Origin of the sequence: Streptomyces caeruleatus, from assembly GCF_001514235.1 — a bacterium.
Taxonomy (GTDB): Bacteria; Actinomycetota; Actinomycetes; order Streptomycetales; family Streptomycetaceae; genus Streptomyces; species Streptomyces caeruleatus.
In genome coordinates, this window is sequence record NZ_KQ948944.1 from 57,672 (window position 1) to 143,318 (window position 85,647).

At 71.3% G+C, this 85,647-nt stretch carries 21 protein-coding genes and 2 pseudogenes (1 of these 23 cut by a window edge); 8 read left to right on the top strand and 15 right to left on the bottom strand.

What is annotated here, in order from left to right; genetic code table 11:
* On the bottom strand, window positions 1-58 hold the beginning of the coding sequence (locus AQJ67_RS40380) for a hydroxyacid dehydrogenase (protein WP_208615131.1). The gene continues 956 nt to the left of window position 1, outside the view; the window shows 58 of its 1,014 coding nt (coding positions 1-58); the start codon lies at window positions 56-58; the stop codon falls past the left edge of the window.
* A 381-nt stretch (window positions 59-439) separates the two neighbouring features.
* Between AQJ67_RS40380 and AQJ67_RS40385 the strand changes: the two genes are divergently transcribed.
* From AQJ67_RS40385 to AQJ67_RS50915, 8 genes and pseudogenes are all read left to right on the top strand, one after another.
* Window positions 440-1,768 (top strand): ABC transporter substrate-binding protein, encoded by a 1,329-nt coding sequence (locus tag AQJ67_RS40385; protein WP_062724494.1) that lies wholly within the window; start codon window positions 440-442, stop codon window positions 1,766-1,768.
* A 76-nt stretch (window positions 1,769-1,844) separates the two neighbouring features.
* Window positions 1,845-2,564: a carbohydrate ABC transporter permease gene (locus AQJ67_RS40390; protein WP_244190761.1), complete on the top strand. Its 720-nt coding sequence runs from the start codon at window positions 1,845-1,847 to the stop codon at window positions 2,562-2,564.
* Window positions 2,558-2,797: a hypothetical protein gene (locus tag AQJ67_RS49915; protein ID WP_244190762.1), complete on the top strand. Its 240-nt coding sequence runs from the start codon at window positions 2,558-2,560 to the stop codon at window positions 2,795-2,797. The genes AQJ67_RS40390 and AQJ67_RS49915 overlap by 7 nt, the downstream gene beginning before the upstream one ends.
* A 160-nt stretch (window positions 2,798-2,957) precedes the next feature.
* Window positions 2,958-6,620, top strand: a complete 3,663-nt coding sequence (locus AQJ67_RS50905) for an ABC transporter permease subunit (protein ID WP_244190763.1) — start codon at window positions 2,958-2,960, stop codon at window positions 6,618-6,620.
* A 91-nt stretch (window positions 6,621-6,711) separates the two neighbouring features.
* Window positions 6,712-7,380, top strand: coding sequence for a hypothetical protein (locus AQJ67_RS40405; RefSeq protein ID WP_244190764.1), 669 nt, complete (start codon window positions 6,712-6,714; stop codon window positions 7,378-7,380).
* Window positions 7,364-7,702: a hypothetical protein gene (locus AQJ67_RS49920; protein WP_244190765.1), complete on the top strand. Its 339-nt coding sequence runs from the start codon at window positions 7,364-7,366 to the stop codon at window positions 7,700-7,702. Before AQJ67_RS40405 ends, AQJ67_RS49920 begins: the two co-directional genes overlap by 17 nt.
* 11 nt (window positions 7,703-7,713) lie before the next feature.
* Window positions 7,714-8,580: pseudogene (locus AQJ67_RS50910) on the top strand (glycoside hydrolase family 43 protein); the annotation flags it as partial.
* Window positions 8,581-8,637: 57 nt separating this feature from the next.
* Window positions 8,638-9,417: a beta-xylosidase family glycoside hydrolase gene (locus AQJ67_RS50915; RefSeq protein ID WP_425264224.1), complete on the top strand. Its 780-nt coding sequence runs from the start codon at window positions 8,638-8,640 to the stop codon at window positions 9,415-9,417.
* Between the two features lie 22 nt (window positions 9,418-9,439).
* On the opposite strand, the gene AQJ67_RS40415 is transcribed toward AQJ67_RS50915, so the two are convergent.
* The 14 genes and pseudogenes from AQJ67_RS40415 to AQJ67_RS40475 form a co-directional block, all read right to left on the bottom strand.
* Window positions 9,440-11,173 (bottom strand): ATP-binding SpoIIE family protein phosphatase, encoded by a 1,734-nt coding sequence (locus AQJ67_RS40415; protein ID WP_244190766.1) that lies wholly within the window; start codon window positions 11,171-11,173, stop codon window positions 9,440-9,442.
* Window positions 11,062-11,622 (bottom strand): PAS domain-containing protein, encoded by a 561-nt coding sequence (locus AQJ67_RS49925; RefSeq protein ID WP_244190768.1) that lies wholly within the window; start codon window positions 11,620-11,622, stop codon window positions 11,062-11,064. Before AQJ67_RS49925 ends, AQJ67_RS40415 begins: the two co-directional genes overlap by 112 nt.
* Window positions 11,623-11,637: 15 nt before the next feature.
* Window positions 11,638-11,847: pseudogene (locus AQJ67_RS50520) on the bottom strand (hypothetical protein); the annotation flags it as partial.
* Window positions 11,848-12,590: 743 nt separating this feature from the next.
* Window positions 12,591-14,216: an ATP-binding cassette domain-containing protein gene (locus AQJ67_RS40425; RefSeq protein ID WP_159058919.1), complete on the bottom strand. Its 1,626-nt coding sequence runs from the start codon at window positions 14,214-14,216 to the stop codon at window positions 12,591-12,593.
* A 537-nt stretch (window positions 14,217-14,753) separates the two neighbouring features.
* On the bottom strand, window positions 14,754-15,707 hold the full coding sequence (locus AQJ67_RS40430) for a hypothetical protein (protein WP_062724497.1): 954 nt from the start codon (window positions 15,705-15,707) through the stop codon (window positions 14,754-14,756).
* A gap of 73 nt (window positions 15,708-15,780) precedes the next feature.
* A complete protein-coding gene (locus AQJ67_RS40435) occupies window positions 15,781-17,268 on the bottom strand; it encodes an APC family permease (protein WP_062724498.1) in 1,488 nt (495 codons plus the stop codon).
* Between the two features lie 106 nt (window positions 17,269-17,374).
* On the bottom strand, window positions 17,375-19,030 hold the full coding sequence (locus tag AQJ67_RS40440; protein WP_062724499.1) for an amidohydrolase: 1,656 nt from the start codon (window positions 19,028-19,030) through the stop codon (window positions 17,375-17,377).
* Between the two features lie 787 nt (window positions 19,031-19,817).
* Entirely contained in the window at window positions 19,818-20,441 is a 624-nt protein-coding gene (locus AQJ67_RS40445) for a superoxide dismutase family protein (RefSeq protein ID WP_062724500.1), read from the bottom strand.
* Between the two features lie 651 nt (window positions 20,442-21,092).
* Window positions 21,093-21,659 (bottom strand): DoxX family protein, encoded by a 567-nt coding sequence (locus AQJ67_RS40450; protein WP_062724501.1) that lies wholly within the window; start codon window positions 21,657-21,659, stop codon window positions 21,093-21,095.
* Window positions 21,660-22,027: 368 nt separating this feature from the next.
* The gene (locus AQJ67_RS40455; RefSeq protein WP_062724502.1) at window positions 22,028-23,248 is read right to left on the bottom strand and encodes a hypothetical protein; all 1,221 of its coding nucleotides are present in this window, start codon (window positions 23,246-23,248) and stop codon (window positions 22,028-22,030) included.
* A gap of 2 nt (window positions 23,249-23,250) precedes the next feature.
* Window positions 23,251-82,281, bottom strand: a complete 59,031-nt coding sequence (locus tag AQJ67_RS40460; protein ID WP_062724503.1) for a WXG100-like domain-containing protein — start codon at window positions 82,279-82,281, stop codon at window positions 23,251-23,253.
* Window positions 82,282-82,314: 33 nt separating this feature from the next.
* The gene (locus tag AQJ67_RS40465; RefSeq protein ID WP_062724504.1) at window positions 82,315-82,713 is read right to left on the bottom strand and encodes a WXG100 family type VII secretion target; all 399 of its coding nucleotides are present in this window, start codon (window positions 82,711-82,713) and stop codon (window positions 82,315-82,317) included.
* Between the two features lie 64 nt (window positions 82,714-82,777).
* Window positions 82,778-83,242 (bottom strand): YbaB/EbfC family nucleoid-associated protein, encoded by a 465-nt coding sequence (locus AQJ67_RS40470; RefSeq protein ID WP_062724505.1) that lies wholly within the window; start codon window positions 83,240-83,242, stop codon window positions 82,778-82,780.
* Window positions 83,243-83,483: 241 nt separating this feature from the next.
* A complete protein-coding gene (locus AQJ67_RS40475; protein ID WP_159058920.1) occupies window positions 83,484-84,752 on the bottom strand; it encodes a hypothetical protein in 1,269 nt (422 codons plus the stop codon).
* Window positions 84,753-85,647: the final 895 nt, after the last annotated feature.

The window sequence follows — 85,647 nt, forward strand, 5'->3', positions numbered from 1 at the left end:
CGGGCAAGTGCACTGGATTCATGGCGAAGAGGACGAACGGCTGCACTGACGTATGCATGGTGCTCCTGGGGAGAGGGCGCGCAGGGCCGATGGGCGACAAGCCCGAGCGTCGGCCGCCACAGTAAACGTATTCTACGGTAGAAGCCTGAAAGAGCTGGGTGACCAGCACTGCGACATGGGTGCGTCACAGAGAGTCCGCACCCGCCCCGAGATGACGCGAACCACACTGGTCAACACCTCGGCTGGCAACGTTCTTGCAAGTCAGACGAAACAATCCGGCACCGCCCCTTGTGGATCCGGCTCCCTCAGTCGCACGGTCCACAGCAGCAAACGATTACCGCTCTCGCCGCGCAGTACCGGTTTCTCTCCCCTCGCGTCGCCCCGACCGCGCCGTCTCCCCCACGCGCAGGCGCCGTCCCGTTCCTTTCGTGGAGGACCGATGTCCAAGTCCCGTATCCGCCCCAGAGTTCTTGTCCCGTTGGCCGCCGCCGCTTCTCTCTCCCTGCTGCTGACCGCCTGCTCGGACGACTCCGGCTCCGAAGCCTCGTCGACCACCAAGGGCGACGTCACGCTGGAGTTCTGGAGCTGGACGGACGGCATCGAGGCGCAGACCAAGGTGTGGAACAAGGAGCACCCCGAGACGCAGATCAAGTTCGTCAACGCCGCCGGCGACACCGCCTACCAGAAGCTGCGGGCCGCGGTGAACGCGGGCACCGCGCCCTGTCTGTCCAAGATGGATGGGATGAACCTGGCGAACTTCGCCGCCGACGGACTGCTGACCGACGTCAGCGACTTCGCGGCCAAGTACAAGGACGCGTACACGGTCGCCGCATGGAACGCCGTCAGCCCCGGCGGCACCACTTTCGGCATTCCGATGGGGTCGTCGCCGCTGTTCACGGCCTACCGCGCGGACCTGTTCCAGAAGTACGGGATCCAGGCCCCGAAGACCTGGAACGACCTGATCGCCGCCGGCAAGAAGGTCCAGCAGAAGAACAAGAACGTCAAGATCTACAACATGGCGGGCGAAGACCCGAGCACCCTCGTCGACCTGTCCTGGGAGGCCGGCGCCCAGTGGTACAGGGTGGACGGCGACCACTGGGTCGTGGACTTCACCTCCCCCGAGGCGCTCAAGGCCGGTGACATCGTCCAGCAACTCGTCGACAACGACCTCGCCTCCAGCGCGTCGTACGCCGACCCGGGTGTCTTCAAGACCTGGGACCTCGGCAAGACCATCGCGATGACCACCTCGACCTGGCGGCTGCCGATCTACGACACCAACTTCCCGAAGTCCAAGGGCAAGTGGCAGCTCGCCGACTCGCCGGTCTTCGACATCGCGAAGCCGCAGACCTCCAGCAACTTCGACACCACCGGCGTCCTCAAGGGCTGCAAGCACCCCGACCGCGCCGCCGAGTTCGCCGCCTGGCTGAGCAGCACCAAGGAGTCCCTGACGGCACTCACCGACTCGGTTTCCAAGTCGGGCCTCTTCCCCGCGGTCAAGGACGTCTCGCCGTACGTCGACAAGATCATCCCGACGGAGATGTTCAACGGGAGGTCGGACAGCGCGCAGGTGATCACCACGGCCGCCTCGCGGGTCGGCGAGCAGTGGCAGTACGGCCCGAACTACGCGGCGATGTACTCCGAAATGCAGAAGCAGTGGGGCCAGGTCACGAAGAAGCAGCTGACGGTCAAGGACATGCTGACCTCGCTGCAGAAGTGGACCGTGGACGACCTCAACCGCAAGGGCATCAAGGCCGTCGCGGGCAGCTGACATCCCCCCGCAGGCCACACCTCTGTAGGCCCCATCTCTGTAGGCCGTCCTGTAGGCCCCACCTCTGGAGACACCCGTGTCCACCCTGACGCGACCGCCGAAGGTCGCCACCGACTCCCCGGTCCGGCGGTCCTCCCCCCGCCGGGCCGGGAGCCGGGGAGCCCGCAAGGGGCTGCTGTTCGCGCTGCCCTTCCTGCTCGGCTTCCTGGCCACGTACGTCGTGCCGATCGGCTACGCCTTCAGCCAGAGCCTGCGGGAGAAGAAGAGCAGCGGTCTCGGCTTCGGCCCGACCCGGGTCGTCTTCACCGGCTTCTCCAACTTCGCCTCCATCCTCGGTGACGGTGACTTCTGGTCGAGCACGCTGCGCACCCTGCTGTTCAGCGCGGCGCAGATCACGGTGATGCTGGGCCTCGCGCTGTTGCTCGCCCTGCTCCTGGACGGAGTGGCCGCCCGCACGGTGCGGTTCTTCCGCGCGGCGCTGCTCATCCCGTACGTGGTGCCCGCCGTGGTGTCCACGGTGATGTGGCTGTTCCTGTACAGCCCGACGGGCAGTCCACTGCTCGACCTCGCGCACCGGGCGGGCACGGACGTCACGTTCTTCGGCGGCCTCAACACCTATCTCTCGCTGGGCAACCTGCTGACCTGGCAGGGAATCGGCTTCAACATGATCCTGATCTCCGCCTCGCTGCAGGCGCTGCCCCGCGAGCTGTACGAGGCGGCCCGGCTGGACGGGGCCAGAGAGTGGCGGATCGCCTGGTCGGTCAAGATCCCAACATCACCGGGATCCTGGTGCTGACCGGCATGTTCTCCCTGATCGGCCGGCTCCAGCTGTTCGCCGAACCGCTGCTGCTGTGGCAGATCGCACCGGAGTCGATCACCACCGACTTCACTCCGATGATGGAGATCTACGACAAGGCGTTCAAGACCGGTGACTACCAGTACGCCGCCGCCGAGTCACTGGTCCTGGCCGTGGTCACCGGCATCCTCGCCTTCGTTTTCTACCGGGTCACGAACAGGAACATGTCATGAGCGCTGTCGCATCCGGGGGCGGCGTGCGCCCCACCCGCCGCGCGGTGGCCCTCACCACCGGCCTGCTGATCCTCTTCCTGATCTACTCGCTCGCCCCGACGTGGTTCCTGATCGTCTCCGCCACCAAGAACCAGACGGACCTGTACTCCACCTTCGGCCTGTGGTTCTCTCCAACCACCTGGCGGACAACGTCCAGGAGATCTGGACCTACCACGACGGGGTGTTCACCCGCTGGATCGGCAACTCGATCCTCTACTCCACGCTCGGCGCGGCCGGGTCCACCCTGGTCTCGCTCGCCGCCGGTTACGGGATGTCGAAGTTCGACTTCCGCGGCCGGGGCGCGCTGCTCGCGGTCATCGTCGGTGCCTCGCTGCTGCCGAGCACCCTGCTGGCCTTCCCGCTCTATCTCGTCTTCGCCCAGATCGGCCTGACCAACACCATCTGGTCGGTGCTCATCCCGTACTTCATCAATCCGTTCGGGGTCTATCTGGGCAAGGTCTACGCCGACAGCTCCATCCCCACCGAACTGATGGAGGCCGCGCGTCTCGACGGCGCCGGTGAGCTGCGGATCTTCTGGTCGGTCGCGCTGCGCCTGATGCGGACCGGCGGCATCACCATCTTCATGCTCGTCTTCATCGACATCTGGAACAACTTCTTCCTCCCCTTGTTCATGCTCACCGGCGAGCGGACCTTCCCCGTGAGTCTGGGTCTGTACTCCCGGCTCCAGCAGGCGCAGACCGCCCGCGACATGAACACCCTCGTGCTCACCGGGTCCCTGCTGTCGATCGTTCCCCTCGCGGTCTTCATGTTCGCGCTCCAGAAGTACTGGCGCAGCGGAATCTCATGGGCAGCCTCAAGTAAAGGATCAGCCGTGCCCAACGCACCCAGAAGACGTGACGTCCTGAAGTACGCCGGCACCACCGGCGTCGCCGCGGCCGGCCTCGGCCTGCTGAACTCCCAGTCCGCCGCCGCGGCTCCGGCCGCGGACGCCGCCTTCCAGCCGGCCGTCTGCAAGCCCCTGGACATCGTTGTCTTCGGCGACGATGGCTCCGAGTCGGCGCACGGTCTCACCGCCACGCTCTCCGACCCGGTCACCGGCGGCCTCGGCCAGAAGGCCCGTGTCCTCAACCCCACCGAACCGGCCGGGTATTGGGGCGGCACTCTGAAGTTCGACGTCGCTGTCAGCCCGACCGCGACCACCTATGTCACCGTGCGGCTGTGGGGCGACGACTACGACTCCACTTCGCAGCAGGCGGCGTCCGGCAAGAACATGTGGCGGCTACAGCTGTTCTGCGACGGCCTCCAGGTCGGCTACCAGGACGAGGGGGCCGTCGACAGTCTGGACATCCTCGACACCTCGCCGCGCACGCCCGGCCGGTTCTTCTTCCACACCCTGCCGCTGCCGGAGAAGCTGACGGCGGGCAAGAAGAAGGTGACGCTGGAGATCCGCTCGATGGGCCGCATCTGGTCCTACGGCCAGAACGCCGACCAGCTCTACCACAAGATGACCACGCCGTCACGGGGCATCTACCGCCTCTACACCCACACCGAGCCGTACTTCGTCCCGCCCAAGGGCGAGGTGCAAGGTCCCGCGCCGGTGCCGACGGCCCGTACCGTCGAGGGCCCCGAGGCGCTGGAGGCGGTGCGCCAACGCGTCGCCAAGGACCAGAAGTTCTACCTGCCCAGCGCCAACCCCGCCGGCATGGACGCCTTCGCCTTCCAGTCGCTCGCCGAGGGCTACCTCTGGTCCGGCAGCCCCGCGTACCAGAACCCGGCGGCGCTGGACCGGGTCCTGCGCGCCCTCGACGGCCGGTACATGGCGTGGAAGAACGACTCAACCGTGATGACCGGCTCCGACCAGCAGTGGCAGGGCTTCGGCCGGGTCGGTCTTGTGCTGGCGCTGCTCTGGGAGCACCTGGGCAACCGCCTGGACGAGAAGGTGACCGGCTCGCCGTACGAGATCTCCAACCCCGGTTTCGAGGAGGGCGGCGACACTCCCATGGGCTGGGAGGTGCCGGGCTGGGGGAAGACCGCCGACGCCTCCTGGGCGCGGGACACCAGCGTCTCCCGTTCGGGCTCCGCCTCGCTCAAGGTCACGGCGAGCGCGGCGAACGGCTTCATCACCGTCTACTCCTCCCCCAAGACCCGGGTCGGCAAGGGCACTTACACATACGGCGCGTGGATCAGGACGGACGGCGTCACCGGCACCGGCGCCCACATCGACCCGCTGTTCTTCGACGCGAGCGGCAAGCTCGTCGGCAGCGACCACCGGAAGTACGCCACCACCGGCACCCATGGCTGGGAGCAGGTCTCCCTGGACCTGGAGACGCCCGACGGCGCCACCCAGGTGGAGTTCCACTTGCGGCTGAGCGGCCCGGGCACGGCCTGGTTCGACGACCTGACCGTCACCCTGCCCGCAGACACCGCAACCCCCGAGCAACCGGTGAGCCGAGCCGCGTACGTCGACATGCTGAAGTCGAGCCGGGACTACTGGCGTCAGCACTTCCCGCACTACACCAACAAGTCGCAGATCTGCGCCATCGGCATCTACCAGGCCAACCGCGGCCTCGGCCTGCTGGCCCCGGAGCTCGCCCTGCCGGAGGAGAAAGCCCGCGACTACATGTACCAGTCCCTCGGCATGAAGCCCTACTTCGGCAAGGAGGACGCCTACGGCAACCCCACCAAGCCGCTCGGCGAGAGCTACCACCAGGTCAGCCGGGCCGGTCTGACCCGCGAACTGGGGTACGTGGGCAGCTACGGCGAGGTCCACGACTGGCTGGTCATGATGTACGAGTCGGTCACGCGCGGATACCGGGGCCAGGAGGCGCCGGAGCTGCGCGAGCAGATGGTGAAGATCATCAAGGCCCGGGGGCGGTTCCGGGTCGTCGACGTCGACGAGACGGGCGCCCGCGTCTCCCGTATCGAGACGGTCGTCGGCTGGCGCAACGAGGTCTACCCCGGTGAGGTCGCCTACGCCTCCTGTACGGCGTGGGACTCGCACCCGGTGATGTCGGCGGCGGTGTTCAAGGACCCGGACATCGTCGGCTGGACCCAGAAGATGGTCGACGACGGGCAGTTCTACAAGCAGCTGGACCTGCTCATCCACCACACCTGGACCCGCGTCGGCCTCGCCGGACTGCGGCTGGTCTCCCGCGACTGGGACGCATTCCAGGCCCTCCCGGCCCGCCCGGGTCGCATCCCCACCGCCTGGGGACGGCCCGACTTCGTCTTCACCGACGAGGAGAACGGCGTCCTGGCCGTGAAGAACGGCGAGGAACTCCTCTTCGCCTCCCTGTACTGGCGCGCCCGCCAGGGCATCAACGACTACGCCCGCATCCACCACCTCACCCCCACCGACCAGCGCTCCGCGACGATCCGCCAGCGCTCGGCCGGCGCCACCGACGACACGTACACGGTCCACGACTGGATCCTGTGGGACTACGCGATCAACGACCCCGGGGCCGGGCACATCCCGCCCGGCGGCTTCCCGCCGCCCGGCGACACCCTGCACCAGACGCTGGCCGGTGACGTCTACCACCTGGCCCCGGTCCCGGCGGACGTACAGGACCCGGCCCTCGGCGTCCATTTCGAGGGCGTGGAGACCATGCTCGTCGGACGCGCGCCGTTCTACCTCTGCGAGTACGGCGACTACCTGATCGCCATGAACACCAGCACCGACCGGACGTACACCCTGCCCGCCCGCCAGGACTTCGGCCCGGCGCGCGACCTCGCCACCGGCCGCGTCGTCGGCGCCGGAGAGCGACCCAAGGTCGGCCCGCGCAGCACGCTCGTGCTGTACCGGGGCCGGCGCGCGGCCGGCTGACCGCCCCGGGGGGAGCCGGGCCGACGCCCGGCTCCTCCCCCTCCCCCCTCTACCCCCCTGGCACTCAACGTCGAGTGAAAGAGGAACCCGCATGTCCGAGTCACAGCCCACCACGCCCGCGTCCCCGAGCCGCCGCCGTTTCCTGCGGATCACCGCCGTCGGCACCACGGCGGCCGCCACCGGGCTCGCCGCGATCCCGACCGCGGACGCCCTGACCTCCTTCATCCACCCCGGCGTGCTGCACAAGCTCTCCGACATCCAGCGGATGAAGACCCGGATCGCGGCCGGCACCGAGCCCTGGCTCAGCGGCTGGAACGTGTTCCGGACAAACGCATACTCGCAGTCGACCTACGCCATGCTGGGCCCGCTCACGACCATCGACCGCGGCACCACCGAGGTCGGCAACTGGGAGTTCTGGAACGACTGCAACGCGGCCTACCAGAACGCGCTGATGTGGAACCTGACGGGTACCACCGCCCACGCCGCCAAGGCTCTGCAGATCATCAAGGCATGGTCGGCCACACTCACCTCGATCACCGGCAAGGACGCCCAACTCGCGGCCTCCATCTACGGTTTCAAACTCGCGGCGGCAGCCGAGCTGATGCGGTACACCGCCCCTTCGGGCAGCTGGTCCGCCGCAGAGATGGCACGACTGCTGCAAGATCAGCCGGGTGATCAGGGACTCCGGCCAGTGCGTGGACAGCGGCCGCGACCAGGCCCACACCCAGCTCATCCTGGGCAGCATGGCCGAGGCCTGTGAGATCGCCTGGGTCCAGGGCCAGGACCTCTACTCCGCCTCCGCCAACCGGCTGCTGGCCGGGTTCGAGTACACCGCGAAGTACAACACCGGCAACGACGTCCCGTACGCCGTCTGGGGCTCCTGCAAGCTCACGTTCAACTCCATCTCCACCGTCGAGCGCGGCAATCTGCGCCCGATCTACGAGATGGCCTTCAACCACTACGTCAAGCGCCGCAGCCTGCCCGCCCCCTCGACGTACACGGCCATCGGGAAGATCCGCCCGGCGGGGGCGGCTTTCCAGTGCGACCACGTGGGCTTCGGCACCCTGCTGTTCACCCTCTGAGCGGAGCATCCGTGATCAACAACCCCGTCTTGCGCGGCTTCGAACCCGACCCCGTGATCCTCCGGGTCGGCGACGACTTCTACATCGCCACCTCCACCTTCGAGTGGTACCCGGGCGTCCGGATCCACCACTCCAGGGACCTGGTCAACTGGCGGTCGCTGGGCGGGGTTCTGGACCGCACGCGCCTGCTCGACCTCAGCGGCGTCCCCGACTCCGGTGGCATCTGGGCGCCCGGACTGTCGTACGCGGACGGCCTGTTCCACCTCGTCTTCACCGTCGTCGACACCTATGCGGAGGGCTGGAAGGACCTCCCCAACCACGTCACCACGGCTGCCTCGATCGAGGGGCCGTGGTCCGACCCGGTCCCGCTGCACGGCCGGGGCTTCGACGTGTCCCTGTTCCACGACGACGACGGCCGCAGCTGGCTGCTGAACATGCGGTTCGACTGGCGCCCGGACCGCGAGGGCTTCGCCGGGATCGAGATCCAGGGGTACGACCGCACAACCCGGTCCCTCCTCGGCGAACCCCGCACCATCACCACCGGAACCTCCGCCGGGGGCGCCGAGGGCCCGCACCTCTACCGGCGCGACGGCTAGGACTACCTGGTGCACGCGGAGGGCGGCACCGGATACGAACACGGCGCGGCCGTGGCCCGCTCACGTGACCTGCTCGGACCGTACGAAGCCGATCCGGCCGGCCCCCTGCTCACCTCCCGCGGCGACCCGGCCCTGAAGTTGCAGAAGGCCGGGCACTGCTCTGTCGTCGAGACGGCGACGGGGCAGTGGTACGCCGCCCACATCGTCGCCCGCCCCCACACGGAGCGGGGCAGGTGCGTGCTCAGCCGGGAGACCGCGCTCCAGCCGGTCACCTGGACCGACGACGGCTGGCCCCGCATCGCCGGAGCCGTACCCGCCGTCGCGGTACCAGCGCCCGCGCTGAGCCCTGCGCGCGTTCCCGAACCACCCGTTCCCGAACCACCGGCGAACGACTGCTTCGAAGCTCCCGCCCTCGGCCCCGACTGGTCCACCCTGCGCCGCCCGGCCGGCCGCGACTGGATCGAACCGGCCCCGGGACGGCTGCGCATCCGGGGCGGCCAATCGCCGGTGGGCCGCCGCACGCCCAGTCTGCTCGCCCGGCGGGTGACCGCCCCGCGCTGCTCCTTCGAGACCAGCCTGACCTTCTCGCCCCGCACCCCCGACCACCTGGCCGGTCTGACTGCCTACTACAACACCCGCAACTGGCACTACCTGTACGTCACGGCCGAGGACGACGGATCCCCCGCCCTGCGGGCACTGAGCTGCGAGGCCGGCCGTCTCGTCGCACACGAGCCGGCCGTACCGCTGGAGCCCGGACGCCCGGTCGTCCTGCACGCACAATTCGACGTGCCAGCCCTACGCTTCTCGTACGACACCGGCCGGGGAGTCCAGCTGCTGCCGATCGAACTCGACGCCACCGTCCTGTCCGACGAGCACGCCGACGAGTTCCACGACGGCCAGTTGCGCGTCCTCGGATTCACCGGCGCCATGCTGGGACTGTGGGTGCAGGACCTCGACGGCGCCGGTGTCCACGCGGACTTCGCCTACGCCACCTACCGGACCTCCCAAAAGTCCCCGATGACGGCAATACGCCGACGGAGATGGCCACGGTATCCATCCCCGGGGCAGATTGACCGTTCGAGGGGCGAGAGGGCGTACGCCTCCGTAAGCAGCCGCTGAAGGATGACAGACCCAGACCTTTTTATGCGGCACAGGATGCCACGCGCTGCTCGGCCCAGATGATCTTGCCTTTGCGGGTGTGGCGGGTGCCCCAGCGTTCGGTGAACTCGGCGACGAGGAGGAGGCCCCTGCCGCCCTCGTCGGACAGTCCTGCTCGGCGCAGATACGGGCTCGTACTGCTGCCATCAGAGGCCTCGCAGATGAGCGACTGGTCCTTGATCAACCGCAGCCGTATCGGGTCGGCACCGTAACGGATGGCATTGGTGACCAATTCGCTGACCACCAGTTCTGTGACAAAGGCAGACTCCAGCATCTCCCATGCGGTGAGACAGGCGATGACATGCCTGCGCGCCTCTGCCACGACGGCCGGATCGCTCGGGAGCTCCCATGTGGCGACGTGGTCCCGGCCGAGGGCACGTGTGCGGGCGATCAGCAGCGCTATGTCGTCGTCCGGGGATTCGGTCCGCAGTGTATTCAGGACCGTGTCGCAGAGGACTTCCAGCGAGTGTTCGTGACGGGACAGGACATGGCACAGGGTGTCCAGCCGTTCATCGATGTCGTGGTCGCGAGTCTGGAGGTGCCCATCCGTGAACAACGTCAGCAGGCTGCCCTCCGGCACCGTGGTCTCGGTCGCTTCGAAGGGGAGGCTGCCCAGGCCGAGCGGCGGGCCGGCCGGCAGGTCGAGGACCTGTGTGCTGCCGTCCGGATGAGCCAAAACCGGGGCCGGGTGGCCCGCCCGGGCAATGGAGAGGGTACGGGAGACGGGGTCGTAGATCCCGTACAGGCAACTCGCTCCGACGTCCCCGGAGGCAGTGGCGCTTTCGGGGTTCTCCCCCTCACGCTCGTACGCTGCGTGGGTCACGATGTCGTCGAGGTGGGTGAGTAGTTCGTCCGGAGACAGGTCGATGTCGGCCAGTGTACGTACCGCGGTACGCAGGCGGCCCATGGTGGCGGAGGCGTTGATGCCGTGGCCGACGACGTCGCCGACAACCAGGCCGACCCGCGCGCCGGGCAAAGGGATGACGTCGAACCAGTCGCCACCCACGTTGGCTTCGCCGCCTGCTGGCAGGTAGCGGGCGGCTGTCTGCACGGCGGCGTGCGTAATCGGATGCGGGGGCAGCAGGGCTCGCTGCAGCGTCAGCGCGATGCCGCATTCACGGGCGTACCGGCGGGCATTGTCCACATGGAGCGCGACCCTCGCGACCAGATCCTCCGCGAACGCCAGATCCTCAGGGCTGAAGGGCTCCGGACATGCTGCATGCCGCAGGAACAGAACCGCGCCCAAAACGGTGCCACGGGCGCGGATCGGCACCGTGATCAGCGAGTGCGCACCATACCTGCGGCACCGGTCCGCGCGGACCTGATCATCGGCGAGCCAATCGACGATCTCCGGGTCTGTGAGGGCATGCAACTCGCCACGACCAGTGGCAATGGAGCGGATGATGGGAGATGAGGGTGGGTGGACCTGGCTCTGGCCGAGAGCGAGAGCTGCTTCACCGGCCCGCTCGTAAACGGACAGATGCGCGGCCCGGTGAAGTGCCGCTCCGCGGCCGGGGAGAATGGGCTCGGGCTGCTCGCCTTGGAAGACTGCGTCGAACAGGTCGACAGTGACGAAGTCGGCGAAGCGGGGAACAGCGACTTCCGTCAGTTCCCGGGCCACTCCGGCCACGTCCAGGGTGGTGCCGATGCGAGTCCTGGCCTCGCCCAGCAGTTGTAGCCGTTGCCGTGAATGGTGCTGCTGGGTGTAGTCGTACACACCGCCAGGCTCACTGCACAGACCTGACCGTCCGCGTCCTTGAGCGGGAACAGATCGACGGTCCAAGGGTGGGCTCTGCTTTCCGACGGGGCAGTATCCTCATGCTCCATATAGTCCGGTTCACCGGTCTCCACAACCCGGGAGATTCGACGCTCGGCTTCCTCGAACGTCGGGCCCTTCAGGAATTCGGTCAGATGCAGGCCTCGGATTTCGTCCTCGGTAGAGGCGATCAGCTCCGCCATCTTATCGTTGATCCGAAGCAGCCGACCATCACGGTCGTAGATGACGAGGGCGGTGGGGTACTGGTCGAATTCCCTCTGCAAAATGGTTTGCCCATCATCCACATCGGAGCTGTCCGTAACCGTGTGGGTCCGGTCCGTATCCGCTGCTGTCAATACGAACCCGACACGCTCCCCACCGTCCTGCAGCGGGTACAGACGCGCCTGCACGCCGCCCCCTCGCCCCCGCCAGTTCCGGAACCGTCTCCCGTCGTCGGAGAGCAACTCGGTCACGGGCCTGCCGATGACTCCGTTGGGGACATGACCCAGTAGTCGCTGAGCGGCGGGACTGCAACAAGTCACGCGGCCGCTCGGCTCTGCTATCACGACGACGGAAGACATGTCACAGCCAGGGCCTTGCTGCCCAGAAACCAGCCGCCCGAAGGGGAGGCCCATAGCGATCACCTTGACCCGGTCTGCTGCAATTGTCACGACCTATGCTCGTCCCCCCGGCAGTCACCTCGCTTCTGCTGCGGGCTTGTGAGTCGGTGGCGCGCGCGAGTCGCATCTGGGCCTTCAGCCCGGATCGCGGGTCTCGCCGTCGGCTGTTCGCGGGCACAATCGACGCGATCAACGGCGACCGGGCGCCCTTCAGAGCCTGTCGGAGGCTGCCTCCGGCTCGCGCGACGGAGGCGGGCACCTGGCGCATGTCTCTCTCGACCCAGACGATCACTCGCTCCCGCAGTGACCGACCGCGGTGAGGAACTGCTCCATCCGGACTCGTGTCGGTTGCGCGGAAACTGATCAGGCTGGGATGAGGGCGGATGTTCCCCCATATTCGAATTGTTTTGATGCGGTGGACGCGCTGGTCGCGTTCCGGTCCCATCTGCCGCCGCCGAGGGGAGCACGAGCGCCTGCGCGAGCTCACGCCCTCACGCTGGACGAGGTGGCCGCCGCCCTGGACATACGGCGGACGACGATCAATGGAGTCCGGTGCAACCAAGCCGCGGCCGCCGGAGTGCACCGCGTACACGCGCCTGCGGCAAGGGCGGCCTCCCTGACGTGGCGGCACGCGCCTGTGTGCTCGATTCGGTTGGGTGCTCAATTCGGCGACGAGGTGGGCAAGCGGCTCCGGATCGCGCCCAGTGGCGACCACGGATGGTCTCTGCGAAGCACGGGAGCAGCGCACGACTGGATCATCAGGTGGTCCGTCCGACGCTGTCGTCCTGCTGCGTCGCCTGAGGTTCTGCGAGGACCTCATCACATAGTGACGTGGCGTAGGGATGACTGGTCTGGAGGACCAGTGGGCGAACCGGCCCGGTCTCGTCGATCCGGCCGTGCCGCAACACCGACACTCGGTCGCACACGCTGACAGCCACGCTCAGGTCACGAGTGACAAGCAGGACTGCCATGCCCAGGTCTCGCTGCAAGTCGCGTAGGCGATCGAAGACTTCCGCCTGGACAGCGGCGTCGAGCGCGGTGGTCGGCTCGTCGACGATCAACAGGTCGGGTTCTCCGGCCAGGGCGGCAGCGATGAACACGCGCTGAGCCATGCCCGCGGAAATCTGGAACGGGTAACTCCGGTATGCACGTTCCGGGTCGGCGATCCCCACCAGCACCAACAGATCCAGGGCATGCTGGCGCGCCGCAAGCCTGCTCAGCCCCAGGCGGACCCGAAGGGGGTCGCCCAGCTGGCTGCCAATGGTGACCCAGGGATTCAGCTTGGACATCGGTCCCTGGGGAACATAGGCGATGCGGGTACCGTGCAGGTGCCGTAGCTCGTGCTCGTTCAGACGCGTGAGTTCCGTACCGTCGAAGGTGATCGAGCCGCCCACCACTCGACCGCCCCGCTGGAGCAGGCCCAGGATGCTGAATGCCGTCTGGGTCTTGCCCGATCCCGACCCTCCGATCAGGCCGTGAACTTCTCCGCGGCGCACGGCAAAGGTGACGTCGTCGACGACGACCTTCAGCATCCCGTCCGGCTGGTCGTAACCGATGGAAAGGTGGCGAACATCGAGCAGCGTGTCTGACGGACCCTCGCTGTCCCTGTCAGCGAAGGTGTCTTCTCCCGCGGCCGGCACGGCCACGGTCGTGTCCGTGGCGCAAGACGGCTCGGGCATCGGCCTCTCGCCGTGCAACTCGTCGCGGAGCGCGTTGGAAAGAAGGGTCAGCGCAGCACAGGCCGACGCGGCTGTCAGGCTCGACCACAGAATCGTGATCGGCCGAGTGTTGATGTTCGTGAAGGCGTCGCCGAGCGTCCCACCCCAGGTCGGCACCGACCGGCTGCCGCGACCGAGAACGTCCAGGACTGCCTGGACGGCCATGGCACCGCCGACCACGCAGATGATTGCCGGCCCCCTGACCACCCGTGGGATGCGCCGGGCGACGATCCGCCGATCCGACAGACCCGCAACGCCGGCCGCATCGACGTGGAACTCATGGCGCACCGAGGAGTCGACACCATGGACGACTCGGTGGAACACCGGCGCGACAATGACACCGAGAATGGTCATGGTGGACCACAGAGACGGCCCGAGCACCGTACGCGCGGCCAGAACAACCCCCAGCCCCGACAGCGCCATGAACGCATTGGTGACCCACGACGTGTCAGGCTCGAATCGCTTGCCGTACTGACCGACCAGGAGTCTGGCGGTCACACCGGTCACTGCGGCGGTCGCGGCGACCACGGCTGCTGCCTCCAGTGAAAGGCGCGAGCCCATGACGAGTCGGGAGACGAGGTCCCGGCCCGAGCCGTCGGTGCCGAGCAGACTGTGGCTATCCGGCGATTCCAGGACGGCGGTCGTGTGAGCCGTGTCCAGGTTCACGGGCATCAGTCCCGCTACCACAACCAGCAGTATCACAAAGCTGAGTGACACTGCCGCCCCAGGGTTGTCCAGAAGGCTCCGCACCCATGAGGGGTGGGACGCGTCCTCCCGCCGTGCCGCCCGGTCGAGCGGCCACGGTTCAGTCACAGGTGGTCCTTTCCTGAGAAGGCAAGCACGAGAGGCGGCACCTGGGGATTGAGCCGACCGCGGAGCAGTTCCACCGCCGGCTTGAGCACCACAATCACGTGACTCGCCGACAGCGGTGTGATCAACAGAGCCGGCCTGGAGTGAGCAGTAGTGCAGCCGGTAGAGCGCGCCGGGTCGACCCTGGACAACGCCGCGCGGTCTTTACACTCCGGCCGCATCGAGGCGAATCTGACGGCCGCCCATGGATCACGGACGTCTCATACCCGGGAGCCCAGATCGATGAGAAAGGTCGGCCCGACCGGCGTCCCTTCGCGCCCGAGGCGTTGACGACTCATTTGTGAAACCCGTGGAATTGGTTCGGTCACCACAGAGCGCATGTGCCTGCCCAGGTCACGCAACGTCGTCGGCACGTCGTTGTGCGTTGGCGAAGGCCAGGACAGGATCGCGGCCGCCGTGTCCCCAGGGAAAGGAGGTGACCACTCCCGCCAGGGCGTCGAAGACAGGCTGGGCGAGTGCTGGCTCCTTGGCCGCGGTGAGCGCATAGGCAAGCAGGTTGAGGTCGGCGAGTGCTGCCGCGTGGACCAGGCGGCTGGAGTGCCCCAGCCAGTGCGTGTGGGCACGCTCCATGACGCGAACGGCCTCGTACCCGCTCCACACGTGGTCCGCCGTGAGCGCCTGGATGCCGCCGTGCGCCTGTGCCGTGTGGTAGCGGTCGACGAGTGCGCGCAGGGGGAGACCGATGGTGGGTGCGGTGATGGGTGCCGTGGCAGCGACCTGGTCGACGAATTCAACGACCTGGGCGTGCGAGCCGCATGCGTGGGGCGCGAGGTACGCGTACATCTGAAGGTGTGCCTCACGGTGCCAGGGGTCCCGTGCGACGATCTCCCGCCAGACGGCGAAGACGTGGGAGGGCGGTTGGCGCTGCTGGCGCAGCAGCCCGAGACGTACGACCCACGGGTTCGGATCGGAGGGGTCGAGCATCGCCGCTGCCGCGCAGGCCCGGAGCGCCTCCTCGACCTCTTCCAGGTGTACCGGTGTCTGATCGCCGCGCGCCATCACTCCCCAGGCGAACAGGGTGTGGGCGTCGGCGTGTCGTGAGCGCTGTTCCGCCCAGGCGCGCTGGGTCGCCGGGCGGGTCGTCGCCGCGAGCACGGCGAGGCGATGGGCTCGACGGTCCCAGTCGTGGCCGGCGCTGTTGAGCAGCCGCTCAAGGATCGGGACCGCAGGGACCCGGGCATGCGGGGTGCTTCGGCTCGCCAGCCGGTCGCACGCACGGGCCAGTTCCGAATCGTCGAGTTCTATCGCGAGCCGGGGAGTCCGCTTCCTGCGGCGTGCAAGCATCATGGCCCTACACCATTCACTCTCGGTCGATGAGGCCCGTCCGCACGGTGGATACCGTGCGGACGGCGGTGTTCTGTCAGGTGGCGTCGACGTCGGTCGTGGCGAGCTTGGCGTAGAGGTCGGGCCGCCGGCGACGCATCCGCGCCGCGAAGCCCACGCCCACCAGGAAGACGGCAGGGTTCAGCGCGACCATGATCCAGTTGACAGTGGGGCTTGCGCCGGTGAACAGGTCCAGGTGCGTGCAGACAAGTCCGGTGGCCATGGCGAGAAGGAGGGCGGCCACCGCCGGTATGGTGCGGGTGCGCATCTGGCCCTCTCCGCGGCTGGCCCCGTTGCGACGGAAGAAGCCGACGACGGCACAGGCGGCGAGGGTCTGCAGCAGAAGGATGCCGACCACCCCAGGTGTGTTCAACCACAGGAGGAACTCGTTGTACGGGTGGGCGCCCAGCGCCGTGAACACGGCGACGACCGCGGCGGCCAGCACACTCTGGGCGATGCCGGCGATCCAGGGGGAGCCGTGCTCGGGGTGGACGCGGCCCAGGGCGGCGGGAAGGGCGCGTTCGGCCGAGAGGGCGTAGACGTAGCGCGTGATGGCGTTGTGGAAGGCGAGCAGGGCGGCCAGCAGGCTGGTGACGATGAGGACGCGCTGGACTTCGGTGGCCCAGGGGCCGACGTAGCGGGTCATGGCCGTGAAGAACATCTCGGCAGGATTCTGAGCCGCGGCCCCGACGGCTCCGTTGCTGCCGAAGGCCTGCACGATGACCCAGACGATGAACGTGTAGAAGAGGCCGAGGAAACCGACGGACAGGTAGGTGGCCCGAGGCACGGTGCGGTCGGGGTCGCGGGCTTCCTCACGGTAGAGGGCGGTGGCCTCGAAGCCGATGAAGGCCGCGGCGGCGAATCCGAGGGGCACGCTCATCTGCGAGGTGAAGACGTTGGACGGCGCGAAGGAGTCCAGGCTCAGCCCGTCCGCCCCGCCCTTGATCAGGATCGCTCCGGCGAGCAACACCAGGACGGCGGTCTCGGCGATCAGCAGCGCGGCCAGGATCTTCGCGCCGACGTGGATCGACCGGAAACCGAGGAACCACACGAGGAGGACCCCGGCGAAGGAGTAGACCGGCCAGGGCAGGTCGACGCCGAGGAGATCGTTCGCCGTACCGGCGGCGAAGAATCCGAAGGCGCCGAACGTGCCGATCTGCATGGCGTTGTAGGAGAACACCGCGACAAGAGCCGCGCCGAGTCCGGCCGGCCGGCCCAGGCCTCGGGCTATGTACGAGTAGAAGGCGCCCGCGTTGCGGATGTACGGCGTCATTGCGGTGAAGCCGACGGCGAACAGGCACAGCACGATGCCGATCGCCAGGTAGGCCACCGGAGCGCCGATGCCACCGAAGAGGATGGCCAGCGGGGCGACGCCCGCCATCACCGTGAGCGGGGCCGCTGCCGCGACGACGAAGAAGACGACATCGGCGAGGCCGAGGGTGCCGCGCTGCAGCTGCGCGCTCGCCTGCGATCCTGCGGGATCTTCGTACTGCTGAGGGACGGTCGGGACAATGGGCTCGGTCATGAGATCTCCGCATCGTGCGTGTGATCGGGCGAAGGGACGGTTTCCCTGTGCATGCGGGCCGGTGGAGACGAAGCGCTGATGACGCCGTGCTGATGCGGGCGTTGCTCTAGCGGCTCCCGGCACGTGGGCGGTCGGCGGTGCCGGTGCCATGAGTACGGCGGCCGGCGAGCCAGGTGCCCAGGACGGACAGGTGCGCGAGGTCACCGGGTACGGTCTCGACCGGATCAGCGGCGAGATGCACCAGGTCGGCGCGCATTCCGGGGCGCAGGAGGCCCCATTCCTTCTCCTCGAACGCCTGGTGGGCGCAGCCCGCGGAGTAGGCAGCCAGAGCGGTGGCGGTGGTGATCCGCTCTTCGGGGAGCCAGCCGCCTTCAGGCGTACCCTCGGGCGTCTGGCGAGTGACGGCGGTGGCGATGCCCCGCAGTGGTTCGTACGACGTGACGGGCCAGTCGCTCCCGAAGGCGATGCGGGCACCGTACCTGAGCAGGGAGGCAATCTGGTACTGCCGGCTGCCGCGTTCCGGACCGATCCGGGGCAGGATGAGCTCCGTCATCAGCGGATCGCACTGGGCCCAGAGCGGCTGAAGATTTGCTATCACCCCCAGTTCGGCGAAGCGCGGCAGGTCGTCCAGATCGATCAGCTCCGCATGAGCGATCACCGGGCGGCGGTCCCGGACACCGTTCGCCCGGGCGGCGGCCTCGATGGCGTCCAGGGCGGTTCGAACCCCGCCGTCGCCGATGGCATGGATGTGAGGCTGGAAACCGAGCGCGTCAACCGCCGTGACCGCCTCGGCGAGGTCGGCCGGCGTCCAGTTGGCGATGCCGTGCGAGTGCGGACAGTCGGTATAGGGCTCAAGCAGGGCGGCCGTCCCGGCCTCGACCACACCGTCGGCGAAGAACTTCACGGCGTGCGCGGTGAGCATGCCAGGCGCCGCGCTCTCCACACGCTCGCGGTCGGCCACGAACCGGGTGATCCGTTGACGCCAGTTGTCGGGCAGCAGGACGAACCCGAGATCGGCACGGACAGGAAGACCGGGCCCCGTGGTCGCGGCAGTGATCCACACATCGTTGTGGTGCGGCTCGACCCACGCATCCTGCAACCAGGTCACCCCGGCGGCAGCAAACCGTCCGGCTGCCTCACGCAGCGCGGCCACCTGCGTCTCGTGGGACGGGGCGGGCAGGAGGTCAAGAAGCGGATTCAGCGCGCCGAACTCCCGCAAAGTGCCCAGCGGCTCACGGGTTCCCGGCCTGCGCACGATCTCTCCGCCGACCGGATCCACCGTGTCCGCACGGTAACCGACCCGCCGCAGAGCCTCACTGTTCACCCACGCAGTGTGATGATCCATCGTCCGCAACACCACCGGACGGTCGGAAACAGCAGCGTCCAGCCACCGCGCATCGAACCGGCCCTCGGCAGCCAGCCACGGGTTGAAGCCGTCACCCGTGACCCACTCGACGTCCGGATGCTCCTCGGCCCAGCGTCGTACGACCGCTACAACCTCCTGGACGGAGGCACACTCACGGACCGGAACTCCGCGCAGGCCCAGACCTCCGAGCACCGGATGCACATGACCGTCGCCGAAAGCCGGCAAGAGGGCTCCTCCGGCCAGATCCACGACCTCAGTGCGGGGCCCACGGGCGGCGAGCGCCTCCGCTCCCACAGCGCAGATACGACCGTCCAGGACAGCGAGGGCCTCGCGGACGGGAACATCCGGATCCCCGGTCCGTACGACTCCCCCGGTGAAGACGATGTCTGCATGCATGGCGTGCGATGTGCCCCTTCCTGACCTGCTGCGTCACCCCGACCACAAAACTGAATGATGTTCGGTTGTTCGTAATATAGGCGGCGCCGCGCCAGGCGAAAAGACTTTTACTGAAGGACGTTCGGTTACCTTTGGGTAACGACGCTCGAGGGGTCGCGGGACGGCCGCACACCCCGCCCATCGGTAGCAGCTCCCTACACCGGCATGCCGGCGTCATGTGGGCGATCTCGAGGCGGCGGCAGTGCCGGTATCGGGGTGAGGCCAGCGGGGCCGCTCCACGCAGCGGCAAAGACAGGCCGGCCGCCGTCACCTGCTGCGGCGGCGGTTCAGCGGTCCGGCCGCGGCGGCCGGCGAAGACGTAGCGGCGCAGGATGATGAAGCGGCCTGTGCCGGCCAGGCTGCAGGCGCCCAGATAGACGATGGGTGGTGATCTCCATCGGGCCGGCCGAGACGGCGACCGAGACATCACCGGCGAAGACGACGGGGCGTCCGCTCGCGGCTAGGTCGAGCTTGCGCGCAACCAGTGCTGGCGGGACCGTCGCCTCGGGGATCCGGAAGTGCCGGGGATCTGGTTCGCGTCGCGGCTCCTGGCGGCCTGGCCAGCAGGATTTCCACCGTCGTGCCGGGCCGCCGGGCCGGTCGGAGGCGAAGGCCCGGGCGCGTCCCGCGGGCTGTCGAGAACGGCCGAGATCGGAGCGGGGATGTCGCGGCAACGGCAGGGCCGACGTTTCAGGGCGAGGTACGGCGGCCCGGCAGCCCCAGGAGTGGGGATGCCGGGCGCGGGGCTCTACATGAACGGCACGTTCACACAGGCAAGCCGCGAACCAGCCGTTCCGGCGTGACCTGCATGCGTGTGGGTCGCCATCTCGTGAATCACCACGGATCGAGCTCCGCCGTCACGGAAGCGCCAGTCCAGCGTGGCTATCGAGCGGGCGGAGCCGTCCTTGTTCGTGGTCAGATCCAGCCACACCTCGTTGTTCGGGTTGGCGAAAGCGGGGTCCACCGAGGGCTGCGTCGGATCCAGCTGGTCCTGATAGTGCGGGCCCGCGTCGGTGGGCAGCTTGCCGCACGGCTTGGTGTGGACATGGGCCCCGTAGACGCGGTCGGCCCCGAGGTCGCGCACGCGCAGCTCGATGCGCGTGCCGCCGTTGCGGCGCAGTTCCTCCTTGACCTGGACTCTGCTGCCCGCCGGCACCAGCTCGGGGTTGTAGGTCACCGCCTGAGCCCAAGGCGCCGTGCTCACCGGGGCGAACACCGTCCCTACGACCAGCTTCGGCACCGGAGCCTTCGCGTCCTGCGGCTCGGCGGCATTGGCGGTCGCCATCAGACCGGCGCCGGCGGCGAACGCGAGGATGCCGGCGGCAGCGACGAGGACGCCCTTGTTCAGGACGGTGAATTTATGCCTGGGCATAGTGGCCCCTCCATAACTGAATGGCATTCGGTTAGTGGCAATATAGGGGGCGGTGCGGCAGCCGGGAAGGCATAACTGAAAGATGTTCGGTTACCGTTGGGTAACGGAGGCCCGAACCTGTCACCACAGCGCCATGGCCCCCAAGGAGTTGTCCGACGACGCACCCAAGGGGCCCGGGCCGGACCGCGGGCACACGCCCTTGACCGACGGGCGCGAGACACGACGAAGAATCCCAGCTCGGTAGATATGAGCTGGGATTCGGTGGAACCTCATTCGGGATTCGAACCCGAAGCCTCCGCAACTACGAGGGCTGAAGGGATTGTGACGTGTGATGCGTTCCGACATCGAGGCTCCAGGGCCGAGCACCGCCGGATTCGCGCCGGACGCTCCCCTCCCCTGAGCCGCCCGCCACCAGTCGGCAAGGGGATCGGGGGACAAGCCCTCACTGCAGCGGTGGCCGCCCATACCCGGCCCCCGATCCAAGCCCTCCGTCTCCCCGCCACCGCGTCAGCGCGCTGGGCACCATGCCCTGCGACAGCACCTTCCACGAGCCCGGAGCCCCGAGCCTCGCTCGACCGCAGGCAGGGAGGTATCCCTGAGGTCATCGCTGGCGGCGAAGGCGATCAGCTGAAGGCGATCAGCTGAAGGCGATCACTTACGGATGAGCAGCACGGCTGCACCCACCACAGTGCCGAGCGCCACCGCGGCGATGCCGTAACCGACCCGGTGGGCGCGCAGTACCGGGAGGTAACGGTCGACGGCGATACGGCCGGGACCGGTGAAGGCCAGCCCTGCGGCACCGACCGCCACCAGGACGTCGAGTTCGATGCCACCGTCCTGATCCATCATGAAGAAGCCGCCGTGCCAGTTCACGGCCACAGCCGCGTTGATCATCGTGCCGAAGACGGCGGCCCCGGCCAGCGGCGTGAGCAGGCCGAGGGCAAGGCCCAGCCCGCCCAGGGTCTCGGTGAGACCGGCGACGAGCGCCATGACCTTGGCGGCCGGGAAGCCGGCCATGGCGAAGAACTGACCGGTTCCCTCGAGGCCACCGCCTCCGAACCAGCCGAACAGCTTCTGCGTGCCGTGCCCGACCAGGAGGAAGCCCAGCCCGATCCGCATGATCAGCAGGCCGGTGTCATAGGCCTGCAGCGAGACGCCCCTCGAGGAACGGGAGGAAGTCGCGGACGCGAGGGTGGGGTCGTCAAGGGTGGAGGTCATCGGGTTCTGCCCTTCCGTAGAGCTGAGGTTTCAAGCCGATCGCACCCCTTCAGTAAACTGAATGGTGTTCGGTTACCGGCAATATAGGCGAGCACCCCACGACCTGGAAGACCTAACTGAAAGACATTCGGTTACCTTTGGGTAACGACGCGCGGGAGCTGCGTCGCATCTGCCTGCCCGGGCAAGTGGCGCGCGCCGCCGATGGCCGGGGCGACGACCGGCGGTGCTCCGCCACTCCCCACTTCCCGGACGGGCGCTGTCGCCCGCCCGGGAAGAAGCGGAACCCGGATGTCACGGCCCCGCGCCAACCGGGGACGTTCCCGGCCGGCCATCGGCTCCCTCACCGGGCGACAGGAACCGGCCCGGTGTCAGAAGCGCCCCTCTCGAACCTCCGTACCGGCATCGGGGGCCGTGCTCACGACGCTGTAGATGTCACGGTTCGCGTCGCGTGGGCCCTTGTTGTGGTTGTACTGGAACTGGAAGGTGTACGTTCCGGGGTCGAGCGTGACGCCCGGACTGAGCGTCACGATGTAATCCACGGAACCGCTGCTGGCCGCGCTGCTGACCCTCGCCTTGTCCCCGAGCGAAGTCCAGGTGCCGGTGTTCGCCACACCGCCGGTCTGGGAAACACGCACGACGACCTTGAGCGCGGTGAGCTTCTTCGTGGTCGTCACGGTGACCACGCTCTTGCTCCAGTAGCTGTTCGGGGACACCACGGAGGTCCGGGCGGAGAGATAGCCGCTCGCCTTGGTCTCCGCGGGCTTTTCGGGCACCTGCTGAGGTGAGACGTGGGCCGTCACCGCCGCCTCCGCAGCGTGGTCGCTGCCGGGGTGGACGACCGCCGCGCCGCCCGCGGCAAGCCCGGTCACGGCCTTGGGGCCGGGGCGTGCCGGGGCGTGACCGGTCGGTGTCTTCGTCGGGAGCTTCCTCGAGGTCGGGACCGAACTCGGGGTCGACTTCGGCGTCCCCTCCGGGCTCATGCCCTTGTCGGGACCCAGGATCGGTTCGGTCCGCTCCTGGGCCGTCGCGGCGGACGGATGGGAACCGAGTCCCTTGGCGGCCCCAACGGCGGCCAGCAGACCACCGACCGAGACAGCGGCGCCGAGAATCCACCTCGAGACCGCGTGCCCGCCGCCCGCACCGACGCCCGCCCGCACAGGAGTGGGCGCCGAATGCGCACCGCGCCGCTGTTCGGCGACAGCCGCCTGCCACACCTCGGCGTCGGACTCCTCCCGGTCGGCCTCCGCGCGGTCCGTCGTACCGTTTCCGGCTTCATCACGGACGGCGGCCGTCAGGACGGTCGGGCTTGCGGGTGCCTCGGACGTCTTGGCCCGCCCGGATGTGGGCGGTTCGGTGCTCTGGCGCTGACCATCGTCCTGCGACGCGGCCCACGGAAGCGGTTGGTCCCATACGGCGCCGGCCCGCTGTCCGGAGTCACTGCCGTCCTGGGCGTCGGCCGCGGCGGGCGCCGACGGCGCGGAGGCGGGTACGGGGGCCGGTGCGGGTGCGACCGCAGCCTGTGCCTGAGGTTGTCCGGCAGCACCGCCCGTTCCTCCGCGCTGCTCGGCGGCGTCGTCTTCTGGTCTCATTTTCAGCGTTGTTCCCTTCGTTGCTCTGTGTCGGTGCGGCTGTCCGCACCGGCACTGCGGTGATCACGGCTGAGGCGTGCGAGGAACCTCTCCGCGCTGGCCTCGGTGGTCTCCGCTCCGGCCGACTGGTGCGGCACCATGTCGGGTTCGTCCCGACGAACCGCCATCGGGGCGGTGCCGGTGTGGTCGCGGGCGGTGGTCGCCGTGGCGTCCGCCGTGGTGGTGCCCTTCTCGGGGAGGGGCAAGGGCATCGGAGCCTGCAAGCCCAGCTGGGCGAGGCCGTCCCGGTCCACCTCCACGAGGATCGGCTCGTCCGGTCCGGTGATGAGCGGCATCTCCCACTGCGGGGGCACTGCCTCACGGCCCCTGAGGAAGCGCTTCTTCTCCCGGTAGGCCGGGGTGACCGTCCACTGCGGGGTCAACCGGAGCAGATACCGCCGGCCGCCGCCCCGGGCATCGGCATCGGCATCGGCGTGCCGCTCCGTGCTGAAGGAAGCGTCCGTCCTGCGCTCCCGTTCCAGCCAGTTGGCGGCCACGTCACCGACCATGCCGAACGGGCGGTAGGCCGCCTCGTGGTGTCCGGCGTGGACGTCGGGCCCTCGCACGTCCGTGTACCAGTACGGGCCCCCTTCGTTCACGACCTCCGACGCCGTCGCCGCGTGCGAGCTCTCCGCCGAGGTGCTGGTCAGGGAGCCGCCCTCGATGGCCCGGACGACCTCTCGTGCGACGAAGTCGACCGCGATCGTCACGTGGGACAGGGCGTCCCCGGCGACCTCGACGCGGTAGCCCTCCGGTGACATCGCCTGCCGCAGCTTTGAACGCAGCAGCACCGAGCCGGTCTGCGCCTGCAGTTGGAAGCCCGCCCAGGGACGCAGCACCGGGCGCTCCGACTCGGCCCCGGGAAGCGCCAGTTCGTCCAGGAGTGCGTGCAACCGCGGCGCGTCGAACGGGCGCACCAGTGCCTTCGCCGGCAATCCGAGAGGCACTTCCGCGCCTTGCTGCCAGGCCACCAACGAGTCGTCGACCCGTACGGCGCCCGGTGTGTCGGCGTCTGCCCGGGCCGGCAGCACCTCGTCCGCCGGGACCGTCGACCGCGCCGCACCCGGCAGCGTGAATTCCTCACTCCACTTCCCGCCGAAGCGGCGCCCACCCAGCTTCGGCAGCCGCTCCGGCAGATGCCGGCTGTAATGACCCGGACTCGCGAACGGGTACACGTCCATGGTCACCACCAGGTCGTGGAGGAACTGCACGCTCTCCTGGGACCCGGCGCTGGTGACGGACTCCTCGAACTCCCGTGAGAACTCCCACTCCTTGGTCCGGGCGTGCACACCGGAGAGGGGACCGAACATGAGGAGCGACGTCGGCATCCCCGCCACCGCCGGATACCAGAAGGTGGTGGGAATCGCTTCGTACTCCCAACCGGTGCGCCTCATCTCGCCGGTGCGCCGGGTGGACTCCAGGCCGGAGCGGGCCGTGTGGCCGGTGAGTACCCGGTGGTAGTCGCCCTGCCCCAGCCTGGCCCGGAGCACCACCAGCTGCTCCACCTTGCCGAACGGCGTGTCGCCCTCCAGGAAGATCGGCCGCCCGCCGTTGAGCATCTCCTCGATCACCGCGCCGAAGCCGGACGGGCTGAGCGCCGGACCCAGCACATCGTGGATCAACCGGTCGTTGATCCGATCGAACTTCGCGACGCGCGCGGGCCCCTGCGGCTCCACCGGCCTGCCCAGCGTCTGATACGCGAGCCCCAGCCAACTCCGGCTCATCCGGCCGTTCTCGACCGACCACTGCTCCAGCCTGCGCGCGATCTGCTGCACCAGCTCGCCCGCCGACTCCAGCCGGTACAGCTCCACCCGACCGGTGCCCCGGCCCACGTTCACCGGCGCCCGCACCGCGGGCGGCAACGAGAGCGGCAACGGGGACGGCACTTCCACGGTCGAAAGGTGCTCCTCCGGCGCGGCCTGCGCGGCGGCTTCCGTCCGGCCGGCCAGGTAGCGCCCGGCGTCGGCCTCCTCCAGCTTCGCGACATCGGACTCGGTCAGCGCACCGATCCGGTGCATCTCGCTCGCCGGTACCCACACCTTGACCGCCTCGGGCACCCGCACCCACTTCGACCGTTCCTCAGTGGTCCCCCGGTGGAGCAGGGTGAAGACGTCCTGCCACGCCCGGCCGACGGCGGTGTGCACCTCGTACGTGGCGTCGAAGCCCACCAGGTACCCACGTTCGACCCAGTCCCCGGCCGCGACGTCCTTGGCCGCGTCGCCCGCCGAGACGCCCTTCACCTGGGAGTACATCGCCGCGGTGTCGAGGTCGGGACCGAAGTAGCCGAGCACATGACGGATTTCGGCCATGACGCCGCCGCCGAGCTTGGCTCTGACGCCCCACCCCTGCTGCACGTCCTTCTCCCAGGCGGTCTCGCCGAACCGCGTGCCGCCGAAGTGATGCTCGTCGTCGCGCGCGAGCACCCGGGCGCCCCCGAGCCGGGCCGACAGGTCGAGCCGTGCGAACCGCTCCCGGGTGCCGGCCAGACCCGCCCGGTTGTGGCTCTTCAGACGCACGGTGTCCTTGAAGCCCGCCGCCTGCTCGAACCCGGCCATGCGGGCCTCGGGGCTGGTGAAGGTCTCCAGGACGTCCAAGGACGCGTTGCGCTCGTTCGGCTCGTCCGGTATCCGCTCGAACCAGTTCCGGCCCTGGTGCCGGTCGAACGCCACCGGAGCGGTGCCCAGCAGCGGCCGCCGGTACAGCTCCCGCCAGCTTGTCCCGCCGGGTGCGGCCAGCATCTCCGCCACGGTTCCCCGCAGCCCGGGGACGGGCTTCAACGACTCCAGCGTGTAACCGGCCGGCAGCTGTCCCTCCCGCTCGGTCGCCTCGGGGGCGGCACCGTCCTGCCACACCGGGCGGGAGTCCGCGTCGGCCGAGTCCGACGGTTCCGCCAGCACCGCCGCCTCGCGCTCGGGTACCACCACCTCGACCCGGCCGGGAACGATCGCCGTCGTGTAACCCGCGGCCCCTTCGGCGTCGCGCCACTGCGCCACCTCGCCGGGGACCGACCAGCGACCGCCCACCAGCACCTGGAAGTCGACCGGATAGTCGAAGCGGTGGATGCGCTCACCGCCACCCAGCGGCTGCTCGAAGCCGACCTTCTGCCCGGCCCTCTCCGTGTCGGCGCTGTTCTTCTTGTAGGTGATCTGGAAGGTGCCGAACTCGATCTCCTGGTCGCCGGTGTACCCGGCGGCGGCGATGCCCGTGGACGTGTCCTTGCGTTTGGTGACCGCGCTGTGCTGCGTGTGGCTGGCTCCGATCGAGCCGCCGAGCGCCACCCCGACGCCCTCACCGAGGTACCGCGCGTCAACGACCCGCATCGTGCCGCGGACGAACACATCCGGCGCGCCGTTGATCCAGGCGCTCAACGGGAAGCGCACACCGTCCCCGCCGACCGCGGCCTCGCGCGCCCGATCGCGCAGGAAGGCACGGAAGTCGGCCGCCGCCTTCGGCAGATGCCGGGCCTCCAGCAGGCCCTCCGCCTCCAGTCGGTGCAGCACCCGGCCGACGATGTCCTCCACCGTCTCGTCCCCGATCCGGTACGCGGCCTCCAGCCGGTCGGGGACCTCGAACCGGCTCACGCCGGCCGGCTCGGTCGCGGGCACCAGGGGCGCGGGCGATTCGTCGGGCTTGCGCGTCCACAGGGTCGCGGTGCCGCCGGGCACCCGCTGTGCCACGCTCTTCGGGCCCGAGCCCACCTGCACCACGTAGGTGAACTCGGCTCGCTGCTTGGCGACCGGACCGGCGTACGTCTCCTCCGCGACGTGCTCGCGCCGCCCGGTGGTGCCGGTGCCGGTCCTGGTGAGGCGGTAGTCCATGTGGACCACGCCGAGGTTGGCGGTCAGCGCCGTGGTGCCGCCGACGCCCACGATGACGCCGCCGCCGGCGCGGCGTACGTAGCCCTGTTCAGAGGTGCTCTGCGCACCGACGGTACGCGTGTGGGCGATGCTCGCCTCCGTCTCCGGGAGGTCCCGCACGACCAGGTCGGCGAGCGCCACCGCGATCCGGGTCCTCCCCCACCGGCCCGCGAACGGGAAGGACTTGCGCAGGACCTGCCCGCCGAGGAGTTCCGGCGCATGGTCGGCCAGTTGGTCCAGCCACGCGCGGAACTCCCGCGCCGCGGGGTCGTTCAGCTTGAAGTCGCTGCCCAGCGCACTCTGCACCGCCTTGTCGACGTCGCCGAGACCGGCGAGGACGGCGTGTTCGATCGCCCGGGGCCGCAGTGCCGGTGCCCCGGCGACCGTGCCCGCGCCCGCGCTCGTATGCGCGTTCGTTCCCGCCGCGAGGTCGTGCCGGGGCCAGGCCAGCGTGACGTCCACGGGGACGTAGTCGACCCTGGTCACCGGCTTGCTCCAGGGCCGGCGTCCGGGCACCCGGACGGAGAGCCGGTAGAGGGCCGTGTGCGCGGCGGTGGTGCTCGGCGTGTCCGCCTCCACGACCTTCGTCTCCCCGCCGCGCTCCACGGCGGAGGACAGCGCCGAACTCCGGTGGTTGACGAGTCCGACAACCCTTCCGAAGAAGAGGAAGAAGGGAATCGGCAGACGGATCAGACGCGGCTCCACCAGCGACCGGGCACGGCCGCTCGACGTGCTGCGGCCCGTCGGCTCCTGGCTGCGGCCGAACCCGAACTCCGTGCTGCCGGAGCTCAGTCCGTGCGGGCTTCCCAGGCCCACCGCCTCCAGGATGATCTGCGGGCCGCCGTTGACCCCGGGGCTGAGATCGGCCACCTGGCCGCCGTCGAGCGCCCGGTGGAAGTTCGCTTTGATGCTCTCGTCCGAGAAGGCGTTCTCGACGAGTTCGCGGATGGACCGGTCGGACGCCGCGGTGCCGAGCAACCGGTCGATCGCGGCCCGTATCTCCGCCCCGTCGATGTGGTTCAGGAGCTTCGGCCGGTCGGCTCGCGCCCTGCGGGCGAGTTCGCCGGGCTCCGTCGGCAGCGACCACGGGTCCGCGTGGTCGCTATCGGCGGTCTGCGCGGAGACCGCGCGCGCCTGCTCGTCGAACGGCAGCGCCAGGGTGACGGCGTCGGGTACGGCATCCGACGGGCGGCCCTGTTCGGTGACCTCTTCGGCGGCCTCTTCGGCGGCCTCTTCGATGGCCTCTCCGATGGCTTCTAGGGTGGCGGCCGGGGTGGCCGGGGCCTGAGGCGCCGAGTGCCGCGAGGTTTCCCCGCTGCCGGGACCGTCCTGTCCGTCCGGCAGATCGGCTTCGGAAGTCCTCCCGGAGGGCTCGGCAAGGATCTCCCGCAGGGCGGGCGCGTCGGCGAGGGCGGTGGGCAGCATGAAGTACAGACCGTCGGGAGCCTGGACGAGCAGCTTCCCGTGCGGGCCGGAGAGAACGATCTCGGTATCGGCCTTGTAGTAGCGGAACGGCCGGACGGACGCGACGTTGCGTTCCAGGATCTCCTCGGACTCCGCGGCGCGCTCCGCCGACCTCTCTGTCTCATGGCGGAGGGCCAGCGAGTCCCGCAGCGAGCGTTCATCGGTCTCCTGGCCGACGACGGGGCCGAGCGCGGCGAAGGCTCCGCCGGTTCGGCCGCGGAGGTGCTCCTGCGACTCGCGCCCCTGGACGAAGTGACGCGAAAGGATGTCGACGTCGGACGTCGGCAGTGGGGTGACGCGGGTGATCCGCAGACCCACGGTCACCTGCTCGCCGCCGACCGGCACTTGGTACCCGTGCCGCAGCAGCCGCTCCATGCTGAGCCGCATGTGCACCTCATGGGTGAGGTGGTCGTACAGCATGCCGAGCAGCGTGGTGCCGTCCGGGCGCCAGGACTCGGGCCTCTCGGGCCGGGGGCGCACTGTGGAAGGGGCGGCGGGCAGCGCGGCCCAGCGGTTGATCGTGGCCGCGGCGGGCAGCGCCCAGGGGTGCGCGTGCTCGGACATCAGGTCCACCAGCGCGTCGTTCAGCGGCTCTTCCCGGGACGCCCACACCGGGGCCGGGTCCTGCCGGCGGCCGGGGACGCGCTGGGGTTCCGGGCCCGGCTGGACGAGGTGCGCGGGGACGATGACCCGCACCCAGCCGTCGACGTGCCCGTCCTCGGGCCGCTGCGGGAACCTGGCCAGGAACGGCGTACGCCGCTGGGAGCGGGTCGCCTCCCGACGCCGGCGCCCCATCAGGCTGGAGGCGGCGAGCGCCACCCCGTGGAAGGCGCGGACGGGTGCGGAGAGGACCTCGGGCAGCTGCTCGGTGATGACCATCTCGACCTTGAACCGCTGCCGCAACTGGAACTCGACCGACGGGTTGCGGGTCTGGCCCCAGTAGACCTCCACGCTCTCCCCGTGCCGATCGTGGGCGGAGTCCGACTTCCCGGACCAGCCGATCGCGGCCTGTACTCCGGCGACCGCCGAAGCACCGATCCTGCCGTGCAGTTCGCCTTCGGCCTCGACTTCGTTCGAACGGGACGTGCTGGTCGTCTTCTCCGTGATCGCCTTGCCTCGCAGCATCATGGTCATCTCAGGCCGGTCGTGCTGCGACATCGGCTCCAGGGTCTCGGCGGTGACCTTGGTCCACAGGTACCGGGTGGCACCGAACGCGGACGGAACGGGCAGCCACCGCGTGACGCCGGTCGTGTTCAGCAGGGTGAACTGCTCAAGCAGGGCGACGGGCGAGTAGGAGGCCTCCAGGGAACTCGACAGCAGGCTCGGCATGTGACTGGAACCGTCGGGGCCGGGCCGCAGCAAGCCCTGGTCCGTGAGCCACTGCCGCATCGTCTCGAGCACGCCGTCCGACCGCAGCACCTCGGGGTGCGAACCTCCGGGCAGCAGCGCCAGGTCGAAGCGACCGGTCGGCTGCTGCGGCTCGACGCGGGTCACGCCGTCCGGCACCGGCAGACCCAGGTCGAAGATCCGCCGCTCGGGGACGACGAACTCCAGGCCGTGCCTGACCTCCAGCACCCGCTCGACGGCGCTCATGCCGGACGCGGTGCGGGTCAGCCCGTCGGTCACGCGGGGCGCCCGCCACCGGTTCAGCGTGATCCGGAACACCGCGTGGGCGCGGTAGGTGTGCTTCGGCCCGCCGTACGTGCCCCGGGTGATGCCGACCGGTCCGACGGCGGTGCCATGGCCGGTCTCCCATCCCCATTCGAGTCCGGCGCCTACGGTGACGCCGAGGTCCACGGTCAGGGGGGCCTGCTCCCCGCCGACGGGCTCACTCGGCGCCCGGTCCACGCCGGCCGCGATCTCGGCACCCTCGTCCTCGCCGGGGCCTATGTGGAGGAAGGGACCGATGCGGCCGGCCATGCCGAGGGCACGGCTGCGCTCGCCGCTGCGCTCGTACTTGGCGTCGCCACTGGTGTTCTGCCACAGCTGGAAGGCGGCCCCGCTGTGCGCCCGCACGTGGTGCGGCTCGGTGGCGGCGACCTGAAGACGCAGGGCCTGGTGCCACCCGTCCGGCCCGTCGGGCAGGTCCACGAGCCACCCTTGAGCGCCGGTCAGCGACGGGAAGTGTGCCACCAGCGTGCTGGGCGAGAACAACGTCGCGATCTCCGCGGGCCAGTTCGCCGAGTCGGTCAGCCACTCGTCCGGATGGCCGTTGGCCTCCTGGTACATCGTCGCCGCCGCGCGCACCACTTCGGGCACGGACAGGAAGGACCGGTACACCGCGGCGGTGCCGTGGCTGGCGAAGTCCACCAGCCGGTCCGGGGGCGGCAGTTCCTGAAGGGTGTGGACCTGGCCGGCTTCGGCCAGCAGCTGCTCCGGGAGCCTCTCCGCGGGCACATGCAGATGCGGCACGGCCACCCGGGCCACCACCTCGTCCGGCCGGTCGATCCACCACGTCTGCGGTGGGTGGCCGTCCGTGCGCACGGACAGCTCGTAGACGACGTCGTACACGTGCTCGTCGGCCAAGCCACCCATGTCGGCACGCTGCGTGGACTGCGCCCCACCGGAGAACTGGTGCGCGGTGCCGCCGCCGATGCTGCCGGCCAGACCCGCCCGCCCGAGTCGGAGACCGATGAGCTTCGCCGGCGCCACGCGGGCCTGTGCGCCCAGGAAGGTCCGCACGTTCCAGGTGTTCTCCCGCTCGCCGGTGACGGTGGCGCCCTGCCCGGAACGGACGTTGAGCGACATCGGCCGCCCCTCGTCACCGGTGGCGCCTGCGACCCGGTCGAGCAGCCGGGCGGTCACCGACACGTGGTACGTCCGGCCGCCCAGCCGCACGGAGTCCTCGACGCCGGACATCAACTGCGTCAGATCGCTCTCCAGGGCCGGCCGCCCGAACGAGGTGAGCAACTCCCGGTCCGCCATGGCCCAGTTGACGCGGGGGGCGCCCGGCTTGACGAAGGGCGGCCGGCTGGTCGGCGTCAGCCGACGGCCGGCCAGCTGCTCATGCGTCGCCCCGATGACCGTCCGGATCTGGTCGTGGACCAGTTCGGCACCGGGCAGCCCGATGACGACCGCGAAGCCCAGGCCTCGCCGCGATGCCAGGGCCAGCGGCTCACGCTCGTGCGGTTCCGGCAGGGGCGCGTCCAGCCGCTCGGGGCGCTGGAACGCGGTGTCGGGCAGGCCGACGCCCAGCTCGCCGGCCGCGGCGAGCAGCGACCGTACGTACGGCCGTGCCTCGACCGGGCCGTTCGGTTCCTGCCCGGGCTGCCGGAGCAGCGGGGCGTCCTGACCGAGCACGCCGCGCTCGAAGTCGGCGGCCTCATGGCTGGGCACGCCGAGCTCGGCCGGCACGAGGACGGTGAGCGGCTCGATCCGGTGCGTGGTGGAGCGCACCTCGAGGGAGACGTCCAGCCAGGCGCGGTAGCGCGCCTGGTCGTCGGTGGTCTGGACGACGGTGTGGATGCCGGTCGTCACGGCCAGGCCCTGACCGGTGTCGCGCTGGACCTGGCCGGTGAGCGAGAAGAACTCCGCGGGCCCCGCGGCGATCCGCGCGCCCATGGTCAGGCCGCTCTTCGAGCCCTGCCTCCGGTGAACGACGAGCGTGCTGGCGGAGTCCTCACGCACCGGGACCTTGACGGTGTCGCCCAGGTACGTCAGCCCCTCGATCGTCGCGCTGATCGCCACATGGCCCTTGAAGGACCGGCCGAGTCCCACGGGGAGGGAGACCCGGTCCGTCACGAGCTCGTTGTCCAGGAGGTACCGGCTCCGGTTGATGGCGGACCGCTCGTTCAGCTGGGTGAGGGTTCGGTCCATCAGCGCCCGTACGACATCGGTGGGCAGCCCGGCGCTGTGCAGTCGGCGCTCGAACTCGGCGGCCGCCGCTGTCAGATCGATGGCGTTGATGACCGTACGCGCCCGATGACGCCGGGCCTCCCGCTGTTCCCCGTCTCGCTCGGCGGCGGCCCGGGAGAGGTGGTGCAGAGCGTCCGGGACGGTCAGCGCCCTGGGGAGGCGCACGGTGAGGCGGGCGTCGGTGACCAGGTCGTGGGGGCGTTCCTCGCCGTCGACGAAGACGCGCACCTGCAGGCCCGCGCGGAACGGGGTGCTCTGTTGCATCCAGATCTTCCGGTCGAAGACCACCCTGCGGTTCGTCCGAGCCCCGCCCGTGCGGTGTGCGGCGACGCTCAGCACGGGCGTCGGCGTCACCGACGACATGGCTTTCGCGCCCGTGGACACCGCCGTCAGCAGGGAGTTCACGCCGGCCCAGCCCCGCTCCCACGCGGACTGGTGCGTCGTGGCCAAGGACCCCCAGTTGAGGGTGTACTGGTCGATCGCGGAGGCCTCGTTCGGCGACGGCTCGACGTTCCGCAGTACCGGCCGCAGCCACAGCACACGGCCGCCCGCGGTGAGCAGCAGCCCGCGCTGGAGGGCCCCCTCCCAGAAGTCCAGTCGCCGCTCACGTTCTGCCGCGGCTGTGCCGGCGGTGTCCCCGCCGGCCGCGAGCGTCGCGGGCACGGCCCCGTCGCGCAGCAGGGTGCGCAGGCCCTCGCGGATGCCCGTTTCCAGCTCCGGGCTGTCGCCGTCGCGCCGTACGGCGTACGCGATGTTGTTGGCCCACTGCCGGACCAGCGCCTCGTCCCAGGGCTCTACGGCGGTGATGTTCAGCTCGCCGTGGGCGTGGACGCCGTCCCGGCCCATGTACCAGGGGGCTTCGGCGTGTGGCCGGACCGTCTGCTCGGCGAGCCCGGCGGGGCCGGCCGTGGTGCCGGGCGCCCGCACGGCGTCGGTGGGCGTCTCCGCCCGCTCCGCCTCGTCCACCCGCGACAGCGAGTCGCCCGGCACCTCCGCCTCGGCCTCCGCCTCGGCCGACGCGCCGTCGACGCCGTCCTGTTCCAGGGACGGCGGGACCTCGGCACGGGGCGATTGCGGCCCGGCGGGAGCCACGGACACATCCGTCAGCCGCCCGCCCTCCCGCACGGCGTCCGTGGACGCCTCGGAGTCATCGGTGCCGGACGCCGGGGACCACGGGCCCCCCGGTGCCTGGACGGTCTCGGTCAGCGTGCCATCGGCGGTGAAGAAGAACGTGACTCCGGCGCGCCGGTCCTCGACGAGGAACTGACGGCGGGGGTCCCTGTCCTCCCCGGGCTCGTCGACCGGTCGGCCGACGGTGAGGTGCTCTTCGGCCCGTGCCGTGCGCGCCCAGGCGAACTCCAGCTCCCCGTCCGGCATGTGGGTGGCCTCGACCGGCTGTCCCACCAGCTCCGTGGGGACCTCGTGCAGGTAGACCTGGTGCGAGACGAGTTCGCCCCGGCGCCCGAAGCCGGTTTCCAGGCCCGTGGCCTCGTGCACCACCCGGCGCAGCCCACCCGGCTGCGCGGGCAGCACCGTGAACCCGTCCATGGAACGTCCGGCCGCGTCCGCGACCGGGCCGGCCTCCTCCAGCACCCGCCGCGCGTCCGCCCACAACGTCTCGTGGGCACCGGCCCGCAGCTCGGCGAGGCCCTCCGAGTCCTCCGACGGGTCCAACCCCATACCGAGCAGGTGGTCCGTGGCATCGCGTGAGATCAACGGCATCAGCCACGAGGCCGACTCGTCGCGTGTGCCGGTCCGCCGCGCCTTGGGCAGGGTCTCCTCGAAGATCCGGGCCAGCTCCGGGTCGAACTCCAGGCCGACCGTGCCCACATGGTTCTGCGGCTTCACCCGGGGGGCACGCTTCGCGAACAGCCCCTCGTTCAGGCGACGCAGCCATGCCCGCCAGGGCGCCCGACGGCTCTGACGCGGGGGCATCAGGGCCCCGTCCGGCCCGAAACGAAGCTCGGCGCCGGTCACCCGGTCGGTCAGGACGTACGCGTCCGGCGTCGTCTGCAGAGCGTGGGTCGCCTCGACCCACGGATCGCCGGCGGCCAGCTCCGCGACCCAGCCCCTGGGCGCGCTCTCGGAGACCGGGACGCGGCGCTTGCGGATCACCGCGTCCGCGAGGTGATCGGGCAGCCCTTCGCCCGACAGCGACACCTCGACGTCCCGGGGCACGCCGTTGCCGTCGAAGCGCCACCCGAGGTCGTCGCCGTCAGCGTCGACCCACACCTCGGTGAGCGTGCCCGACGCGTCGCGCACGTCTCCCAGCCGGTACCGGCCCTCGCCCACCACGGACAGCTCGGGACCGTCCTCACCGGCGGCGAACCGCAGGAAGTCCTCCGTTCCCGACAGCCGCACGTCCAGCGCCTGCGGCGACCGGTCCGCACCGAACTGCCAGCGTACGTTCCCCGCGTCGCCGGACGCGGTGTATCCGCCGTCGGCCCGCGATGTCACCGTCCAACCGGGCACCCGCTTCAGCTTCGCGTCCACGACCTCCGGGACGGCCGGCAGACCCAGAAGCTCGTACCGGGCGGCCGCCTCCGCGGACGGCACGACCAACCGGAACTCCGGGACCGCGGGCAGGCCCTCGGGGACGTTCGGCAGCACGGGCCGCCACCGCGCCCGCCGGCTGCCGCCGCCGGACCCCGTCGGCCCAGACTCCTCACGCGCCTCCGAGGAGGCGTCGCCGGACACTTCGGCCGTGTGATCGCCGCCGTACTCCTCCGCCATGGCGGAACCGGACACATCGGCCCTGACATCGCCGGCCGCCTCCGCCATGGAGGAGCCGGACGTCTCCGCCTCGGCCGCCTGTTCCTGTCGCACCTCGCCCGACGGGCTCACGCCCGCGCCCACCGGCGCCTTTCCGTGATCCGTGTCCGTGCTGCCGGACGACTCGCCGAGCTCCGTCAGCGTCCGGCCGACCAGTGCTCCCCGGGAGTCGAATCGCCACTGAGTCCTGGCACCCTCGTACGGGCCCGCCAGCGGGACGGTGACGGTCAGGCCGTCCGGGAACCGGGCCAGCCGTCCGCCGTCCACGGGTACGCCCTCCCGGTCCAGGAGTTCCAGCGGGCCCTCGATGCCCGCCGGCTCCCGAAGCCGCACCACGTGATCGACGCCCGTCAACTCCAGTTCGCGGTACTCGAACCGGCCACGGGTGTCCAGGTACAGATCGCCCTCGGGCCCACGGACGACGAACCCACCGCCCTCACGCGGCAGCAGCGTCCGGTCCGGCACCACCTCGCCCTCGGCGTCCACCAGCTCCAGCCGCGAGGACGCCGGGGACGTCTCCGTCGCCGCGATGTCCGTCCGCCGCAGCCGGTGGCCGGCGAGCTGCGGGCCGCCGTGCAGCGGCTCCTCGACCACCCGGACCGTCGGTTCGGTGGCGGGTGGCGACAGCTGGTCGCCGCGGTGGGCGTCCGAGTGCTCCGCCGACTCCTCCCGGTCCTCCCGCTCCTCCGGCTCCTCCGGCTCCTCCGGCACGAGGGGAACCGTGGGCCGCGAGGCGGTCCGCCCGCTCCTGGAATCCTCCTGTCCGAGTTCGGCGCCCGGGCCGGTGTCGTCACCGGGTTCGCGAAGGCCCAGTCGGGTCAGTCCGTCCTGGTCGACCACCAGGAGGATGGGCTCGTCCGGCCCGGTGGTGACCGGCGCCCGCCACTCCTCGGGGACCGGGCGGCGCCGGGCGGGGAAGACCTTCTTCTCGTGGTAGGCGGGGGTGACCGTCCACCGAGGCGTCAGCCGCACGAGGTAGCGCGGGCCTGCTTCGTCTGCCGCCTCGGGCTGCGGAACCTCGACGGTCGTGTCAGCGGCGACGGATTCAGGGGTGCCGTACTTCAGCCAGGTGCTGTACCCGTCCCCGACGAAGAGGTAGGGCCGGTTCGCCGCGGTGTGATCCTCCACCTGGATCGTCGGCGGGCGGAAGTCGGCGTACGGCATCGGGCCCGCTTCGCCCGCGTTCGTCCAGGTCGTGCCGGCGTGCGAGGTGTCGGATGCGGTTCTGGTCAGGGAGCCGCCGCGGATCGTCCGGACCACCTCCCGCGCCGTCACATCGACCTTGACCGTCACCTGTGCCAGCGCGTCGCCGGAGACCTCGATCACGTAGCCCTGCGCCGACATCGCCTCGGTCAGCTTCGACCGCAGCAGGGCCGAGCCCGTCTGCGCCTGCAGTTCGAAGCCCGCACGCGGGCGCAGTACCGGCCGCCCTTCACGGCCTCCGAAGGCGAGTTCGTCCAGCACCGCGCGCAGCTGCGGCGCGTCGAACAGACGTACAAGTGTCTTCGCGGGCAGGCCGACCGGCAGCCCGGCGCCCTGCTGCCACTCGGCCAGCGAGCCGTGGACCGGCAGCTCGGCCGACGGTTCTGCTTCGTCCGCCGGGGGCAGCGCCTCCTGCACGGGCACCGTGGAACGCGCCGCGCCGGGCAGCGCGAACTGCGCGGTCCAGGAACCGCCGAACGAGCGGCCGCCGAATCTGGGCATCCAGTCCGGCAGAAGCCTGCTGTAGTACCCGGGACGCGCGTACGGGTACACGTCCATCGTCACCAGCAGATCGTGGAGGAACTGCACGCTCTCGGCGGACCCGGAGTCGGTGACCGACTCGGTGTGCTCCTGGGACACTTCCCACTGGGTGGTCCAGGCGTGCGCGCCGCCGACTCCGGCCATGAGCATCGCGCCCGGCCGCCCCGCGACAGCCGGGTTGGCCAGGGCGTACAGACCCCACAGAGCGGACCAGCCGGACTGGGTCGTGTCGGCCGCTCGTTCGGTCGTCTCCAGGCCCTCCCGCGAGTTGTGGCGGGAGAGCGTGGCGTGGTGGCGCCCCTCCCCCAGGCGCGCTCGCAACACCACCAGCTGCTCCACCTTGCCGAAGGGTGTCTCGCCCTCCAGGAACAGCGGCCGTCCGCCGTTCAGCATGTCCTCGATCGCCGCACCGAAGCCGGACGCCGGCAGTGTCGGGCCCAGCACGTCGTGCACGAGGCGGTCACTGATCCGGTCGAACTTGGCCACCCGGGCGGGCTCGGCCTGCGACCGCGCCGGCCACCCCAGCGTCTGGTGGGCGATGTCCAGCCAGCTCCGGGACATCCGCCCGTTCTCCACCGACCACTGATCCAGTCGGCGCGCGATCTGCTGGACGAGTTCACCGCCGGCCTCCAGCCGGTACAACTCGACGCGACCGCTGCCGCGGCCGGTGTTCGCCGGAGCCCGCAGGGCCGGGACGTCCGGCGTCGTGGCGAATACGGGCGGCTGCTCCACCATCGTGTCCTCGGACGGCTGCTCCACCACCGTGTCCTCGGACGGCTGGTCCACCACCGTGTCCTCGGCCGGCTGCGACGCGGTGTCCGAGTCGTTCTCCCGCGGGCCGGCTTCGCCCACGGCGGCCTCGTCCGCGCCCACTTCGTCCGGCTCCGCATCGGCGTCGTCAACCACCGCGAGGTACCGCTCGGCGTCGTCCGCCGCCAGCTTCTCGATGTCCGACCGGGTCAGCTCTCCGATCCGGTGGATCTCACCCGCCGGTACCCACACGGTGACCGCGTCGGACACGCTCACCCACCGAGACCGCTCCTGCGCCGGGCTCCGGTGGATCAGCGCCGTGATGTCCAGCCAGGCGCGGCCGCTGGTGGTACGGGCCTCATAGGTCGCGTCGAAGCCCACCAGGTAGCCGCGCTCGGTCCACTCACGGGCGGACACGTCCTTCGCGCCGCGCACGGAGGACGCGCCCTGCGTCCTGGCGTAGGTCAGCGTGCCGTCGAGTTCGGCACCGACCATCATGCGGTCGCCGGCCGGCGTGAGGATGCCGCCGCCGAGTTTGCCCCTGACGCCCCAGGTCTGCTGGGCGTCCGACGTTCCCTCGACCTGGCTGAAACGCGTACCGCCGAACCGGTGTTCCTCGTCGACCGCCAGGATCCGCGGGTCGCCGATCCGAGCCGACAGGTCCACGCGCGCGAACAGCTCGCGGCTGCCGACGAGTCCCGCACGGTTGTGGCTCTTCAGCCGGACGGTGTCCTTGAACGCCACCATCGACTCGAAGCCGGCCATCCGGGCCGCCGGTCCGGTGAAGTTCTCCAGGACGTCCAGCGAGGCGTTGAGCTCGTTGATCTCGTCCGGTTTGCGCTCCAGCCAGTTCCGGCCCTGGTGCTGGTCGAGTGCGGCCGGGGCGGAGCCCAGCAGGGGCCGACGGTACAGCTCGCGCCAGCCCGTCCCACGCGGTGCGGCCAGCATCCCGGCGACCGTGGTCTGCAGCCCCGGGACCGGCTTCAGCGAGTCCAGCACGTACCCGGCGGGAAGGTGCCCCTCACGCTGGGCCGTCCTCGGCGCCTCCCCGTCCTGCCACAGCGGGGCGGAAGGCTCGTCCGGCCGCTCCGACGGCTCGGCCACGGGCACAGCGGCACGCTGGGGCACCGTGACCCCGACCCGGCCGGGAACCGTCGTGGCCGTGTAGCCCGCGGCGCCGTCCGCCTCACGCCACCGCGCCACCTCACCCGGCACCGACCAGCGGCCCCCCACCCGGATCTCGAAGTCGGCCGGGAAGTCGAAGCGATGGACTCCGCTGCCACCGCCGAGCTCCCGCTCGGTTCCCAGAGTCTGCATCACCTTCTGGGTGACGATCTGGTTGGACTTGTACGCCAGCCCGGCCTGGAGGAACTCGAGATCCTCTTCCGGGACGATGTACCCCGATGCCGCCACGCCGAGGGTGTGGTCCTTGCGCCGGGTGACCTCGGTGTTCTGGGCGTGGTTCGCGGCAATGGAACCGCTCAGCGACATCTCCGCGACGTCGCCCAGGTACCTGCCCTCCGCGGGCCGCAGCACACCGCGGACGAAGACGTCCGTCGCGCCACTGCGCCAGGCGCTCAACGGGAACCGCACACCGTCCCCGCCGTTCGCCACCTCCCGGGCATGCGCCCGGAGGAAGGCGCGGAACTCCGCCGCCGTCTCCGGCAGCCGAGCGGCGTCCAGATGCCCTTCCGCCGCAAGACGGTGCAGCACCCGGCCGGCGATCTCCTCCACCGTCTCGTCCGCGAGCCGGTACGCGGCGTCCAGCCGGTCCACGACGGCGAACCGGCTCACGCCCACCGGCTCCGGGACGGAGGGCCGCGCGGTGGCGGACTCCTCCGCCACGCCGACTGCCTCGCCGGCTGTCTCGCCGGCTGTCTCGGCGGCTGTCTCGGCGGTCACCACGTCCTGGGTCTCAGCCGGCTGCGGCGCCGCGTCGCGCTCCCGCGTCCACAGCGTCGCCACGCCGCCGTCCACCCGCGTCGCCGCGCCGTCCGGGCCGCCCACGCGGACGACGAGGCCGAACTCGACCCGTCGCTTGTGAATCGGTCCCGTGTACGTCTCCGTCGAGGCCTGCACACGGGTGTCGGTGACGTCACTGAGGTTCTTGGTCGAGCCGTAGCCCAGCACGACCGGGCCGATACCGCCGGTCATGTGGGTGGTGTTACCCACGCCCAGCGTGACGCCGCCACCCCAGCGCCGGGTCACTCCCTGCCCCGAGGTGCTCTCCTCCCTGATCTCATGGGTACGGGTGACGGTGGCCTCCGCCTCCGGGAGATCCCGTACGACGAGGTCCTTGGCGACGGCCACCGCGACCTGGGTCCTCCCCCATCGGCCCTTGAACGGGAAGGACTTGCGCACCACCTGACCGCCGAACAGCTCCGGCGCGTGGTCGGGCAGCTGGTCCAGCCAGGCACGCAGTTCCCGCGCCGCCGGATCGTTCACCGGGAACTCGCTGCCGAGCGCGCCCTCCACGGCGTGGAAGACGCCGGATCCGACGCCGCTGAACTCGGCGTGCAGCATCTCCTCGGTACTCCGCTGCGCGGCGACCTGGGTGTCGTCTTGCGGCGGGGCGGTGTCCGCGGCCGGCCTGGGCCAGGCGAGCGTCACCGGGACGTGGACGACGTCCTCCTGCGTCCTGGGCTTGCTCCAGGGCAGGCGACCGGGCCTGCGCACCGAGACGCGGTACGCGACCGTGTGCCCCGCGGTCCGGACCGGCACCCCGGTTTCGACGACCTTCGTCCTCACACTCCGCTTGGTCCTCGCGGACAGACTGGTGGCGCGGGCGTTGATCATCCCGGCGATCTTTCCGGCGATCTGCAGGAACGGCAGCGGGACACGGACCGCCCGCGGCTCGGTGCCGACCGGCTCTCGCGCGACCGACGACCGGCGGTCCTCCGCCACCTGGGCCCGGCCGAACCCGAAGTCGCTGGTACCCGAGGTCAGTCCGTGGGGCGTGCCGAGGCCCACGGCCTCCACCACCACCTGGGGCCCGCCGTTGGCGCGGGCGCTGAAGTCGACGCTGTAGCCGCCGTCCAGGGCGCGGTGGAAGTTCTCCTTGAGCATCTCGTCCGAGAAGGCGTTGCCGATCAGGACCGACGTACCGCGGTCGGCGGCGGCGCGTCCGACCATCCGGACGATCGCCGCGCGTATCTCGGAGCCGTCCATCTCGCCGGTCACGTCGGGCCGTTCCACCCGGGCGTGACGCATCAGCTCGGCGGGGTCGAGCGGATTGCCGCTCCGGCCGAGCACATCCTCCAGGTCGGCCTCGGCGAACAGCTCGGTCATCGTCCGCCGGTCGGGTCCGGCTTCGTTCTGCCGGATCTCCGGCTGCTCGGTCGGGCTCTGCTCCGACTCGGCCTGCTCGGACTCCTCCCGGATCTCCTGCGTGGCGTCCGGCTCGGCGGGACGCTCCTGGCGCGTCTCGGCGGACGGTGTCCCGACCGCGCCGGTCGGCTGCCTCTCGTCGTCAGACCCTGCGGTGGACAGCGGGCCCTCGTGGTCGAGGTCCCCGAACGCCTCCGCCGTCAGCCGGGCTTGCGCCCTCTCCCTGAACGCCCGGAACGCCTCGGCGACCTCCGGATCCTCTTCCTCGTCCGACTGCGCCGACTCCGGCTCCGGCTCCGGCTCCAGCTCCGACGCCGACTCCGACTCCGGCTCCCGCTCCGACTCCGACTCCAGCTCCGAGGCGGCCGACTCCGCGACCGGGGTCTCGTACTCGGTCTCCGGCTGGTGTGCGCCCGACCGATCGAACAGGACCCGGGACTCCATGCCGTCGCGCCCTGGGAGGACGACCCGCACGGTGCCGTCGTCGGTGGTCTCGAGCTGGGCGTGGTCGAACCGGCCACCGGTGAAGGTGACCGTCCTTCCGTCGTCGCCCACGCGCACGGCGATCCCGGCCCGGTGGTCGAACTTCCAATGGGTCCCGGGCAGTTCACCGTGAAGGTTCGGCGCGGCGACGATCTCCTCCAGAACACGCCCGGATTCGGCGTCGACCACGATCCGCTCCAACGGCGTGGCACCGCCCCCGGCGGGCACCAGCGCCACCTGCTCGCCGCCCAGGTCCTCGACCCGGTACCGCGTCGACGGAATGCTCGCCGCGTCCAGCAGTCGCGGGGCGCCGCCGGGCCGAAGCATGTCGAACCGCAGATAGCCACGCCCGCCATCGAGCGGCTGGTCCTTGGCGACGACCCTGCCGTCGGCGAAGTAGTGCAGTCTCCGTCCGGTGTCCTTCTCCAGCACGCTGAACGCCGCCTGCCGGCCTTCTCGCAGGTCACCGGGCGCCTCATGGATCTCGAACGCGTCCAGCACCGCGGGGTCGCCGAGGAGCCGGTACGCCGGGACGACCCGGCCGTCCTCCTGCCGGTCGTGCTTGACAGCCACCTTCAGCCCGCGCAACGCCCTGGAACCGAAGCCTGGAACGGCCTCGTGGTACACGACCTCGTGACGCTCGCCGCCGAAGCGGGTGACCAGGCCCGTGGGCCCGTGCACGACCTCATGGCCGCCGTCCACCTCGGTGATGGTGAAGTCCGGGTTCGCACGCTTCGTACGGCTCGAACGGTTCCGCCGGCGGTCGCGCAGGTGGTCGCTCAGAGCCTGGCGGGCGTCGTCCACCGGGTCGTAGGCCGCGACCCCCGGGCCGCGTACCAACTCGTCCGGGAACAGGCCGTCCGGCGTGACGTGATCACGCAACTCCTGCTCCGTCAGCGGGGCCAAGTGGCGGTAGCGCTCCCAGTTGTCATGGTTCTGGAAGCCCAGCGACTGCTGACCCGCCCGACGGGCCCACTGGTCCGCGCCCTCGATGATCTCGTGCAGCGTGTGGTGACCGGCGGACAGCATGTCGCCGACGATGGCGGCGCGGATCCATCGCAGATCCAGTCCGGCGTCCCAGACACGGTTGGCCGCGTCTGCCTCCTTCAGGAAGATCTGGGTCGTGCCGGAGATCCCGGACGCGATGAGTCCACCCGTGCGCTGGGCGCCCACGTGCAGCCCCTGACCGAACACCTTGTCGTCGAACGGCACCAGCTCACCGTTGTCGCCGAGCGGCAGGAAGCGTATGCCTGTCTTCTGGCCGCCGCTCTTCCACGACGTCCCACCGTCCGACCAGGCGTTCTCCCGCTCGCTCAGCGGGACGGTCTCCCGGTATCCGGCATGGGCCGGTTCCACGACCGTGGGGTTCTTGTCTTCCCAGGGCGACTCGTTCTCCTTCCCTCCCCGGATGTCCTCGAAGTCGATGTCAAGGCTGTGCGGAATGACGCCGTTGTAGCTGCCGTTCATGAGGAAGCCCATGTGCTCACGGAAATTGCCGTGCCGCATGACCTCCTCGGCGCGTTCCTCACCCGGACCCACGGCGCCCACCGATGTACGACGCTCGGTGGCGAACTTGAACCGTTCCTCGGGATCCGCGTACTCCCAGGCCAGTTGGACGAACTTCGCGACCTGTCGCCGCACCTCGGGGTGCTGCACCAGATGGGCGCCCAGCCTGCGCTCGAAGCGCTCGGCTTCCCGCAGGAAGGCCACTCGTTCCTGGTCGGCGCCGCTCTGCGGGAGGTGCGCGGCCGCCTCGTCGGAGGCCGGCGCGATGGCCTGCTCGTCCTGCAGCCAGGCGACAGCGCCGCCCACCGTGCCGGGGCGCTCGAACAGGACCGTGGGGGCCCCGCCGTTCCGGCTCGGTCGCACGACCCGCAGCCTGCCGTCGTCGGCGACCTCCAGCAGGCCGTTGTCGAGTTCACCGCCGACGGGCCTGGCGTCCTCGTCCAGACGCACGCCGGTCCCGGACCGGAAGTCGAACTTCCAGTGTGAGTAGCCGAGGAGTGCGCCGCGCTCGCGCGAAGCGGCGACGGTCTCCTCCAGCACACGGTGACTCGCGGTGTCGACCGTGAGCCGGGCCTCCTCCCGCCCGGCGGCGTCCGTGCGGATCACCGCCAGCCGGCCGTCGCCCTCGGGCTCGGTCCTCAGCCGCTGCTCCCCGGCCACTGGCCCGCGGGAGCCGACGAGCGTCGCCTCCACGTCGTCACCAAGCCGCAGGAACAACGGTTCCCCGCCGTCCCGCACCTGCTCGCCGGCCGCCGCCAGCCGCAGCGGCATGTCCTGCGCCACCAACCGCGCACCGCGGCTGAAGTGGTAGCGCATGGCCGTCCGGGAGTCGGTGACGGTGAACGTGACCGCCGGGTCATGTGCCAGGTCCTCGGGCACCGGCCCGATACCGAACCGCTCCACCGCGGCCTCGGGGCCGTCCAGGCTGAAGTTCTCCTGCCCCGCGACGTACCGCACGAGGAGCCGCAGATCGCCGAACGCCGCCTCGTCCCCGCCACCTGTCAGGGGCAGCTTCTCCCCGTGGGGCGAGCCGTGGTGGTCGAACTCGTACAGCGCCCTGGCGTCGCCCGGCGCTCCGGGCACCGCGACCTCGACGGTCAGACGGAGCGCCCGCGAGAACTCCACCGGCGCATCGATCGGCTCGCCGCTGTGCCGGTCCACGAGGCGCAGCGCCTGTGGCGCCCCCATGGGTGCGTCGATCCGCACCGCCCGGTCGCCGCCCGGCAACCCGAGGTGGAAGCCGAACGTCTCGGGGCCGACCGGCAGTCGGTGGCCTTCCGCGGCGTCTCCCAACGGAGGTCGTTCGAACAGCGGCTTGGAGCCCTGTTCCGCTCCGCCCAAGAGCTGGAGGCCGCCGTGCTGCCCGGTGACGGCCACCGCGTGCGCGGAGCCGTCGTCGGGCGCGGGGTGACCTGTCGCGTCCAGGCGCACGGCCGAGGAACCCGGATGGTCGATCTCCCAGAAGCCGGTGATCTTTCCTCGCTTGCCGCGGACCGCGACGGTCTCCTTGAGCAGCTCGCCGGTACGGCCGTCGACTTCCAGCTGCTCGAAGGAACCAGCCGGTGCATCGGCGCGCACCAGCCGCACCCGGCCGTCGTCCAGGAGGTCCGCGCTCCAGTCCTGCGACTCCGTGCCGTCCGCCGCCAGCGCCACGGGCGCCCTGCCCGGCCTGGTCGCGTCGAACCAGAGACGGCCCAGGCCGCCGCCCACCGTGATCTGACGGTCTAGCAACACGCCGGTGGGGTCGACGGCATAGCGGTGGTCGTAGGCGTCGTCGCGGATTTCCAACGACCCCTCCGGGAGCCCGATCTCGTCGTCCGGATCCAGGGCGTCGGCAAGGAATCGCGCCTTCGCCCCTCTGCCGGGCTCACCCGCCAGGTCTCGCCATAGCGACTCCTCCCCGTCCTCGCCCCTCGTCCGCTCGACGACGACCTTCAGGCCGGCCATCTCCGCCGGCGCGTCCACCAGACGGAACTCGCGCGACGTCCACTCCAGCCCGCCGTCGACCAGGTCGAACGTGGTACGCAGCCCGGTCACCGCATGCACCGCGGCGATACCGCCGTCCTCCGTCGAGGCAAGGTCGAAGCCGTCGACGTGCGCCTGCGCCTGCTGGGCCTGCCCGGCCGCCTGGAGCCACTCCCGCGTCGCGTCGGCCGCGTCCTGGTAGAGCTTGTCGTAGGCGGCATCCCGCTGTTCGAGCGCCCTGTGGTAGTCACCGGAATCCACGCCGGTCCCGGCCAGCGCTGCCCTGGCGTCCACGACCAGTCGCTCTACGCCGGCGATGTCCGGGGTCTCCTCGGAAGCGGAGGTCCCTGTGTGCAGGCCGTCGGCGTCCGGCGCGTCAGCGGCGGTCTCCTCCGACAGGTTCTCGCGGAGCCGCGGTCCGACGGCGTCCGCCTCCTCGGATGTCGCCACGGACACCGACTCGTGCCCGGTGTCCGGCTCCGCCGCCCCTGCGGGCCGCGACGCCTGCGTCACCTCACGCAGCACACCCTGGGCGTCGAAGTGCAGCGCCCGTCCGCCGACCGTCTCGGTCACGGTGAACCCGCCCGGCAGCCGGTCGGCGAGCGCCTCCGGCAGCGACCCGACCGAGTGCACGAACCGCGCGAAGCCGCCGACCAGCGTCCGCGTCACGCCGGGTGCGCCCGTGCCCGAGCGCAACTCGGTGCGCAGGCTCAGCCCGGACAGCGCGTCGATTTCCTCGCCGCGCAGCGGGACCTGAAGGGTGTGCACCTCCGCGTTCGCATCGAGCTGCCACACCAGCACGCCACCGTCCGGCCCGTCCGTGGCGGGCATCCGCACGGTCAGGCCGCCGTCCGCAGCGGCGGCGATCTCCAGCCCGGGCACGTCCGCGGACAGCACGCCGTCCGGACCCGCCGGGCGGACCCCGCCGTCCACACCCGCGGGAGTGGGGAACCGCAGCACCTGGTCCGTGCCCGGCAGCCGCACCGTACGGAACTGGAACTGCCCGGCCGCCGAGAAGTGCAGCGTGCCGGCCCCGATCCCGGCGACCGTGAAACCGCCTTCCTCGCGCGGTGTCACGACCACGCCGGGAACGGGAACCTCATCACGGTCCACGAGGACGAAGCCCATCGGCTGCCCCAACTCGACGCGCACGCCCGCGAGTTCGGGTATCCGGTCGACGCCGGTGAGCCGCGTGCCCGTGCCGGGCGCCATGGCGGTATCGGTCTGGATCGAGCCCTCGGCCTCCGCGGAATCGTCGAGCGGTGCCTGCGAGGGCCCGTGCGGCGACGGGTCGTCGAGGGAGGCCGGCGGGTCCGTGAACTCGTCCGCGACCTGCAAGAGCTCCGCGGGGAGCGGGTGGGAGGCGGGGGCCGTCGTCGGCCACACCCCCACCAGCTGGGCGTACGTCACCCGCTGCCCCGGCGTCTTCAGCACCGAGACCAGGTTCAGCAGGCGCAGCCGTTCGGCCCGCTCGACGGGACGGGCCTCGTCCGTGTCCCCGCCCAGGCGGCGGACCAGGGCGTCCAGATGCTCGACGGTCACCGGCCGGTCCGACGCGAGGTTCAGCTCCCGGCGGGCCAGGTCCGCGGTGCGGCGTACGGTCGTCAGGCGCTCGACGCTGAGGCGTTCGGGGCCGTCGTGCAGCTCGGCGGCCAGCCCGGCGAGGTGCCAGACCTGCAGGGTGTCCCGTGCGCCGATGCGCGTGACGAGGGGCTTGAGGTCGGCGCGCCGCACCACGGGGCCGGTGCCGGCCAGCCGCTGGAGGACGTCCCTCAGAGCCGCGGCCTGGGAGTGGGCGGCCGGGTTCTGCGGAGCCAGGAGGGGGAACTCCGGCGGATTCTCGGTGGCCTGGATCAGCTCGTACGCCTCGTCCCCGCGGCCCACGACCATACGGGAACCGATCTTCATCCGGGCACCGGGCAGCAGCAGCACCTCTCCCTCGCGCCCCGACGCCGAGAAGGCCGAGATGTCCCGGCCCCAGTTCCCGGTGAGTTCGGCACGGACCAGCACGGGGTGGGTCATCGGCAGGCGGGCCGGCACCTTCAGGAACGACTCCGCGATGCTGTTGGACCGGGTGAAGCTGGAGAACTCCTTGAAGGAGAGCTCCGAGCCGCCGAAGCTCGGCGAGACGAGCCGGCCGATCCCGGAGTACAGGTCGCCCACCGAACGCGTACCGCGCCACACCTCACCCCGCGCGGGAGGCAGCAGCGACAGGGCGTCCACCAGCATCGCGGAGTGGGCGGCCATCTCGTTCTCGATGGCGGGCAGCACCTTCTCCAGGGCGGCGGAGAACCGCGCCCTGTACTGCGTCGGGGACAGGCCCGAGCGGGAGTCGAGCACGTCCTGCATGCCGGGGAAGGGGTCCAGTATGGCCGGCATGATCATGTCCGGTCGGTCGAGGTGGCCGGCGGCCTTGCGCATGATCTGGACGCGCAGCGCCGACCGCGCGCCCGCGGACCTGAACCTGAGCAGCACGTTGATCAGGGGGTAGGCCACGTCCGTGTACGTCATCAGTGCGGCGAAGTGGGCCGGGCTCAACCGGTCCAGCACCTGCCGCGCCGTCATGCCGTTCTCCTTCACCCACTTCCCGGCCTGTGAGTCGTACGGCCCGTACAACTCGTACGCCGACTCGCCTGCCAGGACCTCGAAGGCCTGCCGACGTCGCTCGGCCAACTGCGACACGTATCCGTCCGGCAGGGCGAAACCGCCGTCCTCGGCCGGCGTGACGATCTTGGACCAGTAGACGGCCTCGTGCGGGAGCATGCCGTCCTGGGCCACGTGTGTGCGCAACTCCGCGAGGGGAACACCGGGGACCGCCCGGTACATCCGCGCGGCGTCGTCCAGCGGGTCGCCGGTCCGCGTCGGCAGCACGCCCGCGGTCCGCAGACCGGCAAGCACCTCGTACAGCGAGTTTTCCCGGGTCGTCAGCAGCCAGCCGACCAGCGCCAGCGCCAGACCGTCCGCGTCCGCCCCTGCCACGTTGAGCAGCTTGAACGCGTGCCCGATCCGCGCCGCCGTCACCGAGACACCCGCGCCCAGCGGCATGCCCCGCTCGTCGTGCAGCTCACGGAACTCCGGGGAGTCCGGCTCCAACGCCCGGCCCAGACCCGCGAGCGCACTCTGCGGCAGCTCCGGCCCCTGCTCCCGCAGCGTCTCCACGTCCAGCGTCAGCTCTTCGGCCCGGGTCCAGTCACCGGAGTCGGCGATGCCGCGCAGCAGGGAGCCGAGTCCCGGTGCCGCGTCCCGCAGCACCGCGGCGTTGAAGAACGCCGTCATCAACTCCGGGACGCCGCCCCGCTCCAGCAGATCCCGGAACCCGCGCCGCTGGGTGCCGTCCGCGAGGAAGACGTCGGCGATCTCCTTCTGACTGTGGCCCGCATACGCGCGCCTGAGCACCCTGAACAGATGGTCCACGCTCCGCCGAGCCGCGGCCAGCGCCCGTGGATGGCCGGATGCGAAGGTCCCCAGGCGCGCCTCGAACTCCTGCGCCTTCTGGAAGTACTCCGGGTCCGTGTACAGCGCTCGCAGGGCACCGGCGACGGTCACCCCGTCCGGAGCCGACGGCAGCGGATCCGTCTCGTGCTCGCCGGATCCGGCGAGCACGCCCGGCACGGAATCGGTGCCCGGAAGGAGCTCGAACTCCTCCTGCCCGGCCTCCGAATCCTCCAGCCCGGCCTCCGACCGCGCCTCGTCGTCGGTGTGCCAGGAACCGCCGTCGGTCAGATCCGCCTGGGACAGGTCCTGGGACTGGTCGTCCGAAGCCGACGCCCCTTCCGACCCCGCTTCGGACTCCGTGTCAGCGAACTCCGAATAGACCGAACCGTCGTAGAGGTACTGGCTGCCCTCACCCAGCGACTCGAAGCCATCGTCGGTCTCACTCTGCGCCGGGCCGCTGGTCTGCCACGCGGCCGCCAGCCGGGCATAGGTGACCCGTCGGCCCGGTGTCTTCAGCGTGGCCACCAGGCCCAGGAGCCGCCGACGCGCACCTGGCGCGACCGGGGCGTCCTCCGCGGTACCGGCCAGGCGGCGCGTCAGGGCGTCCAGGTGCTCGACCGTGACCGGCAGGCCGGAGCCGAGGCCGAGCACGCTCCGGGCGAGATCCGCCGTACGGCGCGCGGTCGTCAGACGCTCGACGGTCAGGGACTCCACTCCCCCGTACACGTCGCCGGCCAGGCCCGCGAGGTACCAGGCCTGACGGGCGTCGGCCGCGCCGATCGTCCGGGCGAGCGGCGTGAGATCACCGCGCCGACGGATCGGTACGCCGGAGATCCGGTGCAGGGCCTCCTTCAGCGCCGCGACCCGCGCGTGCGCGGCTGCCGTGTTCTCCAGGTCGAGGAGCGGGAATTCCGGCAACTCCTCGACTGCCTCGATCAGTTCGTACGCAACGATGTCCGAGTTCGCGTCCGGCTTCTGGCCCTGGACGATCCGCCGTGAGGTGATCTTCATGCGGGCCCCGGGCAGCAGCAAGGCCTCCTGCTCGATCGGGTTGGCCGAGAAGACCGAGATGTCCCGGCCCCGGTTGCCGGTCAGCCGGGCGTGGATCAGCACCGGGTGGGTCATCGGCAGGGTGGCCGGGACCCCCAGGAACATCTTCCCCATGTCCTCGTCCCAGCTGAAGCTGGAGAACGCCTTGAAGGAGAGCTGCGAGCCACCCATGCCGGGCGAGACGAACCGGCCGATCCCCGAGTGCAGATCGCCCAGCGAACGCGTACCACGCCACACCTCACCGACGGCCGGCGGCAACTGCGTCAGGGCGTCCCGCACCATCGCGGTGTGGAGCGCCAACTCCTTCTCGATTCGGGGCAACAGCCGCTCGACGGCGGCGTAGAGCCGCTTCTTGGCGTCGGCTTTCAGCTGGGGCGTAGCTGCCTCTCTCGCGGCGAACAACAGGTCGCGGACGTCCGGGTCCCTACGGAGCGAGACCGGCACGACCGGAAGGTCCGCGCCGTCCAGGTACCTGTCGACAAGCCGCCTGGCCTGCGTGCGCAGGGCGATCCGGGTGCCCGCCGACTTGAACGTGAGCAGCACGTTGATCAGCGCGAAGGCCGGACCGGTGTAGGTGATGAGGGCGACGAAGTGGGCCGGGCTCAGCCGCTCCAACAGTTGCTGGGCCGTCATGCCGTTGTTCTGCAGCCACTGCTTGATGTCGTCGTCGATCAGGCTCGCGCGGTGCTGCCGGGTGGTCAGACGCTCGAAGGACGTGCGGCGGGAGATCGCGTCCCGCACCGCCTCCCCGCCGGGCTCCCAAAGGCGCTCGTCCTCGGCTGGCGTGGTCAGCCTGGCCCAGTAGACGGCCTCGTGCGGCAGCATGCCGCCCTCGCCGACCTGCTCGCGCAGCTCGGCCAGCCGTACGCCGGGCACCGACCGGTACATGGCCGCCGCGTCGTCCAGCGGGTTCCCCGCCAGCGACGGCACCACGTCCGCCGTCCGCAGCGCCGCCAGCACCTCGTACACCGAGTGCTCCTGGAGCGGGAGCAGCCAGCCCAGCAGCGGCAGGGCCAGGCCCTCCGGGTCCCCGACGTTCAGCAGCTTGAAGGCGTTTGCGACCTTCGCCGCCGTCGCCGTCGCCGTCGCACCCGTGCCCAGCACGATGCCCCGCGCGTCCACGGTGCGCCGGTCCTGACCGAAGGCAGCGTCCAGCGGCAGCCGGGGGCCTTCCTCACCGCGCGACAGGTCGCCCGCGCTCGGGTCCTCGATGACCGCGGGCTCCTCGGTGATCCTGGTGATCGCCGTGACCGTCCGGCCGTTGGTGCCTTCGGGGGCGTCGTAGTGCGCCTCGATGCCCAGCACACCGGGCGCCGCGCGCAGTTCGTCGAGCAGGGGCGCGCCCTGCTCGTCGAAGCGCACCTCCTCCAGCGGTACTTCCTCGACGCGGTAGCCCACCACGTGCAGGGCGACCGGGTCCGCCGCCATGAGCGTCTCTCGCACGCTCGGCGTGGCACCCGAGCGGGCGTACCTGGCCGCCTGCTGCCGCCATGAGGACGACTGCGCGATCACGTTGCCGACCGCGAAGAAGTCCTTCTCGAACGCGGCTGCCCTACCGGGCGTCACCCGGCTCAGCACCGCGTGCATCCGCGACCGCAGACCGCCCCGCAGGAACGCCGCCTGGTCCCGCAGCGCCTGGACGTCAAGGCCCAGCTCCCGCGCCTCCTCCCAGGCACCGCGGTCCGCGATCCCGAGCAGCAGCGCCCGCAACGTCAACGGCGACTCGCTGAGGAACGCCGCGTTGGCGAACGCCGTCATCAACTCGCCCACGTTGCCGCGTTCCAGCAGATCCGTCAGCGTGGACAGCCTGGAACCGGTCGTGAGGAAGACCTTCTCGATCTCCTCCCGGCTGCCGGGCCCGTGCGCCGTGGACAGGACGGTGAACAGGCGCTCGACGCTCTGCCGCGCCACCTCCGACGCACCTTGGTGGTTCTGGGCGAACGACCCCAGCCGTGACTCGAACTCCCGCGCCCGTGCGGCGTACCCCGCGTCCGCGTACAGCACACGCAGCGCACGGCTCCCGCCGGCCGTGTCCCGCGCCGCGATCGTGTGCATCAGGCCCGTCGCGCCGAGAGCCGCACCTCCCGCGAGCGTCCGCAGCACGCCGGGGCCGGCGATGTCCACCGAGTCGTGCTCCTGCTGGAGGGACTCGTCCATGACAGTGGAGAACCCCGACACCGGATCGAGGCGCTCCACCGGCTCCAGCTCGTCGTCCAGATCCAGGTCGTCGTCCAGATCCAGGTCGTCGACGAGATCCAGGTCGTCGAGCAGATCCAGGTCGTCGGTCGAGGGTTGGGTGTCCACCGCAGTCCCCGACTGGGGCTCCGCGGCCTCCGACCCCGTCCCCGACTCGGATCCGAGGTCCCAGGCCTGCATACTCGGCCCGGATTCGAGTCCTGGGTCCGCGAGCACCTGGCCCGCCGACTCCGAGGCGAGCTCGTCGGCGTCCGACTCGCTGTCGAGCGATGCCTCCGTGCCGCGCTCCGGCGTATCAGGCTCCGCGGCATCGAACTCCGCCGCAGGGGTCGCCGCCGACACGTCGGAACCATGCGCCTGCGAAGGCTGCTCACCATCGCTGTGCGACGGGGCCGCCTCGGCCGGCTGCGACTGCTCGTCCCCGGCCTCGGAGCCGATCTCGGAGCCGGTCTCGGAGCCCGACTCGGTGCCGAAGTCGCTCCCGGGGTTGTCCACCAGTTCAACGGGCTGCTCGGTCGACTGCCGCTCCGTCGGGTCCGCCGTCGCGGCAGACGTCCGCCACGCCGCCACGAGCGAGGCGTGGCTGACCCGCCGCCCCGGGGTCTTCAGCTCCTCGATCAGGTCGAGCAGCCGCAGCCGCGAGGCCCGGCTGACCCAGGTGTTCGCCTCGGCGCCGTCCAGGTCGCGTACCAGGGCGTCCAGGTCCTCGACCGTGACCGGCCGGCCGGTGTCCGGCTTCAGGACGCGGCGGGCCAGGTCCGCGGCGCGGCGTACGGTCGCCAGACGCTCGACGGTCAGGTTCTCGGCGCCTGGGTGAACCTCACTGGCCAGGACAGCCGTACGCCATACGTGCAGGCTGTCGTCCGCGCCGATGCGCGTGACGAGCGGACGCAGATCGGCGCGCCTGGTGATCGGGCCCGCTCCGGACAGCCGCTGCAGGGCGCTGCGCAGTTCCGCTGCCCGGGTCTGAGCGGCGAACGGATCCGCCCAGTCCCCCATCGGGAACTCCGGCAGGTGTTCACGGGCTTCGACCAGTTCGTACCTGGTGATGCCGTCTTCGAGGCCGTACCTCGGCCGCGCCTCGCCCGGCTGCGGCTCGGGCACCTCGACGACCTGACGGGAAGTGACGGTCATCCGGGCGCCGGGGAGGAGCAGCACCTCACTCTCGTCCGGGTTGTACGTGAAGGCCGAGATGTCCCGGCCGAAGTTCCCGGTGAGTTCGGCGCGGATCAGCACGGGGCGGGTCATGGGAAGGCGGCGCTGCCGGCCCAGGAAGAAGTGCCCCATGAAGTCCGCGCGGGCGAAGCTGGTGAAGTGCCGGAAGGTGAGCTCCGAGCCGCCGAGCCCGGCGAGCAGCCGTCCCGTCGTCGAGTCGAGGTCGCCCACGAAGCGGGTTCCGCGCCAGGCCTCACCGACCGTCGGCGGGATCTGCGCGAGGGCCTCCAGCAACATCGCCGTGTGCATCGAGAGTTCCTTCTCGACGCTCGGCAGCAGGGGCTCCACTGCGGCGTACAACCGCTTCTTGAGCGACGCCTTCTCGCTGGAGGGCATGCCCTCGCGCAATCCGCCGAGAAGTTCCCTGACGGCCGGGTCGCCGCCCAGCACACGCGCGAGCGGGTAATCCTTGCCCTCGGCGTCGACGTGCGCGTCGACGCCGCTCCTGGCCTGGATGCGCAGCGCCGCCCGGGTGGCGCCGGACTTGAACGTGAGCAGCACGTTCATCAGCGGGTGGACCGCCCCGGCATAGGTCATGACGGCGGCGAAATGGGCGGGGCTCAGCCGGTCCAGCACCTGACGTGCCGTCATTCCGTGTCGTACCAGCCAGTGTTCGGTGTGCGACCGCCGCTCCGGGACGACGTGGACACCGCGGTCGAGGAAGTACTCGAAGTCCGCCCGGCGCTCGGCGGCCTTGTTCAGCTTCGCCCTGCCGGGCTCCCGGAAGCCGCCCTGCGCGGCCGACGTGTCGAGCTTGGAGGCGTAGACCGCCTCGTGCGGCAGCATGCCGTCCTCGGCCACGTGCTCCCGCAGATCGGCCAGCCGCACACCCGGAACGGACCGGTACATCCGCGCGGCGTCGTCCAGCGGGTTCGCGGCCAGGGACGGTACGACGTCGGCGGTCTGCAGGCCGGAGAGGATCTCGTACAGGGAGTGGTCCTGGACCGGCAGCATCCATCCGAGCAGGGCCAGCGCCAGTCCGTCCGGGTCGCCTCCCGGAGTGTCGAGCAGCTTGAAGGCGTTGCCGATCTTCGCGGCCGTACCCGAGATGCCCGCGACCAGCGGCATCCCCCGCTCGTCGCGCATGCCCCGGTACAGCGACGAGCCCGGCTCCATCGCCCAGAACGCCCGGCCCGACACCACGGTCAGCGGCAGCTCCGGACCCTCCTCACCCGGAGCGAGGTCACCCGCACGCTGGTCCTCGATGACCGCCGGCTCCGCGACGATCCTGGTGATCCTGGTGATCGTCCGGCCCTCGCGGCCCTCCGGGGCGCTGTACTGCACCTCGACACCGAGCACGCCGGGTGCCGCACGCAGTTCGTCCAGCGGCGGCGCGTCCTCCAGCGGGACCTGCTCAGTACGGAAACCGATCACCCCCAGAGCGAACGGGTTCGCCGCCAGGAAGGCCGTCTCGCGTTCGCTGAGACCGATGCCCAACCGCGCCCACTCGCGCGGCGTCCTGGCGATGTCCCCCGCCAGCCGCTCCCGCCACGGGCGCATACGCCGGGACGCGCCCCAGTACTTGGGCAGCTCCCGCTGCCACGACGCCGACTGCGCCGCCACGTTGGCGATGGCGAAGAAGTCCTTGTCGAACGCTCCTTCCTTGCCCGGCGCCACGCGGCTCAGCAGGGCATGCGTCCGCGAGCGCAGCGCACCGCGCAGGAAGGCCGCCTGCTCGCGCACCGCCCGCTCGTCGAGGCCCAGTCGCGCGGCTTCCGCCCAGTCCTTGCGGTCCGCGATCCGCAGCAGCAGGGACTTCAGCGTGTGCGGCGAGTCGTTGAAGAAGGCGGCGTTGAAGAACGCCGTCATCAGCTCACGGACGTTGCCCCGTTCCAGGAGCTGCTGCAGACCGGACGACGGCGCACTCTCACCGACCTGGCCCGCCGAGGTCACGTTGTCGCTGAGGAAGACCCGGGCGACCTCGTCCCGCGAGAGCTCCGGGTAAGCCCGCGTCAACACGTCCAACAGGCGCGTGACGCCTGCCCTCGCCGTCTCCAGCGCCCGCGGCTGGTTGAACGCGAACGCGCCGAGCCGTGCCTCGAACCGCTCCGCCCTCTCGAAATACGAAGCATCCGAGTACAGCTCCCGCAGGCCACGGTGGTGGCCGAGCGCGAGCAGTTCCGGCAGGTCCGGCTCGGCGGTGGGCACCGGCACGGTGGTGACCTGCGGCATCGCGGTGCCGACCGGGTCCCCGTCAGGCTCCGGTGCCTGTTGCGCGTCCGACGCCGGCTGGATCTCGCTCGTTCCCGCGTTGTCCGCGGCTTCTTGCGGAATCACCTTGGCGTCGGAGTGGTGCCAGCCGTCCTCGTTCGAAGAGGCGACCCCTTGCTCCGTAGCGGAGGGCTGCTCGGTAGCGGGGGGCTGCTCCGTCACGGTGGGCGGCTCCGTCACGGCAGGCTGCCCCGTCGCGGTGGGCGCCTGCCACGCGTCAGCGAGCTGGGCGTACGTGACGGGACGGCCGGGCGTCTTGAGCCCGGCGACGAGGTTGAGCAGCCGCTGCCGTTCCTCCGGCGTGACCGGGGCGTCGGCGTCGGCGGCGTCGGCCCGCAGACGGCGCACCACGTCGTCGAGGTGGCCGCCGGTCACCGGCTGGTCCGCACCGAGCCTCAGGGCGCGGCGGGCCACGTCGGCCACGCGGCGTACGTTCGTCAGGCCCTCGACGGTCAGGTGCGCCAGGCCGTCGAACGCCTGGGCGGCCAGGGCGGCCAGGCGCCACACGTCAAGTCCGTTCGACGCGCCGATCAGCGTGGCGAGCGACTCCAGGTCCCGGTGGGTCGCGAGCGGACCGGTCCCGTTGAGCGACTGCAGGGCGTGGCGCAGCTCGGTGACACGGGCCTCGGACACGGCGGGCTCGCCGAGCGTGGCCGCGGAGAAGTCCGGCTCCCTCTCGACGACGTTGATCTCCTCGTACCGCAGGCCGTCGTGGCCCTGCACCCGGCGCGAGGTGACCGTCAGGCGGGCCCCGGGAAGGAGGAGCAACTCCTGCTCCTGCGGGGTCCACGAGAAGGCGGAGATGTCACGGGCCCAGTTGCCGCTGAGTTCGGCCCGGACGAGCACGGGGTGGGTCAGGGGCAGACGGGCCGGACGGTGCAGGAAGCCCTGCGCCAGGTTTTCCTCTCGGCTGAAGCTGGCGAACGCGCTGAAGGAGAGCTCCGAGCCGCCGAAACCGGGCGAGAGGAACCGGCCGATGCCCGAGTCGAGCGTGCCGACGGAACGTGTGCCGCGATAGGCCTCGCCGGTCGCGGGCGGCAGCTGCGCGAGTGCCTCCAGCATCATCGCGGAGTGGGCGGCCATCTCCTGCTCGATGGCGGGCAGCGCTCGTTCGGCGGCGGCGTGGATACGTGCCTTGAGGCGTGCCGTCTCCCGCGGCGTCATGTCGGCACGGTGAGTGTCGAGCAGCTCGCTGATCTCGGGGTAGGACCCGAGGACGAGCGGCACGTTCCACGTCTCGCCACGCAGCGCCTTGCCGAGCATCGCCTTGACCTGGACGCGCAGTGCCATGCGCCCGGCCCCCGAATTGTGCGTGAGCAGCACGTTCATCAGCGGGAAGGCCGCGACGGTGTACGCGAGGAGGGCGGCGAAGTGGGACGGGCTCAGCCGCTCCAGCACTTCCCGCGCCGGCATTCCGTTGTTGCGCACCCAGAGCTCGGCCTGCGAGGGGAGCAGCGCGGACTGGCCCGCCCTGCGCTCGGCAAGCTCCTGGAACGCCCTGCGGCGCGCCTCCGCCGCCCGCAGGTCCACGCCGGGTGAGACGAAGCCGCCGTCAGCGGGCGAGGCCGAGACCCTGGCCCAGTAGGCCGCCTCGTGCGGCAGCATGCCGTCCTCGCCCGCCCGCTCCCGGAGTTCACGGAGTGGCACGCCCGGGACCGAGCGGTACATCTGCGCCGCGTCGTCCAGCGGCCTGCCGGCCAGCGACGGCACGGCGTCCGCCTTCTGGAGGCCCGCCAGCACCTCGTAGAGCGAGTGCTCCTGCCCCGGCAGCATCCAGCCCACGAGTGCCAGGGCCAGGCCCTCGGCGTCCGCGTCGGGCAGGTTGAGCAACCGGAAGGCGTTGCCAAGCCGCGCCGCCGTCCCGGAGACGCCCGAGACGAGAGGCACGCCCCGCTTGTCGTGCATCTCGCGGTAGAGGGGGGAACGCGGGTCGATCGCGGTCCTGGGTTCGCCGGTGACCAGGCTCGGCCGCAGCTCGGGGCCCTGCTCCCCGAGGAAGAAGTCCCTCGCGGACGCGGCGGCCCTGGCCGGATCCACCCGGCCCATCAGCTCCTGCACGCGCGTACGCAGTCCGCCCGGCCGTTCCCGCAGGAACGACGTCTGGTCCCGCAGGGCGTCGGCGTCGAGGCGCAGTTGCTCCGCCCGGGCCCAGCCGTCGGTGTCAGCGATGTCCCGCAGCAGCGAGCGCAGCGTGTACGTCGAGTCGGGGGCGGCGAAGGCGGCACGTGCGAAGGCCGTCATCAACTCGCCGACGGTGCCCTGCTCCAGCAGGTCCCGCAGGCCGGTCGCGGTGGCGTCGGCCGTGAAGACCCGCGCGATCTCCTCCTGGGCCGCGCCCGGGTGCGCGTCGAGCAGGACCTGGTGCAGACGGGACACGGCCTGCCGAGCCGCCACGCGCGCCCTGGGGTGCTCGGCGGCGAACGAACCCAGCCGGGCCTCGAACTCCTGCGCCTTCGGGAAGTACTGCGCGTCGTTGTAGAGCGCCCGCATCGCACGGTGCCCACCGGCGACCGGAGCGACCGGCGCCGGAGCCTCCACCTGCGAGGTCGCGGTGCCGGCCACCGGAGCGGCGACGGCCTCCGACTCCCGGCTCCTCGACTCCGCCGCGAGCGGTCCGGAGATCTTCAGCGATTCGGAGATCTTCAGCGATCCGGCAGGCGACACCCTGACCGATGTCAGCTCAGAGACATCGTCCGACTCCTCGTCGGACAGCATCTCGTCGTCGGACGCGGATTCGTCCAGCGGCGCCGCGTGCGACACCGAACCGAAGCTCGGAAGGGACGGCAGAGCCTTTGTCGACCCGAAAGTCGAGGACCTCGGGAAGGACCCCAACTCCGAGACAACGTCAGCCTCTTCGTCGGACACCTCCTCGTCGTCCGAAGCGGCCTCCTCGTCCACCGTCGCCGCCTGCGACACCGCACCCAGGTCGGAATGGCCCGAGAGAGGGGCGAAGACCCGCCTCGACGCCGGAGCTGTGGTCCTGGGAAACGACGTCAGTGCCGAGACGAGGTCCTCGTCCTCGTCGGACAGCCCTTCGTCGTCGGACAGCACTTCGTCGTCGGACAGCACTTCGTCGTCCGACAACACGTCCTCGTCCGAGAGGGGCTCCTCGTCGGCAGGCTGAGCCACCCGCGTCTCCGGGTCCGGCGCGGACACGGACTGCGACACGCCCAGCGCGTCGAAGTGGTGGACGGAGCCACCGTTCGCCTCCGTGACGGTGAATCCGTCGTCCAGCCGCTCCACCGACGACGGCGTCGGCTCCTGCACCGATAGGCCGAAGAGGGTGTCGAGCGGTCCGCGGAGCGTGCGCCACGCGACGTCCCCGTCCGTGCCGGGCAGGAGGTCGGTGTGGACCCGCAGCCCGGAGGGCAGGCCGATCCCCTCGCCCCGCAGCGGGACGTCCAGGCCCCGCACCTCGGCGTTGGCGTCCAGGTGCCACTCGAACACCGGCCCGTCGGGCACGTCCGTCGCGGGCATCCGCACCGTCAGGCCGCCGAGGGCGTCGGCGGCGGTCTCCAGCACGGGACCATCCGCCGACAGCGCGCCGTCCGGTCCTGCCAGGCGGACCCCGCCGTCCACGCCCGCCGGGGTGTGGAACCGCAGCAGCCGGTCCGTGCCCGGCAACCGCACCGTGCGGAACTGGAACTGCGCGGCCGCGGAGAAGTGCAGCGTGCCCGGCCGAAGCCCGGCGACCGTGAAGCCGCCTTCCGCGCGCGGCGTCACGACCACGCCGGGCAGGGGCACCCCCTCCCGGTCCACCAGGACGGGGCGCAGGGAATCCCTCAACTGCAGCCTGGTCGCGGCGAGTTCGGCGACGTGATCGGCGCCGAAGAGCCGCATGCCCTCGACGGTCTCGTCCTCGGAGGCCTCGGCGACCGCGTCCAGCGTCGGGAGGAACTCACGACGCGGCGTCGACGCGGCCGAAGCCGACCATGGCGACAAGGCGACGACCCGCGGGCTCGCGGCCTGTTGTACGGCGAGTTCGACGGCCGCGGTCGTCTCCGACGGCTGTGCGGTGGCCGTAGGAGCCATCGACGGCGCGGGCTGGTCTCCGCTGAACCCGAGATCCGCCGGCGCCTCCGACTGCCCGGCCCGCGGCTGCTCCGAGCTGCCTTCGGCCTGGCCGGCGATGTTCTGCCGGGTGGGAGCGCCGACCGGGACGCCGGGGCGCCCGCCGGTCCCCGTCACGAACGGCCACGCTTCGCCGCTGCGCCGGGCGACGGCCTCCCGGCCCGTCTCCGGATCGACGTAGACGTCCTTGTAGCCGGAACGGGTCCAGTTCCAGCGCCGGGTGCCCGAGAGCCGCTCGGTGCCGTCGGCGTCGAAGCGGGTCCAGGTCCAGGTGCCGCCGGCGGCCCGCTGGGCGCGGACCACACCGCCGTCGGGCGTCGGGTGGTAGGTGCGTACGTCGAGGAGGTCCATCCGTGGCAGGCGGCTGGTGCGCGTGTCGTGGAAGGTCCGCGTACGGGCGTCCCAGGTGCGCTTGCCGTGCGCGACCCGGTTCCTGTCCGCGTCGAACTCGGTCCACCGGAGCTTGCCCGTGGCGTCCCGGTCGACCTGCAGCATGTGACCGCCGTCGAGCGGTTCCTGCTCGAAGAGGATGGCGTCAGGTTCGTCGTGGCTGGTCAGGCGCAGCGCGCCGGTAGCAGAGGCGTCGACGGTCGCCAAGCTGTGCGGGCCCGCCACCGGGTTGCCGGCCGCGTCGACGCGGGACGCCGTGCCGGTGGTGTGGTCGATCCGCCAGTGCTCGCCGGACGGGACGCCGGCCTTCTGGCGGATGGCGACGGTCGTCTCCTGAAGGGCGCCGTGCGCGCGGTAGACCGTGTGCTCCAGCGGTCGGCTGCCGGGCACCTCACGCCGCAGAGCGACCATCCCGGCCCCGAGGAGTCCGGCGTGCACGGTGTCGTCCCGCCGTCCCGCGGCATCGAGGAACGCGGGCTCGGTGGTCTCGGGCAGACCGACCCCGAAGTGCAGCGACCCGGTCCCGTCGGAAAGCCGCACCACCCGGCCGTTGTAGACGCCCTCCGCGGTGAAGTACCACGTCGTACCGGCCCCGTCGGCGATGCCGAAGGCGGCGTCCACTCCCTCGGGGGTCTGCGTGGTCGGGGTGAAGCGGCCGACGGCCTCGGACGGCTCGGCGAAAGCGACGGCACCGCCGGTGAAGGCGACCTTGGTCCCCTCCAGTTCGGCCGGGATGTCGCGGGCCACGCTACCGATGAAGGCCTCGTGGTAGGTCTCCTCCCGGCCGGCGCCGAAGCCCCAGCGCAGCCCCGTGGGGATGTGGGTGACCTGGTACACGCCCCCGCCCGGCACCTCGCGCGATGCGGGGACGACGGTGAAGTCGCCGATCGTCACCGTGCGGGCGGACGAGCTCGCCTGTCCCCCGGTGACAACCCGGCGCCGCTCGGCCAAGGGCAGGTTGCGGTAGCTGTTCAGAGCGCGCTTGGCCTGAAGCTTCAGCTGCTCGCGGCCCCGGGCCATCGCGTCCACGACGTTCGGGTGGATCAGGTTGGCGGACCGGCCCGCCTGCTCCAGCGCCGTCACGATCTCGGGCGCGATCTCCTCGATCCGCCCCACCGGGCGAACGTCGAAGTCGTCCTGCGGGAAATGCTTCCCGAAGTCGTCCTCGATCAGGTTCATGAGCTCCTGGACACCCGACAGATCGGGACCGTCACCCGGGCGGACGCCGTCGACCACGGCCAGCGCCTCGGCGAGGACCGCCTCGAACACCTCGGCCCGGTCGACCGGGTCGTACGACGGCAGGGGGTGGTCCGGCACGACGGGGCCGGAGTCGACGGTGTTCTCGATGATCTCCAGGTAGCGCCTGGGCACACCGGTGCCCAGCGCCGCGGTGAGGCTGGCCATGATGCCGGTGTCGGTGGCCTTGCCGGGGGTGTCGCGGAACACGGACTCCGGGTCGAGCGAGGTGTCCGGCAGTCCGGCGAAGTGCGCCAGCTCGTGCAGGCCCAGCAGGTCGTTGTGGCTGCGGCGGGCCCGCAGCTCCGCCGGGTCGAGCGCCGGGTCCTCGGACCGCAGCCGGAAGTGCAGCTGGTCCGACCGTCCGGGCTGGGGCGTCATGCTCAGCTCGATGGCCTCGCGGCCGTCGAAGACGGGAGTCAGCCGCAGCCCGATGTGCAACTGGTCGCCCGATCGCGGAAGTTGCAGACCGGTATTGAAGTAGCGGTCCAGCGCGCCGCGCCAGCGTCGCTCGAACTCCGGCAGCTGCCGTGCCGTGAAGCCCGCTCCGAAACGCACCGGCAGGTGCAGCGTCACATCGCGCACCCAGCGGGCGTTCTCGGCCTGGATCCGCCGCACGGTCGCCCGGATCCGCGTCGTGTTCCCGGCCAGCCAGCCACCCGCGAGCGGCTTCCCGCGCATCGGATCGAACCGCTCGGTCGCCAACCGGGCGCCCGGCGCTCCGTCCCGCCGGTGCTCCCACTGCTCCGGCAGTACCGGATCGGCCACCGGCTGCGCCATCTCCTGCGGCGCCCGGGAGGGCCCGCTCGGCGCGGCCACCCCGTCGGCCGGGGCCTGCGAGGGCGCGTGAGCGTCGCCCTCGCCGATCTCCAGCGGCGGTTCGGATGCCGCCGCCTCCTCGATCGGCGCCGGCGTGGACGTCTCGGGCCGTTCCGTCGGCTCGTCCAGGGCCAGGTCGGCCGGGAGCATGAAGTACAGGCCGTCGGGGACGGCGACCCGGAGCTGTCCGCGGGGACCGGTCAGGACGAGGCCGAGATCGGCCTTGTAGTAGACGTACGGCTGGTTCGACCGCTCCCGGTTCCTCTCGTCGACGTCCTTCGCCTCGCCCGAGACCTCCTGGCTGCGCTCCCACGCGTAGGTGTACGGGGCACGGTTGATGAACCGGGGACCCGACTCCGGTTCCTGGCCGCCCTCCATGCCTGCCCCGACGAACCACTGGGAGGACTGCTTGTCCGGGTCCTGCTCCGAGGCGTGGACCTGCGTGTAGTGGCGGGCCTTGAAGTTGACGGGGTCCGCCGGGCCTGTGCGCTCGACGCGGGTCACGTCGATGCCGACGGTGACGCCGCGCTTGCCGACCGGCACCTCGTACGTATGCCTCAGCAGTTGCTCGAAGCTGGCCCGCAGCATGTTCTCGCCCGTGTAGTGGGCGTACGTCACACCGGCCGCGATGTGCGGGCCGGGCACGTTCCAGGTCTCCGGAGCCGAGGCCTCCAGGTTGTCGAGCTGCACGCGGGACGGGGTGGCGGCCAGAGCCGCCCACCGGTGCACCGCGGCGGCCGCGGGCAGCGCCCACGGGTGGCCGTCCGCCAGCAGTCGCTCCAGCACGACCGTGGACGTCGCGCTGGTGGAGGGCTGCTGCGGGCCGGCTGCCTGCTCCCACACCGGGTCGGTGCCGTACGACCGGGTCCGTGCGGGCGGGGGCTCGCCGGGGGTGACCAGATGGCGTGGGACCAGGAGGCGCACTTCGCCGCGGACGGTGCCGGCGTCGGCGTTCTCCGGCTCCGGGAAGCGCTTGACGAAGGCCTCGTGGGCCTGCCACCAGGTCTCCGCGTCCTGGCGGTGCCCGGTCCAGCCGGCCACCGTCAGTGCGGTGCCGCGCGCCAGGCCGAGGGGGGCGCGCAGGACGTCGGGCAGCTCATGGGCGAGCCCCATGCGGATGCGGAACGTCAGGTCGTGGCCGAACTCCACGGAGCCTTCCCGGGTCTGCGCCCGGTAGATCTCCATCTCCTTCTCGGCCTTCTCGTGGCCGCGCTCGGTCTCGCGGCTGTAGCCCGCCTCGGCCTCCGGACCGAAGTGGACCTGCTTGCCGATTCGGGCGCGCCCCTCCACGGAGGCCTGCCATCCGAAGGACGTCGCCGCCGACTTGCCGGTCGCCCGCATCGCCTGGTTGCGCAGCGTCAGCCTCACCTCGGGCCGGTCGCGCTGCTCCCGCGGCGGCCCCGCCTCCGCGGTCACCTGGACCCACAGGTAGCGGGCGCCGAAGACGGAGGGCACGGCGAGCCACCGCGACACGCCGCCGCCGGTGAGTACCGCGTGCTGGCTGAGCAGCGCCTCGGACGAGAAGGACCGCTCCAGTTCACGCAGCAGCAGGCTCGGCCGGTGTCCGTCACCGCGGTCCTTCACCAGGCCCTGCTCGGTGAGCCACCCCTTCATCAACTGCAGCACACCGTCGGCGTGCAGCACCTCGGCGTGGCTCGCGCCCGGCAGCAGCGCGGGCTCGACATGGCCCGTCGGCTCCTGCGGCGGTGCCACCGTCACGCCCGGCGGCAGCGGGAGGCCCAGATCCGGGATCCGCCGCTCGGGAACGACGAACTCCAGTCCGTCCGTGACCTGGACGACCTGCGTCCTGCTGAGCACGCTGTGCCGCGGACCGGTCAGCCGGTCGAGTACGCGGCGGTTCTTCCACCGGTGGACGGTGACTTCGAACACCGGGTTGGCACGGTAGGTGTGGGAGGCGCCGCCGTAGGTGGCACGGGTGATGCCGACCGGTCCCGTACCCGCGCTCTCCTCGCTGCTGCGGCCCCAGCCCCAGCGCGCCTTGCCGATGCCCGTGAGCCGGACGTGCCCGGCGTCCTCCCGCTCCTCGTCGCCCAGCTCGAACCGCAGACCGGCACCGAGGTTCAGACCGTGCGAACGCTCCTCCGCACGGCCGGTCTTGTGCTGTGCCTGCCCCTGCGAGTACTGCTCGATCTCCACCTCCTCGCCCTTGGCGGTGTGCGCGGTGAGGTGCCTGGGCTCGGTGACCACCATCCGCACGCGCAGCATGTGATGCCACCCGTCGCTGTCGGGCAGGTCGACCAGCAGGCCGTTCGGTCCGGCCAGCTCCGCGAAGTGGGCGGCCAGGTCCGTGGCGGAGAAGGTCCGGCTCAGCGCGGCGGGCCAGTTGCCCCAGTCCTCCAGCCAGGCCTCGGGAAGCTCCGCCGCCTGCTGGTACACCCGTGCCGCCGCGAGCGGCAGTTCGCGGGGCGTGAGGAACGCCGGGAAGACGCCGGCGACCCCGCCGGTACGGAAGTGGTCGGCGGTCGCCGGCAGCCCGTCCAGCGGGCTCACCCGGCCGGCCTCGCCGATGGCCTCGGCGGTCACGGGCTGCGCCGGGACGTGCTGGTGCGGTACGACGATCCGGGCCACGGCGTCGCCGGGACGGTCGATCCACCAGCGGTGCGGCGCCGCGTCGGACGAGCGCACCGACAGCTCGTACACCATGTTGTAGACGTGCTCGTCGACGGAGCCGACCGTCTCCGTGCGCCGGTAGGACTTGGCCCCGCCGGCGAACTCGCTGGTCCGGCCCTGTCCGCCGCCGACGGTGGCGACGGCGTTGCCCAGTTGCAGGCGCAGTCTCGTGCCGAACTTGATGTTCAGCCGGCCGCCGAGCTGGGCGGCGAGGCCCCAGGAGGTCTCCCTGCTCCCGGTCGCGGCGGCGCTCTCCAGCGCCCGCGCGTTGACGGTCATCGGGTAGGCGTGCACGCCGGTCAGGCCGTGGACCCGCTCCAGCAGGCGTGCCGAGACGGCCACGGTGTACGTCCGGCCGCCCAGGGTGATCCCGTGCGACACACCCGCCAGCAGCCGCGGCAGGTCGCCCTCCAGCGCCGGGCGGTCGAACCACGCGACCAGTGCCTCGTCGGCCTTCGACCAGTCGACCGTCCGGCCACGCGAGGCCTGCCGGTGCAGGGTGGCCAGCACGCTGCGGACCTGCGGGAGCACCAGCTCCGCGCCGGGCAGGGCGATGCCCATGCCGAAGCCCTGGCCGAGCCGGGACGCCAGCGCCAGGGGCTCACGCGGGTGCGGCTGCGGCAGCGGGGCGTCCAGCCGCGGCGGCCTCTCATAGGCGGACTCCGGCAGTTCCACCCGGTGTTCGGCGGCGAGCGCCAGGAGTCGCGCGACGTTGGGCTGCGCGTCGACGGGGCCCTGCAGCGAGGGCGCCTCCTGCCGCAGCGGCGCCGCGTCCTCGCCCAGCAGCCGCTTCTCGAAGTCCGCGGCTTCCCGGCCCGGCAGGCCGATCTCCGCGTCGACGATGTGCCGCACAGGGGCGATGCGGTGGGTGTCCGACCGCACCTCCACCGTCACCTGCAGCCCTGCCTGATACCGGGCCTGTTCGCTGGTGGCGTTCAGCACGGTGTGGCTCATCGCGACTTCGGCGAGGCCGTGCCCGGCGTTGCGGCTGCGGTCGTACAGCAGCGCGGCGGAGGGCATGAACTGGACGGTGCCGCCCTTGCCGCCCGTGGTGGCCAACCCGAGCGACAGCCGTCCCTTGTCCGTCCGCGAGCGGGCGGCGGTGATGCCGACGCCGGAGTCCTCGCGCACCGCGATCTCGGGGGTGTCGCCCAGGTACCGCAGATCGTTGATGCGGGCCTGGACGGCGAAGTAGCCGTGGAACTCCTTGCGTCCCGCGGGGACGACCACCCGGTTCGACAGCACGCCGTTGCCGAGCAGGTACCTGGCACGGTTGCGGGCCGACTTCTCGTTGAGAACGGACAGCACCGTCTCGGCGATCTTCCGTACGGACTCGGCGGGGAACCCCTCGGAGCGCAGGTGCCGTTGCAGCTGTGCCGCCACCGGCACCAGGTCGATGGCGTTGATCACCTCTCGGGCGTGGTGCGGGCGCACGACGCCGCTGCCCTGCTGGGCGGGCCCCTCCACCACAGTCCGGCGCGTGCCGTCCCGCTGCGTGAACTCCGACGGCAGGTCCACCGTCACCCCGGCCGGAACGTCCGGCTCTTCCTCCGAGCGGTAGGGGCGTCGCTCGCCGTCCACGAAGACGTGCACCCGCACGCCGCCCGCCCGGAACCGGATGGTGTCCTTGACGAAGACCTTGCGCCCCGCGACCACGGAGCGTTCCAGTTCCGCGGACCGCTGACGGCCCCACTCGGCGCCGATCACCGGGATCACGGGCAGCAGGGAGCCGGCTCCCTGAGCGAGCGACATGATCGTCAGGGGGACGACGTCCGCGCCGTGCGGCCGCTCCTGCGCGGTCTTGAAGGTGGACGAGAGCCCGGCGAAGGACACCTTGTACTCGCGCGCCGCCGGCCCCTCCTGCGGCTCCGGCGCAACGGGCGTGAGCTCCCTGAGCACCGGCCGCAGCCACACCACGTGGTCGCCGGCTGTCAGCAGCAGGCCGCGCTGCAGCGCCTTGTCCCAGACGGCGGCGGGTCCGGCGGAAGCGTGCTCGTCCGCGCCGCGGTCGTCCGCCGTTCCCGTCGCGGGCGCGCCGACCAGCAGCCCGCGGAGCGCGTCGCGGATTCCCTCGACCAGCGCGGTGGCGTCCTCCGGCCGCGTCACCTCGGACGCGATCCGGTTCGCCCACTGCCGCGCCAGGTCCTCACCGAGCGTCTCGGCGTCGTGGACGACCGCCTCGCCCAGAGCGCCCTGTTCGACGTACCACGGCGCTTCGGCGGCCGGTGAGTCCTGTGGCGCGTGCTGTGGCGCGTCCTGTGGTGCGTCCTCCAGGGCCTCCTGCCGGCCGGTCTGTTCGGCCGACGAGGAGGCGACCACCTCGTCGGGTGCGTGGGCCTCCTGGGCGGGGGTCACCTGCTCGGGGGCGTCGGCCGGGACTTCCTCCACCGTACGGGCCGGCTTCGACACGCCGACTCCAGTCGACGCAGAGGACTCCTCCGAAGCCGACACCTCTCCAGCGGCAGACGGGACTTGCGCCGCCCCGCGCGCAGCCTCAGGCGCACTCACCGCGTCCGAGGCCCGCACATCCGCCCCAGCAGCCGTGAGTTCCTGGGAATCGCGTACCGCCTCAGCCGGAAGCACCTCCGGCGCAGCCTCCACGTCGCCGGCCGGCTGTGCCGCTCCACTCGCGAAGAGGTCTTCCAGGGTCTGCCTCGGCTGGACGACGGTGATGACCGCCCGGCGGAGCGCGGCCGGACCGTCGGCGGCGCTCATGCCGGAGGGGTAGTCCCGGCCACGTGACGTGACCTCGACGGAGAACGCGGCATGCAGCTCGGCGGGCGCCCCCGCCTCCTCCAGGTGCCTGCGCAGGCTGCCGTCGAAGGCGGCGGCCACCGCCTCGGCCCGCTCCCGGCCCCGTACGACGGCACGGCCGTAGTGCGGCCGCCCCAGCACCGTGCCGTTGCCGTGACCGCTGATCGACACGGTGGGCAGCGGCCGTCCCTGTTCGTGGGCCGCCAGACCCTCCTGCACCGTGCTCCGGGCGAGCGCGTCGATGGCGCGCACGGCCTCGGCGGACAGCCGGTGCGATCCCCCGTCGAAGCGGATGTGCCGGGTGACCGGCCCGGGCGGCGGTACCTGCTGTGCCGTGTGGTCGAAGTGGTACTCCGTCGAGGTACTCAGATCGGTGACCCGGAATCCGCCGGGCAGCCGCGTGGCCGCCTCGCCCCGCAACACGTCGGCGTGCAGCCGCGATCCGGCGACCTGCGGTACGAGACGGACGGCGCGCAGTGCGCCGTCCGGTGCGAAGCGGAGGCGTACGCGCTGACCGTCGAGGGGGGTGCCCCGGTACGCGGTCAGGGGGCGCTCCACCGACTCCAGCTCACGGTCGGCGTTGTAGTGCCACGTCGCCGTGGAGTCCGTCGGGTCCTCGACATGGACGAGCAGGCCGCCGTCCGGCGCCGGTTCGACGCGTACGTCCGTGCCGGCGTCGTTCCCGCCGGACGACACGGACAGCAGCTGTCCCGTCTCGGCGTCGACCCGGATGACGTGGTCGGAGCCGGGCAGCGCGATGTCCTGGTGCTCGGCGATGGGCCGCATCCGGGCCGGGCGGAGGCTGCTCCCGGCAGCCGTGCCCGCAGCCGCTCTCGTCCCCGTACCCTCGGCCGGCCTGGGCTCCGGCATTTCGCGGGACGGCCTCGACGGGGCCGGGATGTCGATGGCTCCGCCCCGCAGTCCGGGCCGTGCCGGATCGACGCCCCGCTCCGCGGCGAGGTCCTGGGCCACCCTGGCGGCCCGGGCGTCCCGGTCCGGCGCACCCGCGTTCTGATGAAGCTCCTGGGCCACCCGCAGCGTCGCCCAGTACAGCTCGGAGTCCCGCTCCAGGAGCGAAGCGGCCCCCTCGGTCACCGTCAGGTCGAACGGGTTGTGCTGCGCCGTGATCCACGTCGCCGCACGCCACAGCTCCCCTGCGGCCCGCTCGTCCAGCTTGCCGAACGTCACCGCGAACCGTCGCAGTTCGACGGACGGCGCGGCCAGCTCCGTGGTGTCGAGCCGCTCGTGCTCGCCGTCGCCGGCGTTCTCGTTCCACCGGGCATCGATCTTCAGCCGGGCCCCGGGAAGCAGCAGCACCTCTTCCTCGTCCGGGCTCGCCGAGAACGCCGTGATGTCCCGGCCCTGGTCTCCCACGAGCTGCGCCCGGATCATGACGGGACGTACCGCGGGCAGAGCGGAGCGCCGCATGAAGCCGTTGGCAACACCCTCGTCGCGGGTGAAGCTGGCGAACGCCGGGAACGAGAACTCGGATCGGCCGGAGTCGGCAGGGTCGCCGTGATCGGTCCCCGCGAACATCTCCTCCGCGGAACGCTTGCCGCGCCAGACCTCACCGACCGCGGGGGGCAGCAGCTCCAGTGCGTCCAGCAGCATCACGGAGTGGGCCGCCATCTCACGCTCGATGGCCGGCAGCAGCCTCTCGGCGATGGCGTAGAGCTCGCCGGTGTTCCGCGCGTTCGCCTCCGTCGTCAGGTTCCAGTGTTCGGCGGCGAAGAGCTGTCCGGCGACCGGGTCCGAGGTCAGCACCCGGTTGACGGCGGCCAGTGGCTTGCTGAAGCGCTCGTCGATGATCCGTCTGACACGCTGGCGCAGCGCCGAACGGACGTCGCCCGGAGCGGACTTGAGCACGGTGTTCATCAGCGAGGAACCCGTGTCGGTGTACACCATCAAGGCCACGAAGTGGGCGCGGCTCAGGCGCTCCAGCACGTCGTCCGCGGCCAGGTCGTGCATGAGCAACCAGCGCTCGACAGTCGGCTCGCCCATGATGTCGGCCAGTACGACATCGCTCAGTGCCCCGTCGATGGAGAGGTCGGAGAACTCGTCCATCCGCTCCCGGGCATCCCGCAGGATGGCCTCTCCGGCCTCGACGAAGGTGCCGTCCTGGATCTTGCCCCAGTACACGGCCTCGTGCGGCAGCAGGCCGCCGTCAGCGACTTCGCCGCGCACCTCACCGAGTTCAAGTCCCGGGATGGACCGGTACATCCGTGCGGCGTCCTCCAGGGCGTCACCGGCCAGCGACGGCAGCATGCCCGCCGTCCGCAAACCCGCCAGGACCTCGTAGACAGGTTCGTCCCGCCACCCGCGCAGCCACGCGATCAGGGCGAGCGCGAACCCGTCCTCGTCCGCGTCGGGCATCAGCATGCGGAAGACGTTCCCGAGCCCTGCGGCGATCTGCGACGCACGTCCCGTCGACGGCACCCGCGTGGTGCCCTCGCGCAGCGCCTGAACGTCCAGGCCCAGCTCCCGAGCCCTCGCCCAGTCATGCGAGCCGACGATCTGACGCAGCAGTGCCGGCAGCGCCAGCGGGGAGTCACTGGAGAGCGCCGCCTGGTGGAAGGCCTCCATCAGATCCCGTACGTCCGACTCCATCAGGTCGTCGATGGTCGTCGGCCAGACGGCCTCGTCCGCCTCGTCCTCGACCATCCAGTCGTCCGGGCGGAAGACCTTGAGGATCTCCTCCTCGTCCAGGTCGGGATGCGCCTTGGAGAGCACGTCGAAGAGGGCGTTCACGGTGGTCTCCGCGCTCTCCTCCGCCCTCGCGTGAGTCGCCGCGTACTCGGCCAGCTCGTCCTCGAAGTCCCGCGCCAGCGGGACGTACGCCGGGTCCGTGTACAGGACGCTTCGTAGCCCCGGGGGCTCGACGAACACCGACGACCAGTCCGGAACCGCCTCGGCCTCGCCCATGGGCACGTCGGCATCCGCCGTGGCGCCGGCCCGGCTCGTCTCACCGGCCGCCTCGAGCGGAGAGCCGCCCAGCAGGCCCTCCCGCACCGCACCGGCCTCCCGCCGCGCGGCGACTTCCCGGGCCCGGTCGAGGCGGTCCGGCTCACCGGCGAACCGGTGCAGTGCCTGCGCCACACGCATCGTGGCCCAGTACTGTTCCGGGTCCCGCTGCAGCAGCGATCCGGCGCCCTCGGTCACCGTCAGGCCGAACGTGCCGTGCTCCGCCGTGATCCGCGCCGCCTCACGCCACAACTCCCCGGCGGTGCGCTCGTCCAGCTTGCCGAACGTCACCGCGAACCGCCGCAGCTGCGCGGAGGGCGGTGCCGATTCCCGGGCCTCGATCAGTTCGTATCCGATCCCGCCCGAGGTCGAGACCACCTCACGGGAGACGATCTTCAGGCCTGCCCCGGCCAGCAGCAGCACCTCGCGCTCGTACGCATGGCGTGAGAAGGCCGAGATGTCCCGGCCCATGTTCCCGGCGAGTTCGGCACGGACCAGGACGGGACGGACCCCCGGCACGTGGTCGTCGTACATGAACTCACGTGCCTCCTCCTCGCTCCGGGCGAAACTGGAGAACGCCGGGAAAGACAGAGTGGCGTGGCCCGGTGCGGAGGAGTCGAGCGGCCGGATCCCGGCGTGGAGGTCCTCGACGGACCGCTTGCCCCGCCAGACCTCACCGGACGCCGCGGGCATCTGTCGCAGGGCGTCCATCAGCATCGCCGCGTGGAGCGCCATCTCCTGCTCGACGGCGGGCAGCAGTCTCTCCACCTGGGCATGGAGCTGCTCCGTCAGCCGCGCGGTCTTCTCGGGATCACTGCCCTCGTCAACCAGGAGGCGTTCGAACGCCTTGATGAATTCGTGGTCGTGGGCCAGCGCGAGACTGAGCTTCTTCTTGGGCTCGCGGAAGTCCCGGAGGTACTCCCCCGTGAGCCGCCTGATCCGGTTGCGCAGCGCCGGCCGAACCTCGCTGGGGCCGAACTTCAGCACCGTGTTCACCAGCGCGGAGCCGGTGCCGGTGTACGCCATCAGCGCGGCGAAGTGAGCCGGACTCAACTGCTCGAGCACCTGTGCCGCCGTCACACGGTTCTCTCGCAGCCAACGCCGGGTGGGGGACTCCCCGAGCCAGTCGCTGGGCGGTGTTTCGCTCACCGAAACGCCGACGAGCGCCTCGAAGTTCTCCCTCTTCAGCAGCGCGGTGGACAATCCCTCCCCACCGGGCTCGGCAAGGCCACCCGCGTAGGCGGGAGTGGTGACCTTGGACCAGTAGAGGGCCTCGTGCGGCAGCATGCCGTCCTCGCCGACCTGCCGGCGCACCTCGGCGAGCGACACCCCCGGGATCGACCGGTAGACCAGCGCCGCGTCGTCCAACGGGTTCTCCGCCGGCGAACGCACCAGGTCCGCCGCCTGCAGACCGGCCAGGATCTCCTGCAGCGAAGCCTCTTCCTGCGGCAGCATCCCCCCGATGACGGCCAGCGCGAAGGCCTCCCCGTCCACCGCGGGGATGTTCAGCAGCCTGAAGGCGTTACCGAGCGTGGCGGCCACCCTGGCGAACAGACCTGACGGCAGCTCCGGACCCTCCAGAGGGACTCGCCCGTCCCGCAGCGCCTCCGTGTTCAGCCCGAGCCTCGTGGCCTGCGCCCAGTCCCCGGACTCGGCGATGCCCCGCACCAACGACTTCAGCATCAGCGGGGTGTTGTGGAGCACCACGCCGTTGGTGAAGGCGACCATCAGCTCCCGCGAACCGCCCCGCTTCAGCAGACGCCGCAGACGTGAGTGCGGGGTGTCCCGCCAGCTCCAGCCCCGCGGCTTCAGGTCACCGAGGAGGGTCTTCGCGATCTCCTGCCGGCGCTCCCCGGGATGGGCCTCGTCGAGCACCTCGAACAGTCGGGCAAGGCTCTGCCGGGCAGCCGTCCGCGCCGTCGGGTGATCGGCCGCGAACCGAGCCAGCCGCTCCTCGAACTCCTGCGCCTTCGGCAGATATCCGGGGTCGGCGAACAACGGCCCGAGGACACGGCCGACACCCTCCGCGAGCAGATCCGGCTCCGTCCCGGTCGCCGCATCGGACGTCTGCGCCGCATCGGACGTCTGCGCCGCATCGGAGCCCGTCGCCGCCGCGCGCGGCTCACCGGACTCGGCGACCGGGACGTCCGGGGAGCCGCCCAGCAGCCCCTCCCGCAGCGCACGGACCCCCCGCCGCTCGGCGAGCTGCTGTGCCATGGCGACGGCCTGCTCGGTCCGGTCCGCCTCGTCCCGGTACTCGTGCAGCACCTGGGCCACACGCATCGTCGCCCAGAACTGCCGCGAGTCCCGCTCCAGCAGCGACTCGCTGTCCTCGTCGAGGGTCAGCCGGAACGGGTTGTGCTCCGCGGTGATCCGCGCCGCCGCACTCCACAGCTCCCCGGCGGCCCGCTCGTCCAGCTTGCCCAGCGCCGTCACGAACCGCTTGAGGTTCGGCAGCGTCGCCAGGCCGCGCTCGGAGAACCGGCTGTCCTCCTGCTCCCGCACAGCCGATTCCGCCTGCCACGCGGCGGCCAGCCGGGGGTACGTGACCTGCTGTCCGGGCGTCTCCAGCCGACGGACGAGCGCCACCAGCCTCGACCGGTCGTCCGCGGCGACCGGAGTGTCCGTCCCGGTGTCGTCCAGGCGGCGCAGCAGCGTGTCGAGGTGCGTCCGGTCGATCTGCGTGTCCTCGTCGAGCCGCAGTACGCCACGGGCGAGATCCGCCGTACGGCGCACGTCCGTCAGCCGCTCGACCGTCAGGTGCTCCGGCCCGCCGTACACCTCGTCGGCGAGTGCGCCCAGCTGCCAGACCTGCCGGCCGTCCGCGGCGCCGATCCGGCCGGCCAGCGGCAGCAGGTCGTCGTGGCTGACCACCGAGCCGGAGCCGGTGATCAGCTGCAACGCGTCCCTCAGCGGGGTCCGCGGGAGCTCCGGCAGCTCCTCGACGGCCTCGATCAGTTCGTACTCGCTGCCGGGGTACTTGTGGATCTCACGGGACGTGATGTCCAGGCGCGCCGAAGGCAGCAGCAGCACCTCCCGCTCGTCCTCGTTCAGGGAGAAGACGGAGATGTCCCGGCCTGCGTTGCCGGTGAGCTCGGCGTGGACGAGCACCTGGTGGGAACCGTCCAGCGGAATCTTCCTGGCCTGGAGGAACACGTCCTCGGCCGACTCGCGATTACGGCTGAAGCTGGCGAACTTGCCGACGGAGAGCTCCAAGCCCTCGTGGCCCACCAGGCGGGTGCCGCGCCAGACCTCACCGGTCGCGGGCGGCAACTGCCGCAGCGCGTCCGCCAGCATGGTGGCGTGGGCCGCCATCTCCCGCTCGATGGCGGGCAGCAACTGGTCGACCACCTCCTGGAACCGCTCACGATGCCGGTAGGGCCCCCCGAGGTCGGTTTCCTGGGCGACCAGATCTTCGAGCGCGGCGATCTCCGGGTGATCGCGCAGCGCGTGCGGCAGGACGTTCCCTTCGAGAGACTCCTCGACGAGCCAGTCGACCTGACGCCGCAGCGCCGAACGAGCCTCGCCGGGCTCGGACTTGAGCATCGGGTTGATCAGCTGGTAGGTCGAGCTGGTGTAGGTCGTGAGGGCGGCGAAGTGAGCCGGGGTCAGGCGCTCCAGCAGCTGTCGCGCCGTCATGCCGTTCTGGCGCAGCCAGCTCTGCGGCCACGTGTCCTCGTCCGGGTCCACGGGCAGCGGCTGGTCCACGAGGCGCTCGAAGTCGACCCTGTGCTCCTGGACGACGGACAGCCCGAGTACGCCGAGTCCGGTGAAGCCCCTCTCCTCGCTCGAGAAGGGGATGACCTTCGACCAGTAGAGGGCCTCGTGCGGCAGCATGCCGTCGTCGCCCACCTGCTCGCGCAGCTCGGCCAGCGGGAGCCCCGGAACCGACCGGTACATGCGCACCGCGTCGTCCAGCGGGTTCGCCGCCAGCGACGGCACCACATCCGCCGTCTGCAGGCCCGCCAGGATCTCGTACAGCGAATGGTCCTGGAGCGGGAGCATCCAGCCGATCAGGGCCAGGGTCAGGCCCTCCGTGTCCAGACCGGGGACCTGCAGCAGCTTGAAGGCGTTCCCGATCCGCGCCGCGGTGCCCGACAGGCCCGCGGTCAGGGGCATGCCCCGTCGGCCGTGCATCTCCCGGAACAGCTCGGAGTCCTCGTCCACGGCGAACCAGGCCTTGCCCGAGACGGAGCTCATCGGGATCTCCGGACCCTGCTCGTCCGGGCCCAGGTCGCCCGCGCGCGGCTCGTCCACGGCCGCGGGCTCCTCGACGACGGCGGTGATCCCGGTCACCGTCCGGTCAGCGGTGCCCTCCGGGGCGCTGTAGTGCACCTCGACGCCCAGTACGCCGGGAGCCGAGCGCAGCTCGTCCAGCAGCGGCGCACCCTGCTCGTCAAAGGTCACCTGCTCCAGCGGCACGTTCTCCGTACGGAAGCCCAGTACGCGCAGAGCGCCCTGGTTGGCGGCGAGGAAGGCCACCTCGCGCTCGCTCAGGCCGACGCCGAGACGCGCCCACTCGCTCGGCGTGGCGGCGTTCTCGCCCTTCCGGCGGTCGGCCTCCGGACGCGGTACGCGGTGCCTGAAGTGCTCGTCACCCCAGTACTTCGCGGCCTCCCGCCGCCACGACGGAGCCTGCGCCGCGATGTTCCCGAGACCGAAGAAGTCCCGGTCGAACATCGCCGCCTTGGCCGGCGCGATCCGCTCCACGGCGTCACGCAGCCGGGCCCGCAGATCGCCGGCGAGGTAGGCGGCCTGGTCGCGCAGCGCCCCTACGTTCAGGCCCAGTTGCCCCGCCTTCTCCCAGTCGCCCGAGTCGGCGATCTCCTGGAGAAGCGACCTGAACGTCAGCGGAGAGGCGTTGTCGATGACGGCGTTGAAGAAGGCCGTCATCAACTCCCGTACGGTGCCTTGCTCCAGCAGCTCTTCGAGGCGGGTCAGCCCGTTGTCGGCGCCGATCTGCCCCGCCGACGTCAGCGTGTCGGCGAAGAAGACCTTCGCGATCTCCTGCTCGCTCAGGTCGGGGTGGGCCTGGGTGAGGACGTCGAACAGCCGTGCCACGCCCTGCCGTATCGCCTCCAGCGCCTTCGGCCGGCTGTACGCGTACGCGCCGAGCCGCTTCTCGAACTCCCGGGCCGCCGGGGCGTACGCCGGGTCCGCGTACAGGACCCGCAGGCCGCGCTCGGCAGCGGGCGCGAGGGAGGCGTCGGGCACCAGGTCGGCGACGGGCGCGAACCCGGCGGCCCACGCGTCGGTGTGCAGTGCGGGCACCTCGGAGGACGTCCCGGTGCCCTCGATCCGGGCGAGGAAGGTCTTGAGGGAGTCCGCCTGCCGCACGCCGGCGTCCCCGGCCTCCTGTGCCAGGGGTACCAGGGGGCCCTCAGCGGCTTCGGCCATGCGGGCGGCGACCCCGCCCAGCAGGCCCTGCCGCCCGGAGGCGATGCCCATGCCACGCTGTGCGGCCAACTCCGCGGCCACGGCGACAGCCCGCGTTTCGCGGTCCGGCGTGCCCTCGTTCTGGTGCAGTACCTGCGCCACCCGCATCGTCGCCCAGTACCGCTCGCTGTCGCGCTGCAGCAGGCCGCCGGCCCCCTCGGCGATGGTGAGGCGGGCCGGCTGGTGCTGCGCGACGATGCCCCATGCCTCGGTCCACAGGCGACGTGCCGTCGGCTGGTCCAGCTTGCCGAACCGCTGCTCGGCGAACCGGCGCAGTGATGCGTCGGGCTCGACGGCGCCGACGCGGGTTCGCGCACGGTCCGTCTGTCCCTGGCCGGGGCGCGACTGCCGGTCCTGCGACGGCGTGGCCGTCGGCTGCTCTGCGCCCGCTGCCGACGCGGTGTCGTCACCGGTCGCCGGGAGGGGTGCGGTCAGCGCTTCGTCCAGCGTGGTGGCGAAGGTGTTCTCGTGGGCGGCTTCGTGACGCAGCCAGGCCTCGGTGTCGTGGTTCTCCGGGCCCAGGACGCGGTTGTAGGCGGTGACGGTCTCGCGGCGGAAGTCGTCCGCGAGCGCCCTGAGGGCCTCGTCGGAGATGTCGTAGCGGTGTGCCGGGTTCTCCGGGCGGCGGGCGACGGCGCGGAAATCCTCGGCCGCCCGCTTCGACACGGTACGCAGGGCGGACTCGTGCTCCAGCCGGTGTGCGAGCGTGCCGGTCAGCCGCTCGAACGTCGTCTCCCAGGACGACCGGGCGGTGCCGGGCGCCGGCTCCCCGGAGAGCGTGTCCGAGGGCCGTACGCGGGAGTCGGCGCGGTCGGGCGTGCCGGACCGGTGCTCGTCCAGCGCGGACTCCACGGCCCGGGTCCACTCCGCGGCGACACGTTCCTTCGCCGCCTCGCTGAGCCGGCCGCTGGCCGCGACGTCGCCTTCGAACCCTTCGAAGGCCTCGTCCAGAACCTGCCGGGCCCGCTGCAACTGCAGCTCGCGGAACTGTGCGTGCTCCAGGCGTCGCGGCAGACCGGCCACCATCTCGTCGAACGCGCTCCGGCGCGCCGAGGCGTCGGTCGGCTCTCCCCACGCGGTGCGCAGATCCTGGGCGAACTCCTGACGGGTCCGCGCGACGGCCGCCTCCCCGAGCTGTCCGCCGTCCCCGCGAGCCTCGCGCCACCCGTCGAGGGCGTGGCCGAACTCCCGCTCGCCGTGCCACAGGTAGCGCTGCAGCCCGCTTTCCTCGCGCAGCCGCTCACCCAGCCCGGAGCGCAGCTCGTCCAGCGCGGACTCCAGCCGCGTCGCGCGCCACTCGGGCGAACGCCCGGCGGCCTGTTCCCAGACCGTGGCCGCCGCGTCACCGACCCTGGCGCGTTCTGCGGCGCGGAACTCCGCCAGCACCCGCGGGTCGTCCAGGTGGGCGCCGCCGAACGGGTCGTCCTGCTGGAACCGTGTGAGGGCGTCGTCGATGTGCGCGTCCCACGCCGCCGCCTGTCGCTCCCCCTCGCTCGCCCCGGCCAACCGGTCGGACAGGGTGGACCGCAGGGCTTCCAGCCTGGCCTGCCAGGCGGACGGAGGCATCATCCGGCCGCCGGCCTCGTGCCAGCCCGCCGCGAAGGCGGCCTCGACGTCCTCGCGGAAGCCTTCACGTACTCGTCGCAGCGCGGCGCTGTCGTCAGCCAGATGGGCGCCGCCCGACAGGTCCTCGTCCCGGAAGCGGGCCACGGCCGAGTCGACGTCGTCGTCCAGGTCGACGGTGTGCCACGTACGCTGCTCCGCCATGGCGAGACGGCCACGGAAGTCCGCGTCTCGCGCGGCGCGGAACTCCTGCCACCGCTCCGTCCGAGCGCGTCCCTCGTCGGTCGCGGTCCTGGCCCATGCGGACGCGGACGGCGCGTCCGGATCGCCGGCGCTGCGGGCTGACGGGGCCTCGGCGGGTGTGGAGGGCGTCTCGGAAGGCGCCACGCCCCGCTCCGACACGTCCGACAGGTGCGGCTCGGCAGCGATCGACGACTCGGGACCGACGCCCTGAGCAGGCCTGTCGGCCTCCACCGTTCCCGGTACGTCCGCCGTCCCCGGCGCCGACGCCGACGCCACGGGCATGACGGGCTCGGCCACCGTTTCCGGCCCGTCAGCCACGATGCGTTGCGTGGACAGCGTCTGCGGCGGCTCCGGCTCCCCGGGCCGCGCAGCCTCGCGCGGACCGGCCGGCTCGGAACCGGGCGCCGGCGGTGTCGCCTCGTCCGCTGCGCCCGGCCCCGCAACACCCGGCTCCTTGGCGTGGCCGGTTGTCACGGCCGACGAGACCTCCGAGTTCGGCGCCTGACGGTCCGCCCCGCCCGGCCGCGCGGCCTCCGGCCGACCGCCGGCCGTGGCACCTGGCGCCGGCTGCACCGTCTCCTGCGCCGCATCCGGCCCGTCCGCGCCAGGCTCCGGTGCACTACCGATCGCCGCCGCCAACGAGGAGCCCACCGCGTTCGGTGCCCCCTGACCGTCCGGCCCGCCCGCACGGTCCGCCGGGGCCACCTCGGCAACCAGGCCGGCGCCTGTGCCCGTCTTCGGGACGCTTGTGTCGCCGCTGTCGATACGGTCCGCGGCCGGCACGGCCGACGCGCCGTTCCGGACGTCGGCCTGGGCGCCCTCGGCAAGGGAGTCACGACCGCCGTCAACGGCGCCGTCCGTGGCGCCCGAACCGCCGGCATCGCCGGCGGTGACATCCCGGTCGGCCGCGGGCGAGGTCGCCGACGCACCGTCGGGCGCCTGCGTGCGAGTTGCTTCAGAGGACTGGGCAGCGTGCTCCGCAGGCCGGTCCGGCCCGGTACTCGGCTCCGTGGGCATGGTGAGCTGCTCGGGCAGCGTCGCCGCCGAGGTGTCGTCAGAGCGCGTCGGGGTCCCGTCCTGGCGATCGAGTTCCGCGAGCGTCCGCTCCAGGTCCGCGACCTGAGGGACACGCGAGGGCATCGTGGCCCTGTCGACGGACGGACCGGAAGCCGGCACGGACGGCAGCTCCGCGTCGGCCGCGGGACGGGGACGCTGAGCCTGGGTGACGTCGGCCCCGGGTCGGGGTACGGACGGCTCGACACGGTCCGTTCGCACGGGCGCAGGCGCCTCGGTGCGGCCCTGACCCGTCGGCGCGTCACCCGGACGTACCAAGGGGCTCACCGGCGCGCTGGGCAGGCCTTCGATCTCCGAGGTGATCCTGTCGGCCGCCTCGTCGGACAGTGGCGTACGCGACTCGTCGTCCCCGGCCCGGCGCGGCTCGGGCGCGACCGTCCCCTCGTGCGCGGTGCCGGTGCCAGTGCCGGTGCCGGTGTTCGGCAACGAATCGGGCCGGCCTGCGGTCGACGGCTCGGGCCGGGTGACCGGTGCACTCGGCAGGGCATCCGACGACGCCGTGGCGGCAGTCGACTGGGACTCGGGCCTGCCGGTGGGCACGTCGGGCAGACCGTCCAGCCCGTCGGTGGGAACGTTCGGCAGGGACTCGGGCCTGGCGTTGGGGGCGCTGGGCAGATCATCGAGCTCGTCCAGGGTGAACGGGACGTGCTCGTCGGAGTCCTGACGCAGGAACTGCTGCTCCTCCTGCATGCGGGCGAGTTCCTGTTCGGCCCGCCTGGAGACGCCCTCCTGGACCAGCCGGTCCAGCCGGCTCCCGGAGCCCGTGTCACCGCCCTCCGTTCCGCCGCCGCGGCCGGACCCGGCGCCGGGCCGGTCCGAGCCGGACGCGGGCTGGTCGATCTGCTGCTGGAGTTCGCGGCGCAGCGCAGCGGTGTTCTCGTCAGGGGTCCGCGTCGAAGCCAGGCGCTCCTGCGCCTGGTCCAGTTGCCGCTGGGTCTGCTGTACGGCCTCCTCCGGCGCCCCGGTGCGGCGCTGCAGGGTGAGCTCGTCGCGCAGCCGGCCGACTTCCTGCTCGTGGGTACGGACCTGGGCCAGCCGCTGCTGCTCGGCGACCTGGCGCTCCTGCTCCCGGCCGGCGATGTGGTCCTTCAGCTGCTGTTCGGCCGCCCGAGCCTCCTGCGGGCTGTCGGCGGCCTCCATCCGCCGGATCAGCTCGGCCTCGCGCGGGTCCTGATGCGACCCGTCGCCGCGCAGTTCCTCGAACCGCCGCATGAGGTCGGCCTGTGCCGCCGCCCCGGCGCCGCCACCGCCCTGCTGACGCAGCCGTTCCTCCAACTGCCGCGTCTGCTGCTCGATCTGACGATCCGTGTACTGCTTGAGCTCCTGCTCCGCCTGGCGGGACTCCTCCGGCGTACGTGCGTTCTCCACCTGCCGCACGAGGTCCGCCCGGTGGGAGTCCGCCTCCGGTGCGCCGCCCGGGTTGAGCACCGTACGCAGCTCGGCCAGCCGCCGCTCGACCGGCGTCCAGTTGTTGAACTTGGCCTGCGCGTCGAGCGCCTGCTTGCGCTCCTGCGGCGTCGTCGCGGCATCGACGCGCTGCTGCAGCACGCCCTGCTGGTGCACTCCCAGCTGGTGGATGATCTGCGACCGCTCCCGCGGGTCCGTCGCGGCATCGAGCCGCTGGCGCAGCTCCGCCTCGCGCGGATCCTGCGGCGTGCCGTCGTGCAGGCTGTCGAGACGCCGCAGCAGGTCCTCGTCCGCCGCCTGGGTGCGCTCGTCCGCCTGTGTGTGCAGGCGCTGGGTGAAGTCCTGTTGCTGCTCCTGCGTCTGACGGTCCGTGTACTCCTTGAGCGCCTGCTCCGCCTCGCGCGCCTCCTCCGGCGTCCGGGCGTTCTCCACCTGCTGGACGAGCTGCTCGCGCTGCGGGTCGGCGGGGAGCAGTCCCTCGCGCAGGGCGTTCAGCTGCCGTTCCTGCTGCGTCAGCTGGTGGTGCGCGGCCAGGTCCCGCAGGGCGGTCTCGTGTTCCTGCGGCGTCGTCGCGTCCAGCACCCGCTGCAGCAGTTCCTGCCCGCGCGCGTCCGGCACCGCCCGCTCGCGCAGTGCGTTCAGCCGCCGCTCCAGCTCGTTCGCGGCCGTGCCCTGCCGCGCCTCGTCGAGCTGTCGCTGCATGTCGCGCTGCTGCTCGAACTCCTGAAGCCGCTCACGCGCCTGGGACGCCTCCTCCGGCGTCCGCGCCGACTCCTCCTGCGCGATCGTCCGGCGCCGCATGGCATCGGACTCGGGGTCGGACTGCGCCAGCCGGCCCAGGCGCTCCTGAACCTGCTGGTGCCACTCCAGATCCTTCTGCAGCGTCTCCCGTACCGTCGGATCGCTCACGGTGGCGATCTCCCGGCGCAGCTGCTCCACACCCGAGTCGAAGGACCGCGGGGCGTTCTCGGCGACCACCTCGACGGGAAGGTGACGCTCGACGAAGTCGGTGTACTCCTTCAGCCGGCTGTCCACCAGGACCGGGTTGCCCGTGCGCTGCGCCTGTTCCACGGCGTCCACCCGGGACTGCCAGGCGTCCTCCTGCACCCCCAGCTCGCGCAGCCTGTCGAATCCGCTCTCCACATGGGTACGGAAGTCCGCCAGCCGCTGGTCGAGAACCCGGTGCTCGACGGTCGTCCGCAGATCCTGCAGACCGCGGGCCGCCCCGGCCCAGTCGCCTGAACGGGACGCCTCGCGAACCGCGTCGGCCTGCGGCCGCCACTGCGTCTCGGGCAGCCCCGCCGATTGCGCGATCTTGGTGAGTTCACTCACGCGGCCCTGGACCTGCTGCCGCAACGGGGCCGGGGTACCACTCGGAGCGGAGGGAAGGTTCGTGACGAGTGCGCTCGGCGAGGGGTCGGGCAGCTCCGACGCGTCGAACGGCTTCGGGGCGTCCGGCAGTTGGAGGTCTTCGTCGTCGGGACGCCGACCAGTGGGGTTGTCGCCGACAGGCTGCCCGTCCGACTGCTCGCCGACAGGCTGCTGCCCTTCCGGACGCGCGCCGACAGGCTGCTGCCCTTCCGGAAGCGCGCCGACAGGCTGCTGACCCTCCGGACGCGCGCCGACAGGCTGCGCTTCCGGACGGTCGCCGGGTACTGACCCTGCCCCCGGACGGTCGGGCGCGCTCGTGCCCGTCCCGCTCGTAAGCCCCTGCTTCAGGAACTCGGGAAGGGACGGCTTGTCGACAACAGGTACGTCGATCTTCTCCGGCGAGGCCCCGCCGCGCAGGCTGTGCCCATGGGCGATGGCCCCGCCCACCGCGCCTGCCGCGGTGCCCAACCCGAGGTCCTGGGGGGTACCGGAGATGGCAGCGGCCGCCGCGGTCGAGCCCAGGCCGGTGAGAGCACCGTGGCTGACATTGCCGATGAAGGACTTGGAGAAATCCGGGGCCAGGTGGCGCATGATCTGCCCCAGTCCGCCGCCGATGGCCCCGCCGATCGCACCCATTTCGAACGCGCTCTTGGTGGCGTTCAGGTCCCAGTGCGTGCGGTCGCCCTTCAGGAACTGGAGGACCTGCACCGCGACGTCCATGCCGACCTGCATCACGATCGACGAGATGACCGCGATGAACAGCTCCCGCAGGATCATCTGGACGGCGAACCGGCCCGCCGTGATCACCGCGGGAATCGCCACAGCGCCGAACAGCGTTGCCGACAGATAAGCGATCTCCGCTGCCATCCACGCCAACTGCAGGATGATCATGTACTTCGCGTACTCGATCTGCAGCGCGATCTCTTCCGCCATCTGCCCGAGCTGGGCGGCCGATGTGGCCATCACGGGCAGCGTCGAACCCAGCTGGTTGATGAACTGACCGAACTGCTCGGCCGGGGCCCCGCCCAGGCTCTCGAACGTCGCGGCGGTCGCCGGGTTGAGCCCGCCCAGAAGCTGGTTCAGCTCCTGGGCGGTCGTGTTCCACAACGCTCCCAGTTGCGCGAGGTTGTCCTCGTTCCCCGTCGGGAATTCCTGACCGACGGTAATCTTGGCAATGGGCTGGAATTCCGGCGGAATTACGATGCTCATGACTTACGGGGCCTTTCCACCGAAACCAGTACTTCAGCCGCGCGCGCGACCGCTGCTGTGCGAACCACCCGACGTCCTGGGGTCCATGTCGGGACCGGTTGCGGCGTCGGTCGCCCGCTCGAAGCCGCGGGCGGTCGCGGTGTTCTGCTCTTCGGTCTGGTGGAATCCCTTGGCCATGGTCTCGAGACCGTCAGCCGTGCTGTCCAGGACGTCGACGAGCCCCTGCAGTCCGCTGAACATCTGGTCGCGGGGGGTGAGGTACTGCTCCGCGAACGCCTTTCCCATCGGGTCGTCGCCCCAGCAGTCACCGAGTTCGTTGAGACGGGACTGCAGACGGGTGAGGACCTGCCTCATCTGGTCGGAATAGGCACGCATGTTGGGGGCGTTCTTCGCCAGACCCTCGGGGTCCACCGCGAAGTAGTCAGAAGACACGGCTACCTCCTTCTCACATCAGCACGAGCGGGGAGAGAGCTCAGGCTCTCGGTCTCAAAAGACCTCAGGAATCCGTCGGCCGCGCGATCCGGGAACCGCCGGCAGCCCGGCCCGGACGGCCGTTGGCGAGGTACTCCTGGACCTCCTCGGCCATGGCCGGCGCCTCCGGCAGCAGTCCGCCCAGATCGGCCTTGCCCTGCAGGAGATCGGTCGCGGACATCCCCGCGGGAAGGTGGCCGGACAGCACCTCGGCGACCTCGGCCATCGCATCCGTACGTGCCTTCTGGATGGTCGTGAGGAGCATCTGCGAGAGCTCCACCGGAGCCATGCGCTTGTAGGCGCCGGTGGGGAACTCGATCTCGGTCACCTCGCCCTGCGAGTTCACGGTGACCTTCAGAGCCTGCCGGGGAGCCGTCGCGCTCGCCTTGACCTCACGCATGGTGCGCTGGACCTCGCCGACCTGCGCCCGCTGCCTGCGGTACTCGCCCAGCAGCTCTTCGATGTGCTGGTCGTAAGGACTGCTCGTCACGGTGTTCCTCTCCCGTCTGCTGTGACGCGCCCCGCTGCGAGGAGCGGTCCCGCGGACTCGTCACACAGACTGATCAGGCGGACTCGTCAAAGATCAGGAAACCGGTCGACCGCGCCTGCGCACACCGATCCGGCCCGTCGATGACCCGACGGACACAGACCTCTGCCCCAACGGCCAGACATGGCGGAGCCGAGGGCGGAACCTGGCGCGCTCCGGCTCCGCCACACAGCCGGGCGCCTGGTCAGCCGAGCCTGTCGGTACGGTCGGGGACGGCGCCCCAGGAATCGGCTCCCTGCCTGAGCAGATCGGCGATGCCGCGGCTGTTCCCGGTCTCGTCACCGTCGTCCTGCGTGCCCTCGGCCTCCTCGTCCTCCTCCTCGTCATCAGGTACGTCCGCGGTGCTGAGCAGCATCCCGGAGTACCCGGTGGCCGGCAGCGGCGGCTCCTCGGCGTCCGCGGCCTGGGAGCGGTCGGGCCGCCACGTGGCCAGACCCGGACCGGTGACGGGCTGGGCGGAGGCGCTGTCCGAGGCGGGGCGTTGCGGGAAGCCGAGGCCGACGGCGAAGGCCGCGCCGTCCTCGTCGTTCCACCCCGGCTCCTCCGCCGCGGCGAACTCGCCCTCCGCCTGCGGGCGCTCGTCCTCGCCGCCGATTCCGGCCTCGGGCACGGCGCCGTCCTCGTCGCTCCAGCCGTCGTCGTCGCTGAGGACGTAGCCGGGCTGGAGTTCTTGTTCCTCCTCGTCCGCGGGACGGCGTCCGCCGGGCGCCCACAGCATCGCGAGATCGGAGGCCTCCCACGCGCTCGTGTCCTGCGAGGCCTCTGCGTCGGGGACCACCGCTACGCGGTCCTCGGCAAGCCCGTCCGACGCCGCGCCGTCCGTGCCGCTCAGAGTCGCCCCGCCGGCCGGGGTCCCCGGGGTCGGCAGGCCCGCGGGTTCCGGATCGGCCCAGCCCTGCTCCGTGGCCAGCAGCAGTCCAGACGCGTCCGAACGCTCGTCACCGCCGCTGGAGGCGCCACCAGGCATTCCGTACGGCGGCGTCATGCCCGCTTCCCGCGAGGCCGCGCCCTGTACCGATGCCGCCCCGCCGGCCGTTACCGGACCTCCGGTGGGCACCGCCACGCCGCCGACACCCACCCGAGGCGGCGTCGGCAGCGTCCCCGGCCGCACCGGGGTCACCTCGCCCGCACCGACTCCCCCGGCCACCGGCGGCACCGGCCGACCGGGCTGGACCGAACCCGGCTGCAGCAGGGACACCGGAAACGGAGCCGGAACGGGCACCGCGTCATGGTCGCGGTCTCGGGACGTCGTCGGCGCGGATACGTCGGCGTTCGGTGGCACCGTCACACCGGTGCCCTGATGCACCAGTCCCGGACCACCCGCGGACGTCCCGGCGAACGACGCGACCTCGCCGTCGCCGTCGCCGGACACATCGCCGTGCTCGTCCGACCAGGGCTCGACACCACGCGCCACCAACCCGGACGCATCGGACGGCTGCTCCTCCCCCGACACACCAGAAGCACCCCCAGGCGCCATCGGCATAAACGGCATACCGGCACCAGCACCGGCACCGGGCGCCCTCTCAGGCACAGAGCCAGAAATCGGAGCTGCACCCAACGACACACCACCGGCACCCTCACCAGCGCCAGCGCCAGCGCCAGCGCCAGGCATCCGGGCCCCACCACCAGAACCACCGACATCCAGCAACCCCGAAGGCACACCGGACACAGCACCACCCGGCAGCGACCCGCCCGACCCCGAGCCCTCCGCCAGCGACACCGAAGGCACCGAGCCCTCCCGCAAGGACACCGAAGGCACAGACACCGTGGGCACGGACCCGCCCGACAACGCCCCGTCCGGCAACGGCGTCACCGAACCCGCCCTCACACCACCCGGCACCTCACCAGCACCCCGGCCAGGCATCACCAACCCAGGCCCACCCGCAACCGCACCCGCCCCAGAAGGAACCTCACCCTCACCAGAGGACTCAGCACTCAGACCAGACCAGGGCTCGACACCACGCGCCACCAACCCGGACGCATCAGACGGCTGATCCTCCCCCGCCACACCGCCAGCACCCCCAGGCGCCATCGGCATAAACGGCATCCCGGCACCAGCACCGGCACCAGGCGCCCTCTCAGGCACAGAGCCAGAGACCGGCACTTCCCCCAACGACACGCCACCAGCACCCGCGCCAGCGCCAGCGCCAGCGCCAGGCATCCTGGCCCCACCACCAGAACCACCGACATCCAGCAACCCCGAAGGCACACCGGACACAGCACCACCCGGCAGCGACCCGCCCGACCCCGAGCCCTCCGGCAGCGACACCGAAGGCACCGAGCCCTCCGGCAAGGACACCGAAGGCACAGACACCATCGGCGCAGAGCCGTCCGACAACGCCCCGTCC

Coding starts and splice junctions, on each gene's coding strand:
- AQJ67_RS40385 (WP_062724494.1), top strand. CDS start 440: ATGTCCAAGTCCCGTATCCGCCCCAGAGTTCTTGTCCCGTTGGCCGCC.
- AQJ67_RS40405 (WP_244190764.1), top strand. CDS start 6,712: ATGTCCGAGTCACAGCCCACCACGCCCGCGTCCCCGAGCCGCCGCCGT.
- AQJ67_RS49920 (WP_244190765.1), top strand. CDS start 7,364: ATGGCCGAGGCCTGTGAGATCGCCTGGGTCCAGGGCCAGGACCTCTAC.
- AQJ67_RS40430 (WP_062724497.1), bottom strand. CDS start 15,707: ATGATGCTTGCACGCCGCAGGAAGCGGACTCCCCGGCTCGCGATAGAA.
- AQJ67_RS40435 (WP_062724498.1), bottom strand. CDS start 17,268: ATGACCGAGCCCATTGTCCCGACCGTCCCTCAGCAGTACGAAGATCCC.
- AQJ67_RS40440 (WP_062724499.1), bottom strand. CDS start 19,030: ATGCATGCAGACATCGTCTTCACCGGGGGAGTCGTACGGACCGGGGAT.
- AQJ67_RS40445 (WP_062724500.1), bottom strand. CDS start 20,441: ATGCCCAGGCATAAATTCACCGTCCTGAACAAGGGCGTCCTCGTCGCT.
- AQJ67_RS40450 (WP_062724501.1), bottom strand. CDS start 21,659: ATGACCTCCACCCTTGACGACCCCACCCTCGCGTCCGCGACTTCCTCC.
- AQJ67_RS40455 (WP_062724502.1), bottom strand. CDS start 23,248: ATGAGACCAGAAGACGACGCCGCCGAGCAGCGCGGAGGAACGGGCGGT.
- AQJ67_RS40460 (WP_062724503.1), bottom strand. CDS start 82,281: ATGAGCATCGTAATTCCGCCGGAATTCCAGCCCATTGCCAAGATTACC.